Genomic DNA, 111607 nt, shown 5'->3' with positions numbered 1-111607 from the left:
AGGCCGTCGCTGCCGTACAGCGCCGATGCCGGCCCGCGCAGGATCTCGATGCGCTTGAGCGTGTCGAGGTCGGCGTAGTCGCCGCGCCCCGCTTCGAGCGGGCCGAACGAGAACGCGTTCGGCAGGCGGATGCCGTCTTCCATCAGCAGCACGCGGTTGCCCTCGAGGCCGCGGATGTTGATGCTCGAATCGCCGTCGCGGCCGCCGCCGAGCGCGGCGCTGCCCGGCCGGTACGCGGTGCGGCGCACCGTGATGCCGGGCTCGTAGCGCAGTGCATCCTTGATGTTGGTGGCCTGCTGTTCCTCGAGATCCTCGTCGGTGATCACCGACACGGATGCCGCCGTGCGGCTCGCGGCGGTGGCGGTGCGGGTGGCCGTGACGGTGACGGGGTCGAGCAGCGCCGCGTCGCCGCGCGCGGACGCGGCGACGAGGACGGCGGAAGGCGGGTTGGCGCCTTGCGGCGACGAATCGGCGTGAGCCGTGGCGGCGGACAGGCCGAACGCGCCGAACAGCGCGGCACAGATCGGCCGCCGCGCCAGCGAATAACAATGCACAGGTGGTCTCCCATTGACGATAACAAGCCCGAAGGCTGGCTGGGTGACGCGTTCACCTGGCTGGCCCGTTTGCGCGCGGCAGGCGGCAAACGGCGAATTGAAAGGCAACTGACAACTTTACCAGTGTAAATGAGAATTATTATCAATACAAGGACGAAAGGCGGCGTGAGTGAGCGCTCGCGTGCGCGGCTCGCACGCGCCGCGGCAGCCCTTTCGGGAGCCGTGCGCGCGCCGGTCAGGCCAGCGCTTCGATGCGGATCAGCAGGTTGCGCGCGTGCGCGATGAACGCTTCGTGCGTCGCGCGATCGCTGTGGACGTCGAGGCCGGCCTGTTCGGCGAAGACGATCTGTTCGGTGTAGAGGTCGACGAGCGCGCGGCGTGCGTCAGGGGGCAGCGCGCGGATCATCGACACGATCAGCAATTCCTGCGCGCGAAGCGTGCCGGACAGCGACTGGACGTTCATGCTGGCCTCCTCGGACGATGCGGCGGCGCGCCGCTCCTTCCATACTAGGCGGTCGGCGCGCGCGGCGCAGGCGCGGGGCGGGCGATGACGTGCGGGAATACGGTTCGCCGAGGCAGCCGCACGTGCCGGCACGCACCGCGTGCGTCCGGCAACCGTGAATCGAAGCGTGCAGCCGCGTGAAGGGGATCAGTTGGCGGGAGTGGCGGTCCTGGCGGCCTGTGCATCGCGCACGACCTGCGCGACGCGTTCGACGAACGCGGCGTCGGTGCTCGACAGCGCTTCGCGCTTGCCGTCGGGCATCTCGACCATCAGCCGGTACGTGATGTCCTGCGTGGCCCAGGCGAGGTAGCCGACGACGACGAGCATCACGCCGACGACGAGCGCGGCGCTCGATGCGCCGATGCCGCCTGCGACGGCGATGGCCGCGCCGATCAGCGAGATCAGCGACGGAACGAGGCGGTTCTTGGGAATCTTGACGACATCGACGTGACGGATGTCACGCAGTGCGAATACCTGCCCGGCGGCCGACAGGCCGTTGCGCGTGACCATGACGCCACGTTCGTTGAATGCGTTTTCCATCGTGTGTTGCGTGGACGAAAACGCGCAGCGTAGCAGGTTTCGTTGCCGCGTCAAACGAGACCGACTGCCGCACGATGCGTGCGGCGCGGCCGACAGGCGGGACGCGGGTGGCGCGGGAGCGCGGTCAGAACTGCAGCCGGCCGTCGCCGTAAAGGCGGCCCGGCACGTGCGAGGCGACGACCTCGGCGATCTCTTCGTCGGTCGATTCGGCCGGCACGATCTGGCGCCGTGCGGGGGCGTCGAGATGCATCGTCCATTCGACGAGCCGATACGGTCGGCCCCACGGGCGCTGCATTTCGACCGAGACGCGGCAACTCTGGACCGGCAGCGAGTGTTGGCACGTCAGAATCGCGTGCAGATGGCTGAAAACGGTATCTTCGATCATCATGGCCTCCGATCCTGTCTTGTGGGCAATCGATGGCGGCGCCGTCGGCATTTAAAAAAAAAGCCGCCGATGCTCAGGCGGCCAACAGGGGGGGTGAGAGCATCGTCTCAGCCCAGAATTAAGCGAAACTTAAAAGCCCATAAAAAAGCGCCCCGCGTGGAGCGGGGCGCTTCTTGCCGTCGTGATCCGCGAGTTAAGCGGACGCTTTAGAACTTGTGACGGATACCGATACGAGCGGCGATCTGGTTCTTCGAACCCGTGCCCGACGTGTTGAAGTAGCTCGTGCTCGAGCCGATCTGCGCTTGCACGCCCTTGCCCGAAGCCTGCTGGTACACGACCAGGCCGTACACGTCCGTCCGCTTGCTGAGTGCGTAGTCGGCGATACCGTTGACCTGGTTCCAGTGCCACGAATTGCCGTTCTGCGTCGCGTTCGTGTACGTGTAGCCGAGGCCGCCCGACAGGGCCGGCGTGAACGCGTACTTCGCGCCTGCTTCGTATGCGTTGTAGAACGTGCCGCCCGCGCCCGAAACGGTCGAGAACTGCGTACGCGTCCACAGCAGCCATGCCGTTGCCGGACCCCAGACGTAGCGGCCGCCGACGCCGTACGTGCGCAGGTCGCGGACGTTGCCCGTGCTCAGGTTCGCGATCGTCGTCGAGAAGGCCGGCGACGACTGGCTCGGGTAGCGGATGTCCGTGTAGGCGGCGCCGACCGAGATCGGGCCGTTCGCGTAGTTCAGGCCGAAGCTGTATGCGCGCGACGAGCCTGCCGTCGTCGTCGTGCCCGACGTCGTGGCCGGTGCGCCCGCGAAGTCCGTCGAGTTCGAGAAGCCGTACAACGCGCCGAACGTGAAGCCCGAGTAGTTCGCGCTCTGGAACTTCACGGCGTTGTTGATGCGGCTCGACGTGAGCTGGTCGATGTCGTTCACGTGGTACGCGTAGTTGCCCGCGACCGTGTTGCCGCCCGTCGAGTAGTTCGAACCGAGGATGTCGGTCGAGAACGAGTACTGGCGGCCGAACGTGACCGTGCCGTACTGCGACTGGCTCAGGCCGACGTAAGCCTGGCGGCCGAAGATCGCGCCACCCTGGCCGATCGTGCCGTTGCCGCTGTTGAAGCCGTTTTCGAGCACGAAGATCGCCTTCAGGCCGCCACCGAGGTCTTCGGTGCCGCGCAGGCCCCAACGGCTGCCCTGGGCAACGCCGTCGTCGTACTTGAACAGCTTGCCCGTGCCGCCGTTGGCGGTCTTGCTGTGGTTCACGTAGCTGATACCGGCATCGATGACGCCGTACAGCGTCACGCTGCTTTGTGCGTGCGCCGTGCCGGCCGTTGCTGCCAGGGCGGCGATGGTCAACAGTTTCTTGTTCAAAGGATTCTCCGAGCGAATAAATGGCGTGTCCAGTTGCGGTTCCGGCGCTCTCTCTGGGCGCTTTCACGGACCGGCCGCAACTTTATCGGCGGGGCACGTAATGAATATGACAGCGACTGTCATATGAAGAATGTGTGGCGCCGATGCGACACCGAATTCTGCCCGGGTTGGCCAGCGGGGGTTATACCGATTTCGGCAGAGAATCGATCCCGATCCGGAATATGCACATGAAATAAGCTTGGTTTGTCGCGTTCGGGCCCCGTGTCACGATCCGTGCTCCAACAAACGACACGGGACAAGAGGACACCATGCGACGTTCGATCCTGACCGGCCTCGGCGCACTCGCCGCCGCGCTGGCATTCGCGGCGCCCGGCGCGCACGCCGATCCGCAAACGCTGAAGATCGGCACGATGAGCGGCCCCGACGCGCAGATCTGGACCGAAGTGACGAAGGTCGCCGCGCGCGAAGGGCTCGCGATCAAGGTCATCGAATTCAACGATTACGTGCAGCCGAACGCGGCGCTCGATTCGGGCGACCTCGACGCGAACGGCTTCCAGCACCAGCCGTTCCTCGACAGCCAGATCAAGCAGCGCGGTTACAGGATCGTGAACGTCGGACTCACCTACACGGCGCCGATGGGTTTCTACTCGAAGAAGCTCAAGTCCCTGAAGGACTTGCCGGTGGGGGCGAAGGTCGGCATCCAGAACGACCCGTCGAACGGCAATCGCGCGCTGCTGCTGCTGCAGAAGTACGGCGTGATCAAGCTGAAGCCGGGCGTCGGCACGAACGGCGTGAACGCGACGCCGCTCGACGTCGCCGAGAACCCGAAGAAGATCAAGATCGTCGAACTCGACGCCGCGCAGTTGCCGCGCGCGCTGCCCGACGTCGATGCCGCGTCGATCAATACCGACTACGCGGTGAAGGCCGGGCTGACGCCGGTGAAGGACGCGATCGCGATCGAGGACCTGCGCGGGCCGTACGCGAACCTGATCGCGGTGCGTGCGCAGGACAAGGACAAGCCGTGGGTGAAGAAGCTCGTCGCGGCCTATGAATCGGACGACGTGCGCAAGTTCATCGACCAGAAGTTCGGCGGCGCGATCGTGCCGGCATTCTGAACGGTCTTCATGCCGAACGGCCGGCGGCCGTCGCCGGCCGCCGACGTGCCCTCCGGAAAGCCAATCGCCCGCGCAAGCGGGCGATTTCGTTGGTGCGTGCGCTGCGCGCCGTGGCCCGGCGCGCGGGCCGCGCGCTCAGGCCGACAGCAGCGAACCCGTGCGGATCGCGGTCGCGCCGGCGACGCGCGCGACTTCCATGCCGGCCGTCGCGAAGCGCACGATCTGGCGCGCGTACAGCACGCCCGATACGCTGCTCTTCAGCGTGACGACGCGATCGGTCAGCGGATCGACGATGTCGGCCACGGCCTGGCCCGCCTCGATCATCGCGCCGACCGGCGTGCGGAACACGATCACGCCCGATACCGGCGCGACAAGCGGATCGGTGCCCGCGAGCGGCGTGGCCGGATGCGCGAGCGGCGGCAGCGGCGCCGGCGTGCCGTCGACGATGCCGCGCTCGGTCAGGTACTCGACGATGGCCTGTGCGTCCTTTTCGGCGAGTTCGTACGACACGTCGCGTTCGCTGCGCAGTTCCACCGTGACGGAAATCGCGCCGTTCGGGATCGGGAAGCGGTCGCCGAAACGGCTGCGCAGATCCGACCAGCAGAAGCTGTGGATTTCGTCGAACGGGTTGCCGACCGAATTCAGCGCGAGCAGCGACGCCTGCGCGTCGAGATAGCGCGACAGCGGCTCGACGTCCGGCCAGAGGTCGGGATTCGTGTAGAGGTGCATCACCGCATCGCTGTCGCAGTGCAGGTCGAGCACGATATCGGCGTCGAACGACAGCTTCTGCAGCGCGAGGCGCTGCGAGTCGAGTTCGGTGCGCGGCTTCTGCTCGTCGAGCGCTTCGCGCATCGCGGCGCGCACGGCGACGAGGTTGCGCTGCGCGTCGTTCGTGAGATGGTGTTCGACGCGCGGCAGCACCAGTGCCGCGAGATCGTAGAAATTGCGGTTGAAGTTCTGCATCGAGCCGAGCTCGAAACGGCCGAGGTGATCGCCGAACACGTGCTGCGACAGGCCGATCGGGTTCGGCACGGGCACGACCACGATTTCGCCGCGCAGCTTGCCGGCCGTCTCGAGCGCGGCGATCTTGCGGCGCAGCAGCGTGGCGACCAGCATGCCGGGCAGTTCGTCCGCATGCAGCGACGACTGGATGTAGACCTTCTTGCCGCCGCGCGGGCCGTAGTGGAAGCTCGTGATCTGGCGTTCGGTGCCGACGGCGGGGGAAATCAGCGGATGGGTCTGCGTTTGCATGATGGGGGAGTGCGGCGCAGCCGCGAAGGATCCGGTGTGCGTGGAAGGACGATTGTACGTTGCCTGCGTCGTCGCCATCAAACCGGTACCGGAACGCGCGGATTTTCCTTGCGAATCATCGGTTTGGTACGGAAAAAATAACGTCGCCCAACCCGCGCGCGCAAAAAAAACGGGCTCCTCGCGGAGCCCGTTTCATCGCGGCGCGCGGCGCGCCGGCTGGCCGTATTACTTGCCGTAGACGTCGAAATCGAAGTACTTCTTCGCGATCTTGTCGTACGTACCGTCCTTGCGCATGCCGGCGATCGCGCCGTCGATCTTCGCCTTCAGGTCGGTGTCTTCCTTGCGCAGACCGATACCGGCGCCGTTGCCGAGCGTCTTCGGATCGTCGATGTCCTTGCCGGCGAAGTCGAAGTTCGCGCCGCGCGGCGTCTTCAGGAAGCCGATCTCGGCTTGCACCGCGTCTTGCAGCGCGCCGTCCAGACGGCCGGAGATCAGGTCGGCGTAGACCTGGTCCTGGTTCTGGTAAGGCACGACGTTCACGCCCTTCGACGCCCAGTACGTCTTCGCGTAGGTTTCCTGGATCGTGCCCTGCTCGACGCCGACCGACTTGCCCTTCAGCGATTCGGCCGTCGGCATCAGGCCCGTGCCCTTCTTCGTGACGAGGCGCGTCGGCGTGTTGAACAGCTTCGCCGAGAAGGCGATCTGTTCCTGACGCGCCGGCGTCATCGACATCGACGACAGCACGCCGTCGAACTTGCGGGCCTTCAGCGCCGGGATCATCCCGTCGAAGTCGTTTTCGATCCACACGCACTTCGCGTGGATGCGGCGGCAGATTTCGTTGCCGAGATCGACGTCGAAACCGACAACCTTGCCGTCGGCGCCTTTCGATTCGAAAGGCGGGTAGCTGGCGTCGACGCCGAACCGCACGGTCGACCAGTCCTTCGCGTACGCGCTGCCTGCCGATACGGCGAGCAGGGCAACGGTCACAGCCGCAAGAATCTTTTTCACTCGGTGACTCCTCGTTTTGTTCGATGGGTGCGCGGTTGTGCCGCGCCGTAAGCCTTCGGTCCGCCGCGGCTTCGCGTCGGACAGTCCGTTTCGCCCACCCGATGCGGGTGCGCGACGTGCGCAAGATTATCAAGACAAAATACCGGCAGGGCGCCTAGGACAAGCCCCGATACCGGGCCCGGCGGCGGCGCGTTGCGGGCGCCGCCGTTTCAGACACAGGAACGATTCAGCCGAGCGTTTCGTTGACCGCGCGCCGCAGGCACGTGACGAATTGCGACACGGCGGGCGTGGGCAGCAGGTCGCGCCGCGCGATGATAGACAGGTCGAAGCGCGGCATGCTTTCGTCGAGTTCGGCCGTGCGGATGCCGAGCGGCGCGACCATCGCGGCCAGCGGGCGCGTGAAGCAGCCGATCACGTCGGAGCGCGCGACGAGCCCGAGCGTCACCGCGAACGACATCGGCGAGCGCAGCAGGCGTTTCGGCAGCGGCAGCCCGTGCTTCTCGAACATCCCGACCATCACGCTGTGCGGAAACTGCTCGGCGCCGACGGTGACGATCCACTCGGCATCGAGCAGTTCCTCTAAACGGCGCGCATGCGCGAGCGGGTGGCCGTCGCGCATCACGATCGTGAATTCGGTCGACAGCAGCGGCGATTGCGTGAAATCGCGGTCGAGCGCGGGCACATGGTGCATCGCAGCGATGTCGAGCGTGCCGTTGCGCAGCTGCGCGAGCGCGTCGGGTACCGTCACTTCCTCCAGATGGAGGCTCACGTTCGGCATCGACCGGCGGAACGCCGTCACCGCGTGCGGCAGCGCGGTCAGCGCGATCGACGGCATCGTGCCGACCGCGACGCGCCCCGACATCTCGCCTTTCACCTGCTCGACGGCCTCGACCGTGCGGCGGATGTCGCCGAGCAGCTGCTCGGCGCGCGGCAGCAGCGCGTGGCCGCATGCGGTCAGCTCGACGCCGCGCACGCTGCGCGCGAGCAACTCCGCGTTGAGCGCCGTTTCGAGTTCGCGGATCGTGTGCGTGATCGCGGGCTGCGTGACGCCGAGTTCGCGCGCGGCGGCGCGCAGGCTCTTGAGGTGCGCGGCGGAGACGAACGCCTGGAGCTGCGCGATGTTCAGCGGGTTGCGGATGCGGGTCATCGGTCGGGTCCGGTTGGCGCGAAAGGGGGCGACGGTTTCATGCTTCGGATGGCGGTCCTGGGGAACGTCATGCGCCGGCGCGTGCGCGGAACGTCTGGCGATAGCGTTGCGGCGACGTGCCGACGATGCGCGCGAACCGTTCGCGAAACGCGGTGACCGAACCGAACCCGGCTTCCGTCGCGACCTGTTCGATCGACAGCTCCGTCACCTCCAGCAACTGCTGCGCGTGCCGGACGCGAGCGGTCTGCAGCCATTGGCGCGGCGACGTGCCCGTCTGCGCCTGGAAGCGCCGCGTCAGCGTGCGTACGCTCGTCGACGCCTTGCGGGCCATCGCATCGAGCGTGAGCGGCTTGCGCAGGTTCGCCTGCAGCCAGTCCATCAGGTCTTGCAGCCCGTCGCCGCCGGCAGGCCATTCCGGCGCGATGAACTGCGCCTGCCCGCCTTCGCGCACGCGCGGCGCCACCGCACTGCGTGCGGCGTCGACGGCCACCGCCGCGCCGTAGTCGGCCTGGATCATGTGCAGGCACAGGTCGAGGCCGGCCGCCGCGCCGGCCGACGTCAGGATCTGTCCGTTGTCGACGAACAGCACGTTCGGATCGACGTCGACGTGCGGATGGCGGCGTGCGAGTTCGGCGGCCGCGAGCCAGTGCGTCGTCGCGCGCAGGCCGTCGAGCAGCCCGGCTTCCGCGAGCACGAACGCGCCGCTGCAGATCGACGCGATCCGGCTGCCGCGCGCGGCCGCTTCGCGGAGTGCGGCGAGCACGCGGCGCGGCGTCGGCGCGAGCGGCACGGACGTGCCGGGGACCATGATCGTATCGGCGTCGGCCAGCGCGTCGAGACGAAACGGCGGGCGCAGCTCGAACAGGTCGCCGGCGACGCGCGGCTGCTCGCTGCACACGCGCACGCGGTAGGCGGGCGCGCCGTCGGGCAACCGCACGCGCGCGAACGTGTCGCACGCGATGCCCAGGTCGAACGGGACGACATCGGGCAAGGCGAGAACGGCGACCGTGTGCATGGCGTTCGCGGCCGTGGCCGGAATCCGTTGAAAGATGTCATTCTAGCCAATGGCCGGAACCCGCACCACACGCGACAATCGCGGCGGATCAACCTGGATGGAGCCGGCCGATGACACAAGACGATCGCAACGCGTTGCGGAACCTGCAGTACCTGTCGTTGCTGGAGGCGGCCACGCTCGTCGTGCTGGTGTGCGTCGCCGTGCCGCTCAAGCATCTGGCCGGTTATCCGGCCGCGGTATCGATCATGGGGCCGGTGCATGGCATCGCGTTCGCGATGTACGTGTGGGCGCTCGCCGGCACCGCCTCGAGCGGGCTGTGGAGCGGGCGCGAGGTCGCGCGACTCGTGTTGTCGGCCGTCGTGCCGTTCGCGGGGCTGGCGAGTGCGGGATGGATCGCGCGCCGGCGGCACGCGCGATGATCTACCTGGTGCTGAAGGCCGTGCATGTGGCGGCTGTCGTCACGTTCGTCGGCGGGCTGCTGATGTTGTCCGTCGGTGTCCGGATCGCGAACCTCGCCGTGCATCGCGCGGTGCGGCGCTGGGATCGCACGGTGACGGCGCCGGCCCTCGCGATCGTCTGGGTCACGGGGATCGCGATCGCGCTGAGCGGTCACTGGTTCGGCGCGGCGTGGCTGTCGGCGAAGCTTGCCGTCGTCGTCGCGCTGTCGGCGCTGCACGGCATGCTGGCCGGCACGCTGCGGCGCATGGCGCGCGACGATCTCGCCGTCGCACCGGCGGCGTGGCTCGGGCAGGCGGCGGGCGCGGTCGTCGCCGCGGCTGCGATCGTCGTCGGGCTGGTCGTGATCAAGCCGTTCTGACCGGCCGGCTCAGGCCAGCGCCGTCTCCACCGCCGCGAGCGTGCGGCGCCGGATCCAGCCGCTCCCCAGCCGGATCGCGAGCCAGTACGGCGTGAGCAGCCAGCGCGTGCGCTCGCTCGGGCAGTGGATGAACGTTTCCGTGCGCAGCATGTGCGCGCCCGAGGCGAGCCCGACGACCTCGAACCGGAGCACCAGCTTCGCATCGCGCGGGTCGTCGTGCCGGACGAAGGCGGCGGCATCGGCGATGGCGCGCACGTCGGGCGCGGGACGCCAGAAGCGGCCGACGAGGCCGAGCGACAGCGACGTGTCGTCGCGATGCAGCGGCGTGAATGCATGGAGGCCGAAGCGTTCGCGTTCGCGTCGCGTGGTGCCGCGGCACAGCGAGGCGGCAAGCGCGGCCGGGAATTCGCGGAGGCTGAGCAGCGTATCGACGACCGGATCCGTGCGCATGTCGATCGCGGAGACCGCATCGATGATGCGCGCCGGATCGGCATCGATCGGCTTCGATTCGTGTATTTCGTAAAAGCCGAACGACGGGATGAACGGCGGCTTGCGCGCCGAGGTCCTGCTGTCCGATTCGGAGACGATGCCGAGCGCGTTCATGTCTGCTCCGGAACACAAAACGCGATCGTAGCACCGGCGGCGGATTCGCAGCGCGGCGGCAGGGCGGCGGCGATGCGGCGCTTCGCCGCGTCGCGCGCACCGGCAAAAAAAGCCTGGAAACTCGCGTTCCCAGGCCTGGAGACCATCAACGATGATGGTGGAGGAGACGTCGTCGTCCCGATGCGCGCCGCCCTTCTGCAGGCGACGTCGCGCATGTGTCGCGGTCAGATGGCCCAGCCGCCGAGATAGAAGGCGACGAGCACGGCCGCGATGAGCACGGTGCCGACGTTGAGCTTGCGGAATTCGCCGCTCGCGATGCGGCCGATCACGAGCGTCGAGAAGCCGAGCATGATGCCTGTCACGATGTTCGCGGTCAGCACGATGAACACCGCGCACACGAGGCCCGACATCGCATCGACCATGTCGTCCATGTGCAGCTTGCTCACGCTGCCGAGCATCAGCAGGCCGACGTACATCAGCGCGGGTGCGGTGGCGTACGACGGCACCAGGCCCGCGAGCGGCGAAAAGAACATCACGACGAGGAACAGCAGGCCGACCACGGCGGCTGCCAGGCCCGTCTTCGCGCCGGCGGCCACGCCGACGCTCGACTCGATGTAGGCCGCCGCCGGCGCGCCGCCGAGGAAACCGGAGAAGATCGAGCTGATCGAGTCGGCCGTCAGCGCGCGGCCGCCGTTGATGATGCGGCCGTTCTCGTCGAGCTGGCCGGCCTGCCCGGCGACCGCGCGGATCGTGCCGGTCGCGTCGAACACGGCGGTCATCACGAGTGCCAGCACGCTCGGCAGCACGGCCATCGACAGCGCGCCCTTGATGTCCATCGCGCCGATCAGCGATTCGTGCCCCGGTGCGCTCAGCGACGGCAGCGCGAAGATGCCGTGGTACTTCACGGCCGGATCGAAGATCAGGCCGAAGATCGAGATCGCGATCACGACGAGCAGGATGCCGCCCGGCACGCGGCGCTTCTCGAGGCCGAAGATCGCGGCGAGGCCGACGATCGACATGATGACCGGAAGTGCGGTGATCTGGCCGAGCGAGACCGGCAGGCCGGCGCCCGGGTTCTTGATCACGAGGCCGACGTCGTTCGACGCGATCAGCAGCAGGAACAGGCCGATGCCGATGCCCGTGCCGTGCGCGACGCCCGCGGGCAGGTTGCGCAGGATCCACGAACGCACGCCGGTGACCGAGATGCCGGTGAACACGAGGCCCATCAGGAACACCGCGCCGAGCGCGACCGTCGGATGCAGGCCCTTGCCGAGCACGAGGCCGAACGCGGTGAACGCGGTCAGCGAGATCGCGCAGCCGATCGCGATCGGCAGTTTCGCCCACAGGCCCATCAGCAGCGAGCCGAACGCGGTGGTGAGGCAGACCGCGACGAACACGGCGCTCGTGTCGAAGCCGGCCTTGCCGAACATGCCGGGCACGACGAACACGGAATAGACCATCGCGAGGAAGGTGGTGACGCCGGCAATGATCTCGCGGCGCTGCGTGCTGCCGCGCGACGAAATGCCGAAGTACCGGTCGATGACTCCCGGGGTGCCAAAGTCCGTTTCTGCCGCGCCGACGTCGACCGTCGGCTGCACCGGGGTATCACTCATGAGCTTGCTCCTTTATCAGCATGCTGAAACGGCTCGTCGCGAACCGTCGTCAGGGTGTCTCGTATCTAGTTGGGATTGTTCGGCAACGTCGTGGGGACGAATGACGCGTGATGCGTGTCGTTACGCGCGAATCGAAACGATCGCGAGGGTGTCGCGCCGGACGACGCGTGGTGAGGGCGATCCCGTCACGTGTGCTTTGCCGTAGCGAAGGTTAGGCGAGCGGCCCATCACGTCCCATCGGGGGAAGAGCATGCAGCGCATGTCGCAGCGCTTATATCGGCGTGCAACGGGGCTTCGATGCGGCGACACGCGTGTATACGCCTAGTTCGAATCCGTTAAGGCGACTATTTGAATGCGGGGTCGACGGGCCTGGCGGAAGCGGTTGAGGTATCGAATATTACGAGTATCTTTCATCGGGGCTGCGCAAGCGAATGGCGGCGGGCGGCGCGACGTGCGGCCATGCGCCAGCGGCAGCCGGATGATACCGGTGCCGCGCGCGGCTTGCGCGCACGCCTTTCGGCGCTCGTCGTGTCAGGCGCGCGCGAGATGCGCGAGGTACGCGCAGAACATGTCGGCCATCGCGGCCGAATAGGCGTCGATTTCCGCCGGCGTGCGCGCGGTTTCGGAGAAGGTCTTGCCGCCCGACGTGAGCGTCGTCATGACCAGTTCGCAGGCGAGCGCATGCGTGGCGTCGGGCACGCCGGGCAGCGCTTCGCGCATGAACGCGTTGAAGACCCGGTGGCCCTCCGTCCGCACTGCCTGCGCCTCGGGGGCGTCGCGATAGAGCGGCGCGGCGTCGTCGAGTGCGATGCGCATGCCCGCCTCGTCGCATTCCGAGCGGATGAACGCATGGACGGCCGTGCGCAGCCGCTCGGGCGGCGTTTTTCGCGTGTCCTGCAGTATCCGGCACAGCATGTCGGACGTCTGCCGCCATTCGTCGTGCTGCAGCCGGAACAGCACGGACGCCTTGTTCGGGAAGTACTGGTACAGCGAGCCGACGCTCACGCCGGCGCGCTCGGCGACGCGCGCCATCGTGAAGCGCTGCGCGCCTTCGGCGGCCAAAACCTGAATAGCGGCCTGGAGAACGTCTTCGACGAGACGGGTCGAGCGCGCCTGCCGAGGCAGCCTGCGCGTGGCGATCGGGGCGTTGCGGCGGTCGGTCATGGGCGGTTGGCCAATGCGAATAGTAAAACATGAATAGTTCGTCATATTCTAGTCGGGCGCACTGACGCACTCAACCTGACACTGGAGAACCGCATGACCACCCTGATTCACGACCCGCTGGCGTCGCTGCTCGCGCGCCTGTTCGACGAAGCCGAGGCGTCGTCGCCCGCGACGAGCCCCGGCTTCGCCGGCGTGTCGCGCGACGAGCAAGCGCGGCTGATGCGCAGCAAGACGGACTACGCCGATCTGTATGCGCGCCTGAAGGACTATCCGCTGGCCGTGTCGCGCGAGACGGGCTCGCTGCTGTACATGCTCGCGCGCAGCAGCGGCGCGCGGGCGATCGTCGAATTCGGCACGTCGTTCGGCATCTCGGCGCTGCATCTCGCGGCCGCATTGCGCGACAACGGCGGCGGCCGGTTGATCACGAGCGAGTTCGAGCCGTCGAAGGTCGTGCGCGCACAAGCGAACCTGGCCGCGGCCGGGCTCGCCGATCTCGTCGAGATTCGCGAGGGCGACGCGCTGCGCACGCTGGCCGTCGATCTGCCGGATGCGGTCGACCTGTTGCTGCTCGACGGCGCGAAGGCGCTGTATCCGGAAATCCTGGCGCGGGTCGAGCCGCACCTCAGAACGGGGGCGTTCGTCGTGGCCGACAACGCGGAATACAGCCCCGACTACCTCGCGTACGTGCGCGCGCCGGAAAACGGCTATCTGTCGGTGCCGTTCGGCGGCGACGTCGAGTTGTCGATGCGGATCGGATGAGCAGCCGGAACGAAGATGCCGGCGGTTTCACGCATCCGGGCCTGAAAGATAGGAAAACTGATTAACTGGTCGCGGGGGTGAACGGTACCGGGGGGATGCCCGGTGCCCGCGCCGCCGCGCGCATCACTTCAGGAACACGTATCGCGCGAAGTACGGGAAGCGCCCGACCGCGTGCTCGGTCGTGCACGACGCGGCCGGCGGTGTGCCGCCCGTCGTGTCCAGCCGCTGCACGAAGCGCACGCCGGCGAGCGTGCCGGTGGCCGCCGGGGCGGCCGCGAGCAGCAGTTGCGGAATGCTGGCGGGGCTCGCGCTCGGCGCTTCAGCGAGTTTCTTGCCGGTGATGCGGCTGCCGTCGAGCGCCTCCCACGACGGCCCCGCGCCATGCCGCACGACGAGCGTGCCGCCGCCGTCGAACAGCGTCGCCTCCGGACGCTGGAAGGCCCACGCGAGCCGATGGTCGGCATCGTATTCGCACGAATAGATCTGCACGCCGGTCGCGGTGGTCGACAGTACCGGCGCGGCCGGCGCCGGCGGCGCGAGGCCGGCAGCGTCGTCGGCCCGCGCCGGTGCGGCGAAGGCCGCCAGGGAAAGACCGGCCGCCAGGGCCAGCAGCATGTCGCGTGTCGGGGAACGGCTTGGCATGGCGGAGCGTCCTTTCAGGTCGGGTGGCGGTCGTGCGGAGGGGATCCTGTCAACGTTAGACGCCGAATGCACAGGCTGCCATTCGGAAATGACAATCGCGGCGATAGCGGCCGCGATCGTCGGGGGAGCGCAGGCGCGATCAGCGGATCGCGACCGGGTCGATGTCGACCTGCGTGGAGGACGGCGGTCAGGCCGCGGCTTGCGCGAGCGTCGGATAGTCGGTCAGGCCCCGGGCGCCGCCGCCGAACAGCGTGTTGCGGTCGTGCGGCGCGAGCGCGGCGCCGGTGCGCAGGCGTTCGGGCAGGTCGGGGTTCGCGACGAACGGGCGGCCGAACGCAATGAGGTCGGCCCAGCCGGCGGCGATCGCCTCGCGTGCGCGCTCGGCGGTGTACGCGCCGGCGTAGATCAGCACGCCCGGGTAGGCGGCACGCAGTTGCTGCTTGAAGGCGACCGGCATCAGCGGCGCGTCGTCCCAGTCGGCTTCCGCGACGTGCAGGTAGCCGACGCCGAGTTCGCCGAGCAGCTTCGCGGCCGCGAGATAGGTCGTTTCCGGATCGTCGTCGACGCAACCGTTCAGCGTGGTCAGCGGCGCGAGGCGGATGCCGACGCGCGCGGCGTCGCCGGTGCCGTCGATCAGCGCCTGCGTGACTTCGCGCAGGAAGCGCAGCCGGTTGTCGAGCGAGCCGCCGTATGCGTCGGTGCGCGTGTTGGCGTTCGAATCGATGAACTGGTTCACGAGGTAGCCGTTCGCGCCGTGCAGCTCGACGCCGTCGAAGCCGGCCTCGATCGCGTGGCGCGCGGCGGCGCGGTACTGGTCGACGATCTCGCGGATCTCGTCGATCGACAGCGCGCGCGGCTCGGATGCCTGCACGAAGCCCGGCGTGCTGCCGTCTTCACCGGCGATGAACACGTTTACGCCCTTCGCCTGGATCGGCGACGACGATACGGGTTGCGCGCCGCCGAGCAGGCTCGTATGGCTCAACCGGCCGACGTGCCACAGCTGCGCGAAGATGCGGCCGTGCGCGGCATGCACGGCGTCGGTCACCTTGCGCCAGCCGGCGACCTGCGACGGCGTGTGAATGCCGGGCGTCCACGCGTAGCCCTTGCCGAGCGGCGCGATATAGGTGCCTTCGCTGACGATCAGGCCCGCACTCGCGCGCTGCGCGTAATACGCGGCCATCAGGTCGTTGGCTTCGTCGCCGGGCTGGCTCGCGCGCGAGCGCGTCATCGGCGGCATCACGATGCGGTTCGGCAGCGTCAGCGCGCCGAGTTGCAGCGGTTGAAAAAGCGGGTCCTGGGTCATGGTGGTGTCCTGTGGATGCCGCGGCCGGCCGGCCGCGGACGGGTCGATGAGGCGGGGCGGCGCGCTTAGTCCCACTGCGGCGCGAGGCCGGCCGGGTCGACTTCGCGGCCGTTGCGCTCGAGCGCGGCGATCTGCGCCATGTCTTCGTCGGTGAGGCGCAGCGTCTGCGCGAGCAGGTTGCTTGCGAGGTTTTCGCGCTTCGTCGACGACGGAATCACCGAGTAGCCGAGCCGCAGCGCCCACGCAAGCGCGACCTGGGCGGGCGTCGCGTCGTGACGGCGGGCGATCGCGCCGAGCACCGGGTCGCCGAGCACCTTGCCGTACGCGAGCGTCATGTACGACGTCACGTGGATGCCTTCGCCGTTCAGGAACTCGACGAGCTTGCGGTTCTGCAGGTACGGGCTCAGTTCGATCTGGTTCGTGGCGATCGCCTCCTTGCCGACGGCCGCGATCGCTTCCTTCGTCAGTTCGATGTTGAAGTTCGAGATGCCGATCTGGCGCGTGAGGCCTTTCGCCTTGGCGTCGGCGAGTGCGGTCATGAACGCCTGGATCGATACGCCGTTGCCCGGGGCCGGCCAGTGGATCAGCGTCAGGTCGACATGGTCGGTGCGCAGCTTGCGCAGGCTATCTTCCAGGCTTGCGCCCAGCTTTTCCGGCGCGTAGTTGTCGACCCAGATCTTCGTGGTCAGGAACAGGTCTTCGCGGCGCACGCCCGAGGCGGCGATCGCTTCGCCGACTTCGGCTTCGTTGCCGTAGATCTGCGCGGTGTCGACCGCGCGGTAGCCGACTTCGAGGCCGTTGCGGACCGAGTCGATGACAACCTGGCCTTGCAGGCGGAAGGTACCGAGGCCGAATGCGGGAATCTTGCTCATCACGTGCTCCAGGGAGGGTGAAACGATTACGGGTCAGGCGTCATTCTGGCGTCTTGGACTGATGAAATAAACGCCTATAGAAGCCAATGATATTTGACTTGAAATCAAATATAAGTCCTGCGGCTGGCCCGCCGCAGGCCGTTGCCGGCCTTATGCGGCGCGCGTCTGCACGTTCGTCGCCGGATGAAAGACGGGCAGCACGTCCGATGCGATCTCGGCCATCGTCTCGTCGAGCGGGCGGCGGTTGCGGCGGAAATGCAGGCCGATGTGCCGCACGCCCGCGTCGCGCATCGCCGCCAGTTCTTCCGTCAGCGCGATGCGGCCCGCGCGGGCGCCGAAGCGGTGCCGCTGCAGCGGCTCGTGCGGATCGTCCGCGAGGTCGAGATGGATGAAGCTCACGTACGGCTTGTCGCCGGCCACCGCGCGCCAGTTCGCGGCGCGCTGCGCGTGGTCGGCCGGCGTGCCCGGATACGCGAGGCAGCCGTCCATGCGCTCGCCGATCCACGCGGGCGTCTGCTGCGCAAGGCCCGCGACGAGCAGCGGCACCGGCGAACGGGCGACCGGCAGCACGTCGAGGCCGGGCGGCAGGTGGCCGCGCGCGCCGTCGCGCAGCAGCGCGATCTGGTCGCGGAAATTCGCGCCGCGCGACGCGAAATCGCGGCCGAACAGCGGATATTCGACCGGCCGGTCGCCGCTCGCGACGCCGAGCATCAGGCGGCCGCCGCTCAGTTCCTGGATCGTCGCGGCCGATTTCAGCGTCAGCAGCGGCTCGCGCAGCGGCAGCACGACGGCTGCCGTGCCGAGCAGGATGTCGTTCGTGATGCCGGCGAGGTAGCCGAGATACGAGAACGTTTCGAACACCTGCGCGGCGTCGCCGAACGACGGGTCGTATACCGGCACGTCGCGTACCCAGAGCGCGCGGAAGCCGAGCGTGTCGGCCAGTTGCGCGAGCTCCGCGTGGATCTCCAGGTCGGGCACGCCGGGGCGGCGGCCCTGGTGCTGGCGCTTCGCGTCGCCGGCCGGCGACCAGTCGTTGTCGAGCGGCAGTTCGATGCCGACGCTGAAGCCGCCGTCGGCGAGTTTCTCGAGTGAGGTGGACATGGTCGGGCTCCGTTCAGACCGCGCGCAGGCTGCCTGCGAGGCGGTGGAAATCGAGCGACGGCGCGGTGAAGAACGCGCGCGACGTGCCGGCGGCGAAATCGTCGATGTGCACGACCGTCGCGCGGTCGGCTTCCTGCCACGCGATCGCATAGGTCTCGCCGGCGACGGGCTGCCACGCGTATTCGACTTCCCCCTTCGCGCCCGCGTACGGGCCTTCGGTGATCTCGTAGCGCATGTGGAGGCCGTCCTCGTCGTACGCGTTGAGCGCGGTGAGGCCGTCGTAACGGACTTCGAAAGTCTTGCCGGCGAACGGCGGACGTCGGGTCGATGCGTTCATGCGGGTGAACTCCTGCAAAAAAGTGACGTTCAGTGGGCGAGTTCGACGGGTTCCGCCGTGCGTTCCGGCAGCCCGTGGCGACGGTCGAGGCGGCCGCTCAGCGCGGTGAGCGCGAATGCGCCGAGCGTGACGACGGCGGCGATCCACGGCGTGTGGCCGAGGCCGACGTTCGCGACGATCAGGCCGCCGAGCGACGAGCCGCCGGCCACGCCGAGGTTGAGCGCGGCGATGTTGAAGCCCGAGGCGACGTCGGCGGCGTCCGGCGCGAAGTGGCGCGCCTGCTTGACGACGTACACCTGCAGCCCCGGCACGTTGCCGAACGCGACCGCCCCCCAGGCGAGCATCGTCAGCACCGCGAGCCATTTCACGTGGATCGTGAAGGTCAGCGCGAGCAGCACGATCGCGAGCAGCAGGAAGATCCGCTTGAGCGCCTTCACGGGGCCGACGGCATCCGCGAGCTTGCCGCCCCACACGTTGCCGAACGCGACCGACACGCCGTAGCCGACGAGCACGAGGCTGACCTGCGACGGCGTGAAGCCGGCGATCTGTTCGAGCAGCGGCGCCATGTACGTGAACGCGATCAGCGAGCCGCCGTAGCCGACGGCCGTCATCGCGAAGACGAGCAGCAGGCGCGGCTGGGCCAGCACGCGCAGCTGGCGGGCGAGCGGCGCCGGCGGCGTCCGCGGCAGCCCGCGCGGCACGAAGGCGACTGCGCCGAGGAACGCGACGAGGCCGAACAGCGCGACGATCAGGAACGTCGCGCGCCAGCCGAAGTGCTGGCCGATGAAGGTGCCGAGCGGAATACCGGCGACGAACGCGACGGTCATCCCGCTGAACATCGTCGCGATCGCGCTCGCGGCCTTGTCCTTCGGCACGAGCGTCGTCGCGATGATCGAGCCGACCGAGAAGAACACGCCGTGCGCGAGGCCGGTGAGGACGCGCGCGACGATCAGCGATTCGTAGCCCGGTGCCTGCCAGGCGACGAGGTTGCCGACGGTGAAGAGGGCCATCAGCCCGGCGAGCAGCGTCTTGCGCGGCACGCGGCCGGTGAGCGCGGTGAGCAGCGGCGCGCCGATGGCGACGCTCAGGGCATAGAGGCTGACGAGCAGGCCGGCCGACGGCAGGCTGACGCCGAGATCGGCGCCGATCGTCGGGATCAGCCCGACGATCACGAACTCGGTCGTGCCGATGGCAAACGCGCTGATGGTCAGCGCAAGCAGGGCGAGTGGCATGGTGGATCCTGGTTCCGGTAAGGATGGATCGCAGTGTGCCGACTTTACTTTTGCGGAAAAACTGGTCTATAAACCAAATTGTTTTGATTTCAGATCAACAATGAAGATCACGCTCGACGAACTCCAGGCCTTTGCCGCCGTGGTCGACACCGGCTCGATCACCGCCGCGTCCCGGCAGCTCGACCTCACCGTGTCGGCGACGAGCCGCACGCTCGCGCGGCTCGAGGAGAAGCTGAAGACCACGCTGCTGCGCCGGACCACGCGCCGGCTCGAACTGACCGAGGAGGGGCGTGCGTTCCTGCAGGATGCGCGCGCGATCATCGAATCGGTCGAGAATGCGGAGGAGCAGATGCTCGCGCGGCGCGAGATGCCGTCCGGGCGCCTGCGCGTCGACGCCGCGACGCCGTTCATGCTGCACGTGATCGTGCCGCTCGTGCGCGGCTACCGCGCACGCTTCCCGAAGGTCGAGCTGGAGCTGAACAGCAACGAGGGCATCATCGACCTGCTGGAGCGGCGTACCGACGTCGCGATCCGGATCGGCCGGTTGAAGGATTCGACGCTGCACAGCCGGCGCATCGGCAACAGCCGGCTGCGCATTCTGGCGAGCCCCGCCTATATCGAAGCGCACGGCCAGCCGCGCAAGGTCGAGGAGCTCGCCAGGCACGCGCTGCTCGGCTTCACGCAGCCCGAGTCGTTGAACGTGTGGCCGATCCTCGGCGCCGACGGCGAAGCGTGCCGCATCGAGCCGGACGTCAGTTCGTCGAGCGGCGAGACGCTGCGGCAGCTCGCGCTGGAGGGCGCGGGCGTCGTCTGCCTGTCGGATTTCATGACCGCGCAGGATCGCGAGGCGGGGCGGCTCGTGCAGGTGCTCGCGCGTCAGACGCTCGAGGTCGAGCAGCCGATCCATGCGGTGTATTACCGCAATACCGCGATCTCGTCGCGGATTGCGTCGTTCGTCGACTACATGATCGAGGTGCTGGGCGGCAGCAACGGCGGCGGCGGGACGCCGACGCGGCGCAAGGCCGCGTGGCTGGAGCCGCAGTAGCGGCGCCTCGCGGACGGGAAGACGGCGGGCGCCGCCCCCGTTGATCCGGCGAGCCGCGCGGGCGGCACGCCGTCATGCGGCCGTTACGCCTCTTCGGCCCAGGACATCCCGTCGCGCGCGAGCAGCGCCGACGAAGCGGCCGGACCGAACGTGCCGGCCGTATAGAGGCGCGGCCGGTCGCCGAGCTGCTTCCAGCCGTCGAGAATCGGCTCGACCCACGTCCACGCGGCTTCGAGCTCGTCGCGACGCATGAAGTGCGTGAGGCGGCCGCGGATCACGTCGATCAGCAGCCGTTCGTACGCTTCCGCGCGCCGCTCCGGAATCGCCTGCTGCAGGTCGAGGTTCAGGTTGACCGGCACCATGTTCATCCCGCTGCCCGGTTCCTTCGCGAGCATCTGCAGCTGGATCGACTCTTCCGGCTGGAGCTGGATCACGAGGCGGTTACCGTAATGGCGCGGGCCGTTCGGGATGATCGAGAACGGCATGTCGGCGAACTCGACCACGATTTCCGACTGGCGGCGCTGCAGCCGCTTGCCGGTGCGCAGGAAGAACGGCACGTTCGCCCAGCGCCAGTTGTTGATGTGCGCGCGCAGCGCGACGAAGGTTTCCGCGCGGCTGTCCGCCGGCACGTTGTCTTCCTCGAGGTAACCCTTCACCGGCTGGCCGTCGACCGCGCCGGCCGTGTACTGGCCGCGCACCGTGTCGCGCGCGACGTCCGACAGCGACATCGGCCGCAGCGAGCGCAGTACCTTCAGCTTCTCGTCGCGCACCGCGTCCGGGTCGAGCGACACGGGCGGCTCCATCGCGACGATGCACAGCAGCTGCAGCAGGTGGTTCTGCACCATGTCGCGCAGCGCGCCCGTATGGTCGTAGAAGCCCGCGCGGCTGCCGACGCCGACCGTCTCCGCCACCGTGATCTGCACGCTGCGGATGTTCGGCGCCTGCCACAGCGGCCCGAAGATCGGGTTGCCGAAGCGCAGGACCATCAGGTTCTGCACGGTTTCCTTGCCGAGATAGTGGTCGATCCGATAGATCTGCGATTCCTCGAAGTGCTTGCCGACCGCATTGTTGATCGCCTTCGCGGACGCAAGATCGTGGCCCAGCGGTTTTTCGAGGACGACGCGCGAGCGCGCGTCGACCAGGTGCGCGGCCGACAGGTTGTCGCAGATCGTCGTGAACAGCTCCGGCGACGTCGACAGGTAGAACACGCGGATCGCCTCGCCGCGCGCCGCTTCGGCGAGGCGCTGGTAGTCGTCGGGCGCGTTCACGTCGATCAGCACGTACTTGAAGAGATCGAGGAAGCGGCTCCACGCGTCGGCGTCGAACGCCTTCGCGTCGATGAACGGGCGCGACTGCTCGTCCATGAACTTGCGATAGCCGTCGATGCCCCAGTCGCGGCGGCCGACGGCGATGATGCGCGTCTCGGGCGGAAGATTGCAGTGCAGGTGCGCCATGTACAGCGCGGGCAACAGCTTGCGGGCGGCCAGGTCGCCACCGCCGCCGAAGATGATCATGTCGACGGGCCGGTCGGCCGCGGTCTGGGTAGGCTGATTCGTCATGGGAGGTTCGCGGTTTGAAGCGGTGAACGTGAAACGAACGTCGAGGGCGCCGGGCGCCGGCACGGCAAAACCCTAATAGTGCACGGTTTTGATGGATCGCGTGTGCGTTCGCCCGGATGTAACAGCGCTTGCGTTCCGGATGAAGGCTTGATTATGATTGAGTGCTCACTCATTAAAGGAATCGAACGTGGCTCGACCGCGCAGTCCCGACAAGCACGAAGCCATCCTCGCCGCCGCCGCCCGCGCGCTCGCCGAGGACGGCGCCACTGCGACCACCGCGCGCATCGCGCGGCTCGCCGGCGTGGCGGAAGGCACGGTGTTCACGTACTTCGAGACCAAGGATGCGTTGCTGAACGCGCTGTACCTGAGCCTGAAGGCCGACATGCGCGAAGCGATGATGACCGGATTTCCGGAACACGCGCCGGTCGAGCAGGCCGTGCGGCATGCGTGGAACGGCTATGTGTCGTGGGGCGTCGCGAATCCGGACGGGCGGCGCGCGCTGCAGCAGCTCGGCGTGAGCGGGCGCATCGACGACGCGCATCGCGCGGCCGGCGCCGAAGGCTTCGGCGGGATCAGCACGCTGCTGCGCGAGCAGGTTGCCGCGTCGGGCGCGCTGAACCGCGACGAAGCGCATGCGTTCTGCGCGGCATTGTTTACGTCGATCGCGGAAACGGCGATGGAGTCGATCGCGCGCGATCCGGCACGGGCGGATGCCTATCGGGAAGCCGGGTTTCGTGCGTTGTGGGCCGTGCTGCACGCGGTGTGAGTGAAGGATTGCCGTCGTGGCGGCGCGTGCGGTTGCGCGTGTCGCGGCGGCGGCCGGCGGTGCGTTTCGGGCAGGGTGATGCAGGTCATGAAGGACCGAATCGTCGCCCTTATTAATGAGTGAGTAATCATTCATTTTTGTGATTTCACCACGATCAAGGAGTGGAACATGTCGAAAGTCTGGTTGGTAACGGGGGCCGCGCGCGGCCTGGGGCGAGCGATTTCGGAAGCGGTGCTCGCGGCGGGCGACCGGCTGGTGGCCGGCGCCCGCGATCCGGCGCGGCTGGCCGATCTGGCCGAGCGGTACGGCGACCGGCTGCTGACGGTCGCACTCGACGTCACCGACGAAGCGGCGGCCGCGCAGGCCGTCGCGGCCGCACAGGCGGCGTTCGGCCGTATCGACGTGCTGGTGAACAACGCGGGTTACGGCCATACGGCGCCATTCGAGCAGATGGGCACCGACGACTTCCGCGATCAGATCGAAACGAACCTGTTCGGCGTGATCAACCTGACGCGCGTCGTGCTGCCGACGCTGCGTGCGCAGCGTGCGGGGCACATCTTCCAGGTGTCGTCGGTCGGCGGGCGCACGTCGACGCCCGGGTTGTCCGCGTACCAGGCCGCGAAGTGGGCGGTCGGCGGGTTCAGCGACGTGCTCGCGAAGGAAGTCGCGCCGTTCGGCGTGCGCGTGTGCACGCTCGAACCGGGCGGGATGCGTACCGAATGGGCCGCGCAGGCGAAGCGCGACATCGACGAGCTGCTGCCCGATTACCAGCCGTCGGTCGGGAAGATTCTCGAGCTGCTCGGCACGTATGGCGGCCACGAGGTCGGCGACCCCGCGCGGATCGCGGCGCTGATCGTCGAGTTGTCGCGCCGCGACGATGTGCCGCTGCGTCTGCTGCTCGGCGGCGATGCGCTGTACGTGTGCGAGCAGGCGGAAACGCAGCGCGCGGAAGAGGCGGCGCGGTGGCGCGATGCGACGCTGTCGACGATGTTTCCGGATGCCAGGCTGCCCGACGGGCTCGATGCGCTGAAGGCGGTCGACTGAGCGATGCCGCGGGGGGCTGCACGGCTGTTCGCATCGTGCGGCATGGAGGTTGTGCCGGTGACGGGGGGAGAGGACGGCCGGGCCCATGCCCGTATTAACCCTGATCAACAAATCTTATCGCGGTGAAAAATTCCGCATCTTATTGAATCGATATCGGCTCGATATAGTGGCTCGCTTTCCCGCACGCGGCCCCCGCATGCGGCTGACACGCTGACATCAGCAGGAGCCCTCTTGATGACCACCGATACCCGATTCACCGAAATCGAGGATCTGATGCCCGCCGCCGGCGGGCTGCGCGAGATCCGTCACCACATCCATCACCATCCCGAACTCGCGTACGAAGAGCACGACACCGCCGCGCTCGTCGCGGACAAGCTCGAGCAATGGGGCTGGCAGGTGACGCGCGGAGTCGGCAAGACGGGGGTGGTCGGCACGCTGCGCGTGGGCGACGGGACGCGCAGCATCGGCATTCGCGCCGACATGGATGCGCTGCCGATCGTCGAGGCGACCGGCCTGCCGTATGCGAGCGGCACGCACGGCAAGATGCACGCCTGCGGCCACGACGGCCACACGACGATGCTGCTCGGCGCCGCGCAGCATCTCGCGAAGACGCGCAACTTCTCGGGCACCGTGCACCTGTATTTCCAGCCGGCGGAAGAGCACGGCGTCGACAGCGGCGCGAAGAAGATGATCGACGACGGCCTGTTCGAGCGCTTCCCGTGCGACGCCGTGTTCGGCATGCACAACCATCCGGGCGCGGCGCCCGGCGTGTTCCTCACGCGGCGCGGCCCGTTCATGTCGGCCGGCGACAAGGCGATCATCACGATCGAGGGCGTCGGCGGCCACGCGGCGCGGCCGCACCTGACGGTCGACCCGGTGGTCGTCGCGGCGAGCATCGTGATGGCGCTGCAGACGATCGTCGCGCGCAACGTCGACCCGGCGCAGCCGGCGGTCGTCACGGTCGGCTCGATGCACGCCGGCACTGCGAACAACGTGATCCCGAACGGCGCGCGCCTCGAACTCAGCGTGCGCTCGTTCAGCCCCGATGTCCGCGCGCTGCTCAAGCGCCGCATCACCGAGCTGGCCGAAACGCAGGCCGCGAGCTACGGCGCGACGGCCAATGTCGAGTACATCGAAGGCTACCCGGTCGTCGTCAATACGGATGCCGAAACGGATTTCGCCGCGCGAGTCGCGCGCGAACTGGTCGGTGACGCGCAGGTGGTCGAGCAGACCGACCTGCTGATGGGCAGCGAGGATTTCGCGTTCATGCTGCAGCGGCGGCCGGGCTCGTTCGTGCGGCTCGGCAACGGCGAAGGCGAGGACGGCTGCATGGTGCACAACCCGAAGTACGACTTCAACGACCGGAACCTGCCGATCGGTGCGGCGTACTGGACGCGTCTCGTCGAGCGTTACCTCGGGCAGTGATCGCAGCGGCGCGCGGCCGGCGCTTCCGGCCGCATTGAGAAGAGGCGACAACGATGCAGAAAGACCATCTCGCGCTGCACCCCGCATCGGCGGGGACCGCCGAAACCGGCATGCCCGGCGCGCGTGCCGTCGCGCGGCGCGGCGCGATCGCCGCGGCCGTGATCGGCAACTGGCTGGAGTTCTTCGATTTCACCGTGTACGGCTTCTTCGCGGTGCTGATCGGCAAGCTGTTCTTCCCGTCGAGCGACTCGACCACGTCGCTACTGCTGTCGGTCGCGACGTTCGCGGCCGGCTTCTTCACGCGGCCGCTCGGCAGCATCGTGCTCGGCATCCATGCGGACCGCAAGGGGCGCAAGGCGGCGCTGAACCTGACGATCATGCTGATGGCGCTCGGCACCGGCCTGATCGCGATCGCGCCGACCTATGCGCAGGTCGGCGTGGCCGCGCCGCTGCTCGTCGTGTTCGCGCGGCTGCTGCAGGGCTTCTCGCAGGGCGGCGAATTCGGCGCGGCGACCACGACGCTGCTCGAACACGGCGGCACGTCGCGCCGAGCGTTCCGCGCGAGCTGGCAGCTGGCGACGCAGGGCGGCGCCGCGCTGATGGGCTCGGGCTTCGCGGCGCTGCTGTCGAACACGATGACGAAGGACGCGCTGGAAAGCTGGGGCTGGCGGCTGCCGTTCCTCGTCGGCGTGCTGATCGCGCCGGTCGGCATGTACCTGCGCCGCCGGCTCGCGGACGACGCGCCCGGCGACCGTCATCACGGAATCGAGCGCGGCGTGCTGCACGCGCTGTTCTCGAAGCACGCGCGCACCGTGCTGCTGCTGATGCTCACGGTGATGGGCGGCACGGTGTCGACCTACATCCTGACGTTCTACATGCCGACCTACGCGATCCACACGCTCGGCCTGCCGATGAAGCTGTCGATGTTCGTCGGCGTCGCGTCGGGCTGCGTGATGCTGGTCACGTGCCCGCTGTTCGGCTGGCTGTCGGACCGGCTCGGCAGCCGGCGCCTGCCGATCTTCGTCGGCCGCGGCGTGCTGGTCGTGCTGCTGTTCCCGGCGTTCTGGCTGATGAACCATCACCCGACGCTGTCGGTGATCCTGCCGCTGACCGCGCTGATGCTGCTGTTCTATTCGCTTGGCTCGGCGTCGGAAATGGCCTTGATGTGCGAATCGCTGCCGCGCCACGTGCGCGCGACCGGCATCTCGATCGCGTATGCGCTCGCGGTGACGATCTTCGGCGGCACCGCGCAGCTGATCGCGACCTGGCTCGTGAAGACGACCGGCAGCAAGCTCGCGCCGGCCGGCTACGTGGCCGCGTGCGTGGTGCTGTCGCTGATCGCGGTCGCGATGCTGCGCGAGACGGCCGGGGAGTCGCTGGACTGACGCGCGACGCGGGCGGCGGGGCGGTGCCGCGCGCTTACCGCCCGCGCACCATCCTCAGGTACGACGCGAGCATCGCCGCGAGTTCCTGCGCGGCCGGCGTCAGCGGCACGGCCGCGCGCTGCAGCAGGCAGATGTCCTGCGCTTCGGCCTGCTCGCGCACGGGCACTTTCGCGAGCGCGCCGGCGAACGGCCCGTGCCGCGTGATCGCTTCGGTTTCGAGCGCGAGGGAGTCGGTCTGCGTGACGATCTGCAGCGTCTCGAACATCCCTTCGACGGTGGCGAGCACCTTCGGCGGCGGCTGGCCGTGCGCGTCGAAGTACGCGAGCAGGCGGTTCACGACCGGGTCGGCGCTCAGGTTCGGCGAGCGCGTGGACACCCACGGGTAGCCGGCCAGCTCGGCGAGCGATTGCGCGTGCATCGCCGGATGCCCGCGGCGGCAGACGACCACCGGCGCCGACGCACGCAGCGGCGTCACCGCGAGATCGGTCGTGTCGGTCTGCTTCGCGACCAGCGCGATCGCGAAATCGACCGCGCTTTCCCGCAACCAGCCGACCATCATCCGCGACGTGCCGGTGCGCAGGTGCACGTCGACCTTGTCGAAGCGCGCGCGAAACGCGCTCAGCACCGGCGCGAACGCGTCGATCAGCGGCTCGGTCGCGAGCCCGAGCGTGACGGTGCCTTCGTACGCGCCGCTCAACTGGCGGATTTCCCGTTCGACCTGTTCGCATTCACCGAGGATCGCGCCGGAGCGCGCGAGCAGGCGCTGGCCGACGGCCGTCGGCACGATGCCGCGATTGGTGCGCGTGAACAGCGTCGCGCCGAGCGTGGCCTCGAGGCTCTGCAGCTGCTGCGTGACGCCGCTTTGCGCGAGATCGAGCGCGCGTGCGGCGGCGCGCAGGCTGCCGTGCTCGACGACGGCCTGGAAGATGCGGAGCTGGGACAGCGTGAACGCCATGGATGCGCGCGAGGCCGGTGATCGGAAATACCGATCATGATAAGGCAGGCGATGGTTTCGGCGGCGGCCCGTGCCGCCTACGATCGCAGGCAGTCCGGCTGATGCCGCTTGTTTCGCTTGTTTCTCTTCCTGCCCTCCGTCGACCATGAAACGTTTCCTCGTCCCGCTCGTTTCCCTGTGCGTCGGCCTGGCCGCCACGTCCGCGTCCGCGCTCGACGCGCACGTCGTGCGGCTCGGCATCGATCCGACCTATCCGCCGATGGATGCGAAGGCGCCCGACGGCAGCCTGAAGGGCTTCGACGTCGATCTCGGCAACGAGATCTGCCGCCGCGCGCAGTTGCGCTGCCAGTGGGTCGAACTCGAATTCTCCGGGATGATCCCGGCGCTGCAGGCGCGCAAGATCGACGCGATCCTGTCGTCGATGGCGATCACGGCGAAGCGCGAGAAGCAGATCCTGTTCTCGTCGAAGCTGTTCCGCTTCAAGTCGCGGCTCGTCGCGCGGCCGGGCCTCGGGCTCGGCGGCACGGCCGCGTCGCTGGCGGGCAAGCGCGTCGGCGTGCAGTCGGGCACCCAGTTCGAATCGTGGGCGCTCGCGCACTGGGCGACGGCCGGCGTGAGCGTGGTGCCGTACAAGAGCCAGGACGACGTGTTCGCCGATCTCGGGAACGGCCGTCTCGACGCGGCGCTGCTCGGCACGGTGGAGGCCGACTACGGGTTCCTGCGCCAGCCGCGCGGCAAGGGCTTCGCGTTCGTCGGCGCGCCGCTCGACATGGGCGATCGCGGCGTCGGCATCGGCATGCGGCAAGCCGATACGGCGCTGAAGGCGTCGATCGACGGCGCGATCGCGTCGATGCTGAAGGACGGCACCTACGACCGGATCGCGAAGCAGTACTTCGATTTCAACCCGTACGGCGACTGAGCGCCGCGCAGGCCCGTTGCCACGATCCCTCCGATGCCCCCGTTTTCATCCGTTCGAGACCATCGATGCAGATTCGCACCACGCCGCTCCTGTCGCCGTCGATCGGCACGCAGCGCACGCTGACGAGCTTTCATTTCGGGCCGGCCGACACCGGCCGCAAGATCTACCTGCAGGCCGCGCTGCACGCGGACGAGACGCCCGCGATGCTCGCGGCGTTCGTGCTGAAGCAGCGCCTCGCGCAGCTCGATGCCGACGGCCGGCTCGCGGCCGAGATCGTGCTCGTGCCGGTGTCGAACCCGGTCGGCCTCAATCATCATCTGCTCGGGCAGTTCATCGGCCGGTTCGACCTGGCGAGCGGCCGCAACTTCAATCGCGGCTTCATGCCGCTCGCGGAGATCGCCGCGCAAGCGCGCGACCGCCTCGGCGACGACGGCGTGCGCAATCGCGCGATCGTGCGCGAATGCGTCGGCGCGGCGCTCGACGCCGTCGAACCGCGTACCGAATTCGACGCGTTGCAGCTTGCGCTGCTGAAGCTGTCGCACGACGCCGAGGTCGTGATCGACCTGCATTGTTCGCTCGAAGCGGTGATGCACGTGTACACGAGCGACACTGCATGGCCGGAGATCGAGCCGCTGGCGCGTTATCTCGGGGCGGAGGCGTCGCTGCTCGCCGAGGATTCGGGCGGACAGGCGTTCGACGATGCGCATCACCTGCTGTGGGCGGGGTTGCGCCAGCATCTGCCGGAAGGCACGCCGATGGCGGCCGGCACGGTGGCCGTGACGGTCGAGTGCCGCGGCCAGCGCGACGTGACGTACGAATACGCGCAACGCGATGCCGACGCGCTCGTCGACTATCTCGTCTGGCGCGGCGCGGTGCACGGCGAACGCACGCCGTTGCCGCCGCTGGCCGCGCCCGCCACGCCGCTCGCGGGCAGCGAACAGTTCTACGCGCCGGTCAGCGGGATCCTCGTGCATCGTGCGGCGATCGGCGCGACGATCCGCGCGGGCGAGCCGCTGTTCGACATCGTCGATCCGCTGACCGATGCGATCACGACGATCTCGAGCGCGACCGACGGCGTGTTCTACATGCGGCGCGCGATCCGCTTCGTGACGGCCGGCGCGCCGCTTGGCCGCGTGACGGGCACGGTGCCGGTGCGCACGGGGATGCTGCTCGGCGCGTGAGCGCGGCGCCGGACGCGCGGCGGTTCGATCGCGGCCTGCGCCGGGCCGGCCGCGAGGCGAGGGCCGGCGCGGCCGGTGCGGCCGGTCACGGCTCGCCGCGATGCGCGGCGGCACGTTTGCCCGCCCGGCCGCGCGCGATTGTCTTGCCGCTGCGCGCGCCCGCGTTCGAGAACATCTTCATCTCCTGCAGGATGCCGCGCAGCAACGTATCGGCCGCGACGCCGAGCGTCCGTCCCGCCTTGACCAGCAGCCGCGCGTTGGCCGCCTCGAGCAACGGATGCGCGACGGGCACGGCGACGAGCTCGCCTGCCGCCAGTTCCTGATACGCAGCGAAGGCGGCGAGCAGCGTGACGCCGTCGTTGCGCTTCACGAAGTGGCGCAGCACGGCGAGCGAGTTGGTGGTGAGCGTCGGGTGGAGGTGGATGTTCTCCGCGTAGGCAAGCATCTGCACGGCCTGTCCGAGACCGAACGCGGGCGGCATCAGCGCGAGCGGATACCCGGCGAGTTCGCGTACCGCGACGGGGCGGCCGCGCACGGCGAGCGGGTGCCCGGGATGGACGAGCGCCACCACCGGCTGCGACGCGGTGGCGACGTACTCGATATCCGGATGCGCCGGCGGGTTGTAGGCCAGGCCGATATGCGCGCGGCTTTCGGCGACTTCCTGCAGCAACGTGCTGACCGGCAGGAGATCGACGGTGACGTCGAGCTTCGGATAGCGCGCGCAGAAATCGGTGAGTACCTCGTCCATCAGGCAGTCGATATAGCCTTCGCTGGCCACGATGCGGATCTGGCCGTGCTGCAGCCCGCGAAGCGCCTGCAGGCGGTCTTCGAAGAGTTCCTGCTGGGAACGGCAGCCGCGCCAGTATTCGAGCAGGTGTGCGGCGGCCTCGGTCGGCTGCACGCCGCGCGGCTGGCGCTCGAACAGCGGGGCGCCGATTTCTTCCTCGAGCAGGCGGATCTGCCGCGTGATGACGGACGGCGACGTGTTGATGCTGTCGGCCGCGCCACGGATGGAACCGTGCGTCAGGACTTCGTGGAAATAGCGCAGGCGGCGCTGGTTCAGTTCGCGCATGGTGTCGGTCCGTGTGCCTTCGAAGTGTTGCTCGTTGAGCAACGATAACTCGCATAGGTTGCTATTGCGCCGCTTTTTCGTCTCCTCGACGATTCGAACAGCGTTGAACATCGTTGCGGGATTCGAAGCAATAGGCCCTAAAGGAGAGCGCATGTCCGCCATTCCATCCCCTCAAGACCCGGTCGCGCCCGGCAGCCCGGCGCATCAGGCCCTCTACCGCAAGCTGAACTGGCGCCTGCTGCCGTTCCTGCTGCTCTGCTACACCTTCGCGTATCTCGATCGCGTGAATATCGGGTTCGCGAAGCTCGCGATGCAGAGCGACCTGGGTATCTCCGATGCGGTGTACGGACTGGGCGCGGGCATCTTCTTTCTCGGCTACGTCCTGTTCGAGATCCCGAGCAACCTGCTGCTGCCGCGGATCGGCGCGCGCAAGACCATCAGCCGGATCATGGTGCTGTGGGGCCTGACCTCGGCCGGCATGATGTTCGTCCACGACGAGACCACGTTCTACGCGATGCGCTTCCTGCTCGGCGTGTTCGAGGCCGGCTTCGCGCCGGGAATGATCTTTTACCTGACGTACTGGTATGGCCAGCGCCGGATGGCCGGCGTGATGGCGGTCGTCATGCTCGCCGGCCCGATCGGCGGCGCGTTCGGCTCGCCGCTGTCGGCGTGGCTGATGACCGGGCTGTCCGGTGCCCACGGCCTGGCCGGCTGGCAGTGGATGTTCGTCGTCGAAGGCCTGCCGTGCGTGCTGTTCGGCGTGCTCGCGCTCAAGGTGCTGTCCGACCGGCCGGCCGATGCGAAATGGCTGACCGACGACGAGAAGCGGCTGCTCGCCGCCGAGCTGCACACCACCGATGCGGGCCATCACTCGTTCGGGCAGGTGGCGCGCGATCCGCGCGTGTACCTGCTGGCGTTTGCCTACTTCACGATCATCTGCGGGATCTACGCGGTGAGTTTCTGGCTGCCGTCGATCATCAAGGCCGACGGCGTGACCGACACGATGCAGATCGGGCTGTACTCGATGATTCCGTACGTGTGCGCCGCGATCGCGATGGTCGTCATCGGCCGCCGGTCGGACCGTCGCGGCGAGCGCCGTTTCCACAGCGCGGTGCCGGCCCTGATCGGCGCGATCGCGCTGGCCGTGGCGACGACGGCCAACGGCAATCTTGCCGTCTCGCTGGTCGGCATGACGATCGCCACGTCGATGATCTGGGCCGCGTACACGGTGTTCTGGGCGATTCCGTCGCAATACCTGAAGGGCGACGCCGCGGCGGGCGGCATCGCGTTGATCAACACGATCGGCCTGATCGGCGGCTTCCTGAGCCCGACCATCATCGGTGCGATCCATTCGGCGACCGGCAGCATGGCCGCGGGACTGCTGGTCATGGTCGCACTGCTCGTCGCCGGTGCCGCGGTACTCGTGGCGAACCGGCTTCCCGCATCCCGCGACGCGCTGGCGACAGCCTGACGTCACGGGCCCGCGGGCATTCCAATATCCAGCGCGCCGTCGCCCGCCGGCCCTGACGGCGGGGTGCCGGCGCCTTGACGGCCTTTTCCGGAGACACATTTTTGAACACGCGCATCCTGATCGCCGGTTTCCAGCATGAAACCAATACGTTTGCACCGTCGAAAGCCGCATACGCCAACTTTGAGCGGGGCGAAGGCTTCCCGGCCATGGTGCGCGGCGAGGACGTGCTCGCGCTGCGCGACGTCAATATTCCCGCCGGCGGCTTCATCGCCGCGGCCGAACGGCGTGGCTGGACCTTGCTGCCGGTCATCTGGGCGGGCGCAAGCCCGTCGGCGCACGTGACCGAGGACGCGTTCGAGCGCATTGCCGGAGAAATCGTCGCGGCGGTTCGCCGCGGAGGCTACGACGCGGTGTACCTCGACCTGCACGGCGCGATGGTCGCCGAGCATACCGACGACGGCGAAGGCACGTTGCTCGAGCGCGTGCGCGCGGCGGTCGGCCCGGACGTGCCGGTGGTCGCGTCGCTCGACCTGCATGCCAACGTCACCGCGCGGATGCTGCGCGAGGCCGATGCGCTGGTCGCCTTTCGTACCTATCCGCACGTCGACATGGCCGAGACCGGCGCGCGCGCGGCCGCGCTGCTCGAGCGCCTGTTCGACGCGCGGGCGGGCCGCCGCCCGCTGCATCGCGCCGCGCGCCGGCTGCCGTTCCTGATTCCGATCAACGGCATGTGCACGCTGCTCGAACCTGCGCGCGGCATGTATGCGCGGCTCGCGGCGCTGGAGACCGGGGCCGTGGCGTCGCTGTCGTTCGCGCCGGGCTTTCCGGCGGCCGATTTCCCCGAATGCGGCCCGGTCATCTGGGGCTACGGCGACGACGCCGCGTCGGCCGAGGCGGCCGTGCAGGCGCTCCACGACAAGATGCTGGCGGACGAAGCCGCGTGGCAGGTGCCGTTCCTGTCGCCCGACGATGCCGTGCGCGAGGCCATGCGGCTGTCCGAGGGGGCCGGCAAGCCGGTCGTCATCGCCGATACGCAGGACAATCCCGGCGCGGGCGGCGACTCGAACACGACGGGCATGCTGCGGGCGTTGCTGCGCAACGGCGCGAAAGATGCCGCGATCGGCTTGATCTGGGACCCGGCGGCCGCGGCCGCGGCCCATCGCGCCGGTGTCGGCGCGTTCATCGACGTGGCGCTCGGCGGCGTCTCCGGCGTGCCCGGCGACGCGCCGCACCACGCGCGTTTCGAGGTCGTGCACCTGTCCGACGGGGTATGCCGGTATGACGGCCCGATGATGAACGGCATGCGCGCGGATGTCGGCCCGGTCGCGTGCCTGCGGATCGACGGCGTGCTGATCGTGGTGAGCAGCGGCAAGGCGCAGATGCTCGACCGCAATCTCTATCGCGTGGGCGGGGTCGAGCCGGAATCGATGAAGATCCTCGTCAACAAGAGCTCGGTGCACTTCCGCGCCGATTTCCAGGATATCGCCGAGGCGGTGCTGGTCGCCACGGCGCCTGGCCCGATGACGGCCGATCCGGCCGAGTTGCCGTGGACCCGGCTGACGCCGGGAATCCGCATGAAGCCGACGGGAAAGGCGTTCGCCGGCAACGGCTGACGCGCGGCCGGCCGCTCAGCCGCGCCGCGCGACCAGTTCCGATACCGTCTGCGCGGCCTGCTGCAGCGGCCCGAGAAACTCCTTCACCATCTGTTTCGCGGTGTGCCGCTGCGCGTTGCCGCTGATGTTCATCGCCGCGATGATCTGCCCGCGCCGGTTGCGGATCGGCGCGGACAGCGACATCAGGCCCACTTCGAGTTCCTGGTCGACCACGGCCCAGCCCTGCTGGCGCACCTGCGCGATCGTTGCCTTCAGTTCGCCGAGATCCGTGATCGTGCGCGGCGTATGCGCGCGGATGCTGCTCTGCGCGAGCGTTTCGTCGAGCGCCGCGTCGTCGAGCGCGGACAGCAGCACGCGGCCCATCGACGTGCAGTACGCGGGCAGCCGGCTGCCGATCGACAGGTTGATCGTCATGATCTTGTGCGTCGGCACGCGCAGCACGTAGACGATCTCGGTGCGGTCGAGCACCGCGGCCGAGCAGCTTTCGTGGATCTGCGCGGACAATTGCTCCATCACCGGATCGGCGAGATTCCAGAACGGCATCGACGTGAGGTACGCGAAGCCGAGCTCGAGGATTTTCGGCGTGAGCCGGAACAGCCGGCCGTCGGCCTCGACATAGCCGAGCGTCTGCAGCGTGAGCAGGATCCGGCGCGCGCCTGCACGCGTGAGCCCGGTGGCCGACGCGACTTCGGTGAGCGTCTGCTCGGGCCGGGCCGCGTCGAACGCGCGGATGACCGCGAGGCCGCGCGCGAACGACTGCACATAGGAGTCGCCGGGTTTCGTCTGGGTGTCTTCGGTTGTCATGAGCGCCTGGAATATCGTGCAGCCGAGAAGATAGCGCATGGGGCCTGACACGCCAACCGCGCGGCAGGCCGCGCGCTTGACAGGTCGTCCCCGCACTCCCTATGATGCGTTGAACGTTCGATACACGATCTTATGTTCGTATATAGAACATTTAAGCGCATCCCGGCGGGCAATGCAAGGGGCGCGCCCTGTTCATTTCCCAGCTTTCATGGGACCGGAGACACTGATGACCGAAGCTTTTCTGTGTGATGCGATCCGTACGCCGATCGGGCGTTACGGCGGTGCACTGTCCGGCGTGCGCGCCGACGATCTGGGCGCGGTGCCGCTCAAGGCGCTGGTCGAGCGCAACCGCGACGTCGACTGGACGGCGATCGACGACGTGATCTACGGCTGCGCGAACCAGGCCGGCGAGGACAACCGCAACGTCGCACGCATGTCCGCGCTGCTCGCGGGCCTGCCGCAGGGCGTGCCGGGTTCGACGATCAACCGCCTGTGCGGTTCCGGGATGGATGCGGTCGGCGTGGCCGCGCGCGCGATCAAGTCCGGCGAAGCCGCGCTGATGGTCGCGGGCGGCGTCGAGAGCATGACGCGCGCGCCGTTCGTGATGGGCAAGGCCGCCAGCGCGTTCGCGCGCCAGGCCGACATCTTCGATACGACGATCGGCTGGCGTTTCGTCAATCCGCTGATGAAACAGCTGTACGGCGTCGACTCGATGCCGGAAACCGCCGAGAACGTCGCGGTCGACTACCACGTCAGCCGCGCGGATCAGGACCTGTTCGCGCTGCGCAGCCAGCAGAAGGCCGCGCGTGCGCAGCAGGACGGCACGCTGGCCGAGGAGATCGTGTCGGTCACGATCCCGCAGAAGAAGGGCGATCCGGTGGTCGTGTCGCGCGACGAGCATCCGCGTGAAACGTCGCTCGACACGCTCGCGAAGCTGAAGGGCGTCGTGCGCCCGGACGGCTCGGTGACGGCCGGCAACGCGTCGGGCGTCAACGACGGCGCCGCCGCGCTGCTGCTCGCGAACGAGGAAACCGCGAAGCGCTTCGGCCTGACGCCGCGGGCACGCGTGCTGGGTATCGCGACGGCCGGGGTGGCGCCGCGCGTGATGGGCATCGGCCCGGCGCCGGCCACGCAGAAGCTGCTCGCGCGGCTCGGGATGACGATCGACCAGTTCGACGTGATCGAGCTGAACGAGGCGTTCGCGTCGCAGGGCCTCGCGGTGCTGCGCATGCTGGGCGTCGCCGACGACGATCCCCGCGTGAACCCGAACGGCGGCGCGATCGCGCTCGGCCACCCGCTCGGCGCGTCGGGCGCGCGTCTCGTGACGACCGCGATGTACCAGTTGCATCGCACGAACGGCCGCTTCGCGCTGTGCACGATGTGCATCGGCGTCGGCCAGGGCATCGCGATCGCGATCGAACGCGTCTGATCGGTATGACGCGGTGACGCGGCCGGCCATGCGCCGCGTCACTGTCGTTCCGCTTCGCAACGATGGGCGGCACGAGGAGGCTCGTGCCGCCCATCGTCGTTAACCGCGGAGCTGTTTGATGCGCGCGTCGAGCGCGTCGATCTCGGTGTCCGCGAACACCTCGATGCCGTGCGCGCGCAGCAACGCCGCCGTGACGCCGGCGCCCGCATGCCGCCGGTGCGCGAAATGCCCGTCGTAAATGAACGTGCTGCCGCACGACGGACTGCCGTCGGCGAGGATCGCGAAACGGCAGTCGTGCGCCTGCGCGAGTGCCAGCGCGGTGCGCGCGCCGGATACGAAGGGCGCCGTCACGTCGGCGCCGTTCACGTCGACGATGCGTGCGGTACCCGACAGAACCTGCTGCCCCGATCCGCCTTCGGCGATTTCGGCGGGCGGGCGCGGCACGCCGAGGCCGCCCGCGAGTTCCGGGCAGACCGGCACGAGACGCCCCTCACGCTGCCACCGCGCGAGCGCTTCGTGCGCGGCGGTCTTCGCCGAGCCGTTGTAGCGGACCGGATGGCCGATCACGCACAGGCTGACGAGGATCTTCGGGGCGGCTGGCGGTGGCGGGTCGTGCATCAATGTCGCGCTCCATGGCGGTTAATGGCGGCTGTTGGTCGCTTCTGCAGGGGGGAAATTCCCTGTGCCATCGCGCGTCGGATCATCAGGCCGCCGGTCCTTCCAGATGGAGGTCCTCGGGCTCGAGCGCGTAAAGCTCGGGGTCGGGCGACGGGCTGATCGTGAAGCCGAGCCGCAGGTAGAAGTCGATCGTGTTCCGCGACGGCGTGGCGGACACATACAGGCGGCGCGCGCCCATCGCGCGTGCCTGCCCCTGCGCCGTGCGGTAGAGCTGCTCGCCGAGCCCGCAACCGCGCCAGTCGTGGCTCACGTGCAGGAACTTCAGTTGCAGCATGTCGCGTTGCGGGCCGAGCGGCCGGCTGTCGACGATCACCGCCGCGACGAGCCGTGCACCGTCGAACCTGCCGAGGAACCAGCCGCCGCGATCGTGGCAGTCGAGCAGGATCGGCGTGTAGTGGTCGGCTTCGCCGTCGGGCCAGCCGGCGACGTCGTGGAACTCGGGCACGAGGTGCAGCGTGCCGTCGCGCAGCACGTACAGGTGCTCGATGATCTCGCGCCGGTCGATGGTCCACACGAGCGGCACGTCGTCGCGTGCAAGGAGGCGGGCGGACAGCGCGTCGCGGTCGGCGGCGGTGTGGCGCGTCATGCGGCCACCCGGTGCGCGGCGATCGCGTACATCAGCGGCAGGCGCGGCATGCCGTCGGGCGGCACCATCCGGCGGCCAGCCCGCTCGCGCATGCCGTCGAAGCCCTTCCAGCCGTTCGCATACGGATATTCGTTCAGGCGGTCGATCGCGAGGCCGGCCGACACGAGCGCGTTCACCACGTCGCCGATGCCCCACATGAACTCGTAGCTCGGGTGCGGATTCGTGAAATCGACGATGCCCGGATGATCGTGCCGCGCGCCGAGCCCGGTGCCGGACACCGCGACGTAGTCGCCGACGCCTGCCGGCTCCTCGGTCGCGTCGCGCTGGAAGTAGTCGTAGTGCGGCTGCCAGTGTTCATCGAAAACCAGCGCGAACGGATGGAACTCGACCATCGCGAAGCGGCCGCCCGGCGCGAGCAGCGCGGCGATTCCGCGCGCCCAGACGGTGAGGTCCGACAGCCAGCAGATCGCGCCGTACGACGTGAACACGCGGTCGAAGCGCTCGCCGCGCGCGGCCGCTTCGGGCATCCAGTCGAGCACGTCGGCGCGCTCGAACCGCGCGGGCAGCCCCGCATCGGCCGACAGCTGCCGCGCGAAGCCGATCGCCTCGTCGGCGATGTCGACGCCGGTGGCATCCGCGCCTTCGCGCACGAGGCTCAATGTGTCCTGTCCCGCGTTGCATTGCAGGTGCAGGAGCCGCAGGCCGGCGAGATCGCCGAGCAGCTCTCGTTCTTCCGGAAACAGCGTCGTGCCGCCAGCGCGGAAAAACGCGGCCTGATCGCCTTTATGGCTGTTATGGGCGACCGTCGCCGTATTCCAGGACAGCCGATTCAGTTCATGCAATGCCTTTTTCATCGAATTCGAATTCCGGTGGAATGGAGCAGGATAGGCCATATCGTTTCGCCGTGCGCAATGGATGCCCGCATTGGCACGCCGGGCGGTGCGTTGTGACCGGCGGACACGCGTGCGCGGCGATTATCGCCGGAATATTTGATCGAAATCATGGTAATGGCTGGATTGCATATTTTATGCGCGGCAGGATTAAGGTTTTCTGCCGAATTGCCGACAGCAAGGACGAGAACGTCGTAAAGCGATCAACCGTTTTTCGGCTACTGAGCGTGATTTCAGCGCGGCGCGGACAACCAATCCGCCTTTCGGAGCCTTGCATGCGCAACAACCAGCCCGTTACCCAACAGGAATTCGATTTTCCCGACGACGTCACGCTGATGTCGACGACCGATGCCGACAGCTACATCACGTACGCGAACACGACATTCGCGCAGGTGAGCGGCTATTCGAACGAGGAACTCGTCGGCCAGCCGCACAATGCCGTGCGCCACCCGGACATGCCGCGCGAGGCGTTCGCCGACATGTGGGCGACGCTCAAGCGCGGCGAGCCGTGGACCGCGCTCGTGAAGAACCGCCGCAAGAACGGCGATCACTACTGGGTGCGCGCGAACGCGATTCCGGTGATGCGCAACGGCCAGCCGCAGGGCTACATGTCGGTGCGCACGAAGGCGCCGAGCGACGAGACCGTGGCCGCCGATGCGCTGTATCGCGCGTTTCGCGAAGGCAAGGCCGGCCAGCGCCGCTTCCACAAGGGGCTCGTGATCCGTACCGGGCTGCTGCGCATCGCGTCGCTGCCGCAGACGATGTCGGTGCGCGCGCGTGCATGCGGCGCTGGGCGTGCTGACGCCGGTCGTCGTCGGCACGGGCTGGGCCTGCGGGCTGACCGGCGGCGGGCTCGCGGCGTTCGCCGCGGTGACGGCCGGCGTGGCGGCCGCGGCCGGCTGGTGGCTCGACGCGCAGATCGTGCAACCGGTGAAGCGGTTGCACGAGCAGGCGCTGAACGTCGCGACCGGTGAAAGCCGGCGCGGCGTGCGGATGAACCGCGTCGACGAGATCGGCATGACGCTGCGCACGATCAATCAGCTCGGGCTGATGTTTCGCTGGCTCGTCGACGACGTCAGCGAGCAGGTGCACAACGTGCAGCGCGCGAGCAACGAGATCGCACAGGGCAACAACGACCTGAGCGCGCGCACCGAGCAGGCCGCGTCGAGCGTGCAGCAGACGGCCGCGTCGATGGCCGAGATGACGGCGACCGTGTCGAGCAACGCGGAGACGGCCCTGCAGGCGAACCAGCTGTCGGTGTCGGCGAGCGACGCGGCCGAGCGCGGCGGGCAGGCGGTGAGCGAGGTCGTGACGACGATGAGCGAGATCACCGACAGCTCGCGCAAGATCGCCGACATCATCGGCGTGATCGACGGCATTGCATTCCAGACCAACATCCTCGCGCTGAACGCGGCGGTCGAGGCCGCGCGGGCCGGTGAACAGGGGCGCGGTTTCGCGGTGGTCGCGGGCGAGGTGCGCGCGCTCGCGCAGCGCAGCGCGAACGCGGCGAAGGAGATCAAGACGCTGATCGGCGCGAGCGTCGAGCGCGTGGAATCGGGCGCGCGGATCGTCGACGGCGCGGGCAAGACGATGGAGGATATCGTCACGCAGGTGAAGCGCGTGTCGGACCTGATCGCGGAGATCAGCTCGTCGACGGCCGAGCAGAGCACGGGCGTCGCGCAGGTCGACCAGGCGGTCGTGCATCTGGACAACATCACGCAGCAGAACGCGGCGCTCGTCGAGCAGAGCACGGCGGCATCGGAGAGCCTGAAGCAGCAGGCGACCCGGCTGGTGGATGCGGTGAACGTGTTCCGCTGATGGCCGCAAGCGTGCGCGACGGGCGGATTCGATCGAAGATTTCCGAATGTCGCGCACCCTGCGCATGGCTTTTTTTGCTTCAATCGAAATTCGATAAACGAGAAATATTCGTATTCCGATTTTTCCGGCGGCGCATTAAATGGAATTGGCCGAATCGAAATCAATAATCAGACGAATACCCGTTAAACCGTTGTCCGGCAAGGCTTTTGTTTCATCCATAAACAAACGATTCGGCAAAAACAAGATGATGCAAATTTAATGAATATTTTCCCGAATACACCGTAATGTTTTCGTGGAATTTGCCGAAAGCGCAGGAGCACGGCTCACGCGCATGCGAATCGACAGCAATGCGCGCGGGTCTCGAATCAATCCACAAGCGGGCGCAAGATCCGCCATCCGGAGCTCCTCACCATGCGCAACAACCAGCCCGTCACGCAACGCGAATTCGATTTCCCCGATGACGCGACGCTGATGTCGACGACCGATGCCGACAGCTACATCACGTACGCCAACGCGGCATTCATCCAGGTCAGCGGATTTTCTCCCGACGAAATCGAACGTCAGCCGCACAACGTCGTGCGCCATCCGGACATGCCGAAGGAGGCGTTCGCCGACATGTGGGCGACGCTCAAGGGCGGCGAGCCGTGGACCGCGCTCGTGAAGAATCGCCGCAAGAACGGCGATCACTACTGGGTGCGCGCGAACGCGATTCCGGTGATGCGCAACGGCCAGCCGAAAGGCTATATGTCGGTGCGCACGAAGGCGACGCGCGACGAGATCGCGGCCGCCGAAGCGTTGTATCGCGATTTCCGCGAAGGCAAGGCCGGCAATCGCCGCTTCCACAAGGGGTTGATCGTCCGCACGGGTGTGATGCGCGTTGTTTCGCTGTTCCAGACGATGTCGGTGCGCGCGCGCGTGCATGCGGCGCTGGGCGTGCTGGCGCCGGCCGTCGTCGGCGCCGGCTGGGCCTGCGGGCTGACCGGCGGCGCGCTGGCGGCGTTTGCCGGCGCGGCGGTGGGCGTGACGGCGGTTGCCGGCTGGTGGCTCGATGCGCAGATCGTGCAGCCGCTTCGGCAATTGCGCGACGAGGCGCTGCGCGTCGCGACCGGCGAGAGCCGCAGCAGCGTGCGGATGAACCGCGTCGACGAGATCGGCATGACGCTGCGCACGATCAACCAGCTCGGGCTGATGTTCCGCTGGCTCGTCGACGACGTCAGCGAGCAGGTGCACAACGTGCAGCGCGCGAGCAACGAGATCGCACAGGGCAACAACGACCTGAGCGCACGTACCGAACAGGCCTCGACAAGCGTGCAGCAGACGGCCGCGTCGATGGCCGAGATGACGGCGACCGTGTCGAGCAATGCGGAAACGGCGCTGCAGGCGAACCAGTTGTCGGTGTCGGCGAGCGATGCGGCCGAGCGCGGCGGGCAGGCGGTGAGCGAGGTCGTGACGACGATGAACGACATCACCGCCAGTTCGCGCAAGATCGCCGACATCATCGGCGTGATCGACGGCATCGCGTTCCAGACCAATATCCTCGCGCTGAACGCCGCGGTCGAGGCCGCGCGCGCGGGCGACCAGGGACGCGGTTTCGCGGTGGTGGCGGGCGAGGTGCGCGCACTCGCGCAGCGCAGCGCGAACGCGGCGAAGGAGATCAAGGCGCTGATCGGCGCGAGCGTCGATCGCGTGGAATCGGGCGCGCGGATCGTCGACGGCGCGGGCAAGACGATGGAGGACATCGTCACGCAGGTGAAGCGCGTGTCGGACCTGATCGCGGAGATCAGCTCGTCGACGGCCGAGCAGAGCACGGGCGTCGCGCAGGTCGACCAGGCGGTCGTGCATCTGGACAACATCACGCAGCAGAACGCGGCGCTCGTCGAGCAGAGTGCGGCGGCGTCGGAGAGCCTGAAGCAGCAGGCGGCGCGGCTCGTGGAAGCGGTGAACGTGTTTCGTTGATCGCGGCAGGGAAGGTGACGCGGGCGCGGCGGAGAGGGGCGCCGGCCCGCGTCGGACCGCCCGGTTCCGGCCGGGCGGTCAGGGCCTGTCGCCGAAGCGGCAGGCCCCGAGCCGTCAGACGGCGAGGCAGAGGTACTTGATCACGACGTAGTCGTCGATGCCGTAGTGCGAGCCTTCGCGGCCGAGGCCCGACTGCTTGACGCCGCCGAACGGCGCGACTTCGTTCGAGATCAGGCCCGTGTTCACGCCGACCATCCCGTATTCGAGCGCTTCCGCCACCTTCCACACGCGGCCGATGTCGCGGCTGTAGAAGTAGGCGGCCAGGCCGAACTCGGTATCGTTCGCGAGGCCGATCACTTCCTCGTCGCTGCTGAACTTGAACAGCGGCGCGAGCGGCCCGAACGTCTCTTCCTTCGCGACCTTCATCGCCGGCGTGACGCCCGTCAGCACGGTCGGCTCGAAGAAGCCGTGGCCGAGCGCGTGGCGCTTGCCGCCCGTCACGACGGTCGCACCCTTCGCGAGCGCGTCCTCGATGTGCGCCTCGACCTTCAGCACGGCCGCTTCGTTGATCAGCGGGCCCTGCGTGACGCCCGGCTCGGTGCCGCGGCCGACCTTCAGCTGGCCGACGGCGGCCGCGAGCTTCTGCGCGAACGAGTCGTACACGGCTTCATGCACGTAGAAGCGGTTCGTGCACACGCAGGTCTGGCCGCTGTTGCGGTACTTCGATGCGATCGCGCCCTGCACGGCCGCATCGAGGTCGGCGTCGTCGAACACGATGAACGGCGCGTTGCCGCCCAGCTCCAGCGACACCTTCTTGACCGTCGCCGCGCATTGCGACATCAGCAGGCGGCCGACCGGCGTCGAGCCCGTGAACGACAGCTTGCGCACGATCGGGTTCGACGTCATTTCGCCGCCGATCGCCTTCGGGTCGCCCGTGACGACGCTGAACACGCCGGCCGGCACGCCCGCGCGTTCGGCCAGCACGGCCATCGCGAGTGCGGAGAACGGCGTGGCCTCGGCCGGCTTCACGACGATCGGGCAGCCGGCCGCGAGCGCCGGGCCGACCTTGCGCGTGATCATCGCCGCCGGGAAGTTCCACGGCGTGATCGCCGCGCACACGCCGATCGCTTCCTTCGTCACGACGATGCGCTTGTCGCTCGCCGGCGTCGGGATCGTGTCGCCGTACACGCGCTTGCCCTCTTCCGCGAACCACTCGAGGAACGACGCCGCGTAGCCGATCTCGCCCTTCGCCTCGGCCAGCGACTTGCCCTGCTCGGTCGTGAGGATCAGCGCGAGGTCGTCGGCGTTTTCCATCATCAGGTCGTGCCACTTGCGCAGGATGACCGCGCGTTCCTTCGCGGTCTTCTTGCGCCACGCCGGCCATGCGGCGTTCGCGGCGTCGATCGCGTGACGCGTCTCGGCCGTGCCCATCGCCGGCACGGTGCCGAGCAGGCCGCCCGTCGCCGGGTTGCGGACATCGAACGTCTCGCCGTTCGTTGCGCCTTGCCATTCGCCGTTGACGTACGCCTGCTGGCGGAACAGCGACGGATCTTTCAGTGCCAGGGTTTCCTGAACGGTGCTCATATGAATCGCCTGCTTTGAAAAGGACGGGTAAGGACGGATGAAAACGGCCGCCGCCGTCTTCACGACGGCGGCGGCGCATTCAGTTGAAGTGGGCGGGCACTCAGGCCGGCACGCCGACCGTTTCCTTCAGCACTTCCTCGAGGATCGCGAGCGCTTCGTCGAACACGGGCTGCGTGATCGTCAGCGGGAACAGGAAACGCACGACGTTCGAGTACACGCCGCACACGAGCAGCAGCAGGCCGCGCTCGAGCGCACGCGTCTGCACGCGCTTCGTGAATTCGGCATCCGGCTCGCCCGAGCCCGGCTTCAGGAACTCGACCGCGATCATCGCGCCCGGGCCGCGCACGTCGGCGATCTGCGGCACGTCGGCCTGCAGCGAGGTCAGCTTCGCCTTCAGCACGTCGCCGAGCTGCGTCGCGCGTTCGCACAGCTTTTCCTCGTCGATGATCTCGAGCACCGCGTGCGCCGAGGCGACGGCCAGCGGGTTGCCCGCGTACGTGCCGCCGAGGCCGCCGGGCGCTGCCGCGTCCATCACGTCCGCACGGCCGACGACGCCCGACAGCGGCATGCCGCCCGCGAGGCTCTTCGCCATCGTGATCAGGTCGGCCAGCACGTCGTAGTGCTGCATCGCGAACAGTTTGCCGGTGCGTGCGAAGCCCGTCTGGACTTCGTCGGCGATCAGCAGGATGCCGTGTTCGTTACAGATCTTGCGCAGCGCGCGCACGAATTCGGCCGGTGCCGGGTTGAAGCCGCCTTCGCCCTGGACCGGTTCGAAGATGATCGCGGCGACGCGCTTCGGATCGATGTCGGCCTTGAACAGCATCTCGATCGCCTTGATCGAGTCGGCGGTCGTCACGCCGTGCAGCGCGTTCGGGTACGGCGCGTGGAACACGTCGCCCGGGAACGGGCCGAAGTTCAGCTTGTACGGGGCGACCTTGCCGGTCAGCGCCATGCCCATCATCGTGCGGCCGTGGAAGCCGCCCGAGAACGCGATGACGCCCGGGCGGCCGGTCGCGGCCCGCGCGATCTTGATCGCGTTCTCGACGGCTTCGGCGCCGGTCGTGAAGAATGCGGTCTTCTTCGGGAAGTCGCCCGGCGCGCGGTCGTTGATCTTCTCGGCCAGCTCGACGTACGACGCGTACGGGACGATCTGGTAAGCGGTGTGCGTGAAGCTGTTCAGTTGATCCGAGATCGCCTTGACGATCTTCGGGTGGCGGTGGCCCGTGTTCAGCACCGCGATGCCGGCGGCGAAATCGATGAAGCGACGGCCTTCGACATCCCACAGTTCCGCGTTCTCGGCGCGGGCTGCGTAGAAATCGCACATCACGCCGACGCCGCGCGGGGTGGCGGCGTTCTTGCGGGCCTGCAGATCGGCATTCTTCACGGTCATCTCCTTGATGTTCTTTCCGGTGAGTAGAAATTCGGGCGCCTTGGCAGCCCATGGAGGCGACTATAATCACATTTGGCTCTGGCAATCAGAGCCATTTCAATAAATATTCAGGAGCCAATCATGCGCGCGAGCGTGTTGTCGGACTGGCTGGCGCAGCGCCTCGTGCGCGGCGGCGCACAGCCGATCTACCGGCAGCTTCACCGGCTGCTGCAACAGGCGATCCTGTCGCGCGAACTGCCGGCCGGCACGCGCGTGCCGTCGTCGCGGCTGCTGGCCGCCGAACTCGGCATCGCCCGCAACACGGTCACGCAGGTTTACGAACAGCTGGCGCTCGAAGGCTATGTGAATTCGGCGACCGGCCGAGGCACCTTCGTCGCCGACAGCGCGCCGGACGAGATCGTCGGCGTGCCGCCCGACGCGGCGGCCGGGCCCGCCGTCGTGATGCCGTCCGCGCGGCGGCTGTCCGCGCGCGGCACGCGGCTCGTCGAAGGCGCCGGCGTGTCGAAGCGCCAGGGCGGCGCGTTCATGCCGGGCGTGCCCGATGTGTCGCGATTTCCGGCGCGCGTGTGGACGCGGCTGCACAACAAGTACTGGCGGCGCCTGCGCCCCGACCTGCTGACGTACGCACCGGGCGGCGGGCTCGCGCTGCTGCGCGAGGCGCTGGCCGACTACCTGCGCACGTCGCGCTCGGTGCGCTGCACGCCCGAGCAGATCGTGATCACGACCGGCATCCACCAGTCGATCGACCTCGCGGTGCGGTTGCTGACCGATCCGGGCGACGCGATCTGGACCGAGGACCCGTGCTACTGGGGCGTGCGCAGCGTGCTGAACGTGTCGGGGCTGACCACGCGGCCGATTCCGGTCGACGACGAAGGCATCGCGCCGTCGGCCGCCGATCTCGCCGCGCCGCCGAAGCTGATGCTCGTCACGCCGTCGCACCAGTATCCGCTCGGCATGGTGATGAGCCTCGCGCGGCGGCGGATGCTGCTCGAATACGCGCGCCAGCACGGCTGCTGGATCATCGAGGACGACTACGACAGCGAATTCCGCTACGGCAGCCGGCCGCTCGCGTCGCTGCAGGGGCTCGACACGGCCGGGCAGGTGATCTACGTCGGCAGTTTCGGCAAGACGCTGTTCCCGGGGCTGCGGGTCGGGTATCTCGTCGCGCCGGAACCGCTCGCGGAAAGTTTCGCGACCGCGAGCGCCGAGCTGTACCGCGAAGGGCAACTGCTGCAGCAGGCGGTGCTCGCGGAATTCATCGCGGAAGGGCACTTCGTGTCGCATATCCGCAAGATGCGCACGCTGTACGGGCAGCGCCGCGAGGTGCTGCTCGAGGCGGTCGCGCGCCGCTACGGCGATACGCTGCAGGCACTCGGCAGCGACGCGGGGCTGCATCTGGTCACGCAACTGCCGGAAGGGGTCGACGATCGCGCGGTCGCGCAGGCCGCGCTCGAACGCAATATCGTCGTGCGGCCGCTGTCCGGTTACTACGCGGATCGCGAGCGCGCCGCGTCGGGGTTGCTGCTCGGTTATGCGTGCGTGCCGGAAGACGAGATCGCGACCGCGTTCGCGACGCTCGCCGAGGCGATCGACGAGCGGGCGTTCGGCGGGGCCGTCGCGGTGGCTTGACGGCGCGGCAGCGGCATCGTCGCGGGGCGGCGCCGGTGGTCGGTGCGAGGCCGGCGCGGGCGCGCCTACAGCCGGATCAGCGCCGCGCCGGCCACCACCAGCGCGCACGCGGCGAGCCGTTGCGCGCCGGGCCGCTCGCGCATCACGAACCAGCCGATCGCGACCGCGAAGATCGAGCTCGTTTCGCGCAGCGCGGACACGGTCGCGACCGGCAGGTGCCGGTACGCGAGGATCACGATCCCGTATGCGGCGAGCGAGATCGTGCCGGCGATCGCGCCCTGCGTGAGTGCCGTGCGCGACGCGAGCACCGCGCGCGGGCCGCCGCGCAGCACGCCGACGAGCACGAGCTGCGGCACGCTCCACTGCAGGTACACCCACGCGATGTAGCCGAGCGCGCTGCCGGACAGGCGCGAGCCGATCCCGTCGCAGATCGAGTACGCGGCGATGAACACGCCCGTGAGCAGCGCATACGGCACGCCTTCGCCGGAGAACCGGAAGCCGCGCCGCAACGCGAGCGACATGATCCCGAACGACACCAGCGCGATGCCCGCGAAGCCGAACGGCGTCGGCCGCTCGTGCAGCATCGCGAGCGCCAGCACCGACACGAGCAGCGGCGAGATACCGCGCGCGATCGGATAGATCTGGCCGAATTCGCCGCTGCGGTACGCGCGCGCGAGCGTGAAGCAGTACGCGACCTCGAGCGCGGCCGACGCGACGATGTACGGCCACGCGGCGGGCGCCGGCGCCGGCAGCAGCGCGGCGCCGGCGATGCCGAACGCGAGATACGGCAGCGACATCGTGCCGAGCTGCACGAGCCGGTCTTCGCTGACGTGGAGGAACGCATTCCAGATGGCGTGCAGCAGCGCGGAGCACAGCACGAGGCCGATGAACAGGTGATCCATGAACGAAGGTGCGGGCGGCGGCGGGCGGGGGACGGCGCCGTCAATTATGTGGGTATCCGGCGCGCTCGCGCGGAATTGTCGATAATAGAACGTTGTTATTCACCGGATGCCGACGATGACCGAAGCCACCCAAGCCCAGCCTGCCGTTCCGCGCCTCACGAGCCTGTCGCACGGGGGCGGCTGCGGCTGCAAGATCGCGCCGGGCGTGCTGTCCGAACTGCTGAAGCGCGCGACGCCGCCCGCGCTGTTCCCGGACCTGCTGGTCGGCACCGAGACGTCCGACGACGCGGCCGTCTACCGGCTCAACGACGAGCAGGCGATCGTCGCGACCACCGATTTCTTCATGCCGATCGTCGACGATCCGTTCGACTTCGGCCGCATCGCGGCGACCAACGCGCTGTCCGACGTGTATGCGATGGGCGGCAAGCCGATCCTCGCGCTCGCGCTGGTCGGCATGCCGATCAACGTGCTGCCGCATGAAACGATCGCGGCCGTGCTGCGCGGCGGCGAATCGGTGTGCGCGGACGCCGGCATTCCGGTCGCGGGCGGCCATTCGATCGATTCGGTCGAGCCGATCTACGGGCTCGCGGCGATCGGCGTCGTGCACCCGTCGCGCGTGAAGCGCAATGCGGCCGCGCGCGCCGGTGACGTGCTCGTGCTCGGCAAGCCGCTCGGCGTCGGCGTGCTGTCGGCCGCGCTGAAGAAGAACCAGCTCGATGCCGACGGTTACGCGCAGATGGTCGCGACGACCACCAAGCTGAACCGGCCGGGCACGGAGCTGGCCGCGCTGCCGGGCGTGCATGCGCTGACCGACGTCACGGGCTTCGGGCTGCTCGGTCATACGCTCGAGCTGGCGCGCGGCGCGCAGCTGACCGCGCGCGTGCACTATGCGTCGCTGCCGTGGCTCGCCGGCGTCGAGGCGTTCGTGGCCGACGGCGTGTTCACCGGCGCGTCGGGCCGCAACTGGGCCGCGTACGGCACCGACGTACGGCTCGCCGACGGCCTGCCGCCGGTCGCGCAGGCGCTGCTGACCGATCCGCAGACGTCGGGCGGCCTGCTCGTCGCGTGCGCGCCCGACGCGGTCGACGACGTGCTCGCGTGCTTCCGTGCCGACGGTTTCGACCGCGCGGCCGTGATCGGCGAGATGGTGGACGGGCCCGCGCGCGTCGACGTCGCCTGACGCGGATTTTCCGCGCGGGTTCTTTATGCGGTCGCCGGAATCGATGCCTTCCCTCGAAGGCATCGACGATCGATGAACGACTTCCTGTTCGGGCTGATGATCGCGCTGTCGGTCGGGCCCGTTGCATGGATGATCGCGAACTACGGCATGCGCGCCGGCACGGCGACCGGCGTGCGCGCGGCAATCGGCGTTGCCGCGGCGGACGGCTGTCATGCAGTCGTCGCGTTCACGATCGGCGCGATGCTCGCGAGCACGCTCGCGGCGCATCTGTCGTTGTTCCGTAGCGTGGGCGCGGGCGTATTGCTCGCGATGGGCATGCGGATGCTGTGGCAGGCGCTGCGCGACCGTCGGCGCACGCTCGAAGGCGATACGCCGCAGCCGGGCGACCGCCCGTTGATGTCGATGTTCGTCGTCACGCTCGCGAACCCGCTGACGATCCTGTTGTTCTACGGCTATGCAACGGCTGCCGCCGGCGCGCATCGGCACTGGCTGACCGGTGCCGCGTGCGTGTTCGCGGGCAGCCTCGCGGGGCAGCTCGTGTTCGCGTTCGGCGGCAGCGCGATCGGCCGCTTCGTGAAGTCGCCCGGGTGGCTCGCGGCGAGCCATGTGGTCGCCGCGCTCGTCGTGCTCGGTTACGGTGTTGCGGGGCTGATGCGCGTGTAGCGCGGCGGGCAGCGGCCGGCGTCGCACGGGCGGCCAACCCGATAGCATTCCTGATGTTTGCAATACGGCGGCGAACGCGCGCATTCCGTCACGCAACACGCGTCCATGCGCACGAAACACCGTTCGCCGTTTCGTAGTCGGGTTCCGCATTGCGTACGCCCGTTCTATACTCCCTCGCGCAGTCTCCGAGAGCCGTTCTCACCCAACATCATCGAAACAAGGAACGCCGATGCTGACTCGCTCCATCCTTTCCGCTGCCGCATTCTCGCTCGCGGCCTGTGCGACCGCGCCGTCGATCGCGCAGGACAACCAGGGCAACAACGCGGGCAACCATGCATTCGCCGAGACCGGTGCACAGGGCCGCCCGGTCAAGGTCATGATCATCACGATGTTCGGTCCGGAGGGCCAGGCGTGGCTCGACCGGCTCGGCCCGTGGCGCGACATCGCCGTGCCGGGCCTGTCGCCCGACTACCCGGCCGTTCACTGCAACAAGCAGGACGTGTGCGTCGTGACGACCGGCATGGGTTATGCGAACGCGTCGGCGACGATCATGGCGCTCACGTTCTCGCAGCGCTTCGATCTGCGCCGGACGTATTTCCTGGTGTCCGGCATCGCGGGCGTCGACCCCGCGCAGGGCACGGTCGGTTCGGCCGCGTGGTCCAAATACCTCGTCGATTTCAGCCTGCAGTGGGAGCTCGACGCGCGCGAGATTCCCGCCGGCTGGAACACGGGTTTCCTCGGCATCAACACGAAGAGCCCGAACGACAAGCCGCCGCTCGACTATCGCACCGAAGTGTTCCAGCTCAACCCGCAGCTGACCGACGCCGCGTACGCGCTGTCGCGCAACGTCGTGCTCGCCGACAGCGCGCAGGCGCAGGCTGCCCGCGCGAAGTTCACGTATGCGCCGGCGAACCGGCCGCCGACGGTGATCCAGTGCGATACGTCATCGGGTAACACGTGGTTCTCCGGCACGCTGATCGGCGAGCGCGCGCGCCAGTGGACGAAGATCCTGACCGACGGCAAGGGCACCTACTGCATGACCGCGCAGGAAGACAACGCGACGTATGAGGCGCTCAAGCGCGCGGCGAGCGTGAAGCGGGTCGACCTGTCACGCGTCGCGGTGCTGCGCACGGGGTCCGATTTCGACCGCCCGTATGCGGGGCAGACGAGCGCCGACAACCTGCTGAACTACGCGGACCAGGGCGGCTTCGCCCCGGCGACCGAAAACCTGTACCGCGCGGGCAATCCGCTGGTTCAGGACATCGTCACGCACTGGGGCGAATGGCGCGACGGCGTGCCGCGCCGTTGACGGCCGGACGATGACTCGGCCGGCGGTCAATGCGATCGCGGGGCCGAACGGAACGGCGTCCAGACCGGCGTGGTGTCGTCCCAGTGATCGAGCGGCGAAGGAAGGGTGTCGTTCATCATGTGCTCCTGCAAGTCACTGACTCGGCGAGTCGTCGAAAGGTGTGCCGCGACGCCGCGCACGGGCCGACCCGTTGCGCGGCGTCGCGCGTTTACCGGCCCCCGCCGGCGAGCTGGTTGCTTTCCGGCAGCGAGCGATACGGGCCCTGGGCGAGTTCGAGCCCTTGCGGATACGAATTCGCCTTGCGCAGGTACGCGAGCGTGCCGTCCTTGCGCGCTTGCACGACTTCCGCGCTCACTTCGGCACGCGTACGCGGGCCATTGTGCTGCGCGTACCACGACGTATTGCCGTAGTCGCCGGCGTGCGGCGTGCCCGAATCGGCGAAGGCCGGTGCGGACACGGCGAGCGTGAGCGCGAGGGCGGAGAGAAGATGGCGGCGGTTCATGGCATAACTCCTGTGTCGATATGAGTCAGCGCTTCAGCGCTGACTCGGATCCCATGTCGGAGCGGGCGTCCGAGCGCTGCTCCGGTCCCATCGAGCGGGATCTGTTCGATGCGCAACGAGGTGCGCGACAGGGTTTACTCTAGGTATCTGTTCGGTCGCGATAAATGCGGCAGACGCGAATTGATTTGTCGCCGCACCGGAACAATCGACATCCGCATGGACGACAGGGTTATGCGGAAATTGCCGGCAGCCCCGTGCAGCGGGGCGCACGCGGGTGCGGCGGCCACCCGCGACGGCGCGCGCGGGCGATTGCTGCTCGCGACACAAAGGTTTGCTGCGGAATCGGGAAGGATCGGATGCGCCGAGCGCATCGGCGGCTTGAAGACGGCGAGGAGAGCGGACGATGCGCGAGCCGCGCGGCCCGCGCATGCAGGTCAGACGATTACGCGACCCATTCGTTGATGACCGGCGTGTCGAGCGCCGGCGCGCGTTCGGCTTCCTCGAACGTGCGCTTGCTGCACGTCGCGTCGAGGCTGCCCTTGCCGCTCAGCAGCGGGCAGCGGTCGAACACCTCGGCCACCCAGTCGACGAACACGCGCACCTTCGGCGACAGGTGGCGGCTGTGCGGATACACGACCGAGATCGGCATCGGCAGCGGCTTGACGCCGGGCAGCACTTCCTTGAGCCGGCCTTCGCGCAGCTGCGGCAGCACCATGAAGAGCGGCGGCTGGATCAGGCCGAAGCCTTCGATCCCGCAGGTCACGTACGCATCCGCGTCGTTCACCGACACGATGCTGTTCATCTTCACCTCGATTTCCTTGCCTTCGGTGAGGAACGTCCAGTCGATCGTGCGGCCGGTGCGGCTCGAGAAATAATTGACGGCCTTGTGCTGGCCGAGATCGTCGATCGTCTGCGGCTCGCCGTGGCGCTCGAGATACGCGGGCGCGGCGACCGTCACGCATTCGAACAGGCCGACGCGACGCGCGACCAGCGACGAATCCTGCAGCGCGCCGACCCGGATCACGCAGTCGACGCCTTCCTGCAGCAGGTCGACCGGCCGGTCGGACAGGCCGAGCTGCAGGTCGATGTCCGGATAGCGTGTATGAAATTCGCACAGCGACGGAATCACGAGCAGCCGCCCGATCGAGCCCGGCATGTCGATACGCAACTTTCCGTGCGGTTTCCGGTTGTTGGCCTGGAAGCTCGCTTCGGTTTCCTCGACGTCCGCGAGGATCCGCACGCATCGTTCGTAGTACGCGGCGCCGTCCGGCGTGAGCGACAGTCGGCGCGTGGTCCGGTGCATCAGCCGCACGCCGAGGAAGGCTTCGAGATTCTGGATGATCGTCGTGACGGACGCTCGCGGCAGGCCGAGCGTTTCTGCTGCCTTGGTGAAGCTGCTTGTATCGACGACGCGAGTAAACACCTGCATGGCCTGAAGCCGGTCCATCACAACCTCCGCAATCTAATTTGCCGCCGGAACGACAAGGCTGCGCTACCTCGTGGGTAAACGCAGCCTCGGATTGTTCGGGGGCGTTGAATTGTGTTGCCGGATTATAGGCATTTATCCCAATGTCTGCCGGACCCAGAATTCGTTCCATCTCGAAATGGATGCTGCATCGTCATGGACGCTTCTGAATTCAGCAAATTCCTGAAAGCCGCGTTGCCCGCGCAAGCCTTGGCGGGCGCGGCGCTGACGGTCGCCGAAGTGGAAATTCCCGGCTACGCGCAGGACATCGTGCTGCGCCTCTACCGCCGCCCGGACAAGACCGGGTTGCCGGTAGTGCTTTATTTCCACGGCGGCGGTTTCGTCCGCGGTTCGCTCGAGGACGCGGATTTCGCCGCGCGTTTTTTAGCAGAACGCTTACCAGCACTCGTAGTGTCGGTCGATTATTCGCTCGCGCCGGCCTTTCCCTTTCCGGCCGCGCCGGAGGATGCGTATCGCGCGGCCGTGTGGGTCGCGACGCGGGCCCGCGCGTTCGGCGGCAACCCGAAGAAGATCGGGGTCGCCGGCCACGACGCGGGCGGCCAGCTCGCGAATTGCCTCGCCTTCATCGCCCGCGACCGCGGTGAAGTGTCGATCGCCGCGCAGGCGCTGTTCGGACCGATGCTCGACCCGAGCATGACGCGCATCGGCGACGCCGAGCGCCTCGCGTCCGACATCACCCCGCGCGAATGCGCGGCCTGTTATCGCGCGTATCTGCCGCAGGCGGCGCAGCGCATGCATCCGTACGCGGCGCCGCTCGAGTCGGTGCGCCTCGCGGGGCTGCCGCCGACGCTCGTCGTCACCGCGCAGAACGACGTGCTGCACGTCGAAGCGGAGAAATATGCGAGCTGCCTGATCTCGTCGGGCGTGCTCACGCAGGTGATCCGCTATCCGGACATCACGCACGCCGCGCTCGCGACACACGAAGCCGCGTTCGAGGAAGCCGTGCGCTTCTTCCAGTGCCGCTTCCAGGCGCGCCAGCCGAACCGTTCCGAATAACCAAAACCATTCCACGTTTACTGGAGATCCACATGGCCATCCTACGCACCTCCCGCTCGCGAATCGCCACCGCGGCGATCGTGACGCTCGCCGTCGTCGGCCTCGGCACGTTCGGCGCGATGCGCGTGAACGCGAACGCGCCCGAGAAAGCGGCGGCGCCGCTGCCCGAAGTCGACGTCGCGACCGTCGTGCCGCAAACCGTGACCGACTGGCAAAGTTATTCGGGCCGCCTCGAAGCGGTCGAGAAAGTCGACGTGCGTCCGCAGGTGTCGGGCACGATCGTCGCGGTGAACTTCAAGGACGGCGCGCTCGTGAAGAAGGGCGACGTGCTGTTCGTGATCGACCCGCGCCCGTACCAGGCCGAAACCGATCGCGCGGCCGCGCAGTTGGCCGCCGCGCAGGCGCGCAACGGTTATGCGCAGACGGACTGGCAGCGCGCGCAGCGGCTGATCGGCGACAACGCGATCGCGAAGCGCGACTACGACGAGAAGCAGAACGCGGCGCGCGAGGCGACGGCGAACCTGAAGGCCGCCGAAGCCGCGCTGGAAACGGCGCGCATCAACCTCGGCTATACGCGGATCACCGCCCCCGTGTCGGGCCGCGTGTCGCGCGCGGAAATCACGCTCGGCAACGTCGTGTCGGCCGGCGCGTCGGCCGCGCCGCTGACGACGCTGGTATCGGTGTCGCCGATCTACGCGTCGTTCGACGCGGACGAGCAGACCTACCTGCAATACATCAACGGCGCGCGCAACGGCCGCAAGGTGCCGGTGGAGCTCGGTCTCGCGAACGAAACGGGCTACTCGCGCAGCGGCGAGATCGATTCGGTCGACAACCGGCTCGATACGTCGTCCGGCACGATCCGCGTACGCGCGCGTTTCGACAACGCCGACGGCGCGCTCGTCCCGGGGCTCTATGCACGCGTGAAGGTGGGCGGCAGCGCGCCGCACGAGGCATTGCTCGTCGACGACGCGGCGATCAACACCGACCAGGACAAGAAGTTCGTGTTCGTCGTCGACCAGCAGGGCCGTGTGTCGTACCGCGAAGTGCAGCAGGGAATGCAGCACGGCAACCGGCGCGTGATCGTGAGCGGGCTGTCGGCCGGCGATCGCGTGATCGTGAACGGCACGCAGCGCGTACGCCCCGGCGAGCAGGTGAAGCCGCACATGGTCCCGATGACGGGCGGCGATGCGCCGTCCGCGCCGCTCGCGAACAACGCGAAGCCGGCCGCACCGGCGAAGGCGGATTCGTAAGCGGCCCGCCGCTTCGCATCCGCGTTCAACCAGACAGAGCCACACATGAACATTTCCAAATTCTTTATCGACCGGCCGATCTTTGCAGGAGTCCTATCGGTGATCATCCTGCTCGGCGGGGTGATCGCGATGTTCCTGCTGCCGATTTCGGAATATCCGGAAGTCGTGCCGCCTTCGGTGATCGTGAAGGCGCAGTATCCGGGCGCGAACCCGAAAGTGATCGCCGAGACGGTCGCGTCGCCGCTTGAAGAGCAGATCAACGGCGTCGAGGACATGCTCTACATGCAGTCGCAGGCGAACAGCGACGGCAACATGACGATCACCGTCACGTTCAAGCTCGGCACCGATCCGGACAAGGCCACGCAGCTCGTGCAGAACCGCGTGAACCAGGCGCTGCCGCGCTTGCCGGAAGACGTGCAGCGGCTCGGCATCACGACGGTGAAGAGCTCGCCGACGCTGACGATGGTGGTCCACCTGATCTCGCCGGACAACCGCTACGACATGACCTACCTGCGCAACTACGCGCTGATCAACGTGAAGGATCGCCTGTCGCGGATCCAGGGCGTCGGCCAGGTGCAGCTGTGGGGTTCGGGCGACTACGCGATGCGCGTATGGCTCGATCCGCAGAAGGTCGCGCAGCGCGGGCTGTCGGCCGAGGACGTCGTGCAGTCGATCCGCGAGCAGAACGTGCAGGTCGCGGCCGGCGTGATCGGCGCGTCGCCGTCGCTGCCCGGCACGCCGTTGCAGCTGTCGGTGAACGCGCGCGGCCGTCTGCAGACGGAAGACGAATTCGGCGACATCGTCGTGAAGACGACGCCGGACGGCGGCGTCACGCACCTGCGCGACATCGCGCGGATCGAGCTCGACGCGTCCGAATACGGGCTGCGCTCGCTGCTCGACAACAAGCCGGCCGTCGCGATGGCGATCAACCAGTCGCCGGGTGCGAACTCGCTGCAGATCTCGGACGAAGTCCGCAAGACGATGGCCGAGCTGAAGCAGGACATGCCGGCGGGCGTCGACTACAAGATCGTCTACGACCCGACGCAGTTCGTGCGCTCGTCGATCAAGGCCGTCGTGCACACGCTGCTCGAGGCGATCGCGCTGGTCGTGATCGTCGTGATCGTGTTCCTGCAGACCTGGCGCGCGTCGCTGATTCCGCTGATCGCGGTGCCGGTGTCGATCATCGGCACGTTCTCGCTGCTGCTGGCGTTCGGGTATTCGATCAACGCGTTGTCGCTGTTCGGGATGGTGCTCGCGATCGGGATCGTGGTCGACGATGCGATCGTCGTCGTCGAGAACGTCGAGCGGAACATCGAGAGCGGGATGAACGCGCGGCAGGCGACCTACAAGGCGATGCAGGAAGTGAGCGGGCCGATCATCGCGATCGCGCTGACGCTCGTCGCCGTGTTCGTGCCGCTCGCGTTCATGTCGGGCCTGACCGGCCAGTTCTACAAGCAGTTCGCGATGACCATCGCGATCTCGACGGTGATCTCGGCGTTCAACTCGCTGACGCTGTCGCCGGCGCTGTCCGCGATCCTGCTGAAGGGTCACGGCGACAAGGAAGACTGGCTCACGCGCGTGATGAACCGCGTGCTCGGCGGCTTCTTCCGCGGCTTCAACAAGGTGTTCCATCGCGGCGCGGAGAACTACGGCCGCGGCGTGCGCGGCGTGCTGTCGCGCAAGACGCTGATGCTCGGCGTGTACCTCGTGCTGGTGGGCGCGACCGTGCTCGTGTCGAAGGTCGTGCCGGGCGGCTTCGTGCCCGCGCAGGACAAGGAATACCTGATCGCGTTCGCGCAGCTGCCGAACGGCGCGTCGCTCGACCGTACCGAGAAGGTGATCCGCGACATGGGCTCGATCGCGCTGAAGCAGCCGGGCGTCGAGAGCGCGGTCGCGTTCCCGGGGCTGTCGGTGAACGGCTTCACGAACAGCTCGAGCGCGGGCATCGTGTTCGTCACGCTGAAGCCGTTCTCGGAACGGCATGGCAAGGCGCTGTCGGCCGGCGCGATCGCGGGCGCATTGAACCAGCAGTACAGCACGATGAAGGATTCGTTCGTCGCGGTGTTCCCGCCGCCGCCGGTGCTGGGGCTCGGTACGCTCGGCGGGTTCAAGATGCAGATCGAGGATCGCGGCGCGGTCGGCTACGCGAAGCTGTCGGATGCGACCAACGACTTCATCAAGCGCGCGCAGCAGGCGCCTGAACTCGGCCCGCTGTTCACGAGCTACCAGATCAACGTGCCGCAGCTCAACGTCGATCTCGATCGCGTGAAGGCGAAGCAGCTCGGCGTGCCGGTGACCGACGTGTTCAACACGATGCAGGTGTATCTCGGCTCGCTGTACGTGAACGACTTCAACCGCTTCGGGCGCGTGTACCAGGTGCGCGTGCAGGCCGATGCGCCGTTCCGCCAGCGCGCGGACGACATCCTGCAACTGAAGACGCGCAACGACAAGGGGGAGATGGTGCCGCTGTCGTCGCTCGTCACGGTGACGCCGACGTTCGGCCCCGAAATGGTCGTGCGCTACAACGGCTACACGGCGGCCGACATCAACGGCGGCCCGGCGCCGGGTTTCTCGTCGGGCCAGGCGCAGGCCGCGATCGAGCGCATCGCGCATGAAACGCTGCCGCGCGGCGTGCGGTTCGAGTGGACCGACCTCACGTACCAGCAGATTCTTGCCGGCGATTCGGCGATGTACGTGTTCCCGATCAGCGTGCTGCTCGTGTTCCTCGTGCTCGCGGCGCTGTACGAAAGCCTGACGCTGCCGCTCGCGGTGATCCTGATCGTGCCGATGAGCATTCTGTCGGCGCTGACGGGCGTGTGGCTCACGCAGGGCGACAACAACATCTTCACGCAGATCGGCCTGATGGTGCTGGTGGGGCTGTCGGCGAAGAACGCGATCCTGATCGTCGAGTTCGCACGCGAGCTCGAACACGACGGCAGGACGCCGCTCGAGGCCGCGATCGAGGCGAGCCGGCTGCGTCTGCGCCCGATCCTGATGACGTCGATCGCCTTCATCATGGGCGTGGTGCCGCTCGTCACGTCGACGGGGGCCGGGTCGGAAATGCGCCATGCGATGGGGGTCGCGGTGTTCTTCGGGATGCTGGGCGTGACGCTGTTCGGGCTGATGCTGACGCCGGTGTTCTACGTCGTGCTGCGGACGCTCGCGGGCGGCAAGATCCACGTCGCCGGCAAGGATTCGTCGGGTTACGGCGTGCCGCCGTCGGGCGCGTCGGCTTCGGATGCTTGAGGAAAACAAGATGGACAACATGCACAACACGAACGGCCTGATGCGCTTCGCGAAGGTGGCGGCCGCGAGCACCCTGCTCGCGACGCTGCTCGCCGCGTGCGCGGTGGGCCCCGACTACCAGCGTCCGGATGCCGCGGCGCCCGCCGCATTCAAGGAAGCGCCGACGCTCGCCGCCGGCGAGCAGGCCGGCACCTGGAAGACGGCCGAGCCGTCGGACGGCGCCCATCGCGGCGAATGGTGGAAGGTATTCGGCGACCCGGTGCTCGATTCGCTCGAGACCCAGGCGCTCGCCGCGAACCAGAACCTGAAGGCCGCGGCCGCGCGTGTCGAGGAAGCGCGCGCGGCGACGCGTTCGGCGCGTTCGCAATGGTTCCCGCAGGTCGGCGCCGGTTTCGGGCCGACGCGCGAAGGGCTGTCGTCGGCGTCGCAGTTCCAGCCGCAGGGCACGGGCCCGACCAACGCGACGCTGTGGCGCGCGCAGGGCACGGTGTCGTACGAGGCCGACCTGTTCGGCCGCGTGGGCCGCAACGTCGAGGCGTCGCGTGCGGACCAGGCGCAGAGCGAAGCGCTGTTCCGTTCGGTGCAGCTCGCGCTGCAGGCCGACGTCGCGCAGAACTACTTCGAACTGCGCCAGCTCGATGCGGACCAGGACCTGTACCGCCGCACGGTGGAGCTGCGCGAGCAGGCACTGACGCTCGTGCAGCGCCGCTTCAACGAAGGCGACATCAGCGAGCTCGACGTGTCGCGCGCGAAGAACGAGCTGGCCAGCGCGCAGGCCGATGCGGTCGGCGTCGCGCGCCGGCGTGCGGCGTCCGAGCATGCGCTCGCGATCCTGCTCGGCAAGGCGCCCGCGGATTTCGGGTTCAAGGAAACGCCGATCGTGCCGGTCGCGGTGAAGATTCCGCCGGGCTTGCCGTCCGCGCTGCTCGAACGCCGTCCGGACGTGTCGGCGGCCGAGCGCGCGATGGCCGCCGCGAATGCGCGGATCGGCCTCGCGAAGTCCGCGTACTTCCCGAAGCTCGATATCACGGGCTCGTTCGGTTATGAAGCGTCGACGCTCGGCAACCTGTTCCTGTGGTCGAGCCGCACGTTCCTGCTCGGGCCGTTCGCCGGCACCGCGCTGACGTTGCCGCTGTTCGACGGCGGCCGTCGCGCGGCCGGCGTGCAGCAGGCGCGCGCGCAGTACGACGAGCAGGTCGCGAACTACCGGCAGCAGGTGCTCGTCGCGTTCCGCGAGGTCGAGGACAATCTGTCCGACCTGCGCCTGCTCGACGACCAGATCCGCGCGCAGGATGCGGCCGTCAACGCGTCGCGCCGTGCGGCGAAGCTGTCTCGGACGCAGTACCAGGAAGGCGAGGTCGCCTATCTCGACGTGATCGACAGCGAGCGCTCGGTGCTGCAGTCGCAACTGCAGGCGAACCAGTTGACCGGCGCGCAGGCCGTGTCGACCGTCAACCTGATCCGCGCGCTCGGCGGCGGCTGGGGCGCGGCGCCGACGGCGGTCGGCGATGCGGCCTCCGTGAAGGCGGAAGTCGCAGCACGTTGACGCGGCGGCCCGTCAAGGGCCGTTCAGGCAGATGGTGGAGGCCAGTACCCCGATTCGCGGCAACGCGGATCGGGGTTTTTCATTGGCCGGTCGTCAGGGCTGCCGTTCGGGCTGCACGTCCGTGCGCTCGGCGATCACGACTGCGTAGCGGCCGACCGCATCGGCGATGCGTTGCGCGAGTTCGGGATCGCGCACGGCACGCGCGAGCGTGACGCCGCCCGACAGCAGCGCGAGGAACGCGATCGCGCGGTCGTCGTCGGGTCGGTCGCCGAGCCCGGACGACACTTCGTCGACGATCTGCCGCAACGCCTGTTCGTACGCGTCGCGCGTGTCGTCGTCGGCGCGCATCACTTCGGGCGACAGGCTCGGCAGCGCGCAGCTTTCGCCGAGTGCGCAGGTGCGCCGCGGCCCGAGATAGAACGACACGAACGGGCGCCGCCAGCGCGCGCCGTGTTCGGCCTTGAGCGCCGCGACGCCTTGCCGGAGCTGGTCGAGGCCGTCGAGCACGACGGTGCGGAACGCTTCGCCTTTCGATTTGAAATGCCCGTAGAACGCGCCGTTGGTGACGCCGGCCGCTTTCGTCAGCGGACCGATGCCGGAGCCGCCGTAACCCTCCTGGCGGAACAGGCGGCTCGCGGCTTCGAGGATGCGCGTGCGGGTTTCGTGCTTGTGCTCGACGGAATAACGCATGACAGGCTCGCTTCAGAGCGATCGCTCTCTTTATGACTTGCATAGAGAGCGATCAGTGTCTAATGTATAGAGAGTGACTGATATTTATATCACGTCACGATTCCGATGACCTGACCTGGAGAAAGTGCGATGCCGATTACGCTGACAGTATCCGAAGGGGTTTTCACGCCGGACGACGAGGGGCCGGTGTTTGCCGAGTTGACCGATGCGCTGCTGGAAGTCGAGGGCTTGACCGGGAACGGGTTCCTGGCGCCGAACGTGGTGGGCACGCTCAACGTGCTGCCGCGTAACAGGACCTTCGTGCACGGCCGCGCGGCGCCCGCCGCGTTCGTCGAACTGAAACTGCCTGCCGTGGCGCTCGCGGCGCCCGACAAGCAGCGGCAATTCGTCGAACGGGCGACCGGGATCGTGCTGCATCGCGCGGGCGGGCGCCTGACGCCGGCGCAGGTATGGGTGAATGTCGTGCATGCGGCCGATGGCGGATGGGGCATTGCCGGGCGACGGTACGACAACGCAGCGCTCGTCGATTCGATTCAGGGCGCGGCGGTTGCCTCGCATTGATCGCAACTAACGGTCAGGCCGCCGGGCGTTGACCGACGGCGTGGCGGCGATGGCCGCCACGCCGGCTATTTGCCGTCGCCGGCCGCCCGCAGCGCGCGCACCAGCTCGCTCGCCGCCTTGCCGAGCTCCGTATGCTTCGGCCGCCGCAGATAAACGGGCAGCGGCAAGCCGTTGCGGATGTTCGCGAACACGAGCGGCGCGAGTTCGCCGTCGGCGACATACCGGCCGATCATGGATTCGGGCAGGTTCGCCCAGCCGTGCCCGGCCTTCACGAGCGAGATCGCGGTCGCCATGTCGGTCACTTTCCAGGTGCGGTTGCCGATCAGCGGCCGCACGTCGGTCAATGGCCGTTCGGGATCGGCGATCACGATCTGCCGGAAGCCCGACAGCCGCTCGATCCCTTCGGGATGCGCGGCTTCGGCGAGCGACGGATGATCGGGCGCCGCAACGGCTAGCAGCGTCTCGGTCCACAGCGCATGAATCTGCTCCCGCGGATGCAGGTCGAGCCCGCCGTACGCGACGCAGAGATCGACGGTGCCGCGATGCAGGGCGTCGACGATCGCGTCCTGCGGCGCGGTCACGATGCTGATCGCGAGCGCCGGGTATTTCGCGGCAACGGCGGTCAGCGCACGCGCAACGGGCGCGCCGTCGAGTTCGGCCGCGAGCCCGAGCCGCAGCGTGTCCTCGACGCCTTCGGACAAGTGCCGCGCATGCGCGCGCAGCGCGTGCAGCCGTTCGGCGATCGAGCGCGCGTCGGGCAGCAGCGCGATCATCGCGGCGGTTGGCGTCGGTTCGCGCGAGCCGCGATCGAACAGCACGAGATCGAGTTCGGCCTCGAGGTTCGCGATCGCCATGCTGACGGCCGACGGCGTGCGACCGAGCGCACGCGCGGCTGCCGAGAACGAGCCTTGGTCGATCACGGTCAGCAGCATGTCGATGTGATCGCTGGTCAGCATCGGCGGCCTCCTGTCAGCAAAATTGAAAGGACCTGACTTGGGCGGGCGGCGGCCCGCTGATAGTCTCGCCACCTTGTTCGACATGAAGGTGGATGGTCATGCAAGGGTGGAAGAGACGCATAGTTTACGTCGTGATGTTCGAGGTGCTCGGCATCCTCGTCGCGTCGTCGGTGCTCGGCATGCTGAGCGGGGCGAGTGTCGCGGCGAGCGGCCTGCTGGGCGTGATGATCTCGACGACGGGCGTCACGGTCAATTTTCTGTACAACCTCGCGTTCGAGGCATGGGAGCGGCGCAGCGCGGCGACGACGCGCACGGTCGGGCGGCGTGTGGTGCATGCGATCGGGTTCCAGGTCGCGCTGGTGACGTTCCTGATTCCGCTGATCGCGTGGTGGCTCGACCTGTCGCTGTGGCAGGCGTTCCTGTACGACGCGGTGCTGATCGTGTTCTTCCCGATCTTCACGTTCACGTACAACTGGGCGTTCGACAGCGTGTTCGGATTGCCGGATGCGGTGACGCGCAAGGCCGAACCGGTCGTCTGAGGCAAAGGCAGGCGCAACGGCGCGACGCGGGGTTGGCCGCCCGCATCGTTTCGTGTCGGAGGGGAAAAGGCGTGACGGGCGGCGCGACAGCCGCCCCGGAAATCACGCGGCGACGAATTCGTGCACGTAACGGTTGAACACGGCGGGGCTCGCGGCGTTCATCCCGTGCGACGCGCCGGCGACGGTCTGCCGTTGCGCGTTGGCGATCCACTGCGACAGCGTATCGACGTTGTGGCGGAACATCTTCGGGCTGCGCTGGCCGTCGATCAGCAGCGTGCGGCATGCGATATCGCCGGCCGTGTGCTGCGAATACGCGGGCAGCGGGTCGCGCAGCTGTTTCGGCAGCGTGCTCGCGTTGTCGATCGCCATCGTGCGGAAGCGCGACGTGCTCTTTTTCCACGCGCCCGGCAGGCTCACCGAATCGACGAACATCTCGAGACCGGATTCGACGTCGCCCTGGCCGATCAGGTTCACGGCCTGCGTGCGCAGCGCGAGCGCGGCGGCCGGCAGCGCGCCTTCGCGTACGCCCGGCTGCTGCAGCGGGCCGCCCGGATCGGCGAGCACGAGCGACGCGACGAGGTGCGGATGCTGGCGCGCGACGTTGAATGCAACGCTGCCGCCACGCGAATGGCCGACCAGGTGCACGGGGCCGAGATCGAGCGCGTCGATGAATTCGGCGAGCTCGTCGACGTGGTTCTGCCAGCTGAACTCGTCCTGGATGCCCGCTTCGACGGCCGGCCAGTAGTGGCTGAGGCTCGGCGCGATGCAGCGGTAGTGGGCCGACAGCGCGGCAAGTTGCGGATCCCAGTAGCGATAGTCGCACAGCGAGCCGTGCACGAACACCATCGGCGCACCGCTGCCCCGCTCGACATACGGCAGGCTGATGCCCGACGAAAGCGTCGCAAATTGCAGGTCGGGGTTCGCGAGCACGGACGGCTCGATTCGCATGTTCATGACTGAAAGGCTCAAAGGTGCGTCAACACGACGCAACTATGCATCACGGCGACCTGCAAGGAAAACGCATAATTTTCATCGTGACGATCAATTTTTTTGATGGCTGCGGCGGAAACCCTTGTCGCAGCGTGGTCATGTGTCGAGGCCTTCGATCGTCTGACGATTCATTTCGCCGATGAAAGGGCGCGCGACGGCCCGCGCGCATGCGCCTTCGCCGCGAAAAAGGGGGCCCGCGCGTCAGCGCACCGTCAACGCGGGCGCGGTCTGAAGCGCGACGGGGAGGTCGTTGTCGGCGGCGAACTGCATCGCGAAGGCGAATGCGTCCGCGCATACGGTGCGCAATTCGTCCGACACGAACAGGCATTTGACGTTGTCGACGACGACGGGCATCGCGAGCCGCGACAGCGCGCACGGATAGCCGGGCCGCCGTTCGCCGACGAACAGCGTGATGACGCCCGCGAGGCGCTCGGGCCAGTCGCTCGGGCGGAAGGTCTTCCGCGCGTGCGTGATGCCGCGGATCAGGTGGCCGGTGATGCGTCCGCGTTCGGTGACTTCGATGCGATCCATGCTGTCGTGCGTGCGCTCGTTCGCGTCATTCGCCACCGTCGGCCGCCGCGTCGCCGCGCGCGGGGATCCGCAGGTTGCGCAGCTTGTGATAGAGCGTCTTCTTCGGCATGCCGAGCGCGACGCTGGCATCGGCCACGTTGCCGTGGTGACGCTGCAGCATGTCCTCGATCAGCATCCGTTCGAAATACGCGAGCTGCTCCGCGAGCGTGCCGCCCACGACCGGCGCTGCGCCGGACGACAGCAGGCTGTCGCCGGTCAGCCCGAGCACGAAGCGGTCGGCCACGTTCTGCAGCTCGCGCACGTTGCCGGGCCACGCATGCGTCATCAGCTCGGACACCTGCGCGGCCGTGACGACCGGCGCCGGCTGCCCGAAGCGCCGCGCGGCCGCGAGCACGAAATGCTCGAACAGCAGCGGTACGTCCTCGCGCCGCTCGCGCAGCGGCGGCAGCTCGATCTGCGCGACGTTGAGGCGATACAGGAGGTCCGCGCGAAAGCGCCCGTCGGCCGCGAGTTCGGCGAGATCGGCCTTCGAGGCGGCCACCACGCGGCAGTCGACCGGAATCAGCTCGTTCGCGCCGAGCCGCTCGACCACGCGCTCCTGCAGCACGCGCAGCATCTTGATCTGCAGCGCAATCGGCATCGTCTCGATCTCGTCGAGGAACAGCGTGCCGCCGTCCGCCCATTCGATCTTGCCGATGCGCTTCTTGATCGCGCCCGTGAACGCGCCCGCTTCGTGGCCGAACAGTTCGCTCTCGAAGATCTGCTCGGGCAGGCCGCCGCAATTGAGCGCGACGAAGTGCGCGTCGCGCCGGCCGCCGAAGTCGTGCAGGCTGCGTGCGATGAGCTCCTTGCCGGTACCCGTCTCGCCGGTGATCAGCACCGACACCGCGGTATCGGCGAGGCGCAGGATCTTCTTGCGCACGTCGGCCATCGCGGGCGACTTGCCGAGCACGAACGCCTCGATGCCCTGCCAGTTGTTCAACGCCGCGCGCAGCCCCTGCACCTCGAGCGTCAGGCGGCGCTTCTCGACCGCGCGCGCGACGCGCCCGGCGATCACGTCCGACGAAAACGGCTTCTCGATGAAGTCGTACGCGCCGACCTGCATCGCGCCGACGGCCGTCGAGATGTCCGCGTGGCCGCTGATCAGCACGACCGGGATCTGCGCATCGACGGCCATCACGCGGTCGAGCAGCTGCAGCCCGTCGATGCCCGGCATCCGCACGTCCGACACGATCACGACTGGCGCGCCCGGTGCGACGTGGGCGAGCGCGTCGGCGGCCGACGCGAATGCGTCCACCGGGAACCCGGCGAGCGCGACGGCCTGCTCGACGCCGATCCGGACGTTTTCATCGTCCTCGACGACCAGCACGCGAATCTTATCTTCCATGCTCTATCCTCTGTTGCGGCGTGGCCGCCGCGAATTCGATACTGAACTGCGCGCCGCCCTCGTCGCGGTTCGTCGCGGCGATCCTCGCGCCGAATGCCTCGACGAGGCGCGACGTGATCGCGAGGCCGAGCCCGAGGCCCTGGCCGCGCGGCTTGGTCGTGACGAACGGCTCGAACAGGTGCGGCAGCACGTCGGGCGCGATGCCGGCGCCGCTGTCGGCCACCGTGAAGCGCACGCGGCCCGCTTCGTCGGGCCCGGCGGCTTCGATGACGATGCGGCGCACTGGTGCGTCGTGCACCGCGTCGAGCGCGTTGCCGAGCAGGTTCACGATCACCTGCTGCAACTGGCTCGACTCGGCCGACACGGTCGTGCCGGGGGCGATGTTCACGTCGAGCCGCACGCCTTCGTCGCGAATCCGCGCGTCGTAGATCAGCCGCGCATGCGCGACGGCCTCGTTCAGCGACACCGCGACGCGTTCGACGTCGGGCTTGCGCGCGAAGGTCTTCAGCTCGCCGGTGAGCACGGCCATGCCGTCGACCAGCTTGCCGATCCGTTCGAGGTTCGCGAGCGCCGGCGCCGGCTGGCCGCGCTCGAAGAACGTGCGCGCGTTGTCGCACAGCGTGCGGATCGCGACGAGCGGCTGGTTCAGCTCGTGGGTGAGGCCGGCGGCCATCTGCCCGAGCACCGCGAGCTTGCCCGCATGCACGACTTCCTGTTGCGACGCGCGCAGCCGCTGCTCGGTGCGCTCGCGCTCGACGATCTCGCGCTGCATCCGCTCGTTCGCGGCCGTCAGCGCGGCCGTGCGCTGCGCGACGGTCAGTTCGAGCCGGTCGTTCGCGCGGCGCAGCGCGTCCTGCGCGTTCAGCCGCGCGACGATCGCCCGGCGGCGCTGGATCGCATAGCCGGCCAGCAGCGCCGCGATCAGGAACGCGCCGGTGACGAACACGAACGCCGTCTGCTGCTGGCGCCGCGCGCCCGCGATGTCGAGCAGCACCATCAGCGAATCGCCGGCCTGCGGCGCGGGGCGCGACATCACGAGATAACGCGTGGTGTGGCCGGCGCGGCGTGGATCGGGGAACGTGCCGAACCACGCGGCCGAGCTGCGGTCGCCGATGCGGCGGTACGGCAGCGCGTCGACGGTGCGGCCCGCGTATTGGCGCGACGCCTGGATGTCGCGCTGCTGCTGCGCGGTGATCGGGCGCAGCGCGGTGAATTTCCATGCGGGCTCGGTCGAGATCACGACCACGCCGTTGCCGTCGACGACCATCGCGGCGACGCCCGGCGCGCGCCAGGCCGATTCGAGCGGATCGACGCTGATCTTCACGGCGGCCACGCCGATCGGCACGCCGTCGTCGCGCACCGCGCTCGCGAAATAGACGCCCGGCACGCCCGTGTTGGTGCCGATCCCGAAGAAGCGGCCGCTGCCGCGCGCGAGCGCGTCCTTGAAGTACGGCCGGTACGACACGTTGGTGCCGACGAAGCTGATCGTCTCGTTCCAGTTGCTGGCGGCGATCACCTCGCCCTGCAGGTCGATCACGTCGACCGCGCCGCTGCCGGCGTCGCGGTTCACGGCTTCGAGGTAGGTGTTTACCGAGTGCACGAGCGCGGGCGCATCGTGCGGCGCGGCCTTCAGCATCGCGCGTACGCCGTCCTGCCGCGCGACGAGGCCCGGCAGGATCTCGAAGCGGCCGAGTTCGCTCTTCAGGCTCGACGCATACAGGTCGAGCCGGTGCGCGCCGGTTTCCTCGAGCGCGTCGATCGCGCGTTCCCACGCGAAATCGACGGCGGCGCCCGCCACGCCGACATACAGCGCGGCGGCCGACGCCCAGCCCCACCACGGGATTCCCTTGAAGCCCTTTTGCACGTTCGCCCTCATCGAAGCCCGCTACCGTCCGTCCGCCACCGGCCGTCCGCCACCTGCCCTCCGCAACCGGCCCTCCCTAACGACACGCGCCGCGCGCCGGCGAGGCCGGCGGCGGCGCGTGCGAAGCAGCCTGCGCGACGGTGCGCGCGGCCGCGCATCAACCGAAGTGCGCGACCAGGATCAGCGTCACCGTGACGACGATCGCGCCGCCGATCCGCGTCGCGATCTGCGCGAACGGCATCAGCTGCATCCGGTTCGCGGCGGTCAGGATCGCGACGTCGCCGGTGCCGCCTTGCCCGCTGTGGCAGGCGTTCACGATTGCGGTGTCGATAGGGTACATCTTCAGCAGGCGGCCGACCACGAAACCGGTGCCCATCAGCGTCGCGACGGTCGACACGATCGTGACCACGTTGACGATCGTGAACGCGGCGGTCAGCTTGTCCCACGGCGTCATCGCGACGCCGATCGCGAACAGCAGCGGATACGTGACGGCGGTCGAGAAGAACTTGTAGACGACGAACGCGCCTTCCTGCAGCGGCGGCGACACCGCGCGCGCGAGCTTCACGAGCACCGCGAGGAACAGCATCGCGACCGGCGCGGGCAGGCCGAACAGCTTGTGCGCCATCAGGCCGACGAGGTACAGCGTGATGGCGGTGATGCCGGCGCCCGCGATGTGCGTGACGTCGACGTGGCCGCGGATCTCTTCGCTTTCCGGCGTCATGTCGCCGCTTTCGCCGACCTGCAGCCGGCCGTTGCCGGTCAGGTGCGGCAGCCGCTTGCCGAGCATGTCGAGCGCGCCCGACAGGATGATCGCGGTCAGGCTGCCGAGCATCACCGGCGGCAGCACCATCGCGAACATCTCGCCCTGCGGCAGGTGCATCAGTTCCGAATAGCCGATCGACAGCGGAATCGCGCCTTCGCCGACGCCGCCCGCCATGATCGGCACGACGATGTACAGCAGCGTGTGGCGCGCGCCGAGGCCGAGCGCGGTGCCGACGGCCGTGCCGACGATCGCCGCGGCGACCGAACCGGCCGCGAGCGGGATGAAGATCTTCACGAAGCCCTGGATCAGCACGCGGCGATCCATGCTCAGGATGCTGCCGACGATGATCGACGCGATGAACAGGTACAGGAAGTTGGTCGACTTCGTGAATTCGACGGTCAGGTTCAGCACCGGCTTCGGCAGCACGTGGTAGTACGTGAGCGCCGACGGCACGAAGGTCGCGAAGATCGCGGCCGCGCCGATGTTGCGCAGGAGCGGCAGGCGCTTGCCGAGTTCCGCGCAGGTGAAGCCGAAGAACGCGAGCACGGCGATCGCCATCGAGATTTCGCCCGGCACCTTGCCCGTCACCGCGAAACCGACGATCAGCGCGAACAGGATCACGTAGACGGGCAGCGGGATGATGCCGATGCGGATTTCCATCAGCTTCCACCAGCCTTCCGGCCAGAAGCGTGCGCGCGTGGCGGGGCCGGCTTCGGCAATCGGCTCGGGATGGGACGGGGTATGGATAGAGGTCTGCAAGACGTGTCTCCTGATGTTGGAATGCCTGCATTGCTTCGCGGCATCGTGTGCCGTCTGTTACGCAACCCCCGTGCCAGGAATCAGGCCTGCCGGAATATTTTCAATCCATTGATTCATAAGGGATTTGTTTCGTCTGCGGAAAGGGTTGGCCGGCCGGCTGGCCGAGATTTCGGAATTCGCCGCGCGCCCAGGCCGAGATTTCGGCCCGGCACCCGGTCCGGCGTCCGGCCGGCCCTTCGGGCGCGCCCGGTCGCCCGCCATATCGCCGCGCGCGATTTTCTTCCCACAATCGCTTCGTAGACCGCCTCCGCGCCGCTCTCTATCATCGGCTGATCCTTTTCCGATGCGATGACGACCGTCCGGAGAACGCCCATGCGTTCGCCGCGGCGCCGCTCATCCGTCGATACCGTCTTTGGACAGGAGTGGTTTCATGCTGCATCCCGTTTTTTCCGCCCGCTTTTCCGCCGGCCGCGCGGCTCGCCTGCTGATGGCCGCGCTGCTCGGCGTCGTGCTGCTGAACGGCGCGCGCGCCGACACCCCGCCGCTGAAGGTCGGCATCTCGACCAGCCCGCAGATCGAGGCGCTGAAGATCGCCGCGAAGGAGGCGAAAGAGCAGGGGCTCGACGTGAAGATCGTCGAGTTCACCGACTGGAATACGCCGAACGCCGCGCTCGCGAACAAGGACATCGACGTCAACTACTTCCAGCACATCCCGTTTCTCGAGAACGCGAAGAAGCAGGGCGGCTACAACTTCATCTCGATCGCGCCCGGCACGATCATGAAGATCGGCCTCTATTCGAAGAAGGTGAAGCGCTTCGACGAACTGAAGGACGGTGCGCGCGTCGCGATCGCGAACGATCCGGTCAACGGCGGGCGCGGCTTGCTGCTGCTGCAGCGCGCCGGGCTCATCACGCTGAAGCCGGGCGCCGATTACCGCGCGACCACGCACGACATCGTCGCCAACCCGAAGCATCTGAAGATCATCCCGCTCGAGGCGTCGCAGCTCGCGCGCTCGCTCGACGACGTCGATCTCGCGCAGGGCTACCCGAGCTTCATCAAGCTTGCCGGCACGACCGATCCGAACAGCGCGCTGCTGTTCGACGGCACCGAGAACAAGAACTTCGCGATCCAGTGGGTCGTGCGGCCCGAGAGCGCGAACGATCCGCGCATCCGCAAGTTCATCGCGATCTACCAGCACTCGCCGGCCGTGCGCCGTGCGCTCGACAACGCGTTCGGCTCGCTGTACGCGATCGCGTGGTGACGGAGGCAGGCATGACGACGGCGAACCGCAAGAAGATCCTGCTCAACGCGTTCAACATGAACTGCGTCGGGCACATCAACCACGGGCTGTGGACGCATCCGCGCGACCGCTCCGCGCACTACACCGATCTCGACTACTGGGCCGATCTCGCGAAGACGCTCGAACGCGGCAAGTTCGACGGGATCTTTCTCGCGGACATCGTCGGCGTATACGACGTGTTCGGCGGCGGCCCCGAAGCGGCGCTGCGCGAATCGGTGCAGGTGCCGGTCAACGATCCGCTGCTGCTCGTGCCCGCGATGGCGCAGGTCACGCGGCATCTCGGCTTCGGCGTGACCGCGAACCTGACCTACGAGCCGCCTTATCTGTTCGCGCGCCGCATGTCGACGCTCGATCATCTGACGAAAGGCCGCGTGGGCTGGAACATCGTCACCGGCTACCTCGACAGCGCCGCGCGCGGGATGGGCCTCGCGCAGCAAATCGGCCACGACGACCGCTACGAGCGCGCGGACGACTACATGGACGTCGTCTACAAGCTGTGGGAACAGAGCTGGGACGACGACGCGGTGATCCGCGATGCGCAGGCGCGCGTGTTCGCGCAGCCGGGCAAGGTGCGGCGCGTGAGGCACGACGGGCCGTTCTATTCGGTCGACGCGATCCATCTGAGCGAGCCGTCGCTGCAGCGCACGCCGGTGCTGTACCAGGCCGGGTCGTCGGCGCGCGGCGTCGAGTTCGCGGGCCGTCACGCGGAATGCGTGTTCGTGAACGGGCAGAGCAAGGCGGCCGCGCGCGCGGCGGCGCTCGACATCCGCGCGGCCGCCGCGCGGCAGGGCCGCGATCCGGCATCGATCCGGATCTTCGCGGGCGTGAGCGTCGTGACGGCCGAGACCGAGCGGCTCGCACGCGAGAAATTCGACGAATACCGGCGCTATGCGAGCCCCGAAGCCGGCCTCGCGCATTTCGCGAGCTCGACCGGCATCGATTTCGCGCAGTACGGCCTCGACGAGCCGATCTCGTACGTGAAGACCGATTCGATCCAGTCGGCCGTCGACGCGATCTCGCGCAAGAGCACGACCGGCATGTGGACCGTGCGGCGCATGCTCGAACAGATGTCGCTCGGCGGCCGTTACGCGCCGATCGTCGGCTCGCCGTCGCAGGTCGCGGACGAACTGCAGTCGTGGATCGACGAGACCGGCATCGACGGCTTCAACCTGACGCGCACCGTGATGCCCGAATCGTTTGAGGATTTCGTCGACTGGGTCGTGCCGGAACTGCAGAACCGCGGCGTCTACAAGGAAGACTACGATCCCGCGCCGACGCTGCGCGAGAAACTGTTCGGCGCGGGCCCGCGCCTGCCCGCGTGGCACACCGGCGCGCAGCACCGGCCGGCCGCCGCGGCGCAAACCGAACCCGCGCATCCCGCGCATGCGTGAACCTGACGGAGCGAAGCGATGACGCAATTGTTCGATACGCTGGGTTTCATCGAGCCGTCGGCCGTGCGGGCCGGCGCGGGGGCCGCGGCGCGTGACGAAGCGGCCGCGCGATATGACGGCGTGGCCGTCTCGCTGGAGCAGGTCGGCAAGGTATTCGCGACGCCGCGCGGCCACGCTGCCGCGCTGCGCGACGTGACGCTCGACGTGCGGCGCGGCGAGGTGTTCGGGATCATCGGCCGCAGCGGTGCTGGCAAATCGACGCTGCTGCGGCTCGTGAACGGCCTCGAACGGCCGAGTTCGGGCCGCGTGCGCGTGCAGGGCGTCGACGTCGGCGCGCTCGACGAGGACGGGCTCGTCGCGCTGCGGCGGCGCACCGGCATGGTGTTCCAGCATTTCAACCTGCTGTCCGCGAAGACGGTGTTCGAGAACGTCGCGCTGCCGCTGAAGATCGCCGGCGTGCCGAAGGCCGAGCGCGTGCGCAAGGTCGAGGCGCTGCTCGATCTCGTCGGGCTCGCGGCCAAGCGCGACGCGTATCCGGCGAGCCTGTCGGGCGGGCAGAAGCAGCGCGTCGGCATTGCCCGCGCGCTCGTGCACGATCCCGAGGTCCTGCTGTGCGACGAGGCGACGTCGGCGCTCGATCCGGAGACGACGCAATCGATCCTCGCGCTGCTCGCCGACATCAACCGCCGCCTCGGGCTGACGATCGTGCTGATCACGCACGAGATGGAAGTGATCCGCGCGGTGTGCGATACGGTCGCGGTCATCGAACAGGGGGAAGTGGTCGAAACGGGCGCCGTGTGGCGTGTGTTCGGCGATCCGCGCCACGGCGCGACGCGCGCGCTGCTCAGTACGCTGCAGCATGACCTGCCGGCCGAGCTGGCCGCGCGTGTGCAGCCGCTGCCCGAACAGGCCGCGTTGCCCGACGGTGCGCAGGTCGTGCTCGACGTCCGCTATACGGGCGAGAGCGGCGGCGAGCCCGACGTCGGCGCGCTCGCGGCGGCGCTCGGCGGCTCGGTGCGGTTCCTGCACGGCGGCATCGAGCGTATTCAAGGCCATGCGCAGGGGCGGCTCGTGATCGCGGCCGCGCCCGGCGTGGACGACACGGGCGCGCAGCCTGCGCGCCGCGCGGTCGCCGTGCTGCTCGAACGCGCGCGGCGCCACGCGAATCACGCGGAGGTGCTCGGTTATGTTTGAGCTCTGGTGGCCCGAACTGCTCGACGCGATTCGCGACACGCTGTCGATGGTCGCGGCATCGGCCGCGATCGCCGCGCTGCTCGGCATTCCGCTCGCGGTGATCCTCGTCACTACCGCACCCGGCGGGATCTACGCGCGGCGCGGCGTGAACGCGGTGCTCGGCGCGCTCGTCAACGTGTTCCGCTCGACGCCGTTCATCATCCTGCTCGTCGCGCTGCTGCCGTTCACGCGCGTGCTGATCGGCACGACGATCGGCGTGTGGGCAGCCGTCGTGCCGCTGTCGATCGCCGCGATCCCGTTCTTCGCGCGGATCGCCGAAGTGAGCCTGCGCGAAGTCGATCGCGGGCTGATCGAGGCCGCGCTCGCGATGGGCGCGAAGCGCCGCCACATCGTGTGGCACGTGCTGCTGCCGGAGGCGCTGCCCGGCATGCTCGGCGGCTTCACGATCACCGTCGTCGCGCTGATCGGCTCGACCGCGATGGCGGGCGCCGTCGGCGCGGGCGGGCTCGGCGATCTGGCGATCCGCTACGGCTATCAACGTTTCGACACCACCGTCATGGCGACCGTGATCGTGATCCTGATCGCGCTCGTCTCGGCCGTGCAAATCACGGGCGACCGCCTGGTCCGACGCGTGACCCGGCGTACCTGAGCGACGCCACAAGCGTCCGCTCGTTTCATTCCTGATCCTGAGAGAACCTACCCATGACCTTGCCCATCGACGCTCCGCGCGAGTGGAACGGAGCATTCGAGGAAGCGCTGTTCCTGGACGTGGCGCGACGCCACCGTCCGGACTTTCCGGCCAAGCTCGCGACACCGCCGCGCGAGCCGCGCAACGACGACGAACTGGCCGCCGTCGCCGACTACTACACGAAGATGGCGTCGCACGACCTGTTCATCGTGCAGGTCGTCGCGAAGGCGATCGACACGCTGTTCCGCGACGATCCGCATTTCCAGCTGATCCTGTCGCGCCAGCTCGGCGACGACGGCGCGCACGCGGTGATCGGCCGCGAACGCGTCACCGAACTGACGGGGCGCGATCCGCTGCCGGAAGTCGACCGGCTCGTCGCCGCGCACTGGGCGCGCATCGGCGACATCGCGGTGCGCGACGTCGCGGGTTTTCTTGCGTTCGAATGGCATTACGAGCTGCACATCCTCGCGAAGCTGTGGATCCAGCGCAAGACCGGCCGCATCGGCGACAGCGCGATGCGCGAGCATGGCGAGAACCGGATCCGGCCGGACGAGGAGTGGCATCGCGTGCAGATCGTCCAGTGGTGGTTCGACACGCTGAAGGCGCTGCCGGCCGCCGAGCGCGACGCGCTGATCGATCGCGTGATCGCGGCCGACGAGGAAACGCAGGCACGGCTCGACGGTTATCTGCACGACGAATACGCGCACACCGCGCACGTGTTCGGCGCCGATATCGCCGAATACCGCGCGATCTACGACGATTGGCGGCGCGAGATCCTGTCGCGCCTCACCGGCCGCCGGCTCGAGGCGCTGGTGCCGCTGTCGGGCGCAACCGTCGCACAGGAAGCCCTTGCATGAACGATCCACGCGGCCCGGCGACCTTTGCGCCGGATACCGATGCACCGGCCGTCGACCGCGACGCGCTGGCGCGCGCGATCGACGCGCTGCGCGTGACCGCCGCCGAGCGCGACCGAACGGGCGGTCACGCGGCGCAGGAGAAACAGTGGCTTGCCGACGCGGGCCTGTTGACGCTCGCGGTGCCGCGCGCGTTCGGCGGGCAGGAAGCCGCATGGCCCGAGATCTACGACGCGATCCGGCAGGTCGCGCGCGTCGACAGCGCGCTCGCGCATCTCGTCGGGTTCCAGTGCCTGCAGGTGGTGAGCGTCGACGTGTGGGGCAACCCGGCGCAGCGCGAACGCTATCTGCGCGGCACGGTCGAGCAGCGCTGGTGGTGGGGCAATGCGGTCAATCCGCTCGATACGCGGCTCATCGCCACGGCGACGCCCGACGGCGGCTACCGGCTCGACGGCGTGAAGGGTTTCTGTTCGGGTACGCGCGGGTCGCAGCGCATGACGGTGTCCGCGCACGATCCGGCAACCGGCCGTACCGTGTTCGGCGTCGTGCCGACCGATCGTCCGGGGATCACGGTCAACGAGGACTGGGACCCGATCGGCCAGCGCCAGACCGACAGCGGCAGCGTGCGCTTCGACGGCGTGACGCTCGCGGCGGACGAGGTGCTGCATCGTTCCGAAGCGCCGCCGACGCCGCGCGCGACGCTGCGCACGCTCGTGTCGCAGCTCGTGCTGACGAACCTGTTCGTCGGCCTGGCGGAAGGCGCGTTGGCCGAGGCGCGCGATTACGTGCGGCAGCACGGCCGCCCGTGGATTCACGCGGACGTCGCGCAGGCGGAAGACGATCCGTACACGCTGCAGCGTGTCGGCGACATGCGCGTGCGCGCGATCGCCGCGGCGGCACTGGCCGATCGCGCGGCCGCTGCGTTGCAGCGCGCGTGGGCGCGTCAGGATGCGCTGACGGCCGACGCGCGCGCCGACGTCGCGCTTGCGGTATCGGAAGCGAAGATCGTCGCGCAGCGCGCGGCGCTCGACAACGGCGAAGCACTGTTCGACGCGTGCGGCGCGCGCGCGACGGCCGCGTCGCTCGGCCTCGACCGTTTCTGGCGGAATGCGCGCACGCATACGCTGCACGATCCGCTCGACTACCGGTTGCGCGATGTCGGCCGGTTCGCGCTGACGGGGGAATTGCCGCAGGCGTCGCTTTATACGTGACGGCAATACGGGCGCGGGGCCGCTGCGCGGCGGCTCCGCGCCGACGGTCCGGCGCGGGCGCTTGCCGTTCCGGCCGGCACGTCGTTCGATCGGAGCGCTGGACGTTCGAAATGATATGTTATATCGTTGCGATACAATATATCATCTGCTCCTCGACCTCCTCTTCCGGAATCGCCCGATGCGCACCGCACCCCGTCCGTCCACGCGGCTTCCCGTGACCGTCCTGTCCGGCTTCCTCGGCGCCGGCAAGACGACGCTGCTCAACCACATCCTCAACAATCGCGAGGGCCGGCGCGTCGCGGTCATCGTCAACGACATGTCCGAGGTCAACATCGATGCGGCGCTCGTGCGCGACGGCGGCGCGGGCCTGTCGCGCACCGACGAGAAGTTGGTCGAGATGAGCAACGGCTGCATCTGCTGCACGTTGCGCGAGGATCTGCTGATCGAGGTCGACCGGCTCGCGCGCGAAGGGCGCTTCGACCAGCTCGTGATCGAATCCACCGGCATCTCGGAGCCGCTGCCGGTGGCCGAGACGTTCACGTTCGAAGGCGAGGACGGCCGCAGCCTCGGCGAAGTCGCGCGGCTCGACACGATGGTGACGGTGGTCGACGCATTCAATTTCCTGCGCGACTACGCGTCGCGCGACAGCCTGCGGTCGCGCGGCGAATCGATGGGCGACGAGGACGCGCGCACGGTCGTCGATCTGCTGGTCGACCAGATCGAGTTCTGCGACGTGATCGTGATCAACAAGATCGACCTGATCGACGCCGGCGCGCGCGAGCGGCTGGTCGCGCTGCTGCGCGGGCTGAACCCGCGCGCGCGGATCGAGATCGCCGAGTTCGGCAAGGTGCCGCTCGAGCGCGTGCTCGACACGGGCCTGTTCGACTTCGACGAGGCGTCGCGCGCGCCGGGCTGGCTGCAGGAGATGCGCGGCACGCATACGCCGGAGACCGACGCGTACGGGATCCGCAGCTTCGTCTACCGCGCGCGGCGGCCGTTCCATCCGCGGCGCTTCTTCGAGCTCGTCGAAAGCGAATGGCCGGGCGTCGTCCGCTCGAAGGGGTTCTTCTGGCTGGCCACGCATCCGACCGTCGCCGGGTCGTGGTCGCAGGCCGGGGCGGTCGCGCGGCACGGGCCGGCGGGGTACTGGTGGGCGGCCGTGCCGCCCGAGCGCTGGCCGCGGGACGCCGAGGCCGTCGCGCAGATCCGCGCGCGCTGGGACGAGCGCGTCGGCGACGCCCGCCAGGAACTCGTGCTGATCGGCATGGACATGGACGAGCCCGCGCTGCGCGCGCGCCTCGACGCGTGTCTGCTGACCGACGCCGAGATGGCCGCCGGCCCCGAACACTGGACCACGTGGGACAACCCGTTTCGCGACTGGTCCTGACCTGAACGCGCGCTGCCTGCATCGATCCGGATGGACAAGGCGCGCCACCGGAATCCGAGCATGAATGCAGCCCTTCCCGATGTTTCCCTGACCGATGCCGCGCCCGGCCGCCGTCCGCTCGAATGGGTCGGCATGCAGGGCATCGACCTGCCCGCCGCGGTGGCCGAGCCCGGCTGCCGGCGCGACGTGCATGCCCGCGCCGACGTGCAGGTCGATCTGCCCGCACCGCACGTGAAAGGCATCCACATGTCGCGGCTGTACGGGCTGCTCGACCGGCTCGCCGACGGCGAAGCGCTGTCGCCGGCCGGCCTCGGGCGCGTGCTGCGCGCGATGGTCGACAGCCATCGCGACTGCGACACGCGCAGCGCGCGCGTGCGGCTGCGCTTCGACCTGCTGGCCCGCCGCCCCGCGCTCGTGACCGAGGGGCTGGTCGGGTGGAAGGCGTATCCGGTGCGGATCGACGCGACGCTCGCCGGCGAAGCGTTCGAGCTGCGCGCCCAGGTGACGGTCGCCTATTCGTCCACATGCCCGTGCTCGGCCGCGCTGTCGCGGCACTGGGTCGAACAGGCATTCCTGGCCGCGTTCGGCCGCGAGGATCGCGTGGCGCCGGCGGCTGTCGCCGCATGGCTGAAACGGCATGCGTCGGCCGCCACGCCGCACAGCCAGCGCAGCGAAGCCGTCGTCGGCGTGGCGCTGCCCGCCGCCGGCGCGACGCTGGGGCTGATCGACCTGATCGATCGCGTCGAGCATGCGCTCGGCACGCCGGTGCAGACGGCCGTCAAGCGCGCGGACGAACAGGCGTTCGCGGTGCTGAACGGCGGCAACCTGATGTTCGTCGAGGATGCCGCGCGCCGCGTGCAGGCCGCGCTGGACGGTCGTCACGCGAATCCGTGTGTCCAGGTGCGCCATCTGGAAAGCCTGCACCCGCACGATGCGGTGGCCTGGGCCGCGCCGATGGCGGAAGGCGCCGGCGCATGCTGATCCGCAAGCTGTTCCGGTTCGAGAATGCGCATGTCGTGCGCGGCTGCAGCACGCGGCGCTGCTCGCATTCGATCCACGGCCATTCGTACCGCGTCGAGTTGCTGCTCGAAGCGCACGCGCTGGACCACGGGCAGATGATCTACGACTTCGGGCTGCTCAAGGGCGACGTGCGCGACCTGATCGACGCGTTCGATCATGCGGTGACGCTGTGGTCGGACGACGATCCATGCTACGTCGAAAGCATGCGTCGTTTTTCCGAGCGCTGGGTGGTGCTGCCCGTGTCACCGAGCGCCGAACAGTTCTCGCGCGTGTTGTTTCGCCTCGTCGACGCGGCGCTGAGCGGCACGCGCATGTCGAACGGCGAAGCCGACGTGCGGCTGCATTCGGTCATCGTGCACGAGACCGAGACCGGCTACGCGCAGTGTTTTCGCGACGACGCCTTCAATCCGCGCATGGGCCCGATCGACCTCGATGCGATCGTGTTCGCACCGGCCATCGCCGCGCAGTGGCGCGATCCGGGCCTGTTCGAGCGGCTCAGGCGCGGCCCCCTCCTTTCCCGGCAGGAATCCTCATGATCCGAAAGAACCCGCGCGGCGACCTGCCGCGGATTCATCCGAACGCCTTCGTCGACCCGACCGCCATCCTGTGCGGGCACGTGATCGTCGAGGAGAACGTGTTCATCGGCCCGTACGCGGTGATCCGCGCGGACGAAACGGATGCCGACGGCCGGATCGCGCCGATCGTGATCGGCGCGCATTCGAACATCCAGGACGGCGTCGTGATCCATTCGAAGTCGGGCGCGAGCGTGACGATCGGCCGGCACACGTCGATCGCGCATCGCGCGATCGTCCACGGGCCGTGCAAGGTCGGCGACGGCGTATTCGTCGGGTTCAACAGCGTGCTGTTCAACTGCACGATCGACGACGGCTGCGTGGTGCGCTACAACGCGGTCGTCGACGGCTGCCATCTGCCGCCGGGCTTCTACGTCCGTTCGACCGAACGCATCGGGCCGGAAACCGATCTCGCCGCGTTGCCGCAGGTCACGGCCGATGCGAGCGATTTCTCCGAGGACGTCGCGCGCACGAACAATGCGCTGGTGCTCGGCTACAAGCACATCCAGAACGAGTTCTGAGTCATGGGCGAGCGGATGGGGCATGACGCAACCGACGCGCCGACGCGTCGCCACGTCGACCTGCTCGTGCAGGGCGGCACGGTGATGACGCCCAACGGCGCCGAACGGATCGACGTCGCGTGCGCGGCGGGCCGCGTGGTCGCGCTGGGCGCGTTGCAGGGCAGCTGGCGGGCCGACGTCGTGCTCGATGCGCGCGGATTGCATGTGTTGCCGGGCGTGGTCGACAGCCAGGTGCATTTCCGCGAGCCGGGGCTGACGCACAAGGAGACCTTCGAGGCCGGCACGCGCGGCGCGGTGCTCGGCGGCGTCACGACCGTCTTCGAGATGCCCAACACGCATCCGCTGACGCTGAGCGGGCAGGACCTGCAGGCGAAGCTGGACCTGGCGCGCGGTCGCGCGTGGTGCGACTACGCGTTCTATATCGGCGGCTCGGCCGTGAATGCGGAGCGGTTGCCGGCACTCGAGCGCCTGCCCGGCTGCGCGGGCGTGAAGGTATTCATGGGCAGTTCGTTCGGCGACCTGCTGGCCGACGACGCAACCGTGTTGCGCCGGATCCTGCGCAACGGGCGCCGGCGCATGGCCGTGCATGCGGAGGACGAGGCGCGGCTGCGCGAACGCAAGGCGATCGTGGAAGCGAGCGGCGACGTGCGCGATCATCCGCGCTGGCGCGACGAGGACAGTGCGCTGATCGCGACGCGGCGCATCGTCGGGCTGGCGGCCGAAACGGGCCGTCGGCTGCATGTGCTGCACGTGTCCACGGCGGACGAAATGGCGTTTCTTCAACACCATCGGCGGCGCGTGACGGTCGAGGTCACGCCGCACCACCTGAGCCTCGCTGCGCCGGATTGCTACGAGCGGCTCGGCACGTTCGCGCAGATGAATCCGCCCGTGCGCGAGCGGCGTCACCGGGACGCGTTGTGGCAGGCCGTCCGCGACGGCGTGGTCGACGTGATCGGCAGCGATCACGCGCCGCATACGCGCGACGAAAAGCGCCGCCCGTATCCGCAGTCGCCGAGCGGGATGGCCGGCGTGCAGACGCTGCTGCCGCTGATGCTCGACCACGTGCATGCGGGCCGCTTGAGCCTCGAGCGGCTGGTCGACCTGACCAGCGCCGGGCCGGCGCGCATTTTCGGCATCGAGGGGAAAGGGCGCATCGCGGCCGGCTACGACGCCGATTTCAGCATCGTCGACCTGCGGGCGCGACGGATCATCCGCGACGAATGGATCGCCAGCGTGAGCGGCTGGACACCTTACGACGGGTGCGCAGTCACGGGCTGGCCCGTGCATACGGTCGTGCGCGGGCAGGTCGTCGTGCGCGACGGCGCGCTGAACGGGCAGCCGGCCGGGGAGGCCGTCACGTTTCTGGACGCCTAGATCGGCAGGCGAACCGTCTGCTTGATGCGCTTCAGCGGAATCTCGGTTTCGACGTTGCGGACGCCTTCGATCTGCGTGAGCGTTTCCATCTGGAAGCGTTGGTAGTCGTCGAGATCGCGCGCGATCACGCGCAGCAGATAGTCGTAGCTGCCGGCCATCAGATGACATTCGAGCACTTCGGGCGCCTGCTCCATCTCGCGCGCGAAGCGCTCGACCGTCGTCTTGTCCTGGCGCTCCAGCGTGACGCGCACGAACGCGCTGAATCGCAGGTCGACGGCGGCGGGATTCAGCAGCGCGACATAAGCGTCGATCACGCCCTGTTCCTCGAGCAGATGAACGCGGCGCAGGCAGGGCGTGGCCGACAGCCCGGCCTGTTGCGCGAGTTCGGCATTCGTCTGATTCGAATTCCGTTGCAATGCGCGCAGAATGCGCCGATCGATCGCATCCAGTTTGATTGACATTTTTGACTACCATGAGCGTGATTGCTAGAGAATAGCGCCAAATCAGGCCGGTGAAGTAGCCAAATTTGCATTCAATCTCCACGGAAGGGCGTCGATAATCTGACGACCGGCCGGGCGATTCCCGTCCGTCGGCCATCCCGTTCTGGAGTACTCCCATGTCGCACCTATCCTGGTTGCCGTTCATTGCAACGTCGCTGCTGGTCATCGTCACGCCGGGCCAGGACATGGTTCTCGTGATGTCGCGCACGCTGTCCGGCGGCACGCGCGCGGGCCTCGTGACCGCCGCGGGCGTCAGCGTCGGGTTGCTCGTGCACACGATGCTCGCGACGCTCGGGCTGGGCGCGCTTCTTCAGGCATCCGAATGGTTGTTCACGGCACTGAAGGTGATCGGCGCGCTGTACCTGCTGTACCTCGGCATCACGTTGCTGCGTTCGTCGGGCGAACTGTCGCTCGCGAGCAGCAGCAGCGGCGCGCAGGTGTCGCGGCTGCGTACGTTCGCGCAAGGCGCGCTGTCCAACGTGTCGAATCCGAAGGTCGCGCTGTTCTATCTGGCGTTCCTGCCGCAGTTCGTGCCGGCGGGCACCGCGCATCCGATGCGGTCGCTGTTCGTGCTGGGCGCGACGTTCGCCGGCCTGACGTTTCTCGTCAAGGGGCCCGTCGCGCTGTTCGCCGGCCTGCTGTCGGCATCGATCCGGCGCAACCCGCGCATCCTGACGCGCCTGCACCGCGTCAGCGGCGTGGTCCTGCTGGGGCTTGGCGTGAAGCTGGCGCTCGAGCGCCGCTGATGGCGGTCATGACGCGGGCAGGGTGTCCGCCAGCGCCCGCATCGCGTCGACCGTCTCCGGATTCGCCGGAAAGAACGCCTCGATCGCGAGTTCCGACAGCGTCACGTCGACCGGCGTGCCGAACACCGTCGTCGTACTGAAGAACGTCAGCTCGCCGGCCGCCGTGCGCAATCGCAATGGCACGGCGATATCCGCGAAATCGGCGCGTGCCGGCGGGGTGTCGGGCTGGCCGCCCGGCGCCGGATACGCGGCGAGCTCGTCGCGCAGCGCATGCAGCGTGCGGTCGCCGCTCGCGTCGATCTGCCGCTGCAGCCGATGCAGGATGTGCGCGCGCCATTCATGCCAGTTGGCGATCTGCGAGGCGAGGCCGTCCGGATGCAGGCTCAGCCGCAGCACGTTGACGGGCGGCTGCAGCAGCGCCGGATCGGCCTGCGCGACCAGCGCGCCGAGCATCCGGTTCGCGGCGAGCAGCACCCAGTGACGGTCGACCGCGAGCGCCGGGTAGGGCTCGTGGCCGCGCAGCACGGCTTCGGCCGCGTGGCGCGCGGCGTCGAGTTGAGGATCCGAAAACGGCCGTTCGCGAAACAGCGGCGCGAAGCCGGCCGCGACGAGCAGCGCATTGCGTTCGCGCAGCGGCACGTCGAGGCGTTCGGCGAGGTGCAGCACCATCTCGCGGCTCGGCTGCGCGCGGCCCGATTCGACGAAGCTCAGGTGGCGCGCGGAGACTTCCGCGTCGAGCGCGAGCGCCATCTGGCTCAGGCGCCGGCGCTGGCGCCACGTGCGCAGCAGCGGGCCGACGCCGGACGCGCGGCCGGCGGACGGGGAGGGCGAATGGGCGGTGGCGGTCGGGTTCATGACGCGGATGATAGGCAATCTCGCGCACCTTGGGCATTACCTGTCAGGTAAGCATCGCGCCGCTCCCCGGGCCCTGGCGCGTCGCGGCGCTGCGTTACCATGGCGACCGTGCCACCTGAGAGGCGGCGCCGGACCCGCGAGACCAATCACGGGCCGGTGCCGCGCACATTCACGACAAGGCATTCCAGGGGAATCCAACAATGAAAAGACTTGCCGTCCGGCTCGCCTGCGTGGCGACGCTCGCACTCGCCGCGACCAGCGGCCACGCGCAGACCGAAGCTGCGCAGGTGGAAATGAGGGCCGCCGCCGCGGCCGCCAACGAAGCGGTCGTGAAAGGGCCGACCGACATCGACGTGAAACACGAAGCCGTGCTGAAGCTGAAGGCCGGCGAGTCGTTCGTGCCGGCCGCCGAGGCCGGCCGCTACCTGCGCTCGATGGGTAATTCGATCGACGAAGCCAAGCTGGTCGGCCTCGTGCTGCCCGACGACCCGGACGCCGACTGGATTTCGGTCGTGTCGTTCGAGCCGAGCGGCTATATCCGCGACGACGACGCGAAGGACTGGAAGCCCGACGAGCTGCTGAAGAGCCTGCAGGCCGGCACCGAGGAAAACAACCCGGCGCGCAAGGAGCGCGGCCTGCCCGAAACCGAGGTGGTCGGCTGGGCGAAGGCGCCCGCGTACGACGCGGCCACGCACCGGCTCGTGTGGTCCGCGATCATCCGCGACAAGGGCGCGGCGCCGAATGCCGCAAACGACGGCGTGAACTACCGGACGCTCGTGCTGGGCCGCGACGGCTACCTGTCGCTGACGATGGCGTCGACGCTTGCCGACCTGCCGAAATACAAGGCGTCGGCCGACGACCTGCTGTCGAACATCAGCTTCAACGACGGCAAGCGCTACGCCGATTTCAACCGGTCGACCGACCACGTTGCCGAGTACGGGCTGGCGGCGCTGATCGTCGGCGTTGGCGCGAAGAAGCTCGGCCTGCTCGCGCTGATCGGCGCGTTCGCGGTGAAGTTCTTCAAGATCGGCGCGGTCGCGCTGCTGGCCGGCGGCGCGGCGCTCAAGCGCTTCTTCGGGCGCAAGCCGAAGGCCGCCGCGGTGCCGGCGGTCGCCGACGCGTTCGAGGCAGCCGCCACGGAGCGCAAGGAATGACGAAGCTGCTGCTGCTGATCTTCGGCGGCCTCAAGCTCGGCAAGGTGCTCGTGTCGGCGGGCACCATGCTGGCGTCGATCGCGGTCTACGCGCTGTTCTACGGCTGGCGGTTCGCGGCCGGTTTCGTCGCGCTGCTGCTGGTGCACGAGGCCGGCCACTACGTCGCCGCGCGGCGGCGCGGGCTCGACGTCGGGCTGCCGACCTTCATCCCGTTCGTCGGCGCATGGATCCAGCTGAAGGCGATGCCGCACGACGCGGAAACCGAGGCATACGTCGGGCTTGCCGGGCCGTTCGTCGGCACGCTCGGCGCGCTGGCCTGCTACGCGGCCGCGCGGCACACCGACAGCAACCTGCTGCTCGCGCTGTCGTACACGGGCTTCTTCCTGAACCTGTTCAACATGATTCCGCTGTCGCCGTTCGACGGCGGGCGGATCACCGCGGTGTTGTCGCCGCGCATCTGGTTCGCGGGCGTGCCCGTGCTGATCGCGCTGTTCGTGTATCGCCCGAGCCCGCTGCTGATCGTGATGGCGATCCTCGCGCTGCCGCAGCTGAAGCGCGCGTGGCGCTACGATCCCGACGCGCCGGAGAACCGCGTGTACTACGCGACGTCGATCGAGACGAAAACGACGTACGCGCTCTGCTACGTCGGCCTGCTCGCGTTCCTTGCGCTGATGACGTCCGGCGTGCACGACATGCTGCGCGTCGCGCATTCCGCCGCTTGATGCGAAAACGGCGGCCGCTCGAAAGCGGCCGCCGTTTGCATGGAACGTCGACCCTCAGGCGTCGCGATGACGCAATTCGACGCGCTTGATGTCCTTCACGATCACGAGATAGCTGAACACGGTGACGAGCGCGTTCAGCCCGACGAACACGAGCGCGCCGTTGAACGAGCCGCTCGCGCCGACGAGGTAGCCGATCGCGATCGGCGCGACGATGCCGGCCGTGTTGCCGAACATGTTGAACAGGCTGCCCGACAGGCCGATCGCCTCCTTCGGCGCGGTGTCCGCGACGACGGCCCAGCCGAGCGAGCCGATCCCCTTGCCGAAGAACGACACGGCCATCAGCACGATCACCAGCGCTTCGCTGTCGACGTAGTTGCAGCCGATGATCGCCATCGACAGCGCCATCCCGCCGACGATCGGAATCTTGCGGGCGAGCGTCAGCGACACGCCGCGACGGATCAGCGCGTCCGACAGCATTCCGCCGAGCACGCCGCCGAGGAACCCGCAGATCGCGGGCAGCGACGTCATGAAGCCGGCCTTCAGCAGCGACATGCCGCGCGCCTGCACGAGATAGATCGGGAACCACGTGAGGAAGAAGTACGTGAGCACGTTCACGCAATACTGGCCGAGGTACACGCCGATCAGCATCCGGTTCGACAGCAGCTGGCGCACGTAGTACCAGCCGGCGACGCGGCCGCCTTCCGCGCGCGTGCCGCCGGCGTCGCGCGGCCCGGCGGGCCGGCCCGCCGATCGCACGAGCCCGCCGCCCTGTTCGATATGGTCGAGTTCCGCGCGGTTCACCGCCGGATGGTCGGCCGGGTCCTTCATGACGCGCAGCCACAGGAACGCGAGCGCGATGCCGGCCAGGCCGAGCCACAGGTACACCTGGTGCCAGCCGTACGCATGCGTGAGCCACGCCATCAGCGGCGAGAACACCACGGCCGCGAAGTACTGCGCGGCGTTGAAGATCGCCGACGCGGTGCCGCGCTCGGCGGTCGGGAACCAGCTCGCGACGACTTTCGCATTGGCCGGAAACGCGGGCGCCTCGGCGATGCCGACCGCGAAGCGCATCGCGAACAGCGCGGCGACCGCGAACGCGGCGCTGCCGCCGAGGCCGATCGTGCTCTGCAGCAGCGTGAACGCCGACCACAGGAAGATGCTCGCCGCATAGACGCGCCGTGCGCCGAAGCGGTCGAGCAGCCAGCCGCTCGGCAGTTGCGCGAGCACGTACGCCCAGCTGAACGCCGAGAAGATGTAGCCCATCGTCACCGGATCGATGCCGAACGCCTGGCGGATCGGCGTGCCGGTGATCGACAGCGTCGCACGGTCCGCGTAGTTGAGCGTCGTGACGACGAACAGCATCGCCAGGATCCAGTAGCGCACGGCGGTCCGGCGCGCGGTGCGCGAGAGGTCGAGCTGAAGATCGCGAGGAGAAGTCTGATGGCTCACTTTGAATGTACGTCGTCGTATGACATGACTGAAAGTTTATTGATAATGGCCGGATGCATAAACTTCGGGTTTTCCCTTTGAAGCGTGTCGCCACAGTGTGGGAAAGTCGTGAGAACCTGGCCGGACAAGGCTTGCGGGTGTATCGTCGGCGCCCTCGCAAATGGCGGACAGGGGGCGATGATGTCAGCGGACATCGTATCTGTTGCGCTACAATGAGCCATTCATTCCCGAACCACGGAGCACATCCCATGCAACTGACAGGAGAGATGCTGATCGGCGCCGACGCGGTGGCCGGCTCGGCCGGAACCTTGCACGCGTTCGACCCGACGCAGGGCGCGCCGATCGACGCGCCGGCGTTCGGCGTCGCGTCGCCGGCCGATATCGACCGCGCGTGCGAACTCGCGCGCGACGCGTTCGATGCGTACCGCGCGCAGCCGCTCGCGGCCCGCGCGGCGTTTCTCGAGGCGATCGCCGATGAAATCGTCGCGCTCGGCGATGCGCTGATCGAGCGCGCGCACACCGAAACGGGCCTGCCCGTCGCGCGGCTGCAGGGCGAGCGCGGCCGCACCGTCGGCCAGCTCCGGCTGTTCGCGCGCGTCGTGCGCGACGGGCGTTTCCTTGCCGCATCGATCGATCCCGCGCAGCCCGCGCGCACGCCGCTGCCGCGTTCGGACCTGCGTCTGCAGAAAGTCGCGCTCGGGCCCGTCGTCGTGTTCGGCGCGAGCAATTTCCCGCTCGCGTTCTCGGTGGCCGGCGGCGATACGGCGTCGGCACTCGCGGCCGGCTGCCCGGTGATCGTCAAGGCGCACGAGGCGCATCTCGGCACGTCCGAGCTGGTCGGCCGCGCGATCCGCGCCGCCGTCGCGAAAACCGGCATGCCGGCCGGCGTGTTCTCGCTGCTGATCGGCCCCGGCCGCGCGATCGGCCCGGCGCTCGTCAGCCATCCGGCGGTCCAGGCCGTCGGCTTCACCGGCTCGCGGCAGGGCGGCATGGCGCTCGTGCAGCTCGCGAACGCGCGTCCGCAGCCGATTCCCGTCTACGCGGAAATGAGCAGCATCAACCCGGTCGTGCTGTTCCCGGCCGCGCTCGCCGCGCGCGGCGACGCGATCGCGACGGGCTTCGTCGATTCGCTGACGCTCGGCGTCGGCCAGTTCTGCACGAACCCGGGCCTCGTGCTCGCGATCGACGGCCCCGATCTCGACCGCTTCGAAACCGTCGCCGCGCAGGCGCTCGCGAAGAAGCCGGCCGGCGTGATGCTCACGCACGGCATTGCCGATGCGTACCGCAGCGGTCGCGGCAAGCTGGCCGAACTGCCGGGCGTGCGCGAAATCGGCGCGGGCGAGGCGGCGCAGACTGACTGCCAGGCCGGCGGCGCACTGTACGAAGTCGGCGCGCAGGCGTTCCTGGCCGAACCGGCGTTCAGCCACGAGGTGTTCGGGCCGGCGTCGCTGATCGTGCGCTGCCGCGATCTCGACGAAGTCGCGCGCGTGCTCGACGGGCTCGAAGGCCAGTTGACGGCCACGCTCCAGATGGACGCCGACGACAAGCCGCTCGCCCGCCGGCTGCTGCCGATCCTCGAACGCAAGGCCGGGCGCCTGCTCGTCAACGGCTACCCGACGGGCGTCGAGGTGTGCGATGCGATGGTGCACGGCGGGCCGTTCCCCGCGACGTCGAACCCGGCCGTCACGTCGGTCGGCGCGACGGCGATCGAGCGTTTCCTGCGGCCCGTGTGCTATCAGGACTTTCCGGACGATCTGCTGCCCGAAGGGCTGCAGGACGGCAATCCGCTGGCGATCCCGCGCTTGCGGGACGGTAAGGCGGAATGACGGACGGCGGCCCGGCAACGAACGCCGGGCCGCTCGCCGGAGGGACGAAAGCGGAGGCGGCCGACGGGTCCCCTCCGCTTTTTTCGTGGCGTCTTCCGCGTTTCCCGAATTTCTCCTACAGTACCGGTGCCTCGGGCCGCCCGGCCCGCAGGCGAGCCTGAGAGACCGACAAAAGACAACGAGGGAACCCTCCATGAACATCAACAAGCGTGGCGATCACCTGTTCGCGGCCGGATTGTGGAAAGCGATCGGCGACGTCGCGAAATCCGTGCGCACCCAGATCGGCCAGTACAGCGAAGGGCGTGTGCTCGCGAACGCGCTGCAGGAATTCCAGCGCGACCTCGGCGGCAGCGAATTCGACGTGACGATCAATCAGGGGCGGTTCGTCACGGGCGCCGACGCCCATTCGCTCGTGTTCGGGCAGGCCGTTCGCCGTTTCCGGCAGGACATGGAAGCGCTGGTGTTCGCGCTCCAGTACCGGCGCAGCATCGACGAGCGCGACCCGAACCTGCGTACCGACGCGCTGATGCAGGCGAACAGCCAGCTCGCGACCGCGAAGCAGTCGGCGACGATCACGGTCGGCCGGTTCTTCGATGCGGTCGTCGACCGCGACGTGCTCGGGCAGATCCTCGGCGGCGAATCGAATGCGCGCACCCGCACGGGCACACCGGGGCAGATCGAGGCGACGCGGGTCAAGCTGGGGAACGTGCGCTACCGGATCGTCGGGATCATCGCGCAGATGTGACGGCGGCACGCATCGCGGTGGATGCGTGCATCGTCACGGAAAGAAAGGGCAACGAACGATCGCGGCCGGCGCGTGCCGGCCACGATGCAGGCGTGCCGGCCGCGGCGCCGATGAAGGCCCGCGCCGCCGGCGACCGCCGCTTACTGCGGGCCCATCTTCTTGATCAGCACGTCGAGCTCGGCGGCTTCCGCCTCGGTGAGGTCGACGAGCGGCGCGCGCACCGGGCCCGCGTCATGGCCGACGAGCCTCGCGCCAGCCTTCACGATGCTGACCGCATAACCGGCGCGGCGGTTGCGGATCTTCAGGTACGGCAGGAAGAATGCGTCGATCAGGCGGCCGACCGTCGCGTGGTCGTCCTTCGCGATCGCCTCGTAGAATTCCATCGCCGTCTTCGGGATGAAGTTGAACACGGCCGACGAGTACACCGGCACGCCGAGCGCCTTGTACGCGGCCGCATAGACTTCGGCCGTCGGCAGGCCGCCGAGGTACGCGAAGCGGTCGCCGAGGCGGCGGCGGATCGTGACCATGCTCTCGATCTCGCCGACGCCGTCCTTGAAGCCGATCAGGTTCGGGCAACGGTCGGCGAGGCGCTCGAGCATGTCGGCGTTCAGCTTCGAATTCGCGCGGTTGTACACCACGACGCCGATCTTCAGCGCGCGGCACACCTGCTCGACGTGGTCGGCGATCCCTTCCTGGCTCGCTTCGGTCAGGTAATGCGGCATCAGCAGCACGCCGCTCGCGCCGAGGCGCTCGGCTTCCTGCGCATACTCGATCGCGACGCGCGTGGCGCCGCCCGCGCCGGCGAGGATCGGCACCTTGCCCTTGCAGGTTTCCGTCGCGACGCGGATCACGTCCGAATACTCGCGCTGCGTGAGCGAGAAGAATTCGCCGGTGCCGCCCGCCGCGAACAGCGCGCTCGCGCCGTACGGCGCCAGCCACTCCAGGCGCTCGGCGTAGGTGGACGGACGGAAGTTGCCGTCGGCGTCGAAATCCGTCAGCGGAAACGACAGCAGGCCGTGGGAGATGATCTGTTTGAGTTCTTGCGGTGAAGTCATGATTGGGTCGTCCGTCTAGCGCGAGTGCTGGGTTCGTCGGGAAACGGCATGCGAGCCGAATTGGCGATGTCGTTGTATGTCATCGTACAACGAGGGAAAAGGTGGCGCAAGCGGTTTGCAGGCCGTTCAAGGTCAGGGTCTTTCCGGATCAGGGTTTACGCAGCATCGCGGGTTGAGGTTGAATGTCGTATGATGACTAACAATATCGCCGACAGCTTTCAGGAATTGCAATGACTGCTTCCCCTCTCTACATCCGCGTGCATCCGGCCGACAACGTCGCGATCGTCGTCAACGACGGCGGCCTGCCCGAAGGCGCGACGTTCGCCGACGGGCTGACGCTGTGCGAAGGCGTGCCGCAGGGGCACAAGGTCGCGCTCGTCGATCTCGCGGCCGGCGATCCGGTCGTCCGCTACAACGTGGTGATCGGCTATGCGCTGACGGACCTGCGGCGCGGCAGCTGGGTCAACGAGCGCACGATGCGCATGCCCGAGCCGCCGGGGCTCGACGACCTGCCGCTCGCGACGCGTGCCGCGCCGCCGCTCGAGCCGCTCGAAGGCTATACGTTCGAGGGTTTCCGCAATGCCGACGGCTCGGTCGGCACGCGCAACATCCTGGCGATCACGACGACCGTGCAGTGCGTGTCGGGCGTCGTCGAGCATGCGGTGAAGCGGATCAAGGACGAACTTCTGCCGCGCTACCCGAACGTCGACGACGTGGTCGGGCTCGAACACACGTACGGCTGCGGCGTCGCGATCGACGCCCCCGACGCCGACATCCCGATCCGCACGCTGCGCAACATCAGCCTGAATCCGAATTTCGGCGGCGAAGTGATGACCGTGAGCCTCGGCTGCGAGAAGCTGCAGCCCGAGCGCCTGCTGCCGCCCGGCGTGATTCCGGTGACCGCCGACGGCACGGTCGGCAACGGCGTCGTCGTATGCCTGCAGGACGCCGCGCACGTCGGCTTCAACTCGATGATCGACTCGATCATGAACATGGCCGAAGTGCATCTCGAGCGGTTGAACCGCCGCCGCCGCGAGACGTGCCCGGCGTCGGATCTCGTCGTCGGCGTGCAGTGCGGCGGCAGCGACGCGTTTTCGGGGCTCACCGCGAACCCGGCCGTGGGCTTCGCGGCCGACCTGCTGGTGCGCGCCGGCGCGACGATCATGTTCTCGGAAGTGACCGAAGTCCGCGACGGCGTCGCGCAGCTCACGTCGCGCGCGGCGAACGAAGCGGTGGCGCGCGAGATCATCCGCGAGATGGACTGGTACGACCGCTACCTGCAGCGCGGCCGCGTCGACCGCAGCGCGAACACGACGCCCGGCAACAAGAAGGGCGGCCTGTCGAACATCGTCGAGAAGGCGATGGGGTCGATCGTGAAGTCGGGCAGCGCGCCGATCGCCGGCGTCGTGCGTCCCGGCGATCGCGCGCGGCAGAAGGGGCTGCTGTACGCGGCGACGCCCGCGAGCGATTTCATCTGCGGCACGCTGCAGCTCGCGGCCGGGATGAACCTGCACATCTTCACGACCGGCCGCGGCACGCCGTACGGCCTCGCGCAGGTGCCGGTGATCAAGGTCGCGACGCGCAGCGATCTCGCGCGCCGCTGGCACGACCTGATGGATCTCGACGCGGGGCAGATCGCGACCGGCGCGGCGACGATCGAGGACACCGGCTGGGCGTTGTTTCGGCTGATGCTCGACGTCGCGAGCGGCAAGCGCCGCACGTGGGCCGAGCAGTGGAAGCTCGCGAATGCGCTGACGCTGTTCAATCCGGCGCCGGTGACCTGATGCGCGCGAACGTGGCGGCACGCCGGTGCGGGCGCCTTCGGGCGCCCGTTTTCGTTGCGGCCGCACGGGTGTGCCGGTGGTGGCAGGCGCGATTTCCTTACCTCCCGCGTAATCGACCGCCCGCGCGAGCCCGGCGACGATGGCGGCACGCGGACACGAAACGTTCGCGACATCGTCCCTTCATCGACACCAGGAGTCTTGCCATGAACACCGCCCGATCCGCTGCGTCCGTTCACACCGGCCTGATCGACCGCTACATCGACGCATGGAACGAACCCGACGTCGCACGCCGCCGCGCGCTGATCGATGCGACCTACGCGAGCGACGCGGCGTATCGCGATCCGCTGATGAGCGGCGACGGCCACGCGGGCATCGACACGATGATCGCGGCGGTGCAGGAACGCTTTCCCGCCTGCCGCTTCCGCCGCACGACCGACGTCGACGGCTTCGGCCGGCACCTGCGGTTCTCGTGGGCGCTCGTGTCGCCCGACGGCGCGGCGATCGTGAAGGGTTCGGACTTCGGCACCGTCGACGCGTCGGGCCGCCTCGCATCGGTCACGGGTTTCATCGACGAAATGCCGGCCGCGGCGTCGTAATGCGGGCGATGCATGCGCAGCGGCCGCCGGGATCGGGTAACGTTACGCGGTTCCTTCCCGATCCCGGAGACTAGCCGACATGCTGAAGAATCTCGACCCGCTGCTGCACGCCGACATCCTGCACACGCTGCGCGCGATGGGCCATGGTGACGAAATCGCGATCTGCGATGCGAATTTCCCGGCGGAATCCGTCGCGGAGCACACCGTGGTCGGCCGCGCGCTGCGGATCGACGGCGCCGATTCGGCGCGCGTCGTGCGCGCGGTGCTGTCGGTGCTGCCGCTCGATACGTTCGTCGACACGCCCGCGTGGCGCATGGAAGTCGTCGGCGACGCGACCGCGGTGCCGCCCGTGCAGCGCGAAGTGCAGGCCGAGATCGACCGCGCGGAAGGGCGCGCGGTGCCGCTGACCGGCGTCGAGCGTTTCGCGTTCTACGAGCGCGCGCAGCAGACGTACGCGGTGATCGTCACCGGCGAGCTGCGCGGCTACGGCTGCTTCATCTTCAAGAAAGGCGTGCTGTTGAGCGACGCCGGCTAAACGCGTTTTTCGATGCGCCGGGCTGCCGGTGCCGCGGCCGCAGTGTAAAGATTTGCTACAACCTTTTTCTTGGACACCGCGGAAAGACCCTCTATGCTGGCCCATTTGCCGCGCGCCCCGCAGGGCCGCGCGGCGCTCCCGAGCCGCATGGGCGCGCCCGTGCGGACGGCCGAATTGCATACGAGGAGAAAGGCATGACGCGTTCCGTCGATTCCGGCGTCATTTTTTTCGCACGCCTGGCGCTGGCGGCGTTGTTTTTGTGGGGCGGCATCATGAAGCTGCTCGGCTACAGTGATTTCATCGCGTATCTGCATGCGATGAACGTGCCCTATCAACAGGTCGTCGCGCCGATCGTCGTCGCGATCGAGGGGCTGGGCGGCCTGCTGCTGATCGTCGGCTACAAGGTGCGGCCGCTCGCGCTGCTGATGGCGGTCTACACGATCGCGACCGCGATGGTCGGGCATAATTTCTGGGACGCGACGAATGCCGCCGTCCAGCACGACATGGTGATCCACTTCTGGAAGAACGTCGCGATCGCCGGCGGTTTCCTGCTGCTGTTCGTCACCGGCGCCGGTGGCGCGAGCATCGACGCGCTGCGCCGCCCGAGTTCGTCGTACGGCGTGCTGCGTTGAACTGAATCGATCCGCGGCGTCGCGCCGCACCAAGTCCGCGCCAAGTCAAAAGGGCCGAATCCCGCACGTCGCGGGATTCGGCCCTTTCCGCATGAAACCGGCGCTTGCGCGCCGATGTTCAGCGCGCGTCCTTCACGTCCTTCGCATCCTTCGAGAACTGCACGGCGATCGCGCCGAGCACGCAGATCGCCGCGACGTACACGACCGGCGCGAGCGGGTTCGACTTCATCATCAGCGACACGATCACCGGCGTGAGGCCGCCGAAGATCGCGTACGCGACGTTGTACGAGAACGAGATGCCCGAGAAGCGCACGACGGCCGGGAAGCTCTTGACCATCACGAACGGCACCGCGCCGATCGTGCCGACCATGAAGCCCGCGATGCCGTAGTAGAGCGGCAGCGTCGACGTGTCGGCCGCGACCTGCGCGAACAGCAGGTAGTAGCACGCGGCCAGCCCGATGCCGCCGATCGCGAGCACGCGCTTCGCGCCGATCCAGCCCGCGAGCGACCCCGCGGTGATGCAGCCGGCCGTCAGGCACAGCGTCGCGACGCTGTTCGCGAACAGCGTCGTCGCGGGCGTCAGGTGGAACTGCTTCTGCAGCAGCGCGGGCGTCATCAGGATCACGACGACGATCGCGGCCGACAGCATCCACGTGAGCAGCATCGACACGATCACCGCGCGGCCGTGGTCGCGCAGCACGGCCTTCAGCGGAATCTCGGCCGCGAGCGCCTTTTTCGCCTTCATTTCGGCGAACACCGGCGTTTCGTGCAGCCAGCGGCGCAGGTACACGGAGAACAGCCCGAACACGCCGCCCAGCAGGAACGGAATGCGCCACGCGAACGCGGCGACTTCCGCCGTCGAGTAGCGGGTGTTGATGCCGGCCGCGACCAGCGAGCCGAGCAGGATGCCGGCCGTGAGGCCCGCGGTCAGCGTGCCGCACGCATAGCCGATGTGGCGCGACGGCACGTGCTCGGACACGAACACCCATGCGCCCGGCACTTCGCCGCCGACCGCCGCGCCCTGCAGCACGCGGAACAGCAGCAGCAACACCGGCGCGAGGATGCCGATCGTGTCGTAGGTCGGCAGCAGGCCCATCAGCAGCGTCGGCACCGACATCATCAGCACGCTCAGCGTGAACATCCGCTTGCGGCCGAACAGGTCGCCGAAGTGCGCCATGATCACGCCGCCGAGCGGGCGCGCGAGATAGCCGGCCGCGAAGATGCCGAACGTCTGCAACTGGCGCAGCCAGTCGGGAATGTCGTGCGGGAAGAAGAGCTGTCCTATCGCCGGCGCGAAGAACACGAAGATGATGAAGTCGTAGAACTCGAGGGCGCCGCCGAGTGCGGCAAGGCCAAGGGTCTTGTAGTCGCTGCGCGTGAGCGCGCGTTCGGCGGCGCGAGGCACGCCGCTCAATTCGGAAGCTTGCATGGTCAGGACGGTCGGTTTTCGAATGTTGTTGTCGGTGCTGCGTCTCCAGGGCCCGCTATCGGCATGGACTGACAAGGCGCGGCTGGCGTCGTCGAAGCGTGCCGCGTGCCGGGTAAGGCACGAAACACGCACCGCCGCACCGGGATGGGGCACGGCGGAGACGAGGCGTCAAAGCGGGTGGGGGGATTCTACAGGAGCGCGAAATGCCTGCACGCGGGCGCGCGTCGAGGGCGGCTTCGGGCCGTGCGGCCGAAGCGTGCGCGGCGCGCGCGGCGGGTGAGCCGCCGCGCCGCGCGGAAGGGAGCGTGCGTCTCGGCCGCTTCAGTTGCCGGCGATCGTATCGACCGGCTTGAACGTGCCGTGCTCGACCTTGTAGATCGTGACCGGCGCGTCCTTCAGGTCGCCCTTCGCGTCGTACGCGATGCTCGGGGCCGACACGCCCTTGACCGACACCTTGCCGAGATACGGCGTGTAGACCTTCGGATCGGTCGAATTCGCGTCCTTCATCGCGGTGAGCAGCGCGATCGTGCCGTCGTACGAGTAGGGCGAGTAGGTGATCACGTCTTCGTTGAAGCGCGCCTTGTAGCGTGCCGCGTAGCCCGAGAAGCCCGGCATCTTTTCCTTCGGCAGCCCGCCCATGTAGACGATCGCGCCTTCGGCCGCGTCGCCGCCGACCTTCAGGAACGTCGGCGAGCGCGACATCTCGCCCGTCACGAAGGCCGACTTCATCCCGAGCTGACGCATCTTGCGGATCATCGGCGACGATTGCGCGTCGCCGCCGCCGTAGAAGATCGCGTCGGGATTCATCCCCTTCAGGTTGGTCAGGATCGCGGAGAAATCGAGCGCCTTGTCGTTCGTGAAGTCGCGCTTGACGATCGTGCCGCCCGCCGCTTCCACGGCCTTCGCGAATTCGTCGGCGATGCCCTGGCCGTAGGCCGTGCGGTCGTCGATGATCGCGATGCGCTTGAAGCGCAGCGTCTTCACCGCGTAGGTGCCGACGATGCGGCCGGCCTGCGCGTCGCTCGTCAGCAGCCGGTAGGTCGTCTTGTAGCCGCGCGCCGTGTATTGCGGCGACGTCGCCATCGAGATCTGCGGCAGGCCCGCGCGATCGTACAGGTCGGAGGCCGGAATGCTGGTGCCCGAGTTGAAGTGGCCGATGATCCCGCGGACGTTGTCGTCGATCAGCCGCTGCGCGACGGTCGTGCCGGTGCGCGGGTCGGCCTGGTCGTCCTGCGAGTCGAGCTGGAACGTGACGGGCTTGCCGCCGATCGTCGGATGCGTCGCGTTGAAATCGGCGATCGCAAGCTGCACGCCTTTCTGCATGTCCGTGCCGTAATTCGACTGCGGGCCGGTCAGCGGTGCGGCGAAACCGATCTTGACGACGTCGGCGGCGCCGGCGTGCGCGCCCGACAGTGCGCAGGCGGCGGCCAGCGCGACGTGCGATACCTTCAGCTTCACTTTCACTTCCCCTTGATGGCGTGGTTGGGCCGCCGCCGGCATGCGTGCCGGCGCCGGTAAACCGGGCGAGACGGTTCGGTCGGCAGGCCGATGCGAGGGCCGTGCAGGCCTGCCGCGGGCTGCCCGTGCTGTGCCGGAATCGGCGTGCACGACGGTGGATGCGGCGGGCCGTGCGTGCCGATTGCCGCAGCGGCGGGATGTCGTCTCGTGACCGTGAAGCAAGTCTAGATAGCGAAAATGCGGGCGTCTTGCGCGTTCGATGCGTGACCGGCGACGATATCGGCATATCGTCGATAACCCTGATATATGCTGAAATCGTCATGGTGAATGCGCAAACGCGCCAAGACGCGGGCCGTCCGCATTTTTAGGATGGCGGTTCCGGGTATGCGTTGCCGCGGGTGTCGTACGGCATGCCGGCGGCACGGGAATCGTGATCGCAGCCGGTCGTGCACACCTGTCACAGTGGTTGCGTGCGCAACTTGTATCGCTGGCCGATAGCGCTCGACCGCGATGCGGCCGCCCGCCGCCAACCAGCCTGCCCCGCGCTCGGCGCGACGCGATCGAAGGGGCGCTTCTATAATCGACGCCATCTGCCACTCGCTTCGCGGTTGCCGGGATGACGACCTTGCTTGCCGTACCGCCCATGAGCCCGTCCGAAACGCTGCGCTACCAGCCCGACAACGCCGATCTCGGCGCGATGCTCGCGCACTTCCGCCTGCTCGAACCGGTGTTCGATGCGCTGCCGGACGTCGCGTTCTTCGTGAAGGACGCGAGCGGCCGTTACGCGATCGTCAATCGCACGCTGGCGATGCGCTGCGGCTACAAGGACAAGCGCGACCTGCTCGGCAAGACCGCCGACGAGGTGTTTCCGCGCCGCTTCGGCCGCAGCTATTTCGAGCAGGACATGGCGACGATCAACGCCGGCCAGCAACTGATGGACCAGCTCGAGCTGCACCTGTATCCGGGCCGCCAGCCGGGCTGGTGCCTGACCTGCAAGGAACCGCTGCGCGACGCCGCGGGCAGGGTGGTCGGCCTCGCGGGCATCTCGCGCGACCTGAAGGCGCACGAGGGATCGCACCCGGCGTACAGCCGGCTCGCCGACGTGGTCCAGCACATCCAGGATCACTACGTGCAGCCGCTGAACCTGAAGCAGCTCGCGCAGATGGCCGGGATGTCGGTCGCGCAGCTCGAACGCTACTTCCACAAGGTGTTTCACCTGACGCCGCGCCAGGTGCTGCTGAAGACGCGGCTCGATGCGGCCACCGCGCTGCTCGTCACGCACGACAAGGTCACCGACGTCGCCGCGCTATGCGGCTATACGGATCACAGCGCGTTCACGCGCCAGTTCAAGGCGACGGTCGGCGTCACGCCGACGGAATACCGGTTGATGCTGCAGGAGCGGGCGGGTTGACGCGATTCGCCGGCCGGGCCGGCGAATCGCAGGGATCGGGGTGTGGCGGGGAATGCGGGGGAAACGGAGAAACGGGGAAGCCGTGAGAACGGCCGCTCAGCGGTAGCCGAGCCCTTTCAGGACGGCCGTGCCGTCCTCGGTCAGCCGGAAGCTCGGGGCCGTATCGGGGTCGAGCTTGACCATCTCGACGAGGCCGGCTTCCTGCAGCGCAGGCAGTTCGGGTTTCGCGTTCGCGCCGATCGGTGCATGCAGCAGCACGAGCAGCGTCGCGATTTCATGATGACTGAGCAGGCGGCGCAGCATCGTCTTCTTTGCAGGGGGCGCGGCCGGGCGGCCCGCGGGTGCTTCTACGGCGCTCATCGCTTTCCTCCTTTTCGAGATAACCATCGGGTACTGGTTGCGGATGGTGCCGTCGAAGACTTAAGCGATTCTTAAAACCGTGGCGGGCGGCGGAATGCTGCACTGCGGTACGCGTTACGGGATGTAACGCCAAACGCGGCGCGGGCCCCGGCCCGATCGCGGTGAGCCGTGCGGGCGGGTTCGCGGCCGTCTGATTCACCATGATGGTGCGTGCGGAATGTCGTCCGTTACATCCCCTGCGGACGACATCCGCGGTCCGGCCGCGAGGCCCGCTTCGCTTCCTTCCCTTATTTCCTGCGCTGGGCCTGCGCGGCGAGCCGCACGGCCGCGTTCGTCGCGCCGTAGCCGTCGTACCCGCCGCGCCGCTCGACGATTTCGAGCGAGAAGCGGTTGTCGACCAGTTCCGTATACGCGTGCAGGAATTCGCCGCCGTGCTCGTCGCGGTCGTACAGCAGGTGGTGCGCGCTCAGCGTGTCGATCAGTTCGTCCGGCAGCGCGTAGCGTGCGGCGAGATCGTCGTAGTAATTGGGCGGGATGCGCAGGAACGGCACGCCGTCGGCCGCGAACGCGGCGACCGTCTTCACGATGTCGTCGGTGCGGAACGCGACGTGGTTCAGCCCCGTGCCGTGGTAGCGGTCGAGCGATTCGGCGACGGCCGTATGACGGTCGACCGACGCATTCAGCGCGATCCGCACCGAGCCGTCGGCGCTGCGCACCGCGCGGCTGCGCATCAGTCCGTACGGGTCGGGGACGAGCCAGCTGCGCTCGGCCTCGAAGCCGAACGCCGTCTTGAAGAACAGGATCCACGTGTCGAGCGCGTCGGCCGGCAGCGCGAGGCACACGTGGTCGATCCCCGTCAGCGGGCCGACTTCGCTCGGGCCGTCGATGTCGGTCAGCACGAAGTCCGATTCGTACAGCGTCGGCGCGTTCGGTGCTTCGTCGACGAAATACTCGAGGCTGCCGTCGGGCGCCTGCACGCTCGGCAGCACGCGTTCGTTCGGCCCGACCCGCCCCGAGAACGGCGCGTAACCGAAGCCGGCCGCGCGTTCGAACGCCACTTTCGCGTCGTCGACGCGGAACGCCGACGCGCACAGCGACAGCCCGTGCTGCTGGAAGAACGCATCGGCGAAGGAATCGCGCTCGGCGTTCAGCACGATCGACGCGGCGCCGTGCTGGAACAGCGTCACGTCCTTCGAGCGATGCCGGCCGGCGAGCCGGAAGCGCATCCGGCCGAGCCATTCGCCGACGATCGCCGCCGCCGGTGCGTCGACCGCGAATTCGATGAACTGGAACCCGACGTGCGCGGGCGGCGCCGGCGGCGCGAACAGCGGCTGGCCGGCGGCCGGCGCGCGGCCGTCCTGCGCGAGCCGCGTGCGCGTCAGTTCTTCCAGATAGAGCAGCGAGCGATGGCCGTCGGCGGCCGTGATCGCGGTCGGCGCCGCGCGGAAGCCGTCGTTGAAGATCTCGAGCGACAGCGGCCCCGTATAACCCGACTCGATCACCCGCGCGGTGAAGCGCGCGAGGTCGAAGTCGCCCTGGCCGGGGAACGAGCGGAAGTGGCGGCTCCATTCGAGCACGTCCATCGCGAGCTTCGGTGCGTCGGCGATCTGCACGAACGCGATCCGGTCGCCCGGGATGTCGGCGATCCCGTCCGGCGAATCGTCGAGCGACAGCGTGTGAAAGCTGTCGAGCGCGAGGCCGAGGTGCGGGCTGTTCACCGCATTCACGAGTTTCCACGCATGGCCATAGCGCTTCACGACGCGGCCCCACGCGAGCGCTTCGTACGCGGCGACCACGCCGGCCTGCCGAGCGGCCTCGGCGAGCGCGCCGAGCTGGTCGACGAGCAGCCCGTCGTCCGCGATCGTGTCGGCCGACACGCTGCTGCAGACGAGGATCCGGTCGGTGCCGAGCGCATGCATCACGTCGAACTTGCGCTTGATCCGGTCGAGGTTGCGCGCGAGCTGGGCCGCGCTGACGCCCTCGAAGTCGCGAAACGGCTGGAACAGCACGATATCGAGACCGAGATCGGCGGCCATGCGCCGGACGTCGGCCGGCGATCCGTCGAAGTAGACGAGGTCGTTTTCGAAGATTTCTACGCCGTCGAAACCCGCGGCCTGGATGGCGGCGAGTTTCTCGGCGAGCGTGCCGGACAGTGACACGGTGGCGATCGAGCGCTGCATGGCGATTCCTGCGGATGAACGGGGCATGGCGCCGGCCGAACCGGCCCTGAATGAACCAGTCGTTGAGTTCCCGATGGGCGCCATATCCCGAATTTACTGGGCTAGTGGTCCGTATTGTACAAACTAACTAGGTGGTACAAATTAGCGAAAACCCGAAAAGACAGCGCGCTTTCACGGGCGCACACTAGCGCCAAATTCCGATGTCTTCGGGGCGGTGCCGGTCGTGGTCCGTCCCTGTTTCAGGAGCAGAAATCACATGAGCAAGCCCAAGGTATTGGTGCTGAACGGCCCGAACCTGAACCTGCTGGGGACGCGCGAGCCCCATATCTACGGCGCGGAAACGCTCGCCGACGTCGAGCAGCGCTGCCGTGCGGCAGCCGAGGCGCTCGGGCTGGAGATCGAGTTCCGCCAGTCGAACGCCGAGCATCAGCTGATCGACTGGCTGCATGCCGCGCGGGTCGACACGGACGGCATCGTGATCAACCCGGCGGCCTATACGCACACGTCGGTCGCGCTGGCCGACGCGCTTTCCGCGATTGCGAAACCGGTGATCGAAGTGCATATCTCGAACGTGCATCGCCGCGAGGCGTTCCGCCACCATTCGTATGTGTCGGCCATCGCCGAAGCCGTGATCTGCGGCTGCGGCACCGAAGGCTACGTGTTCGCGCTGCAGCGCTTCGCGACGCTGTTCGCGCAGGGAGCCGCACGATGAGCCGCCCGTCGTTTCTGATCGGCCTGATCGGCCAGGGCATCGGCGGGTCGCTGTCGCCCGCGATGCATGAGGAAGAAGGCTTCCGGCAGGGCTTCGGCTACGTCTACCGGCGCATCGATCTCGACGTGCTCGGCGTGACCGCCGACGCGCTGCCGGAACTGCTCGATGCCGCGCAGCGGATGGGCTACAACGGACTGAACATCACGCACCCGTGCAAGCAGCGCGTGATCGAACACCTCGACGCGCTGTCGGACGACGCGCGCGCGCTCGGCGCGGTGAATACCGTGCTGTTCAAGGACGGCAAGCGGATCGGCCACAACACCGACTGGTCGGGCTTCGCGAAATCGTTCCGCCGCGGGCTGCCCGGCGCGAAGCTCGATCGCGTCGTCCAGCTCGGCGCGGGCGGTGCCGGTGCGGCCGTGGCGCACGCGGCGCTGCAGATGGGCGCGGCCGAACTGACGATTTTCGATGTCGACGGCACGCGCGCCGCCGCGCTCGCGGGCGAACTGCAGCAGCGCTTCCCCGCCGCGCGCGTCGTGGCGGGCGGCGCGCCGTCCGGCGACGAACTCGCGGCCGCGATGCGCGCCGCGACGGGCCTGATCCACGCCACGCCGACCGGCATGGCCAAGCATCCGGGCTTGCCGCTGCCGGCCGAGCTGCTCCACGCGGGCATGTGGGTGGCCGACATCGTGTACTTCCCGCTCGAAACCGAACTGATCCACGCCGCGCGTGCAGCTGGCTGCGCCACGCTGCCCGGCGGCGGAATGGCCGTCTACCAGGCCGTCGACGCGTTCGAGATCTTTACCGGACGCACGCCCGACGCCGAGCGAATGTTCGATCACTTTCAGTCGCTCGTCGCGCGCTGACCCCTCACAAAACGAGAAACCAGGAGACAACCATGCAGCACACCACTCACACGAGTGCCGCGCCGGCGCAGGCGGCCGGCACGGTCCGGCGTACGTCCGCGCGCTACAAGATCCTCGCGTTGCTCGCGATCGGCACGATGATCAACTATCTTGATCGTACCGTGCTGGGGGTGGCTGCGCCGCAGCTCACCAAGGAGCTCGGCATCAATGCGGCCGTGATGGGCATCATGTTCTCCGCGTTTTCGTGGACCTATGTCGCGATGCAGGTTCCCGGCGGCCTGTTCCTCGACCGCTTCGGCAGCAAGATCACCTATTACTGGTCGATGACGCTGTGGTCGCTGTGCACGCTCCTGCAGGGCTTCGTGCCGGGCGTTGCGACGCTGCTCGCCTGCCGGCTGGGTCTCGGCGTGACGGAAGCGCCGTGCTTCCCGACCAACAGCCGCGTCGTCGCGACGTGGTTCCCGCAGAACGAGCGCGCGATGGCGACGGGCACCTATACCGTCGGCGAGTACATCGGCCTCGCGTTCTTCAGCCCCGTGCTGTTCGCGCTGATGGGCGCGTTCGGCTGGCGCTCGCTGTTCTGGGTCGTCGGCGCGGTCGGCATTGCCTTCGGCCTCGTCTGGTGGAAGTTCTATCACGAGCCGCGCAACCATCCGGGCGCGAATGCGGCGGAACTGGCCTATATCGAGGCCGGCGGCGGCCTCGTGCACGGTACGCGCAAGGCCGGCGACAAGGACGGCAAGGCCGCGCAGACGAAGTTCAGCTGGTCGATGGCCGGCAAGTTGCTGAAGAAGCGCCAGCTCGCGGGCATCTGCCTCGGCCAGTTTGCCGGCAACTCGACGCTCGTGTTCTTCCTGACCTGGTTCCCGACCTACCTCGCCACCGAGCGTCACATGGGCTGGCTGAAGATCGGCTTCTTCGCGGTGATGCCGTTCATCGCCGCATCGGTCGGCGTGATGTTCGGCGGGATCTTCTCCGACTGGCTGCTGCGCCGCGGCAAGTCCGCGAACCTCGCGCGCAAGCTGCCGATCATCGCGGGCCTGCTGCTCGCGTCGACGATCATTCTCGCGAACTACGTGAAGAGCAACGAGGCCGTGATCGCGATCATGTCGGTCGCATTCTTCGCGCAGGGGATGGCCGCGCTCGGCTGGACGCTCGTGTCGGACATCGCGCCGGACGGCCTGCTCGGCGTGACGGGCGGCATCTTCAACTTCGCGGCGAACCTCGCGGGCATCATCACGCCGCTGGTCGTCGGCTTCATCGTCGCGACGACCGGCTCGTTCGTCGGCGCGCTCGTGTTCATCGGCGTGATCGCGCTGGTCGGTGCGCTGTCGTACATCTTCGTCGTCGGCGACATCAAGCGGATCGAGCTGTAAGTACCGGCTCCACGCACATCCGGTGCGTTAGCCCGGCGGCCCACCGGCCGCCGGGCTTTTTTGCGTGCGGCGCCGGCGGGCGTGCCGGCCGGCGCACTGCGCTCAGGCGCGCTGCAAGGCGATGCCGAGCGATTCGACGGCTTGCGCGATCGCCGCGACCGCGCGCCGGATATCGCCCGAGTCGATCGCGCCGATGCAGCCGACGCGGAACGTCTCGCGCTGCGTGAGCTTGCCCGGATACAGGATGAAGCCCGCGTCGCGCACTGCGTCGTAGAAGCGGCGGAAATCGTAGGCCGGATGGTCGGGGGCGTGGAACGTGACGATCACCGGCGCCTGCACGCGCGCGTCGAGGAACGGCACGAAGCCGAGCGCGCGCATCGATTCGACCAGCGTCCGGCAGTTGTCCGCGTAGCGTGCGCCGCGCGCCGGCTGGCCACCTTCGGCGAGGTACTGGTCGAGCGCGGCGCGCAGCGCGGCAATCACGTGCGTCGGCGGCGTGAAGCGCCACTGGCCCGTCTTGCGCAGGTACGCGTACTGGTCGTGGAGGTCGAGCGCGAGCGACGGCGAGTTGCCTTCGCATGCGTCGAGCGCGTCGCGCCGCACGATCGCGAATCCCATCCCCGGCACCCCTTCGAGGCATTTGCCGCTTGCCGAGACCAGTGCGTCGATGCCGCTGTCCGCCAGCGCGATCGGCAATGCGCCGAACGAACTCATCGCATCGACGATCAGCCGCTTGCCGTGCCGCCGGCACACGGCCGCGATCGCATCGAGCGGATTCAGGATCCCGGCGCTCGTTTCCAGATGCACGAGCGCGACGTGCGTGATGCGCGGCGCGCGCGCGAACGCGACCTCGACCGCGGCCGCGTCGACGGCCGCGTCCTCGCCGAACGGCAGCGCGATCGCGTCGATGCCGAGCCGGCCGAGGATCTTCAGGATCCGCGCGCAATACGCGCCGTTGTCGGGCACGAGCACGACGCCGTCGCGCGGCACCAGCGTGCCGAGCGCGGCCTCGACCGAGAACGTGCCGCTGCCCTGCATCGGCACGCACACGTACGCGTCGCCGCCTTGCGCGATCGCGACGAGGTCGGCGCAGACGCTGGCCGTCAGCCGATTGAAAGCGGCGTCCCACGAGCCCCAGTCATGTTGCATTGCGTGGCGTGTCGTGGCGGACGTGGTGAGCGGGCCGGGCGTGAGCAGAATCGGATCGGACATGGTTTTTCTCCAGCGGCAGTCGAACGAAATGCCGGGCGGCATTTCTGAATGACTTGCATGATATTGGCAAAATGTGTCATTTTTTGGAAATTGTGGCATTCGTCACGGGTTTGTCATCGAACGCTGTGATCCTTCGGTTGCCGCGCGCAACCCACCGCAGCGCGGCGGGGCGGCAGGCCGTCGGTCGGCCAGCCCGGAGATAACAGGAGAGCCGGATCGTGCCCCGGCCGTTTGGTGTTCCGCCTACGGAGAAGTGAGATGACACTGCAGAAACCCTCGCGCGCCCCTGCCGGCGTGTTCCGCAAGCTCGCGCTGGCCGCCTGCGCCGCCGGTCTGCTGCAAGGCGCCGCGATGCCGGCGCAGGCGGCCAACGCGGTCGTGCTGTACACGGCGGACGGCCTCGAGAACCTCTATCGCGACGTGCTGCCGGCCTTCGAGAAGAAGGAAGGCGTCAAGGTCAACATCGTGACGGCGGGCAGCGGCGAGGTCGTGAACCGCGCGAACATCGAGAAGAATTCCCCGAAGGCCGACGTGATCGTCACGCTGCCGCCGTTCATCCAGCAGGCCGGCCAGATGGGCCTGCTGCAGGCGTACCAGAGCGTGAACTACAAGAACGTGCCGGCCATCGCGAAGGCCGAGGACGGCACGTGGGCGACGTTCGTGAACAACTACTTCTCGTTCGCGATCAACCCGGACGTCGTGAAGAACCAGCCGAAGACGTTCGCCGACCTGCTGTCGCCGGCCTACGCGGGCAAGGTCGCGTACTCGAACCCGGCCACGGCCGGCGACGGTATGGCCGTGCTGATCCTGACGACGTCGCTGATGGGTGAGGACAAGGCATTCGACTACCTCGCGAAGCTGTCGCAGAGCGTGAAGTTCCATACGAAGGGCACGGGCTATCTGAACGTGCTGCTGTCGCGCAACGAGATCAGCGTCGCGAACGGCGACCTGCAGATGGACCTCGACGACGCCGAACACGGTGCGCTGTCCGTCAAGCCGATCTTCCTGGCCGCGAAGGACGGCGACCAGCCGACCACGTTCCAGCTCCCGTACGGCATCGGCCTGATCAAGAGCGGCCCGAACCAGGATGCCGGCAAGAAGCTGATCGACTACCTGATGTCGACGGACGTGCAGTCGAAGGTGCCGGACATGTACGGCATCCCGGGCCGCACGGACGTGCCGCTGGCCGGCAAGAACGGCGAAGCGGTCAAGAAGGCGATCGCGGGCGTGAAGCTGATCCCGGTCGACTGGACCCAGGTGATGGCGAAGAAGCCGGTGTGGATCGAGCGCTGGAAGAAGGACGTGATCGGCAGCTCGGGCAAGCCGCTCGACGTCGTCAAGCCGAAGTGATCGGCGCACGCCGCCTGTATTAGCGAGCAAGAGGATGAACCCGGTGGAAACCGCCCTGACCCATCCCGGCGCATTCGGCGCCGCCGAACCGCGCGCGACGCTGCGGTCCGGCGCGCCGGGCGGCGTGCAGATCGAACACCTGAGCGTGCGCTACGGCGCACGCACGGTGCTGGAGGATCTGTCGCTGTCGATCGGTGCCGGCGAATTTCTGACCGTGCTCGGCAAGAGCGGCTGCGGCAAGACCACGCTGCTGCGCTTCATCGCCGGGTTCGTGAAGGCCGATGGCCTGACCGGCACGCTGACCGTGGCCGGACGCGATCTGACCTATGCGCCGCCGCACAAGCGCAATCTCGGTCTGCTGTTCCAGAATTACGCGCTGTTCCCGCACCTGTCGGTGTTCGAGAACGTCGCATTCGGGCTGCGCGCACGCGGCATGGCGTCGTCGGAAGTGACGCGCCGCGTTGCCGACGCGCTGAAGCTCGTGCAGCTCGGCGATGCCGGCCATCATCTGCCGGCGCAGTTGTCGGGCGGGATGCAGCAGCGCGTCGCGCTGGCGCGCGCGCTCGTGATCGAGCCGGACGTGCTGCTGCTCGACGAGCCGCTGTCGGCGCTCGACGCCAACCTGCGCGCATCGGTGCGCAGCGAACTGAAGGCGCTGCACGAGCGCCTGCCGAACCTGACCGTCGTCTGCGTGACGCACGACCGCGACGACGCGCTCGTGCTGTCCGACCGCGCGCTTCTGATGCGCGACGGCCGCATCGCGCAGCTCGGCACGCCGCAGCAGCTGTACGACGCGCCGCGGGACGGCTACGTCGCCCGCTATCTCGGCCCGGCGAACCTGCTGCCGCCGCACGTGATCTTCCCGCTCGGCGATCCGCGCCACGAAGTGCGCGGCAAGGTCGCCTGCGTGCGCCCCGAGCGCCTGACCGTGATGCCGCCCGCCGCGGGCGGCCTGCACGGCACGGTGTCGTCCGTCGAATGGCAGGGCGCGGACCTGTCGATCGCGGTCGTGATCGACGCGGCGCCCGACGAGCCGGTGCGCGTCACGATGCAACGCGGCCGCGGCGCGGCCCCCGAGCGCGGTGCGCGCGTGTCCCTGCATTGCGAGGCAGACGATGTCGTCCTTATCGAGCCCTGAAGCCGGCCTGCCGCCGCACGTGCTCGCGTCGGCCGCCGCGCATGCCGCCGCCGCGCGGCGCCGCAAGCGCAGGGGCGACCTGCACCTGGCCGCGCTCGCCATCGTCGTGCTCGGCCCGCTCGTCGTCTATCCGCTGGTGCGGCTCGTGCTGCTGAGCCTGTCGGGCGATCACGGGCTGAGTTTCGCCGCGTACCGGACCTTCTTCGGCAACCCCGATACGCGCGGCGTGCTGCTGACGACGCTCGGCGTGCTGTTCGCGAGCGCCGGCACCGCATCGGTGCTCGGCGTGCTGCTGGCCGCGCTGCTGTTCTTCAAGCCGTTCCCGGGCGCGTCGCTCGTCACGCGCTTCCTGGAGTTGTACGTCGCGTTCCCGTCGTTTCTCGTCGCGTTCACGCTGATCTTCCTGTACGGCTCGCAAGGGTCGATCAGCATCGCGCTGCAGCACCTGTTCCATCTCGAGAACCCGCCGCTCGATTTCCTGTTCGGCATCGGCGGCGTGATTCTCGCGCAGACCGTGTTCTACACGCCGTTCGTCGTACGGCCGACGCTCGCGTCGTTCGCGACGCTCGACCTGCGTCTGATCGAGGCCGCGCGCAGCCTCGGCGCGCCCGGCTGGATGCTCGCGCGTCGCGTCGTGCTGCCGATCGCGTGGCCGGGCATTGCCGCCGGCACCGTGCTGTGCTTCCTGCTGACGCTGAACGAGTTCGGCATTCTGCTCGTGCTCGGCAGCGCGCGGCTCGTCACGCTGCCGGTCGCGATCTACAGCAGCGCGACCGTCGATCTCGACCTGCCGACCGCATCGGCCGGCGCGGTCGTGATGCTGGCGTTGTCGCTGGCGCTGTACGCGGTTTATCGCCGGGTGAACCGGCGTGCGACGGGAGGGAACGATGTCCGCTGAATTTCGTATCGGGCAAGCCGTGCCGCGCCACCGGATCGGCCGGAGCGACGCGCTGCTCAAGCATGCGACGCGCGCCGCGCTCGCGCTCGCCGCGTTCGCGTGCTTCTGGCTGTTCGTGCTGCCGGTCGTCGTCGTCGCGCTGTCGAGCGTGTCGACGCAATGGTCGGGCACGATCCTGCCGGCCGGCTACAGCCTGCGCTGGTTCGAGCGGCTCGGGTCGCCGGAATACGACGCGCTGCTGACGAGCCTCGAAATCGGCTTCGGCGTGTCGGCGATCGGCACGATCCTCGGGCTGTGGCTCGCGCTTGCGCTCGAAGGGCGCGACCGGCGCGGCCTCGGCGCGGTGGTCGACGCGCTCGTGATGGTGCCGAACGGCGTGCCGAGCGTCGTGCTCGGGCTCGCGGTGCTGATCGCGTATCACCAGAAGCCGCTCGACCTGTCGAGCTCGGCGGCGATCGTCGTGCTCGTGCAGCTCGCGCTGATCTTGCCGTTCTGCTATCGCTGCGCGGCCGCCGCGCTGCGTCCGGAGTTGACCGTGCTGCGCGAAGCCGCCTCGAGCCTCGGTGCGCCGCCCGCGATGGTGCTGCGCCGCGTGCTGCTGCCGCAGCTCGTGCCGGCGCTGCGCGCGAGCCTCGCGCTCGGCTTCGCCCTGTCGCTCGGCGAGCTCGGCGCGACGCTGACGGTCTATCCGCCCGGCTTCGCGACCGTGCCGATCGTCGTGATCGGGCAGGTCGAGCGCGGTTACTACCTGCCGGCCTCGGCGCTGTCGTTGCTGATGCTCGGCGCATCGCTCGCGGCGCTGCTGCTGATCGCGGCGCGGGTGCCGCGCGGCACGCGGGCGGCATCATGAACGCCGCGTTCGCATTGCGCCATCCCGGTGACGCGTCGGCGGCCGGTGCATCGACGGATCTCGCGGGCCGCTCGGTCGACGTCAACGGCCGGCGCTACCGGTTGCCGGTCGAGCCGACCGTCGTCGTCTGCGTCGACGGCTGCGAGTACGACTATCTCGAAAAGGCGGTGGACGCGGGCGTCGCGCCGTTCATCGGCCGGATGATCGCGGAAGGCACGGCCTGGCGCGGCGATTGCGTCGTGCCGACCTTCACCAACCCGAACAACCTGTCGATCGTCTGCGGCGTGCCGCCGTCGGTCCACGGGATCTGCGGCAACTATTTCTGGGATCCGGCCGCCGACGGCGGGCGCGGTGCCGAAGTGATGATGAACGACCCGGCCTACCTGCGGGCCGGCACACTGCTCGCGGCGGCGTCCGACGCCGGCGCGCGGGTGGCCGTCGTGACGGCGAAAGACAAGCTGCGCCGGCTGCTCGGCTGGCAGATGCACGGCATCTGCTTTTCCGCCGAGAAGGCCGCGCAGGCGAATCTCGCGGAAAACGGCATCGTCGACGTGCTCGACTGGGTCGGCCTGCCGTCGCCGGACGTCTACAGCGCGGCGTTGTCCGAATTCGTGTTCGCGGCCGGCGTGCGGCTCGCGCAGGCGCGGCAGGTCGACCTGATGTACCTGTCGACCACCGACTACGTGCAGCACAAGTGCGAGCCGGGCAGCGCGGGTGCGAACGCGTTCTACGCGATGATGGACGGTTACCTCGCGCAACTCGACGCGCTCGGCTGGGCGATCGGGCTCACGGCCGACCACGGGATGAACGCGAAGCACGACCCGGCGACCGGCCGGCCGAACGTCATCTATCTTCAGGATGCGTTCGACGGCTGGTACGGCGCGCAGTCCGCACGCGTGATCCTGCCGATCACCGATCCGTACGTCGTGCATCACGGCGCGCTCGGCTCGTTCGCGACGATCTATCTCGCGCCGGATGTCGACCGCGCCGAGGCGATGTGGCGCGTCGGCGGCCTCGACGGTGTCGAGCTCGTGCTCGACAACGCGGAAGCCGCCGCACGATTCGAACTGCCGGCCGACCGGATCGGCGATCTCGTCGTGATCGGCCGCCGCGACATGACGCTCGGCACGCGCGCGCGCGAACACGACCTGTCGGGCCTCACCGTGCCGCTGCGTTCGCACGGCGGCGTGTCGGAGCAGGAAGTGCCGTTGCTGTTCAATCGGCGTATCGAGCGGGACGATCCCGCGCGTCGCCCGCGCAATTTCGACGTGTTCGATTTCGTGCTGAACCGGATCGCGACATGATGGCGCATCCCCGACACGATCACCCGGCGTTTCGCGCGGAGGCGCTGCGCTGGTGCGGTACGCGCGCGATGCGCGAGCGTACGCTCGACGTGACGGACCCGTATACGGGCATGCGCGTCGGCACCGCGCCGCTCGCGAGCGTCGACGACGTGCGCGCGGCGTTCGATTACGCGCTGGCCTATCGGCCGAAGCTCACGCGCTACGAGCGTTCGCAGATTCTCGAACGGGCGGCCGCGCTGCTGCGTGAACGCACCGAGGAAGCCTCCGATCTGATCACGCTCGAATCGGGGCTGTCGAAGCAGGATTCGCGCTACGAGATCGGCCGCGTCGCCGATGTGCTGAAGTTCGCGGCGGTCGAGGCATTGCGCGACGATGCGCAGAGCTTCTCCTGCGACCTGACGCCTCACGGCAAGGCGCGGCGCGTGTTCTCGCAGCGGCAGCCGCTCGACGGCGTGATCGTCGCGATCACGCCGTTCAATCATCCGATGAACCAGGTCGCGCACAAGATCGCGCCGGCGATCGCGACCAACAACCGCGTGATCGTGAAGCCGTCGGAGAAGGTGCCGCTGTCGGCGTTCTATCTGGCCGACCTGCTGTACGAAGCCGGGTTGCCGGCGCCGATGCTGCAGGTGCTGACCGGCGACCCGGCCGAGATCGCGGACGCGCTCGTCACGCATCCGCATGCGTCGCTGATCACGTTCACGGGCGGTGTGGCGATCGGCAAGGCGATTGCCGCGCGGGCCGGCTACCGGCGCATCGTGCTGGAGCTGGGCGGCAACGATCCGCTGATCGTGCTTGAAGACGCCGATCTCGAGCGCGCGGCGTCGCTGGCGGTGCTGGGTTCGTACCGGAATTCGGGTCAGCGCTGCACGGCCGTCAAGCGGATGCTGGTACAGCGTTCGATCGCGCCCGCGTTCACCGAATTGCTGGTCGAGAAGACGCGCGCATGGACGTACGGCGACCCGTTCGATCCCGCGAACGAAATGGGCACGGTGATCGACGAGGCGGCGGCGCGCCTGTTCGAGGCGCGCGTGGAAGAGGCGGTCGCGCAGGGCGCGCGCCTGCTGACCGGCAACGTGCGGCGCGGCGCGCTGTATGCGCCGACCGTGCTCGACAACGTCGATCCGTCGATGACGATCGTGCGCGAGGAGACCTTCGGGCCCGTATCGCCGGTGATCACGTTCGATACGATCGACGACGCGATCCGGATCAGCAACGGAACGGCGTTCGGGTTGTCGTCGGGGGTGTGTACCGACAGCACGGCGGCCGTCGTGCGGCTCGTGAACGAACTGAACGTCGGCACGGTGAATGTGTGGGAGGTGCCCGGATACCGGATCGAGCTGTCGCCGTTCGGCGGCATCAAGGATTCGGGGCTCGGTTACAAGGAAGGCGTCCAGGAGGCGATGAAGAGCTTCACGAACCTGAAGACGTTTTCGCTGCCTTGGGAGTAAGCGTATGGCATTGACGGTGGAGGAGATCCACGGGCTGTATCGCGAGCATGGCCATGTGGCCTATAGCGGAGAGCCGGTCACGCAGCTCGAGCATGCGTTGCAGAGCGGCTTGCTGGCGGAAGCGGCGGGCGCCGGCGAGACGCTGGTCGCGGCGGCGTTCCTGCACGACCTCGGGCATCTGCTGAATCGCCGGGGCGAGACGCCGAGCGCGCGCGGGATCGACGATCTGCATCAGTATTACGTGCTGCCGTTCCTGAGGCCGCTGTTTTCCGACGCGGTGCTGGAGCCGATCCGGCTGCACGTCGACGCGAAGCGCTGCCTGTGCCGCACGGACGCCGGCTACTTCGAGAGCCTGTCGCCGGACTCGGTGCGCAGTCTCGCGTTGCAGGGCGGCATCTTCAGTGAGGAGGACGCGACGGCATTCCTGCTGCGCCCGTTCGCGGAGGATGCGCTGCGTCTGCGCCGTTGGGACGATATGGCAAAGGAATCAGGCAAGGCGACACCGGATCTCGATCACTATATGGAGATCGTCGCGCGCCAGGTGCGCACGGACTGACGGCGGTTCGGCCGCTTCCCTATAAGGCCCCGCACGCGGCAGCGTGCGGGGCCTTATATTTTTTGCGAAACCCCTTGCGCGATTGCCGACGGGTGCATAGAATCACGCCTCTTTCGCGCTCACGGAAACGCGGCGCGGAAGGAAGGGAAGCAGTGCGGTTGAGGCTTGGCAGGAACGGCCTCGGCGGTACGGAAGTTGAGCCCCGCGGTCGCAACGACGTAGTGCAAAAAGTTGTTGACGAACTGCGAAACACGGTTCATAATCTCGCTTCTCTGCTGCTGAAAACGCAGCGCTGCCGGGAA

102 protein-coding genes and 2 pseudogenes (1 of these 104 cut by a window edge) are annotated in these 111607 nt (G+C 68.3%); 57 read left to right on the top strand and 47 right to left on the bottom strand.

Annotated features, from left to right (window positions below; all coding sequences use genetic code 11):
* The 5 genes from HWX00_RS22115 to HWX00_RS22095 all read right to left on the bottom strand — a co-directional run.
* Positions 1-554, bottom strand: the start of a protein-coding gene (locus HWX00_RS22115) for a TonB-dependent hemoglobin/transferrin/lactoferrin family receptor (RefSeq protein ID WP_124608539.1). 1717 nt of this gene lie to the left of the window's left edge; the window shows 554 of its 2271 coding nt (coding positions 1-554); the start codon lies at positions 552-554; its stop codon lies off the left edge, out of view.
* Positions 555-789: 235 nt separating this feature from the next.
* Entirely contained in the window at positions 790-1017 is a 228-nt protein-coding gene (locus tag HWX00_RS22110) for a hypothetical protein (RefSeq protein ID WP_049034581.1), read from the bottom strand.
* A gap of 186 nt (positions 1018-1203) precedes the next feature.
* Positions 1204-1596, bottom strand: coding sequence for a DUF6232 family protein (locus HWX00_RS22105; protein ID WP_034187740.1), 393 nt, complete (start codon positions 1594-1596; stop codon positions 1204-1206).
* A 124-nt stretch (positions 1597-1720) separates the two neighbouring features.
* Positions 1721-1981 (bottom strand): DUF2866 domain-containing protein, encoded by a 261-nt coding sequence (locus tag HWX00_RS22100; protein WP_011548992.1) that lies wholly within the window; start codon positions 1979-1981, stop codon positions 1721-1723.
* Positions 1982-2187: 206 nt separating this feature from the next.
* Positions 2188-3345, bottom strand: a complete 1158-nt coding sequence (locus HWX00_RS22095) for a porin (RefSeq protein ID WP_175029026.1) — start codon at positions 3343-3345, stop codon at positions 2188-2190.
* A gap of 308 nt (positions 3346-3653) precedes the next feature.
* On the opposite strand from HWX00_RS22095, the gene HWX00_RS22090 reads away from it, so the two are divergent.
* On the top strand, positions 3654-4460 hold the full coding sequence (locus tag HWX00_RS22090) for a MetQ/NlpA family ABC transporter substrate-binding protein (protein ID WP_034187742.1): 807 nt from the start codon (positions 3654-3656) through the stop codon (positions 4458-4460).
* A 135-nt stretch (positions 4461-4595) separates the two neighbouring features.
* On the opposite strand, the gene HWX00_RS22085 is transcribed toward HWX00_RS22090, so the two are convergent.
* The 4 genes from HWX00_RS22085 to HWX00_RS22070 all read right to left on the bottom strand — a co-directional run bounded on the left by HWX00_RS22085 (position 4596) and on the right by HWX00_RS22070 (position 8881).
* On the bottom strand, positions 4596-5711 hold the full coding sequence (locus tag HWX00_RS22085) for a succinylglutamate desuccinylase/aspartoacylase family protein (protein WP_034187743.1): 1116 nt from the start codon (positions 5709-5711) through the stop codon (positions 4596-4598).
* 225 nt (positions 5712-5936) lie between these two features.
* Positions 5937-6719: an ABC transporter substrate-binding protein gene (locus tag HWX00_RS22080; protein ID WP_034187744.1), complete on the bottom strand. Its 783-nt coding sequence runs from the start codon at positions 6717-6719 to the stop codon at positions 5937-5939.
* 226 nt (positions 6720-6945) lie between these two features.
* Positions 6946-7866 (bottom strand): LysR substrate-binding domain-containing protein, encoded by a 921-nt coding sequence (locus tag HWX00_RS22075; protein ID WP_034187745.1) that lies wholly within the window; start codon positions 7864-7866, stop codon positions 6946-6948.
* A gap of 67 nt (positions 7867-7933) precedes the next feature.
* Positions 7934-8881: a GlxA family transcriptional regulator gene (locus tag HWX00_RS22070; protein ID WP_175029025.1), complete on the bottom strand. Its 948-nt coding sequence runs from the start codon at positions 8879-8881 to the stop codon at positions 7934-7936.
* Positions 8882-8991: 110 nt separating this feature from the next.
* Here HWX00_RS22070 and HWX00_RS22065 point away from each other — a divergent pair, with 110 nt between their 5' ends.
* Positions 8992-9300: a DUF3817 domain-containing protein gene (locus HWX00_RS22065; RefSeq protein ID WP_049032938.1), complete on the top strand. Its 309-nt coding sequence runs from the start codon at positions 8992-8994 to the stop codon at positions 9298-9300.
* Positions 9297-9698 (top strand): CopD family protein, encoded by a 402-nt coding sequence (locus tag HWX00_RS22060; RefSeq protein WP_034187860.1) that lies wholly within the window; start codon positions 9297-9299, stop codon positions 9696-9698. The genes HWX00_RS22065 and HWX00_RS22060 overlap by 4 nt, the downstream gene beginning before the upstream one ends.
* 9 nt (positions 9699-9707) lie before the next feature.
* Here HWX00_RS22060 and HWX00_RS22055 read toward each other — a convergent pair whose 3' ends face one another.
* The 3 genes from HWX00_RS22055 to HWX00_RS22045 form a co-directional block, all read right to left on the bottom strand.
* On the bottom strand, positions 9708-10301 hold the full coding sequence (locus HWX00_RS22055; protein WP_124608540.1) for a hypothetical protein: 594 nt from the start codon (positions 10299-10301) through the stop codon (positions 9708-9710).
* A 224-nt stretch (positions 10302-10525) separates the two neighbouring features.
* The gene (locus HWX00_RS22050; protein WP_034187749.1) at positions 10526-11914 is read right to left on the bottom strand and encodes an NCS2 family permease; all 1389 of its coding nucleotides are present in this window, start codon (positions 11912-11914) and stop codon (positions 10526-10528) included.
* A 531-nt stretch (positions 11915-12445) separates the two neighbouring features.
* A complete protein-coding gene (locus tag HWX00_RS22045) occupies positions 12446-13123 on the bottom strand; it encodes a TetR/AcrR family transcriptional regulator (protein ID WP_175029024.1) in 678 nt (225 codons plus the stop codon).
* A gap of 48 nt (positions 13124-13171) precedes the next feature.
* Between HWX00_RS22045 and HWX00_RS22040 the strand changes: the two genes are divergently transcribed.
* Positions 13172-13837 carry an O-methyltransferase gene (locus HWX00_RS22040; RefSeq protein ID WP_175029023.1) on the top strand — a complete coding sequence of 222 codons (666 nt, stop codon included), beginning with the start codon at positions 13172-13174 and terminating at the stop codon, positions 13835-13837.
* A gap of 123 nt (positions 13838-13960) precedes the next feature.
* Here the strand turns inward: HWX00_RS22040 and HWX00_RS22035 are convergent, their stop codons facing one another.
* The 6 genes from HWX00_RS22035 to HWX00_RS22010 all read right to left on the bottom strand — a co-directional run bounded on the left by HWX00_RS22035 (position 13961) and on the right by HWX00_RS22010 (position 19324).
* A complete protein-coding gene (locus HWX00_RS22035; protein WP_175029022.1) occupies positions 13961-14479 on the bottom strand; it encodes a DUF3455 domain-containing protein in 519 nt (172 codons plus the stop codon).
* Positions 14480-14666: 187 nt separating this feature from the next.
* A complete protein-coding gene (locus HWX00_RS22030; protein ID WP_034187753.1) occupies positions 14667-15782 on the bottom strand; it encodes an alkene reductase in 1116 nt (371 codons plus the stop codon).
* 65 nt (positions 15783-15847) lie between these two features.
* The gene (gene dkgB, locus HWX00_RS22025) at positions 15848-16654 is read right to left on the bottom strand and encodes a 2,5-didehydrogluconate reductase DkgB (RefSeq protein WP_069707125.1); all 807 of its coding nucleotides are present in this window, start codon (positions 16652-16654) and stop codon (positions 15848-15850) included.
* Between the two features lie 150 nt (positions 16655-16804).
* The gene (locus HWX00_RS22020) at positions 16805-17755 is read right to left on the bottom strand and encodes an LLM class oxidoreductase (protein WP_124670367.1); all 951 of its coding nucleotides are present in this window, start codon (positions 17753-17755) and stop codon (positions 16805-16807) included.
* 13 nt (positions 17756-17768) lie between these two features.
* Positions 17769-18092: a MoaF-related domain-containing protein gene (locus HWX00_RS22015; RefSeq protein WP_034187756.1), complete on the bottom strand. Its 324-nt coding sequence runs from the start codon at positions 18090-18092 to the stop codon at positions 17769-17771.
* Between the two features lie 29 nt (positions 18093-18121).
* Positions 18122-19324 carry an MFS transporter gene (locus HWX00_RS22010; RefSeq protein WP_175029021.1) on the bottom strand — a complete coding sequence of 401 codons (1203 nt, stop codon included), beginning with the start codon at positions 19322-19324 and terminating at the stop codon, positions 18122-18124.
* A 100-nt stretch (positions 19325-19424) separates the two neighbouring features.
* On the opposite strand from HWX00_RS22010, the gene HWX00_RS22005 reads away from it, so the two are divergent.
* The gene (locus tag HWX00_RS22005) at positions 19425-20369 is read left to right on the top strand and encodes a LysR family transcriptional regulator (protein WP_175029020.1); all 945 of its coding nucleotides are present in this window, start codon (positions 19425-19427) and stop codon (positions 20367-20369) included.
* 83 nt (positions 20370-20452) lie between these two features.
* Here the strand turns inward: HWX00_RS22005 and zwf are convergent, their stop codons facing one another.
* Positions 20453-21928 (bottom strand): glucose-6-phosphate dehydrogenase, encoded by a 1476-nt coding sequence (zwf, locus tag HWX00_RS22000; protein ID WP_034187759.1) that lies wholly within the window; start codon positions 21926-21928, stop codon positions 20453-20455.
* A 187-nt stretch (positions 21929-22115) separates the two neighbouring features.
* Between zwf and HWX00_RS21995 the strand changes: the two genes are divergently transcribed.
* The 4 genes from HWX00_RS21995 (at position 22116) to HWX00_RS21980 (ending at position 26548) form a co-directional block, all read left to right on the top strand.
* Positions 22116-22694 carry a TetR/AcrR family transcriptional regulator gene (locus HWX00_RS21995; protein ID WP_034187760.1) on the top strand — a complete coding sequence of 193 codons (579 nt, stop codon included), beginning with the start codon at positions 22116-22118 and terminating at the stop codon, positions 22692-22694.
* A gap of 168 nt (positions 22695-22862) precedes the next feature.
* On the top strand, positions 22863-23738 hold the full coding sequence (locus tag HWX00_RS21990; protein ID WP_175029019.1) for an SDR family NAD(P)-dependent oxidoreductase: 876 nt from the start codon (positions 22863-22865) through the stop codon (positions 23736-23738).
* 234 nt (positions 23739-23972) lie between these two features.
* Positions 23973-25163 carry a M20 aminoacylase family protein gene (locus HWX00_RS21985; protein WP_124670363.1) on the top strand — a complete coding sequence of 397 codons (1191 nt, stop codon included), beginning with the start codon at positions 23973-23975 and terminating at the stop codon, positions 25161-25163.
* Positions 25164-25216: 53 nt separating this feature from the next.
* On the top strand, positions 25217-26548 hold the full coding sequence (locus HWX00_RS21980; protein WP_034187766.1) for an MFS transporter: 1332 nt from the start codon (positions 25217-25219) through the stop codon (positions 26546-26548).
* A 34-nt stretch (positions 26549-26582) separates the two neighbouring features.
* Here the strand turns inward: HWX00_RS21980 and HWX00_RS21975 are convergent, their stop codons facing one another.
* Positions 26583-27503, bottom strand: a complete 921-nt coding sequence (locus HWX00_RS21975) for a LysR family transcriptional regulator (RefSeq protein WP_034187767.1) — start codon at positions 27501-27503, stop codon at positions 26583-26585.
* A 145-nt stretch (positions 27504-27648) separates the two neighbouring features.
* Between HWX00_RS21975 and HWX00_RS21970 the strand changes: the two genes are divergently transcribed.
* Both HWX00_RS21970 and HWX00_RS21965 read left to right on the top strand, forming a co-directional pair.
* The gene (locus HWX00_RS21970; RefSeq protein WP_175029018.1) at positions 27649-28422 is read left to right on the top strand and encodes a transporter substrate-binding domain-containing protein; all 774 of its coding nucleotides are present in this window, start codon (positions 27649-27651) and stop codon (positions 28420-28422) included.
* A 65-nt stretch (positions 28423-28487) separates the two neighbouring features.
* Positions 28488-29603: a succinylglutamate desuccinylase/aspartoacylase family protein gene (locus HWX00_RS21965; RefSeq protein WP_175029017.1), complete on the top strand. Its 1116-nt coding sequence runs from the start codon at positions 28488-28490 to the stop codon at positions 29601-29603.
* 85 nt (positions 29604-29688) lie between these two features.
* Here HWX00_RS21965 and HWX00_RS21960 read toward each other — a convergent pair whose 3' ends face one another.
* On the bottom strand, positions 29689-30675 hold the full coding sequence (locus HWX00_RS21960; protein WP_175028158.1) for a LysR family transcriptional regulator: 987 nt from the start codon (positions 30673-30675) through the stop codon (positions 29689-29691).
* Positions 30676-30826: 151 nt separating this feature from the next.
* Here HWX00_RS21960 and HWX00_RS21955 point away from each other — a divergent pair, with 151 nt between their 5' ends.
* Both HWX00_RS21955 and HWX00_RS21950 read left to right on the top strand, forming a co-directional pair.
* Entirely contained in the window at positions 30827-32146 is a 1320-nt protein-coding gene (locus HWX00_RS21955) for an MFS transporter (protein ID WP_034187771.1), read from the top strand.
* 101 nt (positions 32147-32247) lie between these two features.
* Positions 32248-33759 (top strand): M81 family metallopeptidase, encoded by a 1512-nt coding sequence (locus tag HWX00_RS21950; protein ID WP_059558983.1) that lies wholly within the window; start codon positions 32248-32250, stop codon positions 33757-33759.
* 15 nt (positions 33760-33774) lie between these two features.
* Here HWX00_RS21950 and HWX00_RS21945 read toward each other — a convergent pair whose 3' ends face one another.
* Positions 33775-34563, bottom strand: a complete 789-nt coding sequence (locus HWX00_RS21945) for an IclR family transcriptional regulator (protein ID WP_049028801.1) — start codon at positions 34561-34563, stop codon at positions 33775-33777.
* Between the two features lie 226 nt (positions 34564-34789).
* Between HWX00_RS21945 and pcaF the strand changes: the two genes are divergently transcribed.
* On the top strand, positions 34790-35992 hold the full coding sequence (gene pcaF, locus HWX00_RS21940) for a 3-oxoadipyl-CoA thiolase (RefSeq protein WP_034187773.1): 1203 nt from the start codon (positions 34790-34792) through the stop codon (positions 35990-35992).
* 99 nt (positions 35993-36091) lie between these two features.
* On the opposite strand, the gene HWX00_RS21935 is transcribed toward pcaF, so the two are convergent.
* From HWX00_RS21935 to HWX00_RS21925, 3 genes are all read right to left on the bottom strand, one after another.
* Positions 36092-36610, bottom strand: coding sequence for a 2-thiouracil desulfurase family protein (locus HWX00_RS21935; protein ID WP_175028157.1), 519 nt, complete (start codon positions 36608-36610; stop codon positions 36092-36094).
* An 85-nt stretch (positions 36611-36695) separates the two neighbouring features.
* Entirely contained in the window at positions 36696-37256 is a 561-nt protein-coding gene (locus tag HWX00_RS21930; protein WP_175028156.1) for a GNAT family N-acetyltransferase, read from the bottom strand.
* Positions 37253-38110: a class I SAM-dependent methyltransferase gene (locus HWX00_RS21925; protein WP_175028155.1), complete on the bottom strand. Its 858-nt coding sequence runs from the start codon at positions 38108-38110 to the stop codon at positions 37253-37255. Before HWX00_RS21925 ends, HWX00_RS21930 begins: the two co-directional genes overlap by 4 nt.
* A 311-nt stretch (positions 38111-38421) precedes the next feature.
* On the opposite strand from HWX00_RS21925, the pseudogene HWX00_RS37195 reads away from it, so the two are divergent.
* Positions 38422-39964 (top strand): annotated as a pseudogene (locus HWX00_RS37195) (methyl-accepting chemotaxis protein).
* 411 nt (positions 39965-40375) lie between these two features.
* Positions 40376-41920, top strand: coding sequence for a methyl-accepting chemotaxis protein (locus tag HWX00_RS21915; protein ID WP_069246016.1), 1545 nt, complete (start codon positions 40376-40378; stop codon positions 41918-41920).
* 114 nt (positions 41921-42034) lie between these two features.
* Here HWX00_RS21915 and gabD read toward each other — a convergent pair whose 3' ends face one another.
* Together gabD and HWX00_RS21905 are read right to left on the bottom strand one after the other, a co-directional pair.
* A complete protein-coding gene (gabD, locus tag HWX00_RS21910; RefSeq protein WP_034187779.1) occupies positions 42035-43504 on the bottom strand; it encodes an NADP-dependent succinate-semialdehyde dehydrogenase in 1470 nt (489 codons plus the stop codon).
* 100 nt (positions 43505-43604) lie between these two features.
* The gene (locus HWX00_RS21905; RefSeq protein ID WP_049028866.1) at positions 43605-44894 is read right to left on the bottom strand and encodes a 4-aminobutyrate--2-oxoglutarate transaminase; all 1290 of its coding nucleotides are present in this window, start codon (positions 44892-44894) and stop codon (positions 43605-43607) included.
* Positions 44895-45014: 120 nt separating this feature from the next.
* Between HWX00_RS21905 and pdxR the strand changes: the two genes are divergently transcribed.
* Entirely contained in the window at positions 45015-46523 is a 1509-nt protein-coding gene (gene pdxR / locus HWX00_RS21900) for a MocR-like pyridoxine biosynthesis transcription factor PdxR (RefSeq protein WP_124610044.1), read from the top strand.
* Positions 46524-46588: 65 nt separating this feature from the next.
* On the opposite strand, the gene HWX00_RS21895 is transcribed toward pdxR, so the two are convergent.
* Positions 46589-47425 carry a DMT family transporter gene (locus HWX00_RS21895; protein ID WP_175028154.1) on the bottom strand — a complete coding sequence of 279 codons (837 nt, stop codon included), beginning with the start codon at positions 47423-47425 and terminating at the stop codon, positions 46589-46591.
* Positions 47426-47540: 115 nt separating this feature from the next.
* Between HWX00_RS21895 and selD the strand changes: the two genes are divergently transcribed.
* The 3 genes from selD (at position 47541) to HWX00_RS21880 (ending at position 50577) form a co-directional block, all read left to right on the top strand.
* Positions 47541-48605, top strand: coding sequence for a selenide, water dikinase SelD (gene selD / locus HWX00_RS21890; RefSeq protein ID WP_063851213.1), 1065 nt, complete (start codon positions 47541-47543; stop codon positions 48603-48605).
* Between the two features lie 72 nt (positions 48606-48677).
* Positions 48678-49268 (top strand): LysE family translocator, encoded by a 591-nt coding sequence (locus tag HWX00_RS21885; RefSeq protein ID WP_175028153.1) that lies wholly within the window; start codon positions 48678-48680, stop codon positions 49266-49268.
* 229 nt (positions 49269-49497) lie between these two features.
* Complete coding sequence (locus HWX00_RS21880; protein ID WP_034187784.1) at positions 49498-50577, top strand: purine-nucleoside phosphorylase; 1080 nt, start codon at positions 49498-49500, stop codon at positions 50575-50577.
* 208 nt (positions 50578-50785) lie between these two features.
* Here the strand turns inward: HWX00_RS21880 and HWX00_RS21875 are convergent, their stop codons facing one another.
* Together HWX00_RS21875 and ceoR are read right to left on the bottom strand one after the other, a co-directional pair.
* Entirely contained in the window at positions 50786-51079 is a 294-nt protein-coding gene (locus tag HWX00_RS21875; RefSeq protein WP_034187785.1) for a DUF4148 domain-containing protein, read from the bottom strand.
* A gap of 442 nt (positions 51080-51521) precedes the next feature.
* Positions 51522-52526, bottom strand: a complete 1005-nt coding sequence (gene ceoR, locus HWX00_RS21870) for a putative multidrug efflux transcriptional regulator CeoR (RefSeq protein ID WP_034187786.1) — start codon at positions 52524-52526, stop codon at positions 51522-51524.
* Between the two features lie 174 nt (positions 52527-52700).
* Here ceoR and HWX00_RS21865 point away from each other — a divergent pair, with 174 nt between their 5' ends.
* Genes HWX00_RS21865 through opcM form a run of 4 tightly spaced genes read left to right on the top strand, consistent with a single transcriptional unit; the run spans position 52701 to position 59603 of the window.
* Entirely contained in the window at positions 52701-53561 is an 861-nt protein-coding gene (locus HWX00_RS21865; RefSeq protein WP_034187787.1) for an alpha/beta hydrolase, read from the top strand.
* Between the two features lie 32 nt (positions 53562-53593).
* Positions 53594-54811, top strand: a complete 1218-nt coding sequence (gene ceoA / locus HWX00_RS21860) for a multidrug efflux RND transporter periplasmic adaptor subunit CeoA (protein WP_034187788.1) — start codon at positions 53594-53596, stop codon at positions 54809-54811.
* Between the two features lie 45 nt (positions 54812-54856).
* On the top strand, positions 54857-58057 hold the full coding sequence (gene ceoB, locus HWX00_RS21855) for a multidrug efflux RND transporter permease subunit CeoB (RefSeq protein WP_034187789.1): 3201 nt from the start codon (positions 54857-54859) through the stop codon (positions 58055-58057).
* A gap of 10 nt (positions 58058-58067) precedes the next feature.
* On the top strand, positions 58068-59603 hold the full coding sequence (opcM, locus tag HWX00_RS21850; RefSeq protein WP_034187790.1) for a multidrug efflux transporter outer membrane subunit OpcM: 1536 nt from the start codon (positions 58068-58070) through the stop codon (positions 59601-59603).
* Positions 59604-59696: 93 nt separating this feature from the next.
* Here opcM and HWX00_RS21845 read toward each other — a convergent pair whose 3' ends face one another.
* A complete protein-coding gene (locus tag HWX00_RS21845) occupies positions 59697-60293 on the bottom strand; it encodes a TetR/AcrR family transcriptional regulator (RefSeq protein ID WP_034187791.1) in 597 nt (198 codons plus the stop codon).
* A gap of 129 nt (positions 60294-60422) precedes the next feature.
* On the opposite strand from HWX00_RS21845, the gene HWX00_RS21840 reads away from it, so the two are divergent.
* Entirely contained in the window at positions 60423-60854 is a 432-nt protein-coding gene (locus HWX00_RS21840) for a hypothetical protein (RefSeq protein ID WP_034187792.1), read from the top strand.
* 65 nt (positions 60855-60919) lie between these two features.
* Here the strand turns inward: HWX00_RS21840 and HWX00_RS21835 are convergent, their stop codons facing one another.
* Positions 60920-61810, bottom strand: coding sequence for a LysR family transcriptional regulator (locus tag HWX00_RS21835; protein ID WP_049029246.1), 891 nt, complete (start codon positions 61808-61810; stop codon positions 60920-60922).
* 98 nt (positions 61811-61908) lie between these two features.
* Here HWX00_RS21835 and HWX00_RS21830 point away from each other — a divergent pair, with 98 nt between their 5' ends.
* Positions 61909-62349: a PACE efflux transporter gene (locus tag HWX00_RS21830; protein ID WP_175028152.1), complete on the top strand. Its 441-nt coding sequence runs from the start codon at positions 61909-61911 to the stop codon at positions 62347-62349.
* A gap of 102 nt (positions 62350-62451) precedes the next feature.
* Here the strand turns inward: HWX00_RS21830 and HWX00_RS21825 are convergent, their stop codons facing one another.
* The 5 genes from HWX00_RS21825 to HWX00_RS21805 form a co-directional block, all read right to left on the bottom strand.
* Positions 62452-63303, bottom strand: coding sequence for an alpha/beta fold hydrolase (locus HWX00_RS21825; RefSeq protein WP_175028151.1), 852 nt, complete (start codon positions 63301-63303; stop codon positions 62452-62454).
* 237 nt (positions 63304-63540) lie between these two features.
* The gene (locus tag HWX00_RS21820; RefSeq protein WP_049029252.1) at positions 63541-63870 is read right to left on the bottom strand and encodes a DUF3579 domain-containing protein; all 330 of its coding nucleotides are present in this window, start codon (positions 63868-63870) and stop codon (positions 63541-63543) included.
* A gap of 25 nt (positions 63871-63895) precedes the next feature.
* On the bottom strand, positions 63896-65257 hold the full coding sequence (locus HWX00_RS21815; RefSeq protein WP_059558955.1) for a sigma-54-dependent transcriptional regulator: 1362 nt from the start codon (positions 65255-65257) through the stop codon (positions 63896-63898).
* Positions 65247-67133 carry a sensor histidine kinase gene (locus HWX00_RS21810; RefSeq protein WP_124670354.1) on the bottom strand — a complete coding sequence of 629 codons (1887 nt, stop codon included), beginning with the start codon at positions 67131-67133 and terminating at the stop codon, positions 65247-65249. Before HWX00_RS21810 ends, HWX00_RS21815 begins: the two co-directional genes overlap by 11 nt.
* A 145-nt stretch (positions 67134-67278) precedes the next feature.
* Positions 67279-68643 (bottom strand): 2-hydroxycarboxylate transporter family protein, encoded by a 1365-nt coding sequence (locus HWX00_RS21805; protein WP_049028681.1) that lies wholly within the window; start codon positions 68641-68643, stop codon positions 67279-67281.
* A 430-nt stretch (positions 68644-69073) separates the two neighbouring features.
* Between HWX00_RS21805 and HWX00_RS21800 the strand changes: the two genes are divergently transcribed.
* The 11 genes from HWX00_RS21800 to HWX00_RS21750 all read left to right on the top strand — a co-directional run bounded on the left by HWX00_RS21800 (position 69074) and on the right by HWX00_RS21750 (position 80155).
* Positions 69074-69904 carry a MetQ/NlpA family ABC transporter substrate-binding protein gene (locus HWX00_RS21800; RefSeq protein ID WP_124610053.1) on the top strand — a complete coding sequence of 277 codons (831 nt, stop codon included), beginning with the start codon at positions 69074-69076 and terminating at the stop codon, positions 69902-69904.
* A gap of 11 nt (positions 69905-69915) precedes the next feature.
* Positions 69916-71334: an LLM class flavin-dependent oxidoreductase gene (locus HWX00_RS21795; protein WP_124610054.1), complete on the top strand. Its 1419-nt coding sequence runs from the start codon at positions 69916-69918 to the stop codon at positions 71332-71334.
* A gap of 18 nt (positions 71335-71352) precedes the next feature.
* Complete coding sequence (locus HWX00_RS21790; RefSeq protein WP_034187800.1) at positions 71353-72528, top strand: methionine ABC transporter ATP-binding protein; 1176 nt, start codon at positions 71353-71355, stop codon at positions 72526-72528.
* A complete protein-coding gene (locus HWX00_RS21785; RefSeq protein ID WP_034187801.1) occupies positions 72521-73177 on the top strand; it encodes a methionine ABC transporter permease in 657 nt (218 codons plus the stop codon). The genes HWX00_RS21790 and HWX00_RS21785 overlap by 8 nt, the downstream gene beginning before the upstream one ends.
* A 53-nt stretch (positions 73178-73230) precedes the next feature.
* Positions 73231-74073 (top strand): hypothetical protein, encoded by an 843-nt coding sequence (locus tag HWX00_RS21780; protein ID WP_175028150.1) that lies wholly within the window; start codon positions 73231-73233, stop codon positions 74071-74073.
* Positions 74070-75281, top strand: coding sequence for an acyl-CoA dehydrogenase family protein (locus HWX00_RS21775; RefSeq protein WP_059558948.1), 1212 nt, complete (start codon positions 74070-74072; stop codon positions 75279-75281). Before HWX00_RS21780 ends, HWX00_RS21775 begins: the two co-directional genes overlap by 4 nt.
* A 178-nt stretch (positions 75282-75459) precedes the next feature.
* Positions 75460-76668, top strand: a complete 1209-nt coding sequence (zigA, locus tag HWX00_RS21770) for a zinc metallochaperone GTPase ZigA (protein WP_208456745.1) — start codon at positions 75460-75462, stop codon at positions 76666-76668.
* 60 nt (positions 76669-76728) lie between these two features.
* The gene (gene folE2 / locus HWX00_RS21765; RefSeq protein WP_175028148.1) at positions 76729-77649 is read left to right on the top strand and encodes a GTP cyclohydrolase FolE2; all 921 of its coding nucleotides are present in this window, start codon (positions 76729-76731) and stop codon (positions 77647-77649) included.
* Complete coding sequence (locus HWX00_RS21760; protein WP_069706920.1) at positions 77643-78224, top strand: 6-pyruvoyl trahydropterin synthase family protein; 582 nt, start codon at positions 77643-77645, stop codon at positions 78222-78224. Before folE2 ends, HWX00_RS21760 begins: the two co-directional genes overlap by 7 nt.
* Entirely contained in the window at positions 78221-78781 is a 561-nt protein-coding gene (locus tag HWX00_RS21755) for a gamma carbonic anhydrase family protein (protein WP_034187807.1), read from the top strand. The genes HWX00_RS21760 and HWX00_RS21755 overlap by 4 nt, the downstream gene beginning before the upstream one ends.
* A 3-nt stretch (positions 78782-78784) precedes the next feature.
* On the top strand, positions 78785-80155 hold the full coding sequence (locus HWX00_RS21750) for a dihydroorotase (protein ID WP_175028147.1): 1371 nt from the start codon (positions 78785-78787) through the stop codon (positions 80153-80155).
* Here the strand turns inward: HWX00_RS21750 and HWX00_RS21745 are convergent.
* The gene (locus tag HWX00_RS21745; RefSeq protein ID WP_034187809.1) at positions 80152-80616 is read right to left on the bottom strand and encodes an Lrp/AsnC family transcriptional regulator; all 465 of its coding nucleotides are present in this window, start codon (positions 80614-80616) and stop codon (positions 80152-80154) included. The two genes, HWX00_RS21750 and HWX00_RS21745, sit on opposite strands and share 4 nt — an antisense overlap.
* A 155-nt stretch (positions 80617-80771) precedes the next feature.
* Between HWX00_RS21745 and HWX00_RS21740 the strand changes: the two genes are divergently transcribed.
* Complete coding sequence (locus tag HWX00_RS21740) at positions 80772-81401, top strand: LysE family translocator (RefSeq protein WP_175028146.1); 630 nt, start codon at positions 80772-80774, stop codon at positions 81399-81401.
* 6 nt (positions 81402-81407) lie between these two features.
* Here the strand turns inward: HWX00_RS21740 and HWX00_RS21735 are convergent, their stop codons facing one another.
* The gene (locus tag HWX00_RS21735; protein ID WP_175028145.1) at positions 81408-82256 is read right to left on the bottom strand and encodes a helix-turn-helix domain-containing protein; all 849 of its coding nucleotides are present in this window, start codon (positions 82254-82256) and stop codon (positions 81408-81410) included.
* A 200-nt stretch (positions 82257-82456) separates the two neighbouring features.
* Between HWX00_RS21735 and HWX00_RS21730 the strand changes: the two genes are divergently transcribed.
* Together HWX00_RS21730 and HWX00_RS21725 are read left to right on the top strand one after the other, a co-directional pair.
* The gene (locus HWX00_RS21730; RefSeq protein WP_175028144.1) at positions 82457-83410 is read left to right on the top strand and encodes a DUF2167 domain-containing protein; all 954 of its coding nucleotides are present in this window, start codon (positions 82457-82459) and stop codon (positions 83408-83410) included.
* Positions 83407-84132 carry a site-2 protease family protein gene (locus tag HWX00_RS21725; RefSeq protein WP_059558938.1) on the top strand — a complete coding sequence of 242 codons (726 nt, stop codon included), beginning with the start codon at positions 83407-83409 and terminating at the stop codon, positions 84130-84132. Before HWX00_RS21730 ends, HWX00_RS21725 begins: the two co-directional genes overlap by 4 nt.
* Positions 84133-84186: 54 nt before the next feature.
* Here HWX00_RS21725 and HWX00_RS21720 read toward each other — a convergent pair whose 3' ends face one another.
* Entirely contained in the window at positions 84187-85581 is a 1395-nt protein-coding gene (locus HWX00_RS21720) for an MFS transporter (protein ID WP_175028143.1), read from the bottom strand.
* Positions 85582-85829: 248 nt separating this feature from the next.
* On the opposite strand from HWX00_RS21720, the gene HWX00_RS21715 reads away from it, so the two are divergent.
* The gene (locus HWX00_RS21715) at positions 85830-87407 is read left to right on the top strand and encodes an aldehyde dehydrogenase (NADP(+)) (protein ID WP_175028142.1); all 1578 of its coding nucleotides are present in this window, start codon (positions 85830-85832) and stop codon (positions 87405-87407) included.
* A 193-nt stretch (positions 87408-87600) separates the two neighbouring features.
* On the top strand, positions 87601-88152 hold the full coding sequence (locus HWX00_RS21710) for a hypothetical protein (RefSeq protein ID WP_175028141.1): 552 nt from the start codon (positions 87601-87603) through the stop codon (positions 88150-88152).
* A 140-nt stretch (positions 88153-88292) separates the two neighbouring features.
* Here the strand turns inward: HWX00_RS21710 and kdgD are convergent, their stop codons facing one another.
* Positions 88293-89207, bottom strand: a complete 915-nt coding sequence (kdgD, locus tag HWX00_RS21705) for a 5-dehydro-4-deoxyglucarate dehydratase (RefSeq protein WP_059558930.1) — start codon at positions 89205-89207, stop codon at positions 88293-88295.
* A gap of 230 nt (positions 89208-89437) precedes the next feature.
* Between kdgD and garD the strand changes: the two genes are divergently transcribed.
* From garD to HWX00_RS21685, 4 genes are all read left to right on the top strand, one after another.
* A complete protein-coding gene (garD, locus tag HWX00_RS21700; protein WP_175028140.1) occupies positions 89438-90991 on the top strand; it encodes a galactarate dehydratase in 1554 nt (517 codons plus the stop codon).
* A 203-nt stretch (positions 90992-91194) separates the two neighbouring features.
* Positions 91195-91587: a nuclear transport factor 2 family protein gene (locus HWX00_RS21695; protein ID WP_034187819.1), complete on the top strand. Its 393-nt coding sequence runs from the start codon at positions 91195-91197 to the stop codon at positions 91585-91587.
* Between the two features lie 79 nt (positions 91588-91666).
* On the top strand, positions 91667-92122 hold the full coding sequence (locus HWX00_RS21690) for an RbsD/FucU family protein (protein WP_175028139.1): 456 nt from the start codon (positions 91667-91669) through the stop codon (positions 92120-92122).
* A gap of 194 nt (positions 92123-92316) precedes the next feature.
* The gene (locus HWX00_RS21685; RefSeq protein ID WP_034187821.1) at positions 92317-92754 is read left to right on the top strand and encodes a DoxX family protein; all 438 of its coding nucleotides are present in this window, start codon (positions 92317-92319) and stop codon (positions 92752-92754) included.
* Positions 92755-92872: 118 nt separating this feature from the next.
* Here the strand turns inward: HWX00_RS21685 and HWX00_RS21680 are convergent, their stop codons facing one another.
* Positions 92873-94183 (bottom strand): MFS transporter, encoded by a 1311-nt coding sequence (locus tag HWX00_RS21680; protein ID WP_034187822.1) that lies wholly within the window; start codon positions 94181-94183, stop codon positions 92873-92875.
* Between the two features lie 321 nt (positions 94184-94504).
* Complete coding sequence (locus HWX00_RS21675; protein WP_241013073.1) at positions 94505-95683, bottom strand: branched-chain amino acid ABC transporter substrate-binding protein; 1179 nt, start codon at positions 95681-95683, stop codon at positions 94505-94507.
* A gap of 574 nt (positions 95684-96257) precedes the next feature.
* Between HWX00_RS21675 and HWX00_RS21670 the strand changes: the two genes are divergently transcribed.
* The gene (locus HWX00_RS21670) at positions 96258-97052 is read left to right on the top strand and encodes an AraC family transcriptional regulator (RefSeq protein WP_049028981.1); all 795 of its coding nucleotides are present in this window, start codon (positions 96258-96260) and stop codon (positions 97050-97052) included.
* Between the two features lie 96 nt (positions 97053-97148).
* Here HWX00_RS21670 and HWX00_RS21665 read toward each other — a convergent pair whose 3' ends face one another.
* Both HWX00_RS21665 and HWX00_RS21660 read right to left on the bottom strand, forming a co-directional pair.
* Entirely contained in the window at positions 97149-97412 is a 264-nt protein-coding gene (locus HWX00_RS21665) for a hypothetical protein (protein WP_006489463.1), read from the bottom strand.
* Between the two features lie 287 nt (positions 97413-97699).
* Positions 97700-99592: a bifunctional sugar phosphate isomerase/epimerase/4-hydroxyphenylpyruvate dioxygenase family protein gene (locus HWX00_RS21660; protein WP_034187824.1), complete on the bottom strand. Its 1893-nt coding sequence runs from the start codon at positions 99590-99592 to the stop codon at positions 97700-97702.
* Between the two features lie 256 nt (positions 99593-99848).
* Between HWX00_RS21660 and aroQ the strand changes: the two genes are divergently transcribed.
* Genes aroQ through HWX00_RS21645 form a run of 3 tightly spaced genes read left to right on the top strand, consistent with a single transcriptional unit; the run spans position 99849 to position 102546 of the window.
* Complete coding sequence (gene aroQ, locus HWX00_RS21655; RefSeq protein WP_034187825.1) at positions 99849-100304, top strand: type II 3-dehydroquinate dehydratase; 456 nt, start codon at positions 99849-99851, stop codon at positions 100302-100304.
* Positions 100301-101170 carry a shikimate dehydrogenase gene (locus HWX00_RS21650; protein ID WP_069706928.1) on the top strand — a complete coding sequence of 290 codons (870 nt, stop codon included), beginning with the start codon at positions 100301-100303 and terminating at the stop codon, positions 101168-101170. Before aroQ ends, HWX00_RS21650 begins: the two co-directional genes overlap by 4 nt.
* A 32-nt stretch (positions 101171-101202) precedes the next feature.
* Positions 101203-102546, top strand: a complete 1344-nt coding sequence (locus HWX00_RS21645; protein ID WP_034187827.1) for an MFS transporter — start codon at positions 101203-101205, stop codon at positions 102544-102546.
* Between the two features lie 102 nt (positions 102547-102648).
* Here HWX00_RS21645 and HWX00_RS21640 read toward each other — a convergent pair whose 3' ends face one another.
* The gene (locus HWX00_RS21640; RefSeq protein WP_049029896.1) at positions 102649-103758 is read right to left on the bottom strand and encodes a 2-aminoethylphosphonate--pyruvate transaminase; all 1110 of its coding nucleotides are present in this window, start codon (positions 103756-103758) and stop codon (positions 102649-102651) included.
* A gap of 258 nt (positions 103759-104016) precedes the next feature.
* On the opposite strand from HWX00_RS21640, the gene phnS reads away from it, so the two are divergent.
* From phnS to HWX00_RS21605, 7 genes are read left to right on the top strand one after another with little or no spacing between them, the layout of a single operon-like run.
* Positions 104017-105108, top strand: a complete 1092-nt coding sequence (phnS, locus tag HWX00_RS21635; RefSeq protein ID WP_034187829.1) for a 2-aminoethylphosphonate ABC transporter substrate-binding protein — start codon at positions 104017-104019, stop codon at positions 105106-105108.
* Between the two features lie 34 nt (positions 105109-105142).
* On the top strand, positions 105143-106246 hold the full coding sequence (gene phnT / locus HWX00_RS21630) for a 2-aminoethylphosphonate ABC transport system ATP-binding subunit PhnT (RefSeq protein ID WP_049029895.1): 1104 nt from the start codon (positions 105143-105145) through the stop codon (positions 106244-106246).
* Positions 106224-107144, top strand: coding sequence for a 2-aminoethylphosphonate ABC transporter permease subunit (phnU, locus tag HWX00_RS21625; RefSeq protein ID WP_034187831.1), 921 nt, complete (start codon positions 106224-106226; stop codon positions 107142-107144). Before phnT ends, phnU begins: the two co-directional genes overlap by 23 nt.
* Positions 107134-107994: a 2-aminoethylphosphonate ABC transport system, membrane component PhnV gene (phnV, locus tag HWX00_RS21620; RefSeq protein ID WP_034187832.1), complete on the top strand. Its 861-nt coding sequence runs from the start codon at positions 107134-107136 to the stop codon at positions 107992-107994. The genes phnU and phnV overlap by 11 nt, the downstream gene beginning before the upstream one ends.
* A complete protein-coding gene (gene phnA / locus HWX00_RS21615) occupies positions 107991-109298 on the top strand; it encodes a phosphonoacetate hydrolase (RefSeq protein ID WP_175028138.1) in 1308 nt (435 codons plus the stop codon). Before phnV ends, phnA begins: the two co-directional genes overlap by 4 nt.
* Positions 109295-110749, top strand: a complete 1455-nt coding sequence (phnY, locus tag HWX00_RS21610; protein WP_175028137.1) for a phosphonoacetaldehyde dehydrogenase — start codon at positions 109295-109297, stop codon at positions 110747-110749. Before phnA ends, phnY begins: the two co-directional genes overlap by 4 nt.
* A 4-nt stretch (positions 110750-110753) precedes the next feature.
* Positions 110754-111305, top strand: a complete 552-nt coding sequence (locus HWX00_RS21605) for a phosphonate degradation HD-domain oxygenase (RefSeq protein ID WP_124610070.1) — start codon at positions 110754-110756, stop codon at positions 111303-111305.
* Between the two features lie 119 nt (positions 111306-111424).
* Here the strand turns inward: HWX00_RS21605 and HWX00_RS21600 are convergent.
* Positions 111425-111607, bottom strand: a pseudogene (locus HWX00_RS21600) (hypothetical protein); the annotation flags it as partial.

It is taken from the genome of Burkholderia seminalis DSM 23518 (assembly GCF_902832885.1).
GTDB classification, from domain to species: Bacteria; Pseudomonadota; Gammaproteobacteria; order Burkholderiales; family Burkholderiaceae; genus Burkholderia; species Burkholderia seminalis.
The sequence above is the reverse complement of the archived record's forward strand: the minus strand, read 5'-3'. Positions and strand labels throughout refer to the sequence as shown.

What these genes read in the sequence shown, in the direction of transcription:
- HWX00_RS22065 (WP_049032938.1), top strand. Translation starts at nt 8,992, where the DNA reads ATGACACAAGACGATCGCAACGCGTTGCGGAACCTGCAGTACCTGTCG.
- HWX00_RS21680 (WP_034187822.1), bottom strand. Translation starts at nt 94,183, where the DNA reads ATGCAAGCTTCCGAATTGAGCGGCGTGCCTCGCGCCGCCGAACGCGCG.
- HWX00_RS21895 (WP_175028154.1), bottom strand. Translation starts at nt 47,425, where the DNA reads ATGGATCACCTGTTCATCGGCCTCGTGCTGTGCTCCGCGCTGCTGCAC.
- HWX00_RS21660 (WP_034187824.1), bottom strand. Translation starts at nt 99,592, where the DNA reads ATGCAGCGCTCGATCGCCACCGTGTCACTGTCCGGCACGCTCGCCGAG.
- HWX00_RS21970 (WP_175029018.1), top strand. Translation starts at nt 27,649, where the DNA reads ATGAAACGTTTCCTCGTCCCGCTCGTTTCCCTGTGCGTCGGCCTGGCC.
- HWX00_RS21715 (WP_175028142.1), top strand. Translation starts at nt 85,830, where the DNA reads ATGCAACTGACAGGAGAGATGCTGATCGGCGCCGACGCGGTGGCCGGC.
- HWX00_RS21960 (WP_175028158.1), bottom strand. Translation starts at nt 30,675, where the DNA reads ATGCGCGAACTGAACCAGCGCCGCCTGCGCTATTTCCACGAAGTCCTG.
- HWX00_RS21775 (WP_059558948.1), top strand. Translation starts at nt 74,070, where the DNA reads ATGAACGATCCACGCGGCCCGGCGACCTTTGCGCCGGATACCGATGCA.
- HWX00_RS21725 (WP_059558938.1), top strand. Translation starts at nt 83,407, where the DNA reads ATGACGAAGCTGCTGCTGCTGATCTTCGGCGGCCTCAAGCTCGGCAAG.
- HWX00_RS22110 (WP_049034581.1), bottom strand. Translation starts at nt 1,017, where the DNA reads ATGAACGTCCAGTCGCTGTCCGGCACGCTTCGCGCGCAGGAATTGCTG.
- zwf (WP_034187759.1), bottom strand. Translation starts at nt 21,928, where the DNA reads ATGACGAATCAGCCTACCCAGACCGCGGCCGACCGGCCCGTCGACATG.
- HWX00_RS21930 (WP_175028156.1), bottom strand. Translation starts at nt 37,256, where the DNA reads ATGACGCGCCACACCGCCGCCGACCGCGACGCGCTGTCCGCCCGCCTC.
- pcaF (WP_034187773.1), top strand. Translation starts at nt 34,790, where the DNA reads ATGACCGAAGCTTTTCTGTGTGATGCGATCCGTACGCCGATCGGGCGT.
- HWX00_RS22050 (WP_034187749.1), bottom strand. Translation starts at nt 11,914, where the DNA reads ATGAGTGATACCCCGGTGCAGCCGACGGTCGACGTCGGCGCGGCAGAA.
- HWX00_RS21965 (WP_175029017.1), top strand. Translation starts at nt 28,488, where the DNA reads ATGCAGATTCGCACCACGCCGCTCCTGTCGCCGTCGATCGGCACGCAG.
- HWX00_RS21710 (WP_175028141.1), top strand. Translation starts at nt 87,601, where the DNA reads ATGAACATCAACAAGCGTGGCGATCACCTGTTCGCGGCCGGATTGTGG.
- HWX00_RS21605 (WP_124610070.1), top strand. Translation starts at nt 110,754, where the DNA reads ATGGCATTGACGGTGGAGGAGATCCACGGGCTGTATCGCGAGCATGGC.
- garD (WP_175028140.1), top strand. Translation starts at nt 89,438, where the DNA reads ATGACTGCTTCCCCTCTCTACATCCGCGTGCATCCGGCCGACAACGTC.
- HWX00_RS21730 (WP_175028144.1), top strand. Translation starts at nt 82,457, where the DNA reads ATGAAAAGACTTGCCGTCCGGCTCGCCTGCGTGGCGACGCTCGCACTC.
- phnT (WP_049029895.1), top strand. Translation starts at nt 105,143, where the DNA reads ATGAACCCGGTGGAAACCGCCCTGACCCATCCCGGCGCATTCGGCGCC.
- aroQ (WP_034187825.1), top strand. Translation starts at nt 99,849, where the DNA reads ATGAGCAAGCCCAAGGTATTGGTGCTGAACGGCCCGAACCTGAACCTG.
- HWX00_RS21785 (WP_034187801.1), top strand. Translation starts at nt 72,521, where the DNA reads ATGTTTGAGCTCTGGTGGCCCGAACTGCTCGACGCGATTCGCGACACG.
- HWX00_RS21735 (WP_175028145.1), bottom strand. Translation starts at nt 82,256, where the DNA reads ATGAACCCGACCGCCACCGCCCATTCGCCCTCCCCGTCCGCCGGCCGC.
- HWX00_RS22105 (WP_034187740.1), bottom strand. Translation starts at nt 1,596, where the DNA reads ATGGAAAACGCATTCAACGAACGTGGCGTCATGGTCACGCGCAACGGC.
- HWX00_RS22030 (WP_034187753.1), bottom strand. Translation starts at nt 15,782, where the DNA reads ATGACCCAGGACCCGCTTTTTCAACCGCTGCAACTCGGCGCGCTGACG.
- HWX00_RS21975 (WP_034187767.1), bottom strand. Translation starts at nt 27,503, where the DNA reads ATGGCGTTCACGCTGTCCCAGCTCCGCATCTTCCAGGCCGTCGTCGAG.
- HWX00_RS21795 (WP_124610054.1), top strand. Translation starts at nt 69,916, where the DNA reads ATGACGACGGCGAACCGCAAGAAGATCCTGCTCAACGCGTTCAACATG.
- HWX00_RS21685 (WP_034187821.1), top strand. Translation starts at nt 92,317, where the DNA reads ATGACGCGTTCCGTCGATTCCGGCGTCATTTTTTTCGCACGCCTGGCG.
- HWX00_RS21645 (WP_034187827.1), top strand. Translation starts at nt 101,203, where the DNA reads ATGCAGCACACCACTCACACGAGTGCCGCGCCGGCGCAGGCGGCCGGC.
- phnS (WP_034187829.1), top strand. Translation starts at nt 104,017, where the DNA reads ATGACACTGCAGAAACCCTCGCGCGCCCCTGCCGGCGTGTTCCGCAAG.
- HWX00_RS21745 (WP_034187809.1), bottom strand. Translation starts at nt 80,616, where the DNA reads ATGTCAATCAAACTGGATGCGATCGATCGGCGCATTCTGCGCGCATTG.
- HWX00_RS22055 (WP_124608540.1), bottom strand. Translation starts at nt 10,301, where the DNA reads ATGAACGCGCTCGGCATCGTCTCCGAATCGGACAGCAGGACCTCGGCG.
- HWX00_RS22085 (WP_034187743.1), bottom strand. Translation starts at nt 5,711, where the DNA reads ATGCAAACGCAGACCCATCCGCTGATTTCCCCCGCCGTCGGCACCGAA.
- HWX00_RS21990 (WP_175029019.1), top strand. Translation starts at nt 22,863, where the DNA reads ATGTCGAAAGTCTGGTTGGTAACGGGGGCCGCGCGCGGCCTGGGGCGA.
- HWX00_RS21835 (WP_049029246.1), bottom strand. Translation starts at nt 61,810, where the DNA reads ATGCTGACCAGCGATCACATCGACATGCTGCTGACCGTGATCGACCAA.
- HWX00_RS22090 (WP_034187742.1), top strand. Translation starts at nt 3,654, where the DNA reads ATGCGACGTTCGATCCTGACCGGCCTCGGCGCACTCGCCGCCGCGCTG.
- HWX00_RS21845 (WP_034187791.1), bottom strand. Translation starts at nt 60,293, where the DNA reads ATGCGTTATTCCGTCGAGCACAAGCACGAAACCCGCACGCGCATCCTC.
- phnA (WP_175028138.1), top strand. Translation starts at nt 107,991, where the DNA reads ATGAACGCCGCGTTCGCATTGCGCCATCCCGGTGACGCGTCGGCGGCC.
- HWX00_RS22100 (WP_011548992.1), bottom strand. Translation starts at nt 1,981, where the DNA reads ATGATCGAAGATACCGTTTTCAGCCATCTGCACGCGATTCTGACGTGC.
- HWX00_RS21945 (WP_049028801.1), bottom strand. Translation starts at nt 34,563, where the DNA reads ATGACAACCGAAGACACCCAGACGAAACCCGGCGACTCCTATGTGCAG.
- HWX00_RS21755 (WP_034187807.1), top strand. Translation starts at nt 78,221, where the DNA reads ATGATCCGAAAGAACCCGCGCGGCGACCTGCCGCGGATTCATCCGAAC.
- HWX00_RS21670 (WP_049028981.1), top strand. Translation starts at nt 96,258, where the DNA reads ATGACGACCTTGCTTGCCGTACCGCCCATGAGCCCGTCCGAAACGCTG.
- HWX00_RS21750 (WP_175028147.1), top strand. Translation starts at nt 78,785, where the DNA reads ATGGGCGAGCGGATGGGGCATGACGCAACCGACGCGCCGACGCGTCGC.
- kdgD (WP_059558930.1), bottom strand. Translation starts at nt 89,207, where the DNA reads ATGACTTCACCGCAAGAACTCAAACAGATCATCTCCCACGGCCTGCTG.
- HWX00_RS21760 (WP_069706920.1), top strand. Translation starts at nt 77,643, where the DNA reads ATGCTGATCCGCAAGCTGTTCCGGTTCGAGAATGCGCATGTCGTGCGC.
- HWX00_RS22075 (WP_034187745.1), bottom strand. Translation starts at nt 7,866, where the DNA reads ATGACCCGCATCCGCAACCCGCTGAACATCGCGCAGCTCCAGGCGTTC.
- ceoB (WP_034187789.1), top strand. Translation starts at nt 54,857, where the DNA reads ATGAACATTTCCAAATTCTTTATCGACCGGCCGATCTTTGCAGGAGTC.
- HWX00_RS21915 (WP_069246016.1), top strand. Translation starts at nt 40,376, where the DNA reads ATGCGCAACAACCAGCCCGTCACGCAACGCGAATTCGATTTCCCCGAT.
- HWX00_RS21665 (WP_006489463.1), bottom strand. Translation starts at nt 97,412, where the DNA reads ATGAGCGCCGTAGAAGCACCCGCGGGCCGCCCGGCCGCGCCCCCTGCA.
- HWX00_RS21810 (WP_124670354.1), bottom strand. Translation starts at nt 67,133, where the DNA reads ATGAGGGCGAACGTGCAAAAGGGCTTCAAGGGAATCCCGTGGTGGGGC.
- HWX00_RS21865 (WP_034187787.1), top strand. Translation starts at nt 52,701, where the DNA reads ATGGACGCTTCTGAATTCAGCAAATTCCTGAAAGCCGCGTTGCCCGCG.
- HWX00_RS21640 (WP_049029896.1), bottom strand. Translation starts at nt 103,758, where the DNA reads ATGTCCGATCCGATTCTGCTCACGCCCGGCCCGCTCACCACGTCCGCC.
- folE2 (WP_175028148.1), top strand. Translation starts at nt 76,729, where the DNA reads ATGAATGCAGCCCTTCCCGATGTTTCCCTGACCGATGCCGCGCCCGGC.
- HWX00_RS21925 (WP_175028155.1), bottom strand. Translation starts at nt 38,110, where the DNA reads ATGAAAAAGGCATTGCATGAACTGAATCGGCTGTCCTGGAATACGGCG.
- HWX00_RS21935 (WP_175028157.1), bottom strand. Translation starts at nt 36,610, where the DNA reads ATGCACGACCCGCCACCGCCAGCCGCCCCGAAGATCCTCGTCAGCCTG.
- HWX00_RS22045 (WP_175029024.1), bottom strand. Translation starts at nt 13,123, where the DNA reads ATGACGAACTATTCATGTTTTACTATTCGCATTGGCCAACCGCCCATG.
- HWX00_RS21830 (WP_175028152.1), top strand. Translation starts at nt 61,909, where the DNA reads ATGCAAGGGTGGAAGAGACGCATAGTTTACGTCGTGATGTTCGAGGTG.
- HWX00_RS22015 (WP_034187756.1), bottom strand. Translation starts at nt 18,092, where the DNA reads ATGAACGCATCGACCCGACGTCCGCCGTTCGCCGGCAAGACTTTCGAA.
- HWX00_RS21955 (WP_034187771.1), top strand. Translation starts at nt 30,827, where the DNA reads ATGTCCGCCATTCCATCCCCTCAAGACCCGGTCGCGCCCGGCAGCCCG.
- HWX00_RS21690 (WP_175028139.1), top strand. Translation starts at nt 91,667, where the DNA reads ATGCTGAAGAATCTCGACCCGCTGCTGCACGCCGACATCCTGCACACG.
- HWX00_RS21740 (WP_175028146.1), top strand. Translation starts at nt 80,772, where the DNA reads ATGTCGCACCTATCCTGGTTGCCGTTCATTGCAACGTCGCTGCTGGTC.
- HWX00_RS22020 (WP_124670367.1), bottom strand. Translation starts at nt 17,755, where the DNA reads ATGTCCACCTCACTCGAGAAACTCGCCGACGGCGGCTTCAGCGTCGGC.
- HWX00_RS21840 (WP_034187792.1), top strand. Translation starts at nt 60,423, where the DNA reads ATGCCGATTACGCTGACAGTATCCGAAGGGGTTTTCACGCCGGACGAC.
- HWX00_RS21695 (WP_034187819.1), top strand. Translation starts at nt 91,195, where the DNA reads ATGAACACCGCCCGATCCGCTGCGTCCGTTCACACCGGCCTGATCGAC.
- HWX00_RS22010 (WP_175029021.1), bottom strand. Translation starts at nt 19,324, where the DNA reads ATGCCACTCGCCCTGCTTGCGCTGACCATCAGCGCGTTTGCCATCGGC.
- HWX00_RS21650 (WP_069706928.1), top strand. Translation starts at nt 100,301, where the DNA reads ATGAGCCGCCCGTCGTTTCTGATCGGCCTGATCGGCCAGGGCATCGGC.
- opcM (WP_034187790.1), top strand. Translation starts at nt 58,068, where the DNA reads ATGGACAACATGCACAACACGAACGGCCTGATGCGCTTCGCGAAGGTG.
- HWX00_RS22005 (WP_175029020.1), top strand. Translation starts at nt 19,425, where the DNA reads ATGAAGATCACGCTCGACGAACTCCAGGCCTTTGCCGCCGTGGTCGAC.
- HWX00_RS21820 (WP_049029252.1), bottom strand. Translation starts at nt 63,870, where the DNA reads ATGGATCGCATCGAAGTCACCGAACGCGGACGCATCACCGGCCACCTG.
- HWX00_RS22070 (WP_175029025.1), bottom strand. Translation starts at nt 8,881, where the DNA reads ATGCACACGGTCGCCGTTCTCGCCTTGCCCGATGTCGTCCCGTTCGAC.
- HWX00_RS21800 (WP_124610053.1), top strand. Translation starts at nt 69,074, where the DNA reads ATGCTGCATCCCGTTTTTTCCGCCCGCTTTTCCGCCGGCCGCGCGGCT.
- phnU (WP_034187831.1), top strand. Translation starts at nt 106,224, where the DNA reads ATGTCGTCCTTATCGAGCCCTGAAGCCGGCCTGCCGCCGCACGTGCTC.
- HWX00_RS21780 (WP_175028150.1), top strand. Translation starts at nt 73,231, where the DNA reads ATGACCTTGCCCATCGACGCTCCGCGCGAGTGGAACGGAGCATTCGAG.
- gabD (WP_034187779.1), bottom strand. Translation starts at nt 43,504, where the DNA reads ATGAGCACCGTTCAGGAAACCCTGGCACTGAAAGATCCGTCGCTGTTC.
- HWX00_RS21790 (WP_034187800.1), top strand. Translation starts at nt 71,353, where the DNA reads ATGACGCAATTGTTCGATACGCTGGGTTTCATCGAGCCGTCGGCCGTG.
- dkgB (WP_069707125.1), bottom strand. Translation starts at nt 16,654, where the DNA reads ATGAGCAAGATTCCCGCATTCGGCCTCGGTACCTTCCGCCTGCAAGGC.
- HWX00_RS22035 (WP_175029022.1), bottom strand. Translation starts at nt 14,479, where the DNA reads ATGCCAAGCCGTTCCCCGACACGCGACATGCTGCTGGCCCTGGCGGCC.
- HWX00_RS21825 (WP_175028151.1), bottom strand. Translation starts at nt 63,303, where the DNA reads ATGAACATGCGAATCGAGCCGTCCGTGCTCGCGAACCCCGACCTGCAA.
- selD (WP_063851213.1), top strand. Translation starts at nt 47,541, where the DNA reads ATGACCGAAGCCACCCAAGCCCAGCCTGCCGTTCCGCGCCTCACGAGC.
- phnY (WP_175028137.1), top strand. Translation starts at nt 109,295, where the DNA reads ATGATGGCGCATCCCCGACACGATCACCCGGCGTTTCGCGCGGAGGCG.
- HWX00_RS21905 (WP_049028866.1), bottom strand. Translation starts at nt 44,894, where the DNA reads ATGACCGTGAAGAATGCCGATCTGCAGGCCCGCAAGAACGCCGCCACC.
- ceoR (WP_034187786.1), bottom strand. Translation starts at nt 52,526, where the DNA reads ATGGACCGGCTTCAGGCCATGCAGGTGTTTACTCGCGTCGTCGATACA.
- HWX00_RS22060 (WP_034187860.1), top strand. Translation starts at nt 9,297, where the DNA reads ATGATCTACCTGGTGCTGAAGGCCGTGCATGTGGCGGCTGTCGTCACG.
- phnV (WP_034187832.1), top strand. Translation starts at nt 107,134, where the DNA reads ATGTCCGCTGAATTTCGTATCGGGCAAGCCGTGCCGCGCCACCGGATC.
- HWX00_RS21980 (WP_034187766.1), top strand. Translation starts at nt 25,217, where the DNA reads ATGCAGAAAGACCATCTCGCGCTGCACCCCGCATCGGCGGGGACCGCC.
- HWX00_RS21885 (WP_175028153.1), top strand. Translation starts at nt 48,678, where the DNA reads ATGAACGACTTCCTGTTCGGGCTGATGATCGCGCTGTCGGTCGGGCCC.
- ceoA (WP_034187788.1), top strand. Translation starts at nt 53,594, where the DNA reads ATGGCCATCCTACGCACCTCCCGCTCGCGAATCGCCACCGCGGCGATC.
- HWX00_RS21875 (WP_034187785.1), bottom strand. Translation starts at nt 51,079, where the DNA reads ATGAACCGCCGCCATCTTCTCTCCGCCCTCGCGCTCACGCTCGCCGTG.
- HWX00_RS21880 (WP_034187784.1), top strand. Translation starts at nt 49,498, where the DNA reads ATGCTGACTCGCTCCATCCTTTCCGCTGCCGCATTCTCGCTCGCGGCC.
- HWX00_RS21815 (WP_059558955.1), bottom strand. Translation starts at nt 65,257, where the DNA reads ATGGAAGATAAGATTCGCGTGCTGGTCGTCGAGGACGATGAAAACGTC.
- HWX00_RS21985 (WP_124670363.1), top strand. Translation starts at nt 23,973, where the DNA reads ATGACCACCGATACCCGATTCACCGAAATCGAGGATCTGATGCCCGCC.
- HWX00_RS21675 (WP_241013073.1), bottom strand. Translation starts at nt 95,683, where the DNA reads ATGCCGGCGGCGGCCCAACCACGCCATCAAGGGGAAGTGAAAGTGAAG.
- HWX00_RS22040 (WP_175029023.1), top strand. Translation starts at nt 13,172, where the DNA reads ATGACCACCCTGATTCACGACCCGCTGGCGTCGCTGCTCGCGCGCCTG.
- pdxR (WP_124610044.1), top strand. Translation starts at nt 45,015, where the DNA reads ATGCGCGCGAGCGTGTTGTCGGACTGGCTGGCGCAGCGCCTCGTGCGC.
- zigA (WP_208456745.1), top strand. Translation starts at nt 75,460, where the DNA reads ATGCGCACCGCACCCCGTCCGTCCACGCGGCTTCCCGTGACCGTCCTG.